The 112,177-nt window shown below is 72.7% G+C and carries 110 protein-coding genes (2 of these 110 cut by a window edge); 51 read left to right on the top strand and 59 right to left on the bottom strand.

What is annotated here, in order from left to right:
• Nucleotides 1-603, top strand: partial view of an exodeoxyribonuclease VII large subunit gene (gene xseA, locus GA0070562_RS05270; RefSeq protein ID WP_217493411.1) — the 3' portion only. The gene continues 564 nt to the left of window position 1, outside the view; the window shows 603 of its 1,167 coding nt (coding positions 565-1,167); its start codon lies beyond the left edge, outside the window; its stop codon occupies nt 601-603.
• Between the two features lie 13 nt (nt 604-616).
• Nucleotides 617-829 carry an exodeoxyribonuclease VII small subunit gene (locus GA0070562_RS05265; protein WP_091415782.1) on the top strand — a complete coding sequence of 71 codons (213 nt, stop codon included), beginning with the start codon at nt 617-619 and terminating at the stop codon, nt 827-829.
• 57 nt (nt 830-886) lie between these two features.
• On the opposite strand, the gene GA0070562_RS05260 is transcribed toward GA0070562_RS05265, so the two are convergent.
• Both GA0070562_RS05260 and GA0070562_RS05255 read right to left on the bottom strand, forming a co-directional pair.
• Entirely contained in the window at nt 887-1,726 is an 840-nt protein-coding gene (locus tag GA0070562_RS05260) for a hypothetical protein (protein ID WP_091415779.1), read from the bottom strand.
• A gap of 92 nt (nt 1,727-1,818) precedes the next feature.
• Nucleotides 1,819-2,508: a DUF4245 domain-containing protein gene (locus GA0070562_RS05255; protein ID WP_175438617.1), complete on the bottom strand. Its 690-nt coding sequence runs from the start codon at nt 2,506-2,508 to the stop codon at nt 1,819-1,821.
• A 147-nt stretch (nt 2,509-2,655) separates the two neighbouring features.
• Here GA0070562_RS05255 and glpX point away from each other — a divergent pair, with 147 nt between their 5' ends.
• Together glpX and GA0070562_RS05245 are read left to right on the top strand one after the other, a co-directional pair.
• Nucleotides 2,656-3,687 (top strand): class II fructose-bisphosphatase, encoded by a 1,032-nt coding sequence (gene glpX / locus GA0070562_RS05250; protein ID WP_091415773.1) that lies wholly within the window; start codon nt 2,656-2,658, stop codon nt 3,685-3,687.
• A gap of 92 nt (nt 3,688-3,779) precedes the next feature.
• Entirely contained in the window at nt 3,780-4,664 is an 885-nt protein-coding gene (locus tag GA0070562_RS05245; protein WP_244254304.1) for a DMT family transporter, read from the top strand.
• Here the strand turns inward: GA0070562_RS05245 and GA0070562_RS05240 are convergent.
• Complete coding sequence (locus GA0070562_RS05240; RefSeq protein WP_091415766.1) at nt 4,661-5,587, bottom strand: NAD-dependent epimerase/dehydratase family protein; 927 nt, start codon at nt 5,585-5,587, stop codon at nt 4,661-4,663. The genes GA0070562_RS05245 and GA0070562_RS05240 overlap by 4 nt on opposite strands.
• Before the next feature lie 140 nt (nt 5,588-5,727).
• Here GA0070562_RS05240 and GA0070562_RS05235 point away from each other — a divergent pair, with 140 nt between their 5' ends.
• Entirely contained in the window at nt 5,728-6,414 is a 687-nt protein-coding gene (locus GA0070562_RS05235) for a TetR/AcrR family transcriptional regulator (protein WP_091415763.1), read from the top strand.
• Between the two features lie 12 nt (nt 6,415-6,426).
• Here GA0070562_RS05235 and GA0070562_RS05230 read toward each other — a convergent pair whose 3' ends face one another.
• The 6 genes from GA0070562_RS05230 to GA0070562_RS05205 form a co-directional block, all read right to left on the bottom strand.
• On the bottom strand, nt 6,427-7,395 hold the full coding sequence (locus GA0070562_RS05230; RefSeq protein ID WP_091415760.1) for an NAD(P)/FAD-dependent oxidoreductase: 969 nt from the start codon (nt 7,393-7,395) through the stop codon (nt 6,427-6,429).
• Between the two features lie 106 nt (nt 7,396-7,501).
• Nucleotides 7,502-8,155, bottom strand: coding sequence for a rhomboid family intramembrane serine protease (locus GA0070562_RS05225; RefSeq protein ID WP_091415756.1), 654 nt, complete (start codon nt 8,153-8,155; stop codon nt 7,502-7,504).
• 102 nt (nt 8,156-8,257) lie between these two features.
• Nucleotides 8,258-8,950 carry an aggregation-promoting factor C-terminal-like domain-containing protein gene (locus tag GA0070562_RS05220; protein WP_175438616.1) on the bottom strand — a complete coding sequence of 231 codons (693 nt, stop codon included), beginning with the start codon at nt 8,948-8,950 and terminating at the stop codon, nt 8,258-8,260.
• A 233-nt stretch (nt 8,951-9,183) separates the two neighbouring features.
• Nucleotides 9,184-10,590 (bottom strand): PhoH family protein, encoded by a 1,407-nt coding sequence (locus tag GA0070562_RS05215; RefSeq protein ID WP_091415751.1) that lies wholly within the window; start codon nt 10,588-10,590, stop codon nt 9,184-9,186.
• Nucleotides 10,591-10,907: 317 nt separating this feature from the next.
• Nucleotides 10,908-11,333, bottom strand: coding sequence for a hypothetical protein (locus tag GA0070562_RS05210; protein WP_091415748.1), 426 nt, complete (start codon nt 11,331-11,333; stop codon nt 10,908-10,910).
• Nucleotides 11,330-11,671 carry a hypothetical protein gene (locus GA0070562_RS05205; protein WP_091415744.1) on the bottom strand — a complete coding sequence of 114 codons (342 nt, stop codon included), beginning with the start codon at nt 11,669-11,671 and terminating at the stop codon, nt 11,330-11,332. The genes GA0070562_RS05210 and GA0070562_RS05205 overlap by 4 nt, the downstream gene beginning before the upstream one ends.
• A gap of 264 nt (nt 11,672-11,935) precedes the next feature.
• Between GA0070562_RS05205 and GA0070562_RS05200 the strand changes: the two genes are divergently transcribed.
• From GA0070562_RS05200 to otsB, 3 genes are all read left to right on the top strand, one after another.
• A complete protein-coding gene (locus tag GA0070562_RS05200) occupies nt 11,936-12,376 on the top strand; it encodes a helix-turn-helix domain-containing protein (RefSeq protein WP_091415740.1) in 441 nt (146 codons plus the stop codon).
• 163 nt (nt 12,377-12,539) lie between these two features.
• Nucleotides 12,540-12,893, top strand: coding sequence for a hypothetical protein (locus GA0070562_RS05195; RefSeq protein ID WP_013284062.1), 354 nt, complete (start codon nt 12,540-12,542; stop codon nt 12,891-12,893).
• A gap of 69 nt (nt 12,894-12,962) precedes the next feature.
• Entirely contained in the window at nt 12,963-13,787 is an 825-nt protein-coding gene (otsB, locus tag GA0070562_RS05190; RefSeq protein WP_091415736.1) for a trehalose-phosphatase, read from the top strand.
• A gap of 160 nt (nt 13,788-13,947) precedes the next feature.
• On the opposite strand, the gene GA0070562_RS05185 is transcribed toward otsB, so the two are convergent.
• The 4 genes from GA0070562_RS05185 to GA0070562_RS05170 form a co-directional block, all read right to left on the bottom strand.
• Complete coding sequence (locus GA0070562_RS05185) at nt 13,948-14,718, bottom strand: isoprenyl transferase (protein WP_091415733.1); 771 nt, start codon at nt 14,716-14,718, stop codon at nt 13,948-13,950.
• Nucleotides 14,719-14,749: 31 nt separating this feature from the next.
• Complete coding sequence (locus tag GA0070562_RS05180) at nt 14,750-15,910, bottom strand: geranylgeranyl reductase family protein (RefSeq protein WP_091415729.1); 1,161 nt, start codon at nt 15,908-15,910, stop codon at nt 14,750-14,752.
• 91 nt (nt 15,911-16,001) lie between these two features.
• Nucleotides 16,002-16,859: a hypothetical protein gene (locus tag GA0070562_RS05175; RefSeq protein ID WP_091415725.1), complete on the bottom strand. Its 858-nt coding sequence runs from the start codon at nt 16,857-16,859 to the stop codon at nt 16,002-16,004.
• A 40-nt stretch (nt 16,860-16,899) separates the two neighbouring features.
• The gene (locus GA0070562_RS05170) at nt 16,900-18,741 is read right to left on the bottom strand and encodes a phosphoenolpyruvate carboxykinase (GTP) (RefSeq protein ID WP_091415722.1); all 1,842 of its coding nucleotides are present in this window, start codon (nt 18,739-18,741) and stop codon (nt 16,900-16,902) included.
• A gap of 490 nt (nt 18,742-19,231) precedes the next feature.
• On the opposite strand from GA0070562_RS05170, the gene GA0070562_RS05165 reads away from it, so the two are divergent.
• Entirely contained in the window at nt 19,232-19,768 is a 537-nt protein-coding gene (locus GA0070562_RS05165; protein ID WP_091416244.1) for a GtrA family protein, read from the top strand.
• A 62-nt stretch (nt 19,769-19,830) separates the two neighbouring features.
• The gene (locus GA0070562_RS05160; protein ID WP_091416239.1) at nt 19,831-20,526 is read left to right on the top strand and encodes a GtrA family protein; all 696 of its coding nucleotides are present in this window, start codon (nt 19,831-19,833) and stop codon (nt 20,524-20,526) included.
• Between the two features lie 54 nt (nt 20,527-20,580).
• Here the strand turns inward: GA0070562_RS05160 and GA0070562_RS05155 are convergent, their stop codons facing one another.
• Together GA0070562_RS05155 and GA0070562_RS05150 are read right to left on the bottom strand one after the other, a co-directional pair.
• A complete protein-coding gene (locus GA0070562_RS05155; RefSeq protein WP_091415718.1) occupies nt 20,581-21,150 on the bottom strand; it encodes a PH domain-containing protein in 570 nt (189 codons plus the stop codon).
• A 113-nt stretch (nt 21,151-21,263) separates the two neighbouring features.
• Nucleotides 21,264-22,136 carry a biotin--[acetyl-CoA-carboxylase] ligase gene (locus tag GA0070562_RS05150; protein ID WP_091415715.1) on the bottom strand — a complete coding sequence of 291 codons (873 nt, stop codon included), beginning with the start codon at nt 22,134-22,136 and terminating at the stop codon, nt 21,264-21,266.
• 96 nt (nt 22,137-22,232) lie between these two features.
• Here GA0070562_RS05150 and GA0070562_RS05145 point away from each other — a divergent pair, with 96 nt between their 5' ends.
• Nucleotides 22,233-23,816, top strand: a complete 1,584-nt coding sequence (locus tag GA0070562_RS05145; protein ID WP_091415679.1) for an acyl-CoA carboxylase subunit beta — start codon at nt 22,233-22,235, stop codon at nt 23,814-23,816.
• 43 nt (nt 23,817-23,859) lie between these two features.
• Here the strand turns inward: GA0070562_RS05145 and GA0070562_RS05140 are convergent, their stop codons facing one another.
• Genes GA0070562_RS05140 through GA0070562_RS05110 form a run of 7 tightly spaced genes read right to left on the bottom strand, consistent with a single transcriptional unit; the run spans nt 23,860 to nt 29,926 of the window.
• Complete coding sequence (locus tag GA0070562_RS05140) at nt 23,860-24,729, bottom strand: hypothetical protein (protein ID WP_091415609.1); 870 nt, start codon at nt 24,727-24,729, stop codon at nt 23,860-23,862.
• Complete coding sequence (locus GA0070562_RS05135; protein ID WP_091415597.1) at nt 24,722-25,225, bottom strand: SigE family RNA polymerase sigma factor; 504 nt, start codon at nt 25,223-25,225, stop codon at nt 24,722-24,724. Before GA0070562_RS05135 ends, GA0070562_RS05140 begins: the two co-directional genes overlap by 8 nt.
• A 59-nt stretch (nt 25,226-25,284) precedes the next feature.
• Nucleotides 25,285-26,268 (bottom strand): ketopantoate reductase family protein, encoded by a 984-nt coding sequence (locus GA0070562_RS05130; protein ID WP_091415594.1) that lies wholly within the window; start codon nt 26,266-26,268, stop codon nt 25,285-25,287.
• 58 nt (nt 26,269-26,326) lie between these two features.
• Nucleotides 26,327-27,520, bottom strand: a complete 1,194-nt coding sequence (locus tag GA0070562_RS05125; RefSeq protein ID WP_217493405.1) for an ABC transporter permease — start codon at nt 27,518-27,520, stop codon at nt 26,327-26,329.
• A complete protein-coding gene (locus tag GA0070562_RS05120) occupies nt 27,517-28,194 on the bottom strand; it encodes an ABC transporter ATP-binding protein (protein WP_091416229.1) in 678 nt (225 codons plus the stop codon). The genes GA0070562_RS05125 and GA0070562_RS05120 overlap by 4 nt, the downstream gene beginning before the upstream one ends.
• Before the next feature lie 5 nt (nt 28,195-28,199).
• Complete coding sequence (locus GA0070562_RS05115) at nt 28,200-29,321, bottom strand: peptidoglycan-binding protein (protein WP_254663724.1); 1,122 nt, start codon at nt 29,319-29,321, stop codon at nt 28,200-28,202.
• 38 nt (nt 29,322-29,359) lie between these two features.
• Nucleotides 29,360-29,926, bottom strand: coding sequence for a hypothetical protein (locus GA0070562_RS05110; RefSeq protein WP_217493404.1), 567 nt, complete (start codon nt 29,924-29,926; stop codon nt 29,360-29,362).
• A gap of 172 nt (nt 29,927-30,098) precedes the next feature.
• On the opposite strand from GA0070562_RS05110, the gene GA0070562_RS05105 reads away from it, so the two are divergent.
• Both GA0070562_RS05105 and GA0070562_RS05100 read left to right on the top strand, forming a co-directional pair.
• On the top strand, nt 30,099-30,788 hold the full coding sequence (locus GA0070562_RS05105; protein ID WP_091415591.1) for a response regulator transcription factor: 690 nt from the start codon (nt 30,099-30,101) through the stop codon (nt 30,786-30,788).
• Nucleotides 30,785-32,425, top strand: a complete 1,641-nt coding sequence (locus GA0070562_RS05100) for a sensor histidine kinase (RefSeq protein ID WP_091415587.1) — start codon at nt 30,785-30,787, stop codon at nt 32,423-32,425. The genes GA0070562_RS05105 and GA0070562_RS05100 overlap by 4 nt, the downstream gene beginning before the upstream one ends.
• A gap of 230 nt (nt 32,426-32,655) precedes the next feature.
• Here the strand turns inward: GA0070562_RS05100 and GA0070562_RS05095 are convergent, their stop codons facing one another.
• Nucleotides 32,656-33,018, bottom strand: coding sequence for a hypothetical protein (locus GA0070562_RS05095; RefSeq protein ID WP_217493403.1), 363 nt, complete (start codon nt 33,016-33,018; stop codon nt 32,656-32,658).
• Nucleotides 33,019-33,238: 220 nt separating this feature from the next.
• Nucleotides 33,239-33,982 carry a M50 family metallopeptidase gene (locus GA0070562_RS05090; protein WP_091415580.1) on the bottom strand — a complete coding sequence of 248 codons (744 nt, stop codon included), beginning with the start codon at nt 33,980-33,982 and terminating at the stop codon, nt 33,239-33,241.
• 99 nt (nt 33,983-34,081) lie between these two features.
• Between GA0070562_RS05090 and GA0070562_RS05085 the strand changes: the two genes are divergently transcribed.
• Both GA0070562_RS05085 and GA0070562_RS05080 read left to right on the top strand, forming a co-directional pair.
• A complete protein-coding gene (locus tag GA0070562_RS05085) occupies nt 34,082-34,642 on the top strand; it encodes a Uma2 family endonuclease (RefSeq protein WP_091415576.1) in 561 nt (186 codons plus the stop codon).
• A gap of 128 nt (nt 34,643-34,770) precedes the next feature.
• Entirely contained in the window at nt 34,771-35,523 is a 753-nt protein-coding gene (locus tag GA0070562_RS05080; protein WP_091415573.1) for a GH25 family lysozyme, read from the top strand.
• 63 nt (nt 35,524-35,586) lie between these two features.
• Here the strand turns inward: GA0070562_RS05080 and GA0070562_RS05075 are convergent, their stop codons facing one another.
• Together GA0070562_RS05075 and GA0070562_RS05070 are read right to left on the bottom strand one after the other, a co-directional pair.
• Nucleotides 35,587-35,799 (bottom strand): hypothetical protein, encoded by a 213-nt coding sequence (locus GA0070562_RS05075; RefSeq protein WP_091415570.1) that lies wholly within the window; start codon nt 35,797-35,799, stop codon nt 35,587-35,589.
• A gap of 88 nt (nt 35,800-35,887) precedes the next feature.
• Nucleotides 35,888-37,867, bottom strand: coding sequence for a serine/threonine-protein kinase (locus tag GA0070562_RS05070; RefSeq protein WP_091415566.1), 1,980 nt, complete (start codon nt 37,865-37,867; stop codon nt 35,888-35,890).
• 92 nt (nt 37,868-37,959) lie between these two features.
• Here GA0070562_RS05070 and GA0070562_RS05065 point away from each other — a divergent pair, with 92 nt between their 5' ends.
• The 6 genes from GA0070562_RS05065 (at nt 37,960) to GA0070562_RS05040 (ending at nt 42,521) form a co-directional block, all read left to right on the top strand.
• Entirely contained in the window at nt 37,960-38,172 is a 213-nt protein-coding gene (locus GA0070562_RS05065) for an acyl-CoA carboxylase subunit epsilon (RefSeq protein WP_091415563.1), read from the top strand.
• A 100-nt stretch (nt 38,173-38,272) separates the two neighbouring features.
• On the top strand, nt 38,273-38,725 hold the full coding sequence (locus GA0070562_RS05060; protein WP_091415559.1) for a hypothetical protein: 453 nt from the start codon (nt 38,273-38,275) through the stop codon (nt 38,723-38,725).
• On the top strand, nt 38,722-40,062 hold the full coding sequence (locus GA0070562_RS30195; RefSeq protein ID WP_175438615.1) for a hypothetical protein: 1,341 nt from the start codon (nt 38,722-38,724) through the stop codon (nt 40,060-40,062). Before GA0070562_RS05060 ends, GA0070562_RS30195 begins: the two co-directional genes overlap by 4 nt.
• A 10-nt stretch (nt 40,063-40,072) precedes the next feature.
• Nucleotides 40,073-41,191 carry a S8 family serine peptidase gene (locus tag GA0070562_RS05050; RefSeq protein ID WP_091415551.1) on the top strand — a complete coding sequence of 373 codons (1,119 nt, stop codon included), beginning with the start codon at nt 40,073-40,075 and terminating at the stop codon, nt 41,189-41,191.
• A gap of 10 nt (nt 41,192-41,201) precedes the next feature.
• Nucleotides 41,202-41,858: a Maf family protein gene (locus GA0070562_RS05045; RefSeq protein ID WP_091415547.1), complete on the top strand. Its 657-nt coding sequence runs from the start codon at nt 41,202-41,204 to the stop codon at nt 41,856-41,858.
• Between the two features lie 9 nt (nt 41,859-41,867).
• The gene (locus tag GA0070562_RS05040; protein WP_091415544.1) at nt 41,868-42,521 is read left to right on the top strand and encodes an O-methyltransferase; all 654 of its coding nucleotides are present in this window, start codon (nt 41,868-41,870) and stop codon (nt 42,519-42,521) included.
• A 45-nt stretch (nt 42,522-42,566) separates the two neighbouring features.
• Here the strand turns inward: GA0070562_RS05040 and GA0070562_RS05035 are convergent, their stop codons facing one another.
• The 4 genes from GA0070562_RS05035 to GA0070562_RS05020 all read right to left on the bottom strand — a co-directional run bounded on the left by GA0070562_RS05035 (nt 42,567) and on the right by GA0070562_RS05020 (nt 46,423).
• On the bottom strand, nt 42,567-43,910 hold the full coding sequence (locus tag GA0070562_RS05035) for an MFS transporter (protein WP_091415541.1): 1,344 nt from the start codon (nt 43,908-43,910) through the stop codon (nt 42,567-42,569).
• A 62-nt stretch (nt 43,911-43,972) separates the two neighbouring features.
• Nucleotides 43,973-44,728: an ABC transporter permease gene (locus tag GA0070562_RS05030; RefSeq protein WP_091415538.1), complete on the bottom strand. Its 756-nt coding sequence runs from the start codon at nt 44,726-44,728 to the stop codon at nt 43,973-43,975.
• A gap of 17 nt (nt 44,729-44,745) precedes the next feature.
• The gene (locus GA0070562_RS05025) at nt 44,746-45,705 is read right to left on the bottom strand and encodes an ATP-binding cassette domain-containing protein (protein ID WP_091415535.1); all 960 of its coding nucleotides are present in this window, start codon (nt 45,703-45,705) and stop codon (nt 44,746-44,748) included.
• A 127-nt stretch (nt 45,706-45,832) separates the two neighbouring features.
• Nucleotides 45,833-46,423, bottom strand: coding sequence for a PadR family transcriptional regulator (locus tag GA0070562_RS05020; RefSeq protein WP_091415533.1), 591 nt, complete (start codon nt 46,421-46,423; stop codon nt 45,833-45,835).
• Between the two features lie 132 nt (nt 46,424-46,555).
• Here GA0070562_RS05020 and GA0070562_RS05015 point away from each other — a divergent pair, with 132 nt between their 5' ends.
• Both GA0070562_RS05015 and GA0070562_RS05010 read left to right on the top strand, forming a co-directional pair.
• A complete protein-coding gene (locus GA0070562_RS05015) occupies nt 46,556-48,307 on the top strand; it encodes an acetyl/propionyl/methylcrotonyl-CoA carboxylase subunit alpha (RefSeq protein ID WP_091415530.1) in 1,752 nt (583 codons plus the stop codon).
• A 70-nt stretch (nt 48,308-48,377) separates the two neighbouring features.
• The gene (locus GA0070562_RS05010) at nt 48,378-49,817 is read left to right on the top strand and encodes a GuaB1 family IMP dehydrogenase-related protein (protein WP_091415526.1); all 1,440 of its coding nucleotides are present in this window, start codon (nt 48,378-48,380) and stop codon (nt 49,815-49,817) included.
• A 13-nt stretch (nt 49,818-49,830) separates the two neighbouring features.
• Here GA0070562_RS05010 and GA0070562_RS05005 read toward each other — a convergent pair whose 3' ends face one another.
• The gene (locus tag GA0070562_RS05005) at nt 49,831-50,370 is read right to left on the bottom strand and encodes a TetR/AcrR family transcriptional regulator (protein WP_091415522.1); all 540 of its coding nucleotides are present in this window, start codon (nt 50,368-50,370) and stop codon (nt 49,831-49,833) included.
• Nucleotides 50,371-50,454: 84 nt separating this feature from the next.
• Here GA0070562_RS05005 and GA0070562_RS05000 point away from each other — a divergent pair, with 84 nt between their 5' ends.
• A complete protein-coding gene (locus tag GA0070562_RS05000) occupies nt 50,455-50,898 on the top strand; it encodes a DoxX family protein (RefSeq protein WP_091415519.1) in 444 nt (147 codons plus the stop codon).
• A 48-nt stretch (nt 50,899-50,946) separates the two neighbouring features.
• On the opposite strand, the gene GA0070562_RS04995 is transcribed toward GA0070562_RS05000, so the two are convergent.
• Entirely contained in the window at nt 50,947-52,569 is a 1,623-nt protein-coding gene (locus tag GA0070562_RS04995) for a DHA2 family efflux MFS transporter permease subunit (protein ID WP_091415516.1), read from the bottom strand.
• A 55-nt stretch (nt 52,570-52,624) separates the two neighbouring features.
• On the opposite strand from GA0070562_RS04995, the gene GA0070562_RS04990 reads away from it, so the two are divergent.
• The 4 genes from GA0070562_RS04990 to GA0070562_RS04975 all read left to right on the top strand — a co-directional run bounded on the left by GA0070562_RS04990 (nt 52,625) and on the right by GA0070562_RS04975 (nt 57,516).
• A complete protein-coding gene (locus tag GA0070562_RS04990) occupies nt 52,625-53,140 on the top strand; it encodes a MarR family winged helix-turn-helix transcriptional regulator (RefSeq protein ID WP_091415512.1) in 516 nt (171 codons plus the stop codon).
• Between the two features lie 61 nt (nt 53,141-53,201).
• Entirely contained in the window at nt 53,202-53,723 is a 522-nt protein-coding gene (locus GA0070562_RS04985; protein ID WP_091415508.1) for a MarR family winged helix-turn-helix transcriptional regulator, read from the top strand.
• Nucleotides 53,717-55,450 (top strand): ABC transporter ATP-binding protein, encoded by a 1,734-nt coding sequence (locus GA0070562_RS04980; RefSeq protein ID WP_091415505.1) that lies wholly within the window; start codon nt 53,717-53,719, stop codon nt 55,448-55,450. Before GA0070562_RS04985 ends, GA0070562_RS04980 begins: the two co-directional genes overlap by 7 nt.
• Before the next feature lie 110 nt (nt 55,451-55,560).
• On the top strand, nt 55,561-57,516 hold the full coding sequence (locus tag GA0070562_RS04975; protein WP_419779833.1) for an ABC transporter ATP-binding protein: 1,956 nt from the start codon (nt 55,561-55,563) through the stop codon (nt 57,514-57,516).
• A 70-nt stretch (nt 57,517-57,586) separates the two neighbouring features.
• On the opposite strand, the gene thrS is transcribed toward GA0070562_RS04975, so the two are convergent.
• Entirely contained in the window at nt 57,587-58,804 is a 1,218-nt protein-coding gene (thrS, locus tag GA0070562_RS04970) for a threonine--tRNA ligase (RefSeq protein ID WP_091415499.1), read from the bottom strand.
• Between the two features lie 496 nt (nt 58,805-59,300).
• Between thrS and GA0070562_RS04965 the strand changes: the two genes are divergently transcribed.
• The 3 genes from GA0070562_RS04965 (at nt 59,301) to GA0070562_RS04960 (ending at nt 60,895) form a co-directional block, all read left to right on the top strand.
• On the top strand, nt 59,301-59,924 hold the full coding sequence (locus GA0070562_RS04965) for a DedA family protein (RefSeq protein WP_091416222.1): 624 nt from the start codon (nt 59,301-59,303) through the stop codon (nt 59,922-59,924).
• A 38-nt stretch (nt 59,925-59,962) separates the two neighbouring features.
• Nucleotides 59,963-60,145, top strand: a complete 183-nt coding sequence (locus GA0070562_RS29905) for a hypothetical protein (RefSeq protein WP_139135429.1) — start codon at nt 59,963-59,965, stop codon at nt 60,143-60,145.
• A gap of 96 nt (nt 60,146-60,241) precedes the next feature.
• Nucleotides 60,242-60,895 (top strand): DUF998 domain-containing protein, encoded by a 654-nt coding sequence (locus tag GA0070562_RS04960; RefSeq protein WP_091415496.1) that lies wholly within the window; start codon nt 60,242-60,244, stop codon nt 60,893-60,895.
• A gap of 38 nt (nt 60,896-60,933) precedes the next feature.
• Here GA0070562_RS04960 and GA0070562_RS04955 read toward each other — a convergent pair whose 3' ends face one another.
• Nucleotides 60,934-62,337 (bottom strand): NAD(P)H-quinone dehydrogenase, encoded by a 1,404-nt coding sequence (locus GA0070562_RS04955; protein WP_091415492.1) that lies wholly within the window; start codon nt 62,335-62,337, stop codon nt 60,934-60,936.
• A gap of 115 nt (nt 62,338-62,452) precedes the next feature.
• Here GA0070562_RS04955 and GA0070562_RS04950 point away from each other — a divergent pair, with 115 nt between their 5' ends.
• Nucleotides 62,453-62,908 (top strand): gamma-glutamylcyclotransferase, encoded by a 456-nt coding sequence (locus tag GA0070562_RS04950; RefSeq protein WP_013284020.1) that lies wholly within the window; start codon nt 62,453-62,455, stop codon nt 62,906-62,908.
• A 74-nt stretch (nt 62,909-62,982) separates the two neighbouring features.
• Here GA0070562_RS04950 and GA0070562_RS04945 read toward each other — a convergent pair whose 3' ends face one another.
• From GA0070562_RS04945 to GA0070562_RS04930, 4 genes are read right to left on the bottom strand one after another with little or no spacing between them, the layout of a single operon-like run.
• On the bottom strand, nt 62,983-63,945 hold the full coding sequence (locus GA0070562_RS04945) for a GNAT family N-acetyltransferase (RefSeq protein WP_091415489.1): 963 nt from the start codon (nt 63,943-63,945) through the stop codon (nt 62,983-62,985).
• Between the two features lie 42 nt (nt 63,946-63,987).
• Nucleotides 63,988-64,728, bottom strand: coding sequence for an SCO6745 family protein (locus GA0070562_RS04940; protein WP_091415485.1), 741 nt, complete (start codon nt 64,726-64,728; stop codon nt 63,988-63,990).
• A 43-nt stretch (nt 64,729-64,771) separates the two neighbouring features.
• Nucleotides 64,772-65,698, bottom strand: a complete 927-nt coding sequence (locus GA0070562_RS04935; protein WP_091415481.1) for a hypothetical protein — start codon at nt 65,696-65,698, stop codon at nt 64,772-64,774.
• A gap of 2 nt (nt 65,699-65,700) precedes the next feature.
• Nucleotides 65,701-66,330, bottom strand: coding sequence for an MBL fold metallo-hydrolase (locus GA0070562_RS04930; RefSeq protein WP_091415478.1), 630 nt, complete (start codon nt 66,328-66,330; stop codon nt 65,701-65,703).
• A 124-nt stretch (nt 66,331-66,454) separates the two neighbouring features.
• Between GA0070562_RS04930 and GA0070562_RS04925 the strand changes: the two genes are divergently transcribed.
• Nucleotides 66,455-67,444, top strand: a complete 990-nt coding sequence (locus GA0070562_RS04925) for a DUF4349 domain-containing protein (protein ID WP_091415474.1) — start codon at nt 66,455-66,457, stop codon at nt 67,442-67,444.
• Here GA0070562_RS04925 and GA0070562_RS04920 read toward each other — a convergent pair.
• Both GA0070562_RS04920 and GA0070562_RS04915 read right to left on the bottom strand, forming a co-directional pair.
• The gene (locus GA0070562_RS04920) at nt 67,401-68,660 is read right to left on the bottom strand and encodes an amidohydrolase (protein ID WP_091415471.1); all 1,260 of its coding nucleotides are present in this window, start codon (nt 68,658-68,660) and stop codon (nt 67,401-67,403) included. The two genes, GA0070562_RS04925 and GA0070562_RS04920, sit on opposite strands and share 44 nt — an antisense overlap.
• Before the next feature lie 471 nt (nt 68,661-69,131).
• Entirely contained in the window at nt 69,132-70,715 is a 1,584-nt protein-coding gene (locus tag GA0070562_RS04915; RefSeq protein WP_091415467.1) for an acyl-CoA mutase large subunit family protein, read from the bottom strand.
• 203 nt (nt 70,716-70,918) lie between these two features.
• On the opposite strand from GA0070562_RS04915, the gene GA0070562_RS04910 reads away from it, so the two are divergent.
• Both GA0070562_RS04910 and GA0070562_RS04905 read left to right on the top strand, forming a co-directional pair.
• Nucleotides 70,919-72,946, top strand: a complete 2,028-nt coding sequence (locus tag GA0070562_RS04910; protein ID WP_091415464.1) for a serine/threonine-protein kinase — start codon at nt 70,919-70,921, stop codon at nt 72,944-72,946.
• Nucleotides 72,947-72,995: 49 nt separating this feature from the next.
• Nucleotides 72,996-74,660: a phospho-sugar mutase gene (locus GA0070562_RS04905; RefSeq protein ID WP_091415461.1), complete on the top strand. Its 1,665-nt coding sequence runs from the start codon at nt 72,996-72,998 to the stop codon at nt 74,658-74,660.
• A 55-nt stretch (nt 74,661-74,715) separates the two neighbouring features.
• Here GA0070562_RS04905 and GA0070562_RS04900 read toward each other — a convergent pair whose 3' ends face one another.
• Both GA0070562_RS04900 and upp read right to left on the bottom strand, forming a co-directional pair.
• On the bottom strand, nt 74,716-75,402 hold the full coding sequence (locus tag GA0070562_RS04900) for a GOLPH3/VPS74 family protein (RefSeq protein ID WP_091415458.1): 687 nt from the start codon (nt 75,400-75,402) through the stop codon (nt 74,716-74,718).
• Between the two features lie 159 nt (nt 75,403-75,561).
• Entirely contained in the window at nt 75,562-76,194 is a 633-nt protein-coding gene (gene upp, locus GA0070562_RS04895; RefSeq protein ID WP_091415454.1) for a uracil phosphoribosyltransferase, read from the bottom strand.
• A 136-nt stretch (nt 76,195-76,330) separates the two neighbouring features.
• On the opposite strand from upp, the gene deoC reads away from it, so the two are divergent.
• The 10 genes from deoC to GA0070562_RS04845 all read left to right on the top strand — a co-directional run bounded on the left by deoC (nt 76,331) and on the right by GA0070562_RS04845 (nt 87,643).
• Nucleotides 76,331-77,290: a deoxyribose-phosphate aldolase gene (gene deoC, locus GA0070562_RS04890; RefSeq protein WP_091415451.1), complete on the top strand. Its 960-nt coding sequence runs from the start codon at nt 76,331-76,333 to the stop codon at nt 77,288-77,290.
• 5 nt (nt 77,291-77,295) lie between these two features.
• Entirely contained in the window at nt 77,296-78,726 is a 1,431-nt protein-coding gene (locus tag GA0070562_RS04885; RefSeq protein WP_091415447.1) for an aldehyde dehydrogenase family protein, read from the top strand.
• Complete coding sequence (locus GA0070562_RS04880) at nt 78,719-79,543, top strand: aldehyde dehydrogenase family protein (RefSeq protein ID WP_091415442.1); 825 nt, start codon at nt 78,719-78,721, stop codon at nt 79,541-79,543. The genes GA0070562_RS04885 and GA0070562_RS04880 overlap by 8 nt, the downstream gene beginning before the upstream one ends.
• Before the next feature lie 55 nt (nt 79,544-79,598).
• Nucleotides 79,599-80,045: a BlaI/MecI/CopY family transcriptional regulator gene (locus GA0070562_RS04875; protein ID WP_026268060.1), complete on the top strand. Its 447-nt coding sequence runs from the start codon at nt 79,599-79,601 to the stop codon at nt 80,043-80,045.
• A 10-nt stretch (nt 80,046-80,055) separates the two neighbouring features.
• On the top strand, nt 80,056-80,961 hold the full coding sequence (locus tag GA0070562_RS04870) for a M56 family metallopeptidase (RefSeq protein WP_091415439.1): 906 nt from the start codon (nt 80,056-80,058) through the stop codon (nt 80,959-80,961).
• A 102-nt stretch (nt 80,962-81,063) separates the two neighbouring features.
• The gene (locus tag GA0070562_RS04865; RefSeq protein ID WP_091415436.1) at nt 81,064-82,311 is read left to right on the top strand and encodes a cytochrome ubiquinol oxidase subunit I; all 1,248 of its coding nucleotides are present in this window, start codon (nt 81,064-81,066) and stop codon (nt 82,309-82,311) included.
• An 11-nt stretch (nt 82,312-82,322) separates the two neighbouring features.
• A complete protein-coding gene (locus GA0070562_RS04860) occupies nt 82,323-83,330 on the top strand; it encodes a cytochrome d ubiquinol oxidase subunit II (protein WP_091415432.1) in 1,008 nt (335 codons plus the stop codon).
• Nucleotides 83,327-85,024, top strand: coding sequence for a thiol reductant ABC exporter subunit CydD (gene cydD, locus GA0070562_RS04855; RefSeq protein WP_091415430.1), 1,698 nt, complete (start codon nt 83,327-83,329; stop codon nt 85,022-85,024). The genes GA0070562_RS04860 and cydD overlap by 4 nt, the downstream gene beginning before the upstream one ends.
• A gap of 97 nt (nt 85,025-85,121) precedes the next feature.
• Entirely contained in the window at nt 85,122-86,897 is a 1,776-nt protein-coding gene (gene cydC / locus GA0070562_RS04850) for a thiol reductant ABC exporter subunit CydC (RefSeq protein ID WP_254663737.1), read from the top strand.
• Nucleotides 86,898-86,959: 62 nt separating this feature from the next.
• Nucleotides 86,960-87,643, top strand: coding sequence for a permease prefix domain 1-containing protein (locus tag GA0070562_RS04845; protein WP_091415424.1), 684 nt, complete (start codon nt 86,960-86,962; stop codon nt 87,641-87,643).
• Nucleotides 87,644-87,657: 14 nt separating this feature from the next.
• On the opposite strand, the gene GA0070562_RS04840 is transcribed toward GA0070562_RS04845, so the two are convergent.
• Nucleotides 87,658-87,999 (bottom strand): PadR family transcriptional regulator, encoded by a 342-nt coding sequence (locus tag GA0070562_RS04840; protein ID WP_091415420.1) that lies wholly within the window; start codon nt 87,997-87,999, stop codon nt 87,658-87,660.
• A gap of 145 nt (nt 88,000-88,144) precedes the next feature.
• Between GA0070562_RS04840 and GA0070562_RS04835 the strand changes: the two genes are divergently transcribed.
• The 3 genes from GA0070562_RS04835 (at nt 88,145) to GA0070562_RS04825 (ending at nt 92,881) form a co-directional block, all read left to right on the top strand.
• Nucleotides 88,145-89,092 carry a DNA primase gene (locus tag GA0070562_RS04835; protein WP_091415417.1) on the top strand — a complete coding sequence of 316 codons (948 nt, stop codon included), beginning with the start codon at nt 88,145-88,147 and terminating at the stop codon, nt 89,090-89,092.
• 40 nt (nt 89,093-89,132) lie between these two features.
• Complete coding sequence (locus tag GA0070562_RS04830; protein WP_091415414.1) at nt 89,133-91,538, top strand: transposase; 2,406 nt, start codon at nt 89,133-89,135, stop codon at nt 91,536-91,538.
• A 122-nt stretch (nt 91,539-91,660) separates the two neighbouring features.
• Nucleotides 91,661-92,881, top strand: coding sequence for an ABC transporter substrate-binding protein (locus GA0070562_RS04825; RefSeq protein WP_091415412.1), 1,221 nt, complete (start codon nt 91,661-91,663; stop codon nt 92,879-92,881).
• Nucleotides 92,882-93,005: 124 nt separating this feature from the next.
• On the opposite strand, the gene GA0070562_RS04820 is transcribed toward GA0070562_RS04825, so the two are convergent.
• The 4 genes from GA0070562_RS04820 to GA0070562_RS04805 all read right to left on the bottom strand — a co-directional run bounded on the left by GA0070562_RS04820 (nt 93,006) and on the right by GA0070562_RS04805 (nt 98,133).
• Complete coding sequence (locus GA0070562_RS04820) at nt 93,006-93,599, bottom strand: GTP-binding protein (RefSeq protein WP_091415409.1); 594 nt, start codon at nt 93,597-93,599, stop codon at nt 93,006-93,008.
• 1 nt (nt 93,600) lies between these two features.
• Nucleotides 93,601-93,978, bottom strand: a complete 378-nt coding sequence (locus GA0070562_RS04815; protein ID WP_091416218.1) for a DUF742 domain-containing protein — start codon at nt 93,976-93,978, stop codon at nt 93,601-93,603.
• A 100-nt stretch (nt 93,979-94,078) separates the two neighbouring features.
• Entirely contained in the window at nt 94,079-94,483 is a 405-nt protein-coding gene (locus GA0070562_RS04810) for a roadblock/LC7 domain-containing protein (RefSeq protein ID WP_013283992.1), read from the bottom strand.
• Nucleotides 94,480-98,133, bottom strand: coding sequence for a sensor histidine kinase (locus GA0070562_RS04805; RefSeq protein WP_091415406.1), 3,654 nt, complete (start codon nt 98,131-98,133; stop codon nt 94,480-94,482). Before GA0070562_RS04805 ends, GA0070562_RS04810 begins: the two co-directional genes overlap by 4 nt.
• Before the next feature lie 379 nt (nt 98,134-98,512).
• Between GA0070562_RS04805 and GA0070562_RS04800 the strand changes: the two genes are divergently transcribed.
• On the top strand, nt 98,513-98,932 hold the full coding sequence (locus tag GA0070562_RS04800; RefSeq protein ID WP_225853378.1) for a hypothetical protein: 420 nt from the start codon (nt 98,513-98,515) through the stop codon (nt 98,930-98,932).
• On the opposite strand, the gene GA0070562_RS04795 is transcribed toward GA0070562_RS04800, so the two are convergent.
• From GA0070562_RS04795 to yczE, 4 genes are read right to left on the bottom strand one after another with little or no spacing between them, the layout of a single operon-like run.
• Nucleotides 98,933-100,009 (bottom strand): adenosine deaminase, encoded by a 1,077-nt coding sequence (locus tag GA0070562_RS04795; protein WP_091415399.1) that lies wholly within the window; start codon nt 100,007-100,009, stop codon nt 98,933-98,935.
• Between the two features lie 50 nt (nt 100,010-100,059).
• Nucleotides 100,060-100,473, bottom strand: coding sequence for a PPOX class F420-dependent oxidoreductase (locus tag GA0070562_RS04790; RefSeq protein ID WP_091415396.1), 414 nt, complete (start codon nt 100,471-100,473; stop codon nt 100,060-100,062).
• A 55-nt stretch (nt 100,474-100,528) separates the two neighbouring features.
• Nucleotides 100,529-101,098 (bottom strand): NADPH-dependent FMN reductase, encoded by a 570-nt coding sequence (locus GA0070562_RS04785; RefSeq protein ID WP_091415392.1) that lies wholly within the window; start codon nt 101,096-101,098, stop codon nt 100,529-100,531.
• On the bottom strand, nt 101,086-101,712 hold the full coding sequence (gene yczE, locus GA0070562_RS04780; protein WP_091415389.1) for a membrane protein YczE: 627 nt from the start codon (nt 101,710-101,712) through the stop codon (nt 101,086-101,088). Before yczE ends, GA0070562_RS04785 begins: the two co-directional genes overlap by 13 nt.
• A gap of 57 nt (nt 101,713-101,769) precedes the next feature.
• Here yczE and GA0070562_RS04775 point away from each other — a divergent pair, with 57 nt between their 5' ends.
• Both GA0070562_RS04775 and GA0070562_RS04770 read left to right on the top strand, forming a co-directional pair.
• Nucleotides 101,770-102,255, top strand: a complete 486-nt coding sequence (locus GA0070562_RS04775; RefSeq protein ID WP_091415385.1) for a MarR family winged helix-turn-helix transcriptional regulator — start codon at nt 101,770-101,772, stop codon at nt 102,253-102,255.
• 3 nt (nt 102,256-102,258) lie between these two features.
• Nucleotides 102,259-103,110 carry a putative RNA methyltransferase gene (locus tag GA0070562_RS04770; protein WP_091415381.1) on the top strand — a complete coding sequence of 284 codons (852 nt, stop codon included), beginning with the start codon at nt 102,259-102,261 and terminating at the stop codon, nt 103,108-103,110.
• Nucleotides 103,111-103,116: 6 nt separating this feature from the next.
• Here GA0070562_RS04770 and GA0070562_RS04765 read toward each other — a convergent pair whose 3' ends face one another.
• The 8 genes from GA0070562_RS04765 to GA0070562_RS04730 form a co-directional block, all read right to left on the bottom strand.
• A complete protein-coding gene (locus GA0070562_RS04765; protein ID WP_091416214.1) occupies nt 103,117-103,797 on the bottom strand; it encodes a DUF4272 domain-containing protein in 681 nt (226 codons plus the stop codon).
• A 102-nt stretch (nt 103,798-103,899) separates the two neighbouring features.
• Entirely contained in the window at nt 103,900-105,180 is a 1,281-nt protein-coding gene (locus tag GA0070562_RS04760; protein WP_091415378.1) for a thymidine phosphorylase, read from the bottom strand.
• Between the two features lie 168 nt (nt 105,181-105,348).
• Nucleotides 105,349-106,050, bottom strand: a complete 702-nt coding sequence (locus GA0070562_RS04755) for a cytidine deaminase (protein WP_091415374.1) — start codon at nt 106,048-106,050, stop codon at nt 105,349-105,351.
• 105 nt (nt 106,051-106,155) lie between these two features.
• On the bottom strand, nt 106,156-107,436 hold the full coding sequence (locus GA0070562_RS04750; protein WP_091415370.1) for an ABC transporter permease: 1,281 nt from the start codon (nt 107,434-107,436) through the stop codon (nt 106,156-106,158).
• A gap of 2 nt (nt 107,437-107,438) precedes the next feature.
• The gene (locus GA0070562_RS04745) at nt 107,439-108,626 is read right to left on the bottom strand and encodes an ABC transporter permease (RefSeq protein ID WP_372443340.1); all 1,188 of its coding nucleotides are present in this window, start codon (nt 108,624-108,626) and stop codon (nt 107,439-107,441) included.
• 170 nt (nt 108,627-108,796) lie between these two features.
• Nucleotides 108,797-110,452, bottom strand: a complete 1,656-nt coding sequence (locus GA0070562_RS04740; RefSeq protein ID WP_091415361.1) for an ABC transporter ATP-binding protein — start codon at nt 110,450-110,452, stop codon at nt 108,797-108,799.
• A 122-nt stretch (nt 110,453-110,574) separates the two neighbouring features.
• A complete protein-coding gene (locus GA0070562_RS04735; protein ID WP_175438644.1) occupies nt 110,575-111,645 on the bottom strand; it encodes a BMP family lipoprotein in 1,071 nt (356 codons plus the stop codon).
• Nucleotides 111,646-111,922: 277 nt separating this feature from the next.
• A protein-coding gene (locus GA0070562_RS04730; protein ID WP_091415352.1) for a hypothetical protein crosses the window boundary here: on the bottom strand, nt 111,923-112,177 show its 3' portion. Its footprint extends 87 nt past the window's final position; 255 of the gene's 342 nt are visible here — the last part of the coding sequence; its start codon lies beyond the right edge, outside the window; the stop codon is at nt 111,923-111,925.

Here is a 112,177-nt window from a genome sequence, read left to right as displayed (position 1 = left end):
GTGATCGTCATCGCCCGGGGCGGCGGCGGCATCGAGGATCTGCTGCCCTTCTCCGACGAGGCGCTGTGCCGGGCCGTCTTCGCCTGCCGCACGCCCGTGGTCAGCGCGATCGGCCACGAGACGGACGCGCCGCTGCTCGACTACGTGGCCGACGTGCGCGCCTCCACCCCCACCGACGCGGCGAAGCGCATCGTGCCGGACCTGACCGAGGAGGTCCGGCTGATCGGCCAGGCCCGGTCCCGGCTCGAACGGGCCGTCCGTCACCTGGTCGACCGGGAGCAGCACCGGATCGACCTGCTGCGGTCCCGTCCGGTGCTGGCCCGGCCGCAGGTGATGGTCGAGCAGCGGGCGGTGGACGTGTCCGCGCTGCGCGACCGCGCCGGCCGGTCCCTGGAGCACCGGCTGCGGGGCGCCACCGACGACCTGCGGCACACGCTGGCCCGGCTGCGCGCGCTGTCCCCGGCGGCCACGCTGGAGCGCGGCTACGCGATCGTGCAACGCGCCGACGGCCACGTCGTCCGCGCGGCCTCCGAGGTGGCCAAGGGCGATCCACTGCGGGTACGCCTCGCCGAGGGCGAGCTGACCGCCACCGTCGACGGCTGAGGGAAGAGAGACGATGACCGGGACGAAACAGGACGAACAGCTCAGCTACGAGCAGGCCCGCGCCGAGCTGGCCTCGGTGGTGGAGCGGCTGGAGGCGGGCGGCACCTCGCTGGAGGAGTCGCTGGCCCTCTGGGAGCGCGGCGAGCACCTCGCCGGGGTGTGCCAGCGCTGGCTGGACGGCGCTCGCGCCCGCATCGACGCCACCCGCCAGCGCGCCGAGGACTGACCCGGCCAGGGAGCCTGCGGTGGGGTTCCACGCGAGCGCAGAACCCCACCGAGGGCGTCAGTTGAACAGGTTGTACAGCTCGGCGGGGGCCTCGACGACCTGGTCGGCCGAGGGCTTCTGGGCCGGCGCCGCGTTGCCGTAGTCGGTGTAGGTGATCTTCAGGTCCTGCGCGGCGCTCTGGCCGGCGGCCGGGATCTTGAGCACCATCTCGCTGAGCCGGCCCTGCGTGTCGACCTTGGCGGTGAACGGTACCGACTGGGCCTGCGCCCCGAGCGCGGTGATCACGGCCGGGTCGAGTGAGCCCGCCTCGGCGGCCTTCGACACGTCGACGGTGCCCTCGTATGCGCCCTCGCCGGTCTGCCGCACCTCGGTGATGCCCTGGGTCAGCACGGCGCTGCCGGCCGGGTCGAGCTTCTCGAAGTCGAAGCCCAGCGCCCGGTTGCCCTTGATCCGGTTCTGGTCGAGGTGGTGGAACTTGCCGGTGTTGAGGTTCTTCACGCCGGGGATCTGCGCGGCCGCCGTGCCGCCGAGTTCCAGCTTCACCCAGCTGTCCGGCTTCGCGTGGATCAGGTCCAGCTTCATCATCAGGTCCGACGACGGGTCGCCGATGGTCATCCGCATGTCGGCGCTCTGGCTCGGCTCGTGCACCTGCCCTTCGGCGGTGGAGCCCGCGCCGGTCATGGAGAACTTGAAGTTCCCCTCGCGGATCGCGTTAGTGGAGTCGAGCAGAGCCTGCTTGGCCGCGCTGCTGGACGCCGTGGCGCTCGGTGCGACGCTGCCGGAGGCGCTCGGGGTCGCGGAGGCGTCGGACGTCGTCCCGTTGCCGTTGCAGGCCGCCAGGCCGGGAATGAGCAGCGCCGCGGCGAACGCGGTGGCGCTGAAGCGTCGTATCTTCACGTCAACCTCTCCAGGTGGGTCGTCCGGGCTCGATGTCCCTTCTGTTCCCGCAAGCGGGGTTCCGCAATCCCGCGTCACCCGGAGGGTGGACGTCAGCGCAGCGAGGTGGCGAGCTTGCGCAGCTCCGTCTCGCCCGCGTCACCCACCACGATCACCGTGCGGTTCGGCTCCAGCAGGACGAGCGCGTGCTCGTTGCCGCGTGCGGTGTAGCGCTGCCAGCTCAGCCCGCCGGGCAGGTCGGCCGCTCCCTGCGGCTGCCCCTCGGTCAGCTCGGCCGGCAGCAGCTTCTCCGCCGGGACGTTGCTCTCCACGAGCTGCGCGCCCCGGCCCTCCGGCGTCACGTACCCGATCCGCAGCGTCGAGCCGTCCGCCTCGGTCCGGAAGCGGGCGTTGACCGTACGCCAGTCGTCGCCCAGCCCGGTCGGCTCGGCGACCGGGAAGGCGTTCGCCGAGCGGGCCTGCTCCAGCGCGGGCGCCGGGTCGACGGTGACCGGTGAGTCGCCGCCGAGGAAGCCCCGGTAGAAGGCGAGCAGCAGCGCGATCGGGACCAGCAGGATCAGCAGGGACAGCGCCATGTCCTTCGGCGACCGCTCGGACCGGCCTTTCGCCTTGCCGGCGGGCGGCGCGGGGGTGTCCGCCACGGCGGCCGGCTCACCCTGGTCCGCGACGAGCGCGGGCTGACCCTCGGACGGGGCCGGGCCGCCGTCCGGTCGGACGGGCGGCTGTCCCTGCGGCGGGGTGGCGTCGGTCGGTGTGCGGTCGGCAGGCTGTGCGGCTTCCACCCGGTCATTGTCGCAGCCCACCGGGTGACGTGATCCTGGCCTCCTCCGCCCCGCCGGGACGGCGAACCTGAGATCGTGTGAGGATCAGCGACAAAACCGGCGGCGGTGGCCGCCGGTCCCACCCCGCAACGTCGCGAGGAGGCCGCCATGACAACCACCAGGACGCGGACGCCCCAGGATCTCGACCGCAACCTCGCCCTCGATCTGGTCCGGGTCACCGAGGCCGCGGCGATGGCCGCGGGCCGCTGGGTCGGCCGGGGCGACAAGGAAGGCGGCGACGGCGCAGCAGTCGACGCCATGCGAAAGCTGATCAACTCGATTCCGATGCGCGGCGTCGTGGTGATCGGCGAGGGCGAGAAGGACAACGCCCCGATGCTGTTCAACGGCGAGGAGGTCGGCGACGGGACCGGCCCCGAGGTGGACGTGGCGGTCGACCCGATCGACGGCACCACGCTGATGAGCAAGGGCATGCCGAACGCGCTGGCAGTGCTCGCGGTGGCCGAGCGCGGGGCGATGTTCGACCCGAGCGCGGTCTTCTACATGGAGAAGCTGGCGGTCGGCCCGATGTACGCCGACGTGGTGGACATCAACGCCGGGGTGGCCGAGAACATCAACCGGATCGCCAAGGTCAAGGGCACCGACGCCGCCGAGGTGACGGTGTGCGTGCTGGACCGGTCGCGCCACGACGACCTGGTCAAGCAGATCCGGCGTACCGGCGCCGGGATCCGGTTCATCTCCGACGGGGACATCGCGGGCGCCATCGCGGCGGCCCGCGGCGAGTCGGACGTGGACGTGCTGATGGGCATCGGCGGCACCCCGGAGGGCATCACGGCAGCCTGCGCGCTCAAGTGCATGGGCGGCATGATGCAGGCCAAGCTCTGGCCGAAGGACTCCGACGAGCGCCGCAAGGCGCTGGACGCCGGGCACGACCTGGACCGGGTGCTGTTCACCGACGACCTGGTCACCGGCGACAACTGCTTCTTCGTGGCCACCGGTGTCACCTCCGGCGACCTGCTGCGCGGCGTGCGCTACCGCTCCGGCGGGGCGTACACCCAGTCGATCGTGATGCGTTCCAAGAGCGGCACGATCCGGGTGATCGACTCGTATCACCGCCTGGAGAAGCTCGCCCTCTACTCGGCTGTCGACTTCGACGGACGCCCGCTGGCCGAGCAGGAGTGAGCAGCGCCGGGACGGCGGCACCACCGGCACCGCCGACGCTGTCGACCGGGCGACGTGTCGCCGGTGTCGGGTTGGCCACCGCCTCGGGCGTGATGGTCGCCGTCCAGTCCCGGATCAACGGCGAGCTGGGCGTACGCCTGGCCGACGGGATCGCCGCGGCGGTGGTCTCGTTCGGCGTCGGCCTGCTGATCCTGCTGGTGCTGGTCCCCGCCACCCCCGGTGGCCGGCGGGGACTGGCCGCCCTGCGCGGCGCGCTGCGGGCCGGCACGCTGCGACCGTGGCAGTGCCTGGGCGGGGTGTGCGGCGCGTTCCTGGTGGCGACGCAGGGGCTGACCATCGGCGCGCTCGGCGTGGCGGTCTTCACCGTCGCGGTGGTGGCCGGGCAGTCCGGCAGCAGCCTGCTCGTCGACCGGGCCGGCATCGGCCCGGCCGGTCGGCAGCCGGTCACCCCGAACCGGCTGATCGGCGCGGTGCTCACCGTGCTCGCCGTCCTGCTGGCGGTGGGCGACCGGCTCGGTGACCCGGAGGCGCTGGCGCTGGCCCTGCTGCCGCTGGCGGCGGGGGTGGGCATCGCCTGGCAGCAGGCGGTCAACGGGCGGGTCCGGGCGGCCTCGGGCAGCGCCATGACCGCCACGCTCGTGAACTTCACAGTCGGCACGGCGGCGCTGCTCGTGACCTTCGCGGTGGACCTGGCGGTACGCGGCCGGCCGGGCGGCGCGTTCCCGGACGAGCCGTGGCTCTATCTCGGCGGCCCGCTCGGCATCGTGTTCATCGCGCTGGCCGCCGCCCTCGTCCGGTTCACCGGGGTGCTGCTGCTCGGCCTGGCCACGATCGCCGGGCAGATCGTCGGCGCGGTGCTGCTTGACCTGCTGCTGCCGACCGCCGCATCGCACCCCGGGCTGGACACGCTGCTCGGCGCGGCGCTGACCATGGTCGCCGTGCTCGTCGCCGCCTTCGGCCCGACCCGCCGCCCCTAACGGGCGGCGGCGCGCAGGCCGGTGACCATCTCGTCGACGACGCGGTCCAGCGGCGTCCCGTCGATCCCGAACGTCTCGCTCGCGGCGGTGGAGTCCATCACGAACGGCCCGGCGAACTGGTGCGCGGTCTCCCGCATCTCCCGGGCGAACGGGTCGGCCAGGCCACCGAGCCAGAGCACCGGGTAGGGCATCCGGGTCAGCCGGGGCGCCGGCGCGCCCGCCCGCTTCGCCGCCCGGTCGGCGAGCGCCCGCATGGACATCGGGGGCGCGCTCGGCACGTGCCAGGCCCGTCCCCAGGCCCGCGCGTCGGTGGCCGCGGCCACGAGGGTACGGGCGACGTCTCCCACGTACGTCCAGGTGTGCGGCGCGTCCCAGGCGACCGGCAGGAGCACCCGCTGCCCGGCGAGCACCTTGGGCAGCACCATCATGGGCAGCGACTTGCCGCCGAGGCCGATGTAGTCGGAGCCGCGTACCTCGGTGATCCGGGCTCGGCCGGCGCGGTGGGCGGCCAGGGCGTCGGCCCACATCCGGTTGCGGACGCGGCCCTTGACGCCGGTGGCGGCGAGCGGGGTCGCCTCGGTCATCGGCGCGGCGACCGGGCCGTACCCGTAGAGGTTGCCGACTGTGGCGAGCACGGCGCCGCTGCGCTCGGCGGCGGTGAGCAGGGCGGCTGCGAGCGGCGGCCAGTCCGTCGGCCACGTGTGGTACTCCGGGTTGGCGCAGTTGTAGAGCGCGTCCGCGCCCGCGGTGAGCGCGGCGAGCCGGTCCGCGTCGGCGGCGTCGGCGGCCACCCGCTCGATCGCCGGGTGCTCGGGGCCGGTGCCGCGCCGGGTGACCACACGGACCCGCTCGCCGCGTTCGGCGAGGAGGCGGGCGGTGGCGGTGCCGACGGGGCCGGCGCCGACGATCACGTGCAGTGCCATGACAGGTCCACCTTCACTGAAGCAGTCGTCCAAATCGAGAGCACCGCTCTCGAAACAGAGCATGACTCATGCGGGCGAGCCAAGTCAAGAGCAGTGCTCTCTCTTTTGATTGCTGCTCTCATCCGTGGCACAGTGAGGGCATGGTCGCTCCCTCGCTCCGCGCCCGCGTCCGCGCCGGGATGATCGAAGAGATCAAGACGGTCGCCCGGCGCCACCTGGACACCGACGGCGCGAACCTCTCGCTGCGCGCGGTCGCCCGCGACCTCGGCATGGTCTCCTCGGCGATCTACCGCTACTTCCCCAGCCGCGACGACCTGCTCACCGCCCTGATCCTGGAGGCGTACGACGCGCTCGGCGACGCGGTGGAGGCGGCCGACGCCGCCGCCGACCGGGCCGACCTGCGCGGACGCTGGCTCGCCGCCTGCCGGGCCGCCCGCGCGTGGGCACTGGCCCACCCCGCCGAGTACGCGCTGCTCTACGGCAGCCCGGTGCCCGGGTACGCGGCCCCGGACGACACGGTCGCGCCGGCCCAGCGCCCCCCGGTGACCCTGGTCGGCATCCTGCGCGACGGAGTGGCCACCGGCCGGCTCGCCCCGCCCGACGAGGAGCTGCCCGAGCCGCTGCGCGGCGACGTGGCCGAACTGGTCGAGCTGCTCGGCATGGACGTGCCGCCCGCGCTGCTGGCCCGCGGCATGGCCGGCTGGACCCAGCTGTTCGGGCTGATCAGCTTCGAGCTGTTCGGCCGGATCAACCGGGCGCTGCCGCACCGCGACGAGTACTTCGACCACCAGATCGGCCTGATGGCGGACCTGGCCGGCCTGCCCTGACGCCGATCGGCGTCAGGTGCCGTCGGAGGAGTGACCGGGGAACAGGTGCGCGGTCGGGTCGATGACGACAGCCGCGTTGTTCACGGCGGTGGCGGCCTCGCCGAAACCGGTGGCGATCAGGCGGACCTTGCCCGGATATTCGGTGATGTCCCCGGCCGCGAACACCCGGGGCAGGTTGGTGGCCATCGCGCTGTCCACCACGATGTGCCGCCGGTCGAGGTTCAGCCCCCACTCGGCGAGCGGGCCGAGGTCGGCGGTGAAGCCCAGCGCGGCCACCACCGTGTCCACCGGCAGTGTCTCCACCTCGCCGCCGCGTACGGTCAGCTCGGCACCGGTCACCGTCTCCTCGCCGTACAGCCGGCTCACCTCGGCGTTGACCACGATCCGCACCGGCAGCGCGCGCACGCGCTCGATGGTGCCCGCGTGCGCCCGGAAGCGGTCCCGCCGGTGCACCAGCGTCACCGACCGGGCCAGCGGGGCGAGCGTGGCCGCCCAGTCGAACGCCGAGTCGCCGCCGCCGACGATGAGCACGTGCCGGTCCGTCAGCTCGGTCGGCTGCGGCACGAAGTAGACGATCCCGCCGCCGGTGAAGCTCTCCGCGACCGGCAGCGGCCGTGGCGTGAAGCTGCCCAGCCCTCCGGTGATCAGCACCGCGCCGCAGCTGAGCTGCTCACCGCCGGCGAGGCCGAGCACCGGCCGGCCGTCGAGGTAGGACAGCTTCTCCGCGCGTACGCCGAGCCGGTAGTCGGGGTGGAACGGCGCGGCCTGGGCGACCAGGTTCGTGACCAGCTCGCGGCCCTTGATCGCCGGGAAGCCGGCGACGTCGAGGATCAGCTTCTCCGGGTACATGGCGGTGACCTGACCGCCCGGTTCGGGCAGCGCGTCGATCACCGACACGGAGAGTCCACGGAAACCGGCGTAGTAGGCGGCGAAGAGCCCGGCGGGACCGGCCCCGATCACGGCGACATCGACCTCGCGCATGGCGTACCGTCACTTTCCGCTTCGGGATCAACCCGTGCTGATGCGGAAACGGTAGGCGGGCGGGTGGCCGTGGGCAAGCACGTCCCGCGGTTCGATCAACGCGCCGTCAGGGCAGCGTCATCCTCGGTGAGCCGAGGCGATCCGACTCGCCGGTGTCGTTGCGGCGGCGGAACAGGATCGCCGCGACCACGCCGCCGAGCAGCCCGAACAGGTGACCCTGCCAGGAGATGCGCTCGTCGGTCGGCAGGATGCCGAGCAGTTGCCAGCCGTAGAGCAACCCGACCAGCAGGCCGACGGCGAAGTTCCACCAGCTCCGCTCCACCACGCCCCGGGTGAGCAGGATGCCGAGGTAGCCGAAGATCACGCCGCTGGCGCCGACCACCACCGAGTTGGGCGAGCCGGTGAACCAGACGCCCAGGCCGCTGACCAGGATGATGACTCCGGTGGACCAGAGGAACCGGCGGGTGCCCGCGGCCAGCACGAACGTGCCGAGCAGGATCAGCGGGATGCTGTTGCTGTAGAGGTGGTTCCAGCCGGCGTGCAGGAACGGCGAGAAGAAGACGCCGTCCAGGCCCTGGAGCCGCTGCGGGATGATGCCGGCGGTGTAGTCCAGGCCGAGTCGCAGGCCGACGTCGAGCGCCTCGATGAGGAACAGCACCGGCACGACCGCGCACATGGCGACGAAGGCCCGGCCGAGCGCCGCGTAGAACGCGTCGGTCCCGAACCGGTGGGGGTCGCCACTAGGGCCGTACCAGGTCACCTACCAAGAGCTATCAGCAAATGCGGCGGGCCGCCAGTCGGGCGGCGGTACGACGACGGCGGAACACCGGGTCTGCCCGCGTGTCCCGCCGTCGTGGTGATGTCAGTACCAGCCTGAACTCTGCGACTTCTGCCAGGCGCCGCAGGGGGTGTCGTACCGGCCCTTGATGTAGCCGAGCCCCCAGGTGATCTGGGTCGCCGGGTTGGTCTTCCAGTCGTCGGCGACCGAGGCCATCTTGCTGCCCGGCACCGCCTGCGGGATCCCGTACGCCCCGGACGAGCTGTTGGCGGCCTTCGGGTTCCAGCCGCTCTCCTTGGTCCAGAGCTTGTCCAGGCACGGGAACTGGTCGATGCCGAAGCCCTTGTCGAGCATGATGGCGCAACCGATCTTGCGGTTGCCGCTGTATTCCGCGCAGGAGGACGGGATCGGGCCGTCGTACGGCTTGACCTTCGCCTCCTTCTCCGCCTCCTCCGCCGCGGCCCGCTCCTTCTTGCGGGTGGCGGCGGCCGCCTCGGCCTTCCTGGCCCGCTCGGCGGCCTCCTTCGCCGCCGCTGCGGCGCGCAGCTTCGCCTGGTACTCGGCGGCACGCTGCCGGGACGAGTCCACGCGGTGGTCGGACAGCCGTTCGCGCTGGTACGCGTACTCCGCCTGTTCGACCTCCAGGCCGACCTGCGCGGTCCGGCCCTGCTGCTGGTTCTGTCGATCCTCACCCAGATAGAAGCCGCCGGCGACGCCCACGGAGAGCAGCGCGACAGCGGCCGTACGGGCGCCGAACCGGCTCCACAGCCGACTCACGAAGTTTCCCTTCGTCGGGGGCAGGGACACAGCACACGCATGGCCGGGTCGGGTCACGCCGGGTGCCGTGAGCGCACCGGTACCGGTGTGACCCCGGGCCGTGTCCGGCTCCCGAGTGGTAGGTGACGCTCGATGGACACCATTGCGCACAGTGAGGCCGGTGGGAAATGGCCGGGCCTAAAAGTGATCTGCGTCACCCTAAAAATCCGGACAAAGTAGTACGAAAGGCGCGGTCAGCCGGGGATGTCCTCCAGCAGATCGGTGACCATGGCGGCGATCGGAGAACGCTCCGATCGGCTGAGCGTGACGTGCGCGAAGAGGGGATGCCCCTTCAGCGCCTCGATCACCGCTGTCACCCCGTCGTGCCGGCCGACCCGCAGATTGTCCCGCTGGGCCACGTCGTGGGTGAGCACCACCCGCGACCCCTGGCCGATGCGCGACAGCACGGTGAGCAGTACGCCCCGCTCCAGCGACTGCGCCTCGTCCACGATGACGAACGCGTCGTGCAGGCTCCGGCCGCGGATGTGGGTCAGCGGCAGCACCTCCAGCAGCCCGCGCGAGGTGACCTCCTCCAGCACGTTCTCGTGCACCACCGAGCCGAGCGTGTCGAAGACGGCCTGCGCCCAGGGCGACATCTTCTCCGACTCCGACCCGGGCAGGTAGCCGAGCTCCTGGCCGCCGACCGCGTACAGGGGACGGAACACGATCACCTTCTTGTGCCGGCGCCGTTCCATCACCGCCTCCAAGCCGGCGCAGAGCGCCAGCGCGGACTTGCCGGTGCCGGCCCGCCCGCCCAGCGACACGATGCCGATGGACTCGTCCAGCAGCAGGTCGAGCGCGACCCGCTGCTCCGCCGAGCGCCCGTGCACGCCGAACGCCTCCCGGTCTCCCCGGACCAGCCGGATCGTCTTGTCCGGCAGCACCCGGCCCAGCGCCGAGCCCCGCGCCGAGTGCAGCACCAGGCCGGTGTGACAGGGCAGTCCCGCCGCGGCGTCGACGTCGAGCGTCTCGCCCGCGTACAGCCGGCCGATCTCCTCCTCGGCCAGGTCCAGCTCGGCCATCCCGGTCCACGTCGGGTCGCTGGCCTGGCCGTGCCGGTACTCGTCGGCGCGCAGCCCCACCGAGGCCGCCTTCACCCGCAGCGGCATGTCCTTGCTGACGAGCGTGACCTCACGCCCCTCGGCGGCCAGGTTGAGCGCCACCGACAGGATGCGCGCGTCGTTGGACTCGTTGCGGAACCCGGGCGGCAGCACCCCGTCGTCGGTGTGGTTCAGCTCCACCCGCAGCGTGCCGCCCTGGTCGTTGGCGGGCACCGGGCGATCCAGCCGGCCGTGGCGCACGCGCAGCTCGTCCAGCATGCGCAGCGACTGACGGGCGAACCAGCCCAGCTCGGGATGGTGCCGCTTGCCCTCCAGCTCGGAGATGACCACCAGCGGCAACACCACCTCGTGCTCGGCGAAGCGGTGGAACGCCGCCGGGTCGGACAGCAGAACCGAGGTGTCCAGGACGAAGGCCGGTCCGGCTGGTCGGGGCTCCTCGGCCTCCGCGGCTGCGGCGCGGCGGCTGCGGGTGGTCCGGCGGGTCGGGGCGGTCGAGGCCGGGGGCTGCTCGGCTCCGGCGGGGGTACGGCGAGTGGTCACAGGCCTGCTCCGCGGATGGGCACCCGGCCACCCGAGTTCCGCCTCTTCCGGTGCCCGGAGGACACGGGGTCGGATGCGGGCCCCGTGCGCGAGGACGCAGGTCCGGGCTGTCCGGCTGGCCCGGGAAAACCCCGCGCCATGCCTAGACGCTAATCGCCGCGGGGCCGCTGGGCTAGAGGTGCGCGTGGATCATCGCGTGGTCTTCGCGGGGCGTACACCCGTTCGGGTGACCGGCGCACCGGAACCGGCCGGGATGCATGCCCCCTGCGCGCATCCCGGCCGGTCGTCCACTGCGGCGCCGCGTCGCGGCGCGGGCCTCAGCCCTGGCGGCGCACCAGCGTGCCGGCCCGCGGTCCGCCGCCGGCCGCGCCGAACGACGATCCGGTGTACGTGGTGCCCACCCGGCCGACGGCACCGAGCTGGGCGGTGGCGGTGACGCGCACGGCCGGGGCCGAGCCCGGCCGGGTGGCGACCGCCGCGGGCACGGAGGTGCCGGCGAACGGCACCGCCGAGCGCCCGGCCGACGTCACCACGGTCGGGCCGGGGCCCGACAGCGCCGAGGCGATCGCCGCCTGGGCATCGCGCCGCCGGCGGTTCCAGGCACCCCGGTCGCCGTCGAAGTAGCCCTGGCGGTAGCCGAACCGGTAACCGATGCGGTAGCTGAGCTGGCCGTGCAGGCGGCCGGCCGCGTAGCAGGTGGAACCGAGCACGAGGACGAGCACCACGGCGAGAAAAGGGGTCATCGCTCGTCCGTCCCGGGCAGCGGGTCGACCACCAGCAGCCGCTCCAGGTCGTCGGTGCTGACCTCCTCGACCAGCTCGACACTGATCCGGCATCCGTCGAGGATCACCTCGGCCACCGACGCCCGGCGGATCTCCCCGCCGGAGTCGTAGACCCGCACGCTCAGCTCGGGGCAGCCGAGGTGGGTCCGCCAGGCGTCCCACTCCCCCCGGTCGCCGACGCTGAGTGAGAGGTACCGGCACCCGCGGGCGAGATAGACACGCCAGGGGGCGCTCAGCCCGGCCGACACTCCGTTCGCGATCAGCCCGAAGGCCTGGGCACGGGTCGCGAGCTCGGTCACGAGACCCCCTCGGCACCCGCGGAGTGACGCATGTGAGCACTCGTCGTCTCAAGCACGTGACACACCGTAAGTTGTCTCATGAGCGTGACAGTATCAGCTTTTCAGGCCTTTGCCGCCGTACTCGTGTCCATCTATTCTGCCCGGGTGACACCCCTCAGGAGCAGCACTGAATCGTTTACCGGAAATCCCCGATCAGCGTCACGTCGGCGTGACAGCAGCGCGCCGAGCCACCCCCTCGGGACCGACTGGCCGTACCGTCACGGGGTGACCGAGACGACCAACGCACGGAAGATCGCGTTCGCCACCTTCGTCCGGCGCGCGCTCGACGACGCCCGCGCGCTACGGGCCTGGAGCGGCACCGAGGTCTCCCGGCGCACCGGCGTCTCCCGCCAGACCATCAACCGCTGGGTACGCGGCGACTGGGCCAGCGACCCCGAGGCGGAGCGGGTGGTCGCCTTCTGCGAAGGGCTGGGGCTCGATCCGGCCGCCGCGTTCACCGCGCTCGGCTGGGACCGGACCGCCGGGCCGCGTACCGCGCCGCCCCCGCCCCCGATGGACCCGGACGTGGAGGCGCTGCTGCGCCGGCTGGTCGACCCGAACGTGTCCGACGCGGAGAAGTTCCACATTCGCGAAACCATTCGTTACCTCGCATACCGCCCGACTCTGCCGGGCGGTGTCCGAAATAGGGGTAAACAGGCGGGGTAGTTCCTCAGATGGCGAAAGAACGGAAGGTCGAACCCAATCGTTTCGCCGCGGGGACGGATCGGACCCGCTAGCGTCCACGTTTGTACTGCTAAGGGCTCGTCATCGGCGGGGGGACGGGACACAGCCGAACCCAGCCCTGCGGGACAGAAGGAGGGGTCTGTCCATGACCCTGAAATGGTTGGCAGTCGTGGTCGCGGTGGTGTCGCTGACATCGTGCGTGACCGGCAACGTGGTGGTCGGCGTACTGGACGGCGGGCAGCTTCCCCTGGTCGTCAACCTCTTCGCGCTCACCACAGCCGGCACCGCGGTGATCCTCGCCGTCGTCGCCGAGCTGCACGATCGGCTCAACGACCGGGTCAGCGCGCTCACCGAGTTCCTGGTGGCGCGGCTCAACGAGATCGAGGCGCACACCGGCGACCGCAACACCGGCTTCGTGGAGGGCTACCTGCTCAGCCACGGGCAGGAGGCGGCCGTGGTGCCGTTCGGTCGCCGGGGACGAGGAGCCGCCGAACGCTGATCCTCACGTCGTTCCGACGTCACATCTCGGCCACGAATACGCCGCCCGGCGCGGGGTACGCTGACGCGCGTGCCGCCGTTGAATCTGGGCAACCAGCAGCCGAAGACCCCGTTGAACGCGGAGCACGCCTGGCGTGCGACCGCCGCCCGCGCGGGTGACGTCGTCCTCTTCTTCGACTTCGACGGCACCCTGGCGCCCGTCGACGACGACCCCACGGCCGTACGGCCAGCGCCCAACGTGCTCAGCGCGTTGGAGGCGCTCGCCCCGCACGTCCGCCGGATCGCCATCGTCTCCGCCCGCCCGGTGGACTTCCTCCGCGACCACCTCGGTGGCCTCGTCGGCATCGACCTGTACGGGCTCTACGGCCTGGAGCACAGCCACTCCGGCGGCGAGACGGTCACCGAGCCGGCCGCCCTGCCGTGGGTGCCGACCATGTCCGACCTGGCCGAGCAGGCCCGCGCCGAACTGCCGCCCGGCGCGCTCGTCGAGTTCAAGCGACTCTCCGTCGCGCTGCACTGGCGTACCGCCCCGCAGCTCGGCGACCTGGTGCAGGAGTGGGGCCGGGCCCAGGCCGAGCGGCTGGGCCTGCGCGCCCAGCCGGGCCGGATGGTGCTGGAACTGAAGCCCCCGGTCGACCGGGACAAGGGCATGGTGATCGGCGAGACGGTCCGGGACGCCGGCGGCGCCTGGTACTTCGGCGACGACGTCTCCGACATCAAGGCGTTCGCCGCGCTGCGCGCCCGCGCCGCCGGCGATCCCGACTTCCTCGGTGTCTGCGTCGCGGTCGCCAACCCGGAGACCGGTCACGAGGTGGCCGACGCCGCCGACCTGACCCTGGACTCCCCGGCCGCCCTGGCCGACTTCCTCACCGCCGCGCTGCCCCACCTCCGCTGAGACCCCCACCACCGCAGGGCGCCGCCGCCCTTACTCGCCGATCTTGCACTTGCTGCCCGGACAAGAGGCGCAAAAGCCGCCTCGGCGGGGCCCAAACTGCAAGATCGCCGGGCGAGGGGCGAGGGGCGAGGGCGCGGCGAGGGGCGGGGGCAGTGCTGGGTCAGGTGCCGAAGCGGCGCTGGCGGGTGGCGTAGGAGCGCAGGGCGCGCAGGAAGTCGACCTTGCGGAAGTCGGGCCAGTTCAGCTCGCAGAAGTAGAACTCCGAGTGCGCGCTCTGCCAGAGCATGAAGCCGGAGAGCCGCTGCTCGCCACTGGTCCGGATGATCAGATCCGGATCCGGCAGCCCCTTCGTGTAGAGGTGCTCGGAGATGTGGTCGACGTCGAGCGAGGTGGCCAGCTCCTCGATCGTGCCGCCGTTCGCCGCGTGCTCCACCAGCAGCGAGCGGACCGCGTCGGCGATCTCGCGCCGCCCGCCGTACCCGACCGCGATGTTGACCTGAGCCCCGCCGTCGCGGTCGCGGGTGCGTTCCTCGGCGGCCTTGAGCGCGGCGGCGTGTTGCGCCGGCAGCACGTCGAGCGCACCGACCATCCGCAGCCGCCAGGGATTGCCCTCCTCGGCCAGCTCGGTGGTGAGATCCTCGATGATCTGGAGCAGCGGGTCCAGCTCGGCGGCCGGGCGGGAGAGGTTGTCGGTGGAGAGCAGCCAGAGTGTGACGTGCCCGACGCCGGCCGCGTCGCACCAGCGGAGCAGCTCCTTGATCCGCTCGGCGCCCATCCGGTGACCGTCGTTCGGGTCGACGAAGCCCATCTCCCGGGCCCATCTGCGGTTGCCGTCGCACATCACGCCGACGTGTGCGGGTACGGGCTTGCCCGCGAGCTTCGCCGTCAGCCGGCGCTCGTACACGGAGTAGAGGAGTTTCCGCAGAGTCATCACCTTGCAGGGTAGCGACCCGCGGGAGAGATCAGTGTCTCGGTGGCATATCACCTGACGCTGAGATGGCCCGGCGCGGTCGCGGCAGGTCCGCCCCGATCGCCATCAGGGTGCGCGCGTCCAGCCGGCCGTCGCCGAGACCCAGCTCCACCACCGTGCGGTAGACCCGCTCGTCCCGCCCGGCCGCGCCGACCGCCGCGTCGACCACCCGGCGCCGCCGGGCCAGCCACGCCGCCACCGAGCTGTGCCGCAGGTGGGTGCCGAGCCGGGCGCGCAGCGCGGCGGCGTACGCCCGGGCGGCCTCGGCGGGAGAGCCGGCCGCCGCCGCGCCGGCCAGCGCCCCGGAGCGCAGCGCGTAGAAGATGCCCTCGCCGGTGAACGGGTTGATCAGCGACAGCGCGTCCCCGGCCAGCAGCACCCTCCCCCGGCCGGGCGCCGGCCGGTGGGTGGACAGCGGCAGGTGGTGCGCCCGCAGCTCGGTCACCGTGGCCGGGTCGACGCCCGGGAGCAGCGCGGCCATCCGGTCCAGCAGGTGCGCGCGGGTCAGCGGTTCGCCGCGCAGCACCTCCCCGTACCCGACGTTCGCGCGCCCGTCGCCGATCGGAAAGGCCCAGGCGTACGCGGGCCAGCGCGCCGCGGAGGTGACGATGAGTTGTTCGGGCGGCCCGGCCGGCGCGGGCGCATAGCCCCGGATGGCGAGGGCCAGGTGCCGGTCCGGGTTGACCGGGTGGCCGAGCGCACGCCGCACCACCGATCCGGCGCCGTCCGCGCCGACCACCGCCCGCGCGGACAGCTCGCCGTCGAGCAGCACCCGGTCGGCGGCGATCTCCACCCGGCGTACGGTGTGCCGCCGCAACTCCGCACCTGCGGCCACCGCCGCCGCGACCAGGCGTGCGTCGAACACCTGGCGGGGCACCGTGTACGCGGGCCGGGGCAGCGTCCGGGCGACTGTGCCGCCGCCGGGGCCGACCAGGCGCAGCGCGGGCAGCGGCGCGTAGCCGTCGACCGCCCCGGTCACGCCCAGCTCGGCGAGGACGTCCAGCGCGTGCGCGGCGATGCCGTCCCCGCACGCCTTGTCGCGGGGGAAGTCGGACCGGTCGAGCAGCAGCACCCGCGCCGCGCCGGCACGCCGCGCACCGAGCGCCGCGGCCGCTCCGGCCGGCCCCGCTCCCACCACCACGACGTCCCACATGTCCTCATCCTGCCCCGCCGCACCCCGCCCCGGGCGACGATCATGAGGTTGACGGCATCAACGGAGATCGAAATCGCCGCCAACTTCATGATCAACCGAGTGGAGGTGGGGTGCGGGTGGCTCGGTTCAGGGACCAGAGGGTGAGGGTCGCGGCGGTCACCAGGGGGGCGCAGTCTCGGATCAGGCCGTCGACGCCGAGCAGCCACCAGCACAGCGGCAGGTCGATCGCGAGGACGCCGAGGGTGACGGCCACCAGAGCCTTCCGCGCCCACGCCTTGTCGCGCAGCAGGAACGCGGTGCAGAACAGCACGGCGTAGCTGACCGCGATGCCCGCGCCGAACCAGAGGATCAGGGCCGGTACGGCAGAGAGCCGCCCGTCCAGCACGGCACCGGTCGCCACCAGCGCCGGCAGCAGCATCAGCGGGCTGTAGGTGAACGCCGCGACCCGGGCGGTGAGCAGCCACCCGTTCGCCTGCGGGCGCTTCGGCGCCACCTCCCGCCAGGCGATCGTCCCGCCCTCGACGACCAGGCCCTTGCGGTGCCGGACCAGGTGCGCGCGGATCGCGTCCGAGCGGTAGAGCAGCACCACCACGGCGACGCAGAGCGCGGTGAGCACGGCGAACCCGACCAGGCCGGGCAGCGCGGGCACCCCTTGCCGGGGCACGATCAGCCGCCCGACGGCGAAGATCGTGGTCACCGCCAGGATCAGCCCGAACGGCCGGGCGCCCACCCGGCCCTTGTTCACATGGCCGATCAGCAGCAGGAAGCCGAGCGACCGGAGCATCGCCCAGCCGGTGCGTACGGCGAGACCGAACTCCTGCTCCGGGGCGTACCAGTAGTTGAGCAGCTCGACCACGACGGTGGCCGCCGCGGTCACGGCGAGCAGCGTGGTCAGCGCCCGGACGGCGGACGGCCGCCGGACCTCGACAGGTTCAGCGGCCGTCCTCATGGCATCCGATGTTGCCCGGCAGGGGCAACAGGCACACCTGTTACTTCTGCGGCTCCGCGTCCAGCCGGGCGCGCAGCGCGTCCAGCTCGGCCCAGAGCACGCCGGGAAGCTTGTCCCCGAACTTCTCGAACCACTCGGTGACCAGCGGCAGCTCGTTGCGCCACTCGTCCGCGTCGACCTTCAGCGCGATCCGGACGTCCTCCGGGGTCATGTCCAGACCCTCGACGTCGAGCGCGTCCTGTGCCGGGACCATGCCGATCGGCGTCTCCACGGCCTCGGCCCGGCCCTCCAGCCGCTCGATGACCCACTTGAGCACGCGGGAGTTCTCGCCGAAGCCCGGCCAGAGGAAGTTGCCCTCGGCGTCCTTCCGGAACCAGTTCACGTAGTAGATCTTGGGCAGCTTGGCCTCGTCGCCGTCCGCGCCCTTGCCCATCTCGATCCAGTGCCGGAAGTAGTCGCCGGCGTTGTAGCCGATGAACGGCAGCATGGCCATCGGATCGCGGCGGACCACGCCGACCGCGCCGGAGGCGGCGGCGGTCGTCTCCGAGGAGAGCGTGGCGCCCATGTAGACGCCGTGCACCCAGTCGCGGGCCTCGGTGACCAGCGGGATGGTGTCGCGGCGACGACCACCGAACAGGATCGCGTCGATCGGCACGCCGTTCGGGTCGTAGTAGTCGTCGGCCAGGATCGGGCACTGCGTGATCGGGGTGCAGAAGCGGCTGTTCGCGTGCGAGGAGAGGTTCTCGCTCTCCGGCGTCCAGTCGTTGCCCTTCCAGTCGATCAGGTGCGCCGGCGGCTCACCCATGCCCTCCCACCAGATGTCGCCGTCGTCGGTGAGCGCCACGTTGGTGAAGATGGAGTTGCCCCGGTCCAGCGTCCGCATGGCGTTGGCGTTGGTCTTCCAGTCGGTGCCGGGAGCGACGCCGAACAGGCCGTACTCGGGGTTGATCGCGTAGAGGCGGCCGTCCGCGCCGAACCGCATCCAGGCGATGTCGTCGCCGATGGTCTCGACCTTCCAGCCCGGGATGGTCGGCTCCAGCATGGCGAGGTTGGTCTTGCCGCAGGCCGACGGGAAGGCGCCGGCGATGTGGTAGACCTTGCCCTCCGGCGAGGTGATCTTGAGGATCAGCATGTGCTCGGCCAGCCAGCCCTCGTCGCGCCCCATCACGCTGGCGATACGCAGCGAGTAGCACTTCTTGCCGAGCAGCGAGTTGCCGCCGTAGCCGGAGCCGTAGGACCAGATCTCCCGGCTCTCGGGGAAGTGCGAGATGTACTTGGTCTCGTTGCACGGCCACGCCACGTCCTGCTGGCCCGGCGCGAGCGGGGCGCCGATCGAGTGCAGCGCGTGCACGAAGTCGGCGTCGTCGCCCATCGCCTCCAGGATCGCCGACCCCATCCGGGTCATGATCCGCATCGAGGCGACCACGTACGGGCTGTCGGTGATCTCCACGCCGAACATGGGGTTCTCGGCCTCGATGGGGCCCATGCAGAACGGGATGACGTACATGGTGCGCCCGCGCATGCTGCCGCGGTACAGCTCCGTCATCGTCCGCTTCATCTCGGCCGGCGCCATCCAGTTGTTGGTGGGGCCGGCGTCCGCCTCGTCGACGGAGCAGATGAAGGTGCGCTCCTCCACCCGGGCGACGTCCGTGGGGTCGGTACGCGCGTAGAACGAGTTGGGCTTCTTCTCGGGATTAAGGCGGATCAGGGTGCCGTTGGCGACGAGTTCGTCGGTGAGACGGCGCCACTCCTCATCAGACCCGTCCACCCAGACCACGCGGTCCGGGGTGGTCAGTTCCGCGACCTCACGTACCCAGGCCAGCAGCTTGGGGTGGGACGTCGGGGCCTGATCGATACCCCGAACAGCAGCCGGAGCAACCATGTCACTTCTCCTTGTGGTCGACGCTGACCGATCTATGGGGTGCACGAGTTCCGGCGGGCTGGTACGCCGCCTCGTGGAAACCTGGGATTGGGCTCAGCGTAAACCGGACTGCCTCGTCAGTCAGTGGGACTGGTTGTGAAGAACTGCACAAGGTACGGCCACGCTGCGGCATCACGATCTGATACCCGCTTTCGCGCGCAGTTTCACGCAAATCCTGCGGTGAACCTTCGACGGCCGGGTCCGCACCGGAGTGACGGCGACGCCCGATCGCGGGGAAGCGTACGAACATGTCGCGAAAGACGATTCCGTGATGCGCTCCACAGATTCGCACAGCGCGTTACGCTCTGCTCACGGACATCGAGAACGGGCGACGCCTCTCCGACCCGGGCGGCCCGAGCGCGACGGCCGCGGCGAAGCCGTCGTGGCTGACTCGCCGTTGCAGTCCGCCCGGTTACCGCACAACCGGTACTCTCGGCGGGTGGCCGCGACGATGACCGGAGACCAACCGGGGGCTCCGCAGACCCGCCGGGGTCCGATCGGAGCACTGCTCGACCGTTTCGGTCACCTCATCCACGAACTGAGCAAGTTCGCCACCGTCGGCGGCCTGGCCTTCGTCGTGGACTTCGCCCTCTTCAACTATCTGTCCAGCGGCCGGGACATGCCCCCGCTGGCCGCGAAGACCATCTCCACGGTGATCGCCGCGACCGTCGCCTTCCTCGGCAACCGGTTCTGGACATGGCGGCACCGGCAGCGGTCGAACCCGGCCCGCGAGTACGCGTTGTTCTTCTTCTTCAACGCGGTCGGCCTCGGCATCGCGGTGGCCTGCCTGGCGATCAGCCACTACGGGCTGGGTGCGATCTGGCCCGCGGTGTTCCAGACCCCCCTGGCCGACAACATCGCCAGCTTCGTCGTCGGCACCGGCCTGGGAACACTCTTCCGGTTCTGGTCGTACCGACGGTTCGTCTTCGTCGAGGCGGGAACACCTCCCGTTCCGGCAACGAGCCACGACCGAGAGTCCGGGGCGTGACGAACCGCCCATCCCGACCCGCCGGGCCCAGCCGGCCCAGCCAACTGCCTAAGGTGTTCCGCATGCCTGGAGTCCGTCTGCTGCCCGAGCGCTGGCAGAAGTTCATCCACGAGGCGCTCAAATTCGGCGTCGTCGGCGGCATCAACACCGTCATCAATTACGCGGTGTTCAATGCTCTGGCACTCACGGTTTTCCGCGACGGCCAGCTGAAGGCGACAGTGATCGCGACGATTGTCGCCACGATCACGTCGTATCTGATGAATCGTCACTGGACGTACCGCGATCGACCGAAATCGGCACTCCGGCGCGAATACGTCCTGTTCTTCCTCTTCAACGGCGCGGGTCTGGTCATCGAACTCGGCGTCCTGGCCCTGGCCAAGTACGGCCTCGGCGTACACGGCCTGCTCGCGCTGAACGTCGCCAAGACCATCGGTGTCCTGCTGGCCACGCTGTTCCGCTTCTGGTCCTACCGGACGTTCGTCTTCCAGCCGGTCCCCAAGCACGCCGAGGAGACCTGGCACTCGGTGCCGCGTGACGAGTGGGACAACGTCGCCGAGATGGACCCGGTGGCCGAGCTGGCCGAGTCGGTCAGCGAGCTGGAGGAGGAGGAACCGCCTCCGGGCGCCGGCCGGGCGGCCGACTTCCCGCCACCGCGGGGCCGCCCCGCACCGGCGGACGCCGGACTCGGTGGCGCGCTCGGCGCCGACCTGGACGCCGAACTCGCCGCGGAACTCCAGCCCCGCCGCGCCCGCCGCTGAACGACGAAGGCCGGCACCCCTGACACGGGGCGCCGGCCTTTCCCGTCGGCGGGGTCAGGGCTGGTCACGCAGCGACTTGCCCTCGGTCATGTCGGCCAGGATCTCGCGCATCTCGCCGTCACCAAGGCTGTGCTTGTCGTGGTGCGCCTCGACCAGCTCGTAGAGCTTCGTCTGCACCCTGTCCACACCCGGCACGTCGTGCAGCACCGACTGGCCGCGCTCGCCCGCCGACTCGATGGTCAGCGTGCCGCAGCCGAGCAGCCGCTCCACGAAACGCTGGTGCATCGCGTGGTCGTTAATCCGGGTCAGCGGCAGGTCCCGCCGGTTACGCGACAGCACCCCCTGCTGGAGCAGCACCCGCTCGTTGGTGAACAGATAGTGCGTGGTGCGCCAGACCAGAAACGGCCACAGACCCAGCCACAGCACCAGCACCAGGCCGACCACTGCGATCGCGTAGAGCGCGATCGTGCCGCCGCTGCCGTCGGGCAGCAGGAGCCACCCGGCGACGACCGCCGCGACGGCGAGCACGAGCACCAGGACCGGCCGGATCAGGGCCTTCCAGTGCGGGTGCAGGTGCAACACGACGTGCTCGTCCTCGGTGAGCACGTCTTCGGGGAACGCCACGGCGGAACCTCCTCGCAGAACCGGACGCGCTGACCGTAACCGGTCGGCGCATCCAGCCGGCATCGGCCGCGCGGGCGGTCGGCGACGGTGTTGCGGTGATCTTCCCGGGCGCCTCAGCGCAGGTGCAGCACGTCGCCCGCGGCGAGCCGCAACGTCCCCCCGTCGGCGTCGACCAGGAGCTGCCCGTCGGCGTCCACGCCGGTGGCGGTCCCGTGCGCCTCGCGGCCGTCGGGCAGCAGCACCCGCACCCGGCGGCCGACGGTGGCGCACCCCGCCAGGTACGCCTCGCGCAGCCCACTGGCCTCCGCGTCGCCTCCGGCGTCACGCCAGCGCTCGTACCAGTCGGCGAGCGAGCGCAGCAGCGCCCGCAGCAGCGGATCGCGGTCGGTGGCGGTGGCGCCGGCGAGCTGGAGCGAGGTGGCGGGCAGCCCGGTCGGGTTCTCCGGCAGCTCGTCGGCGCGCAGCGTCACGTTCAGCCCGACACCGACCACGATCGCGGGCGGCCCGTCGATCTCCCCCGGCACCGCCTCGGCCAGCACCCCGGCGCACTTCGCGCCGTCCACCAGCAGGTCGTTGGGCCACTTCAGCCGCGCGTCCAGCTCGGCCAGCAGGCGTACCGCCTCGACCAGCGCGACACCGGCGAGCAGCGGCAGCCAGCCGTACCCGGTGGCGGGCACGGGCGACCAGCCGCGCTCCGCGACCGCCTCGCCGGGCCGCAGCAGCACGCTCGTCGCGAGACCCGCGCGCGGCGGCGACTGCCAGACGCGGCCCCGGCGGCCGCGGCCGGCGGTCTGCCGCTCGGCGACCACCACCAGGCCCTCCGGCTCGCCGGCCCGCGCCGCGGCCACCGCGTCCGCGTTCGTCGAGCCGGTCTCGGCCAGCAGCTCCAGCCGGCGCCAGGGCCCGTTCGGCGCGAGGAGCGCGCGCCGCAGCCGGGCCGCCGACAGCGGCGGTCGGTCCAGATCGGTGTACGGCGAGCCGGGCATCCCGCCAGCCTACGGCCACCCGGCCCGCCGGTCGCCGCGAAGCGGTGAGGCGCACTGCACAGCCTCAGACACCTGAACCATCGTTATATTCCACGGGTGACTACCGAGACCGGGTTCAACATCCACACGACCGCCGGCAAGCTGGCGGACCTGGAGCGACGGCTCGACGAGGCGGTGCACGCCGGGTCGGCACGCGCGGTCGAGAAGCAGCACGCGCGGGGCAAGAAGACCGCCCGCGAGCGGATCGAGATGCTCCTCGACGAGGGCTCGTTCGTCGAGCTGGACGAGTTCGCCCGGCACCGCTCGACCAACTTCGGGCTGGAGAAGACCCGCCCGTACGGCGACGGCGTGGTGACCGGCTACGGCACCGTGGACGGCCGGCAGGTCTGCGTCTTCTCGCAGGACTTCACCGTCTTCGGCGGCTCCCTCGGCGAGGTCTTCGGCGAGAAGATCGTCAAGCTGATGGACCTCGCCATGAAGATCGGCTGCCCGGTCGTCGGCATCAACGACTCCGGCGGCGCGCGGATCCAGGAGGGCGTCACGTCCCTCGGTCTCTACGGCGAGATCTTCTTCCGCAACGTCCGGGCCAGCGGCGTCATCCCGCAGATCTCGCTCATCATGGGCCCGTGCGCGGGCGGCGCGGTCTACTCCCCTGCGGTCACCGACTTCACCGTCATGGTCGACCAGACCTCGCACATGTTCATCACCGGCCCCGACGTGATCAAGACGGTGACCGGCGAGGACGTCGGCATGGAGGAGCTGGGCGGCGCCCGCACCCACAACACCCGCAGCGGCAACGCGCACTACCTCGGCACCGACGAGGAGGACGCGATCGAGTACGTCAAGGCGCTGCTGTCGTACCTGCCGTCGAACAACCTGGACGAGCCGCCGGTCTTCGACGCGCCCGCGATCCTCGACGTCACGGATTCCGATCGTGAGCTGGACACGCTGATCCCGGACTCGGCGAACCAGCCGTACGACATGCACCGGGTCATCGAGCACGTGCTCGACGACGGCGAGTTCCTCGAGGTGCAGCCGCTGTACGCACAGAACATGGTGGTCGGTTTCGGCCGCGTCGAGGGACGCCCGGTGGGCGTGGTGGCGAACCAGCCGATGCAGTTCGCCGGCACGCTCGACATCGCCGCGTCGGAGAAGGCAGCCCGGTTCGTGCGCACCTGCGACGCGTTCAACGTCCCGGTGCTCACCTTCGTGGACGTGCCCGGCTTCCTGCCCGGCACCGGCCAGGAGTGGGACGGCATCATCCGCCGCGGCGCGAAGCTCATCTACGCGTACGCCGAGGCCACCGTCCCGAAGGTCACCGTCATCACCCGCAAGGCGTACGGCGGCGCGTACGACGTGATGGGCTCCAAGCACCTCGGCGCGGACCTGAACTTCGCCTGGCCGACCGCGCAGATCGCGGTGATGGGCGCGCAGGGCGCGGTGAACATCCTCTACCGCTCGGATCTGGCGAACGCCGATGACCCGGCAGCCGTCCGCGCCGAGAAGATCGCCGAGTACGAGGACACGCTCGCCAACCCGTACATCGCGGCCGAGCGCGGCTACGTCGACGGGGTGATCCCGCCGCACGAGACGCGTACCCAGATCGTGCGGGCGCTGCGGGTGCTGCGCACGAAGCGCGAGACGCTGCCGCCGAAGAAGCACGGCAACATCCCGCTGTAGTGCGCCGGGTGCCCCCGCCGGTCCAGCGGCGGGGGCACCGGCGTCAGCAGCCCGGGTTCGAGGCCACGCACATCCGCTCGGCCGCGACCCGGGCCATCTGCCTCACCTGCTCCTCCGTCACCCGCGGCTCCGGCACATCGGTGCGCAGCCCGCCGGACGGGATCAGCACCGTCACCAGGTCACCCACCCGTACCACCAGGCGGTCCCCGAACAACGGCGCATAGCCGGGCGGCCGGCCGGTCGCCTCGTCCGGCGCCACGCTCGCCTCGTGCCGCAGCAGCAGTGCCTGATCTCCGGCGAAGCCGCTCGCCGCGACGTACCAGCGGTGCACGACCTCGGCGCCGGCCATCCCCCGCTCGGTGTAGACCTGGCTCGTCGTCCGCCACGCGCCGCAGGCCGCGACAGTGCCCTCCAGGTCCGTGACGAACCGGCCCGCCGCCCCGGGTTCCATCCGGTAGACGTCCTGGGTGAGAACCGATCCGATGGTGGTCGCGGGCTCGGTCGGCGGTTCCATCAGGGTCTGCGACCGCGAGTAGCGCGAGCGCGGTTCCTCGGCCGGCCGTCCCTGCTTCCCGGCGCAGATCTGGAGGAGGTCGTCGACCCGGACCGGCTCGTCGAGGCCGGTCTCGCCGAGCCGCTCACCGATCGGTACGGGGATGTCGGCCGGTTCCAGCATCGCCTCGGCCACGATCTCCCCCGGCCCGCCGACGGCACCGGCGGGCGGTGGCGGCGCACCGGTCCGGTCCACCAGGGTCGCGGTGAGCGCCGCCACGACCACCACCGAGACCGCGGCGAGCGCCGCGGAGCGCCGGCTGCGCCGCCGGGCCGTGGCCCGGATCGTCTCCGGCTCCGGCCAGGTGACGTTGCGCAGATCCCGGTGCAGCAATTCCACGAGCGCGACGTCGTCAGGCATCTGCCGCCTCCTCTTCCAGGTCCACGACGGCGAGCAGCTCGGCGAGCGCGGTCCGCCCCCGGGACAGCCGGGCCTTCACGGTGCCGATCGGCGCCTCGGTCTCCCGCGCCACCTCGGCGACCGGCATGCCGAGCAGGTAGTGCATGGCGATCGCGGTGCGCTGGGCCTCGGGCAGCCGGCGCAGCGCGGCGACCACCTCCAGCGTCTCGGTGCTCGGCGCCGGCACGTCCGCCACCGCGCCGTGCCGCAGGTAGGCGCGCGCCCGGCTGCGCAGGCTGCGCCAGCGGCTCACCGCGATCCGGCTCGCCACCACCCGTACCCATGCCTCCGGGTCGTCGTACCCGCGCACCGTGGACCACCGCTGCCAGGCCCGGATGTACGCCTCCTGCACGGCGTCCTGCGCCTCGGCGAGGTCGCCGGTGAGCACGTAGACGAAGCCGAGCAGCCGCTGTCGGCTGCCCCGGTAGAACTCGTCGAAGCCGTCGCTGTCGGGCACCTGCCACCTCCCCGTGTTCGTCAGGGGACACGCCTGGCGGCGCGGCGCGGGTTGCCTGCTCAGCCGACCAATTTCTCCAGTTCGCCGAGCGGGAGGCCGCCGGCCGGGATCCGGTCGCGGACCGCCCGGCGTACCGCGACCTGCACCGCCGCGTTTGCCGGGGTGGGTACACCGTGCAGGCGCCCGAGCAGCACGATCTCGCCGTTGAGGTGGTCGGTCTCGACCGAGCCCGCACCACGGGCCAGGCTCTGCCAGGTGGAGCCGCCGGAGCGTGCCTCGCCGCCCACCGGCCGGTGCGACACCAGGTCACCCCGTTCGGCGGCCTCCTCCTCGACCGTGGTGTGGGCGATGCCCGCTGCGGCGAGCGCCGCCTCTCCCTCGGCGCGTACCCGCTGCGACAGCGACTCGGGCACGTCCCGGCCGAGCAGCGCCTGGAGGCCGTTGCCGAGGTTGGCGAGCAGCTTGCCGTACTTCCAGCGCATCACGTCGTCGCGGACCGGCGCGACGAACCCGGCGGCGGTCAGGTCCGCGGCGACCGCCCGGCTGGTGTCGTCGGCGCCGCTCGGGTAGCGGCCGACGTGCAGCATGCCCGGATGCGGATGGCCGTTGGCGACCACCACGCCCGGCTCCAGGTGGGTGGCGGGCAGCCACACGCAGACCGGGTGCACCCGCGCGAAGCGCCGCAGCGCGGCCGGCTCGTTCGCCACGCCGTTCTGGGCCAGCACGACCGGCAGTCGTTCGCCGGCCGTCCCGCCGCCCTCGACCGGGGCGTCCGCCCAGGCGGTCAGCGCCGCCACGGTGTCCTGCGACTTCACGGTGAGGACCAGCACGGTGTCGGCCGGCAGCGGCGGCCCGTCCGGCCCGGCCACCGCCGGCAGCCGGCCGGTGACGGCACGGTCCGGCGTGCGCAGCGTCAGACCCCGCTCCCGCAGCGCGTCCAGATGCGCGCCGCGTGCCACGAGCGTCACGTCGTGGCCGGCGTCGGCCAGGAGTACGCCGATGGTGCCGCCGACCGCGCCCGCTCCGATGATCACGTATCGCACGGATCCGATTCTGCCCCGCCGTGGCGGGCGCCGCCCGGGCACGGCGTGCCGTGGCGGGTCAGGAACCGGCCAACGCGTGCGCCGGAGCCATCCGGCTCGCCCGAAGCGCCGGGTAGAGCCCGGCGAGCGCACCGATCAGCACTGTCGCGCCGAGACCGCCTGCGGTCGCCCAGGCGGGCACGACGGTGGGCCAGCCCTGGGTGAGCGCGTACCCGCCGGTGGCGAGCACGCCGAGCACGATGCCCCCGCCGCCTCCGATCCCGGCGAGGATCAGCGACTCGGTCAGGAACTGGACCCGGATGTGTCCCCGGGTCGCGCCGAGGGAGCGGCGCAACCCGATCTCGGTCCGCCGCTCCAGCACCGAGATCACCATGGTGTTCGCCACGCCGACGCCGCCCACGAGCAGGGCGACCGCGCCCAGCCCGAGCAGCAGCGCAGTCAACGCGTCGTCGGTGGCCTGCTTCGCGGCGAGCGCGTCGGAGGGCCGGGAGACGGCCACCTCGTTGGGCGCCCGTGGGTTCGCGGTCGCACCGAGCACCGCCCGTACGGCGGCGACCTGGCTCTCCGTGGCCCGCGCGTAGACCGTGGTGGGATGCCCGTCGAAGCCGGCGTACGTCTGAGCGGACTCCCACCCGATCAGCGCCGCGCTGTCCAGTTCCGGCGCGAGCGGCACCGGGTCGAGCACACCCACGACGGAGAACCACCGCCCGGCGAGCCAGACCCGGACGCCAGGCGTGACGATGTCCAGCCGGGTCGCGGCCCGGGAGCCCAGCACCACCGCCGGGTAGGCGCGGGTGGCCGGTGTCAGCCACGAGCCGGTGTACATGGTGGCGCCGACGGTCTCCGGCAGGTCCTGGTGGGCGGCGAGGACGGAGATGCTGCCGGTCTGCCCGATCGGGACGTGGTCGTTGCGGTAGACGTACCCCTTGACCTGGCCCGTGGCGGCGACGGACTCGACCGGGCCGATCCGGCCGACCATCGCGGTGGCCTCCGCCGGCAGCTTGGCGTCCTCGCCGGAGACGGTACGACCGGGCATGACGGTCAGCAGGTTGGTGCCGAGCCGGTCCAGCGTCCGGTCGAGTTCGGCCCGGCTGGAGGTGGAGATGCCGACCACGGCGACCATCGCGCCGATCCCGATGGCGATGCCGAGCGCGGAGAGGAACACCCGCAGCGGGCGGGACCGCAGGCCGACCGCGCCGAGCCGGGCGATGTCGCCGAGCGCCAGCCGTCCCGGCCGGGGCGCGCGGCTCACCGCTGCACCACCGGCACGTCGTCGCGCACGACCCGGCCGTCGAGGAGTTCCACCCGACGGGGCAGCCGGCCGGCGACGGCCTGGTCGTGGGTGATCACCACGACCGTGGTGCCGGCCTCGTGCAGCTCGGTGAGCAGTTTCAGCACGCTGCCGCCGGAGACCGAGTCGAGGTTGCCGGTGGGCTCGTCGGCGAGCAGCAGCGCGGGTTCCCCGACGACCGCCCGGGCGATCGCCACCCGCTGGCGTTCCCCGCCGGACAGTTCGTGCGGCAGGTGGTCCAGGCGGTGCGACAGGCCCACCCGCGCCAGCGCCTCCCCCGCCCGGCGCCGGCGCTGCCGGATCGGCACCCCGGCGTAGAGCAGGCCGTCGGCGACGTTGTCCAGCACCGGGGTGCCGGGCGCGAGGTGGAACTGCTGAAAGACGAAGCCGATGGTGGTGGCCCGCAGCGCGGACAGCGCCCGGTCGGAGAGCCGCGCGACGTCGTGCCCGTCGATCCGGATCACCCCGGTGGACGGGCGATCGAGCGTGCCCAGCAGGTGCAGCATGGTCGACTTGCCGGACCCGGACGGGCCGACGACGCCGACCAGTTCCCCGGCGTCGATCCGCAGGTCCACCCCGGCGAGCGCGGTCACCCCGCCCGGATACGTGCGGGACACCCCGTGCAACTCCACCAGCGCGCTCACTGCGGGATCCGCACGTTCATGCCGGCGTCCAGGCCGGCGCCGGTCACCTCGACCCGGCCGTCGGCGAACATGCCGGCCTCGACGGCCACCACCCGGCTGGACGTCCCGTCGATGACCTCCAGCCCGTACCCGCCCTCGGCGAGGGCGAGCAACGCGCTGACCGGCACGGTGAGCACCCCCCGCCGTTGCTTGGCGACGCGACGCACCTCGACCGCGCCCGGGTCGCCGTCCTGCAACGCCTTCTGGTCGGTGACCTCGACCGTCACCGGCACCCGTGCACCGGTCTCACCGTCCCCGGCAGCGGGCGCGGGCTGTTCCGCCGCGGGTGCCGCCGGTGCGGCGTCGTCCCCCACCGTGTGCACCACGCCGGGCACCGACCGCCCGTCCGGCAACGTGACGCTCACCTTCGCCCCGGGGACGGCCCAGGCGGCGTCGGCCTGCGCCACGGCCGCGGTGACCAACCGGTTCGTGCCGGTCCAGGTGAACACCTCGGCGGGTACGGTGGCGCCGACGCGCACCGAGTGCCGCGCGATGCGCACCGCGCCCGGCGCGTAGAGAAGCTGTCCCGGCTCGACCCGTCCGGTCTCCTCCCGGCCCAGGTCCCGCTGCCAGCGTTTCACCGCGTTCGTGGTCGCCGACGAGAAGGTCTCGTCCACGGTGAAGCCGGAGTAGCCGAGCGCACGCAGGTTGCGCTCGAACTGCTCGACGTCACGGCCCTCCAGCGGGGCCGCGAGCGTCCGGTACATCGGCAGCGGACCGTACATCAGCACGACCGGTTTCTCGTCGACCCGCAGCAGGCTCCGACCGCGCTTGACCACCGTCCCTCCCGCCGCCAGCCAGGTGACCGTGCCGGTGGCCTCGGACCGCACCGGGGTGGCCGCGCCGTAGCCGACCGTGCCGTCGAGAACCGTGTATTCCACCAGGTCGCCCCGGGTCACCGGCACGGTCCGGCCGGCCCGGGGGTCCGGCGGGGGCGGGTCGTCCCCTCGGGTGCCCAGTCCGAGGGTGGCGGCGGCGGCCACGGCGAGGACCGCCGTGCCGGCCCCCGCCACCAGCCAGCTACGCATCCGTCGACGTCGCCGCCGGCCGCCGACGGTCACCTCGTCCACCCCGCTCACCGTGCCCCCTCCGTCCACACCCGCCGGACCGCGCCCGCTCAGCCCACGCCCGAACCGGGGGTGGCGGGCACCCCGACGATCGATCCGCAGGCCGCCGCGGCCCGCTTGGCGCCGGCGCTGCCGGAGTTCCAGAGCGGCTTGCCGTCCTCGGACTCGGGCTGGTAGCCGTCGGGTCCCGGGTCGGGGAAGTCGGGCGCGCCCTTGGTCTGCATGCACCGCGCGTACTCGCGGGCCTTCTCGACCTCCTCGGGCGTGAGCGCCGGCTTGTCCTCCAGCCCCTGCGGGACCGGCGGGTTGAGGTCGTTGCACTTCACCTGCGCGGCACGGAACTTCGGGTCGGCCTTGACCGCCCGGGCGTCACCGCTGAACTCGATCCGGCCCTTGGCGTCCGGGTCGGAGACCTTGACGCCCTCCTTCCGCAGGCAGGCCACGTATCCGCGGACTCCCTCGACGTAGGCGGTGACGGCGTCTCCGCTGGCCACGGCCGACGGGGTGCCTCCCGCGGTGGCGACGGACGGCTCCTTCGCGTCGCCGCCGCACCCCGCGGTGACGAGCACCAGCGCCGCCGCGCCGAGCGCCGCACCTATTGCTGTGGGAACCCGCACGGTGCCATCTCCTTCTGGTCGGTCGGGTGAGCTGTCGACAGGCTAGGACGGGGCCTGTGAAGAACTCGTCAAGAAGCTGTGGGATCACCGTGCGGGTCGGTCCGGCGGGCTTCCCGGCGGCCACGCGGACGGGTGATGATGGCGGAGTTCTGCTGCCGGACGGGGGGAACCGTTGGTCGCGCGGATACTGGTCGCCGAGGACGACCGGAAACAGTCGGAGCTGCTCCGGGTCTATCTGGAGCACGAGGGCCACCATGTGCACGTGGTGGCCGACGGCAAGGCCGCCCTCGACCGGTGCCGGGGCAACCCGCCCGACCTGGTCATCCTGGACGTGATGATGCCGGTGGTCGACGGTTTGGACGTCTGCCGGATCCTGCGCGCGGAGTCCGACGTCCTGATCATGCTGCTCACCGCGCGCAGCACCGAGGACGACATGCTGCTCGGCCTGGACCTGGGCGCCGACGACTACGTCACCAAGCCCTACAGTCCCCGCGAGCTGGCCGCCCGGGTCCGGGTGCTGCTGCGCCGCGCGGGCCGGGGCGGCAGCGAGGCGGAGGTGCTCCGGGTCGGTGACCTGGTCGTCGACGTGGACCGGTTCGAGGTGCGGGTCGGCGGTCGGGTCGTGCCGCTCACCGCCAAGGAGTTCGGCATCCTGCGGACGCTGGCCGCCGAGCCGGGCCGCGTGTTCACCCGGGCGCAGATCCTCGACAGGGCCTTCGGCTTCGACAGCTACGTCGTGGAGCGGACGGTGGACGCGCACGTGATGAACCTGCGCCGCAAGATCGAGCGCGACCCGGCGGAGCCGGCCTACGTGCAGACCGTCTACGGGCGGGGTTACCGCATTCCGGAGCAACCGCGATGAGCTTCCGGCTCCGGGTGCTGCTGATGACCATGCTCATCGCGGTCACCGCCACGTCCGCCACCGCGTGGCTCACGCTGCGGCAGGCGTCGCGCGAGTTCCGCGCCTCGGTCACCGCCGGTCAGGACGACATCGCCCTGATCACCTCCACGCTGGCCGGGCACGGCGGGCTCGGCACCTGGGACGGCGTGGAGGATCGGGTACGCGATCTCGCCGGCCGCACCGGCGAGCGGATCCGGGTGGTCACCGAGACCGGCGCGGTGCTGGCCGACTCGGACCTGCTGGCCGGCCGGGCCGCCCGGGACACCGCGGGCCCGCCGACGCTGGTGGACCCGCGGCCCGTGGTCCGGTTGCCGGAGGGTGACTCCGTGCCGCGCCTGGCCGAGGACATGATGACCGCGATCGTGCAGTACCAGCGCGCGCTGCGCGACGCGTCGTGCCTGGCCGCCGCTGGCGGGCAGATCCGGGCGGAACGCCCGCTGTTCGGCGTGCCCGTGCTCGTCGCTGCCGACCCGGAGCAGCCCGCGTCGGTGTCCTGCCGCAAGCAGGCCACCAAGCTCCGCCCCGCCATGACGAGCGGACAGATGGAGGGCCTGCTGCGGCCGTGCGTCAGCGGCGCCGCGCGCTCGGCCGAGTGCCTTCAGCGGGTCTTCATCGCGCAGACCACGGCCTTCGCCCCGCAGCCGGTGCAGGTCTACATCGGCGCGCGGGACGAGGAGCCACCGAAGCTGGCCGGGGACTCGATCACGCTGACCGCGGTGGTGGTCGCGGCCGCAGCGGTGGTGGTCGCGTTGCTGCTCAGTCGCCGGGTGCTGCGTCCCATCGCGGCGTTGACCCGGGCCTCCCGCCGGCTGGCCGCGGGCGAACTCGGCGAGCGGGTCCGGGTACGCGGCAGCGACGAACTCGCCGAGCTGGGCCGCACCTTCAACCAGATGGCCGACTCACTGCAGCAGAGCGAGGAGCGCCAGCGGCGGATGGTCGCCGACGTGGCCCACGAGCTGCGTACTCCGCTGGCCAACCTGCGCGGTTACCTGGAGGCGCTGAAGGACGGTGTGCTGCCGGCCACTCCGGAGGTGCTCGCCTCGTTGCACGAGGAGGCGCTGCTCCAGCAACGGATCGTCGACGACCTCCAGGACCTGGCCATGGCGGAGGCCGGGGCGATGACGCTGCACGTGGTCCGGCTCGACCTCGCGGAACTGGCGGAGACCTGCCGGGTCAGTCACGCCGCCCTCACCGAGGGGGCCGGTGTCACGCTGCGGGTGGACGCCCCGCGCCCGGCGTACGTGCGGGGCGATCCCGACCGGCTGCGCCAGGTGCTCGGCAACCTCATTCGCAACGCGACGGCGGCGAGCCGACCGGGCGGGACGATCACCCTGGCCGTCCGCTCCACCGAAGACGCCGCCTCGATCAGCGTCGCCGACACTGGCACCGGCATCCGCCCGGAGGACCTGTCGCACCTCTTCGACCGCTTCTGGCGGGCGGACCACGCCCGAGGGCGGGAGTCCGGAGGCAGTGGTCTCGGGCTCGCCATCGCCCGGCAGATCGTCACCAACCACTCTGGCACCATCACGGCCGCGAGCCGGCCCGAAGTCGGCACCACCATGACGATCACGCTCCCGGCCGACCGGCGGAACGGGTAGTGAGGCCGCCCGACGACAGGACGGCCCGCCGGCGAACCGGCGGGCCGTCTTCACGCTGTCAGATCACCGTGATGAGCACCACGCTCCTGCGGGTCGGCCATGGCCATTGACGAACGAGCCGATCCCTGTGCGGCATCGGTGCGGGTGCGCACCGTCCGTCGAGCCCGTCGCGCCGCGGACGTCAGCCGGGCTCAGCGGTCCGGATCAGGATCCTTCCGCCGTCGACGGCGTCAGAAGCCGCAGTAGACGTAGCTCCCGCCGTCGCTCAGCAGGTCGTCACGGACCCAGCCCTGCACGCCCGTGGAGTTGTTCCGCAGGTAGGTCCAGGTGTAGCCGTCGTTGCCCACGGTGTAGCAGTGGTAGTCCAGTTGCTGCGTGTTGTAGGCGACGCCGTTGATGCCACACCCCGTGCTGGAACCGCTCCGCTCATTGGCCCCGTTCGCCGACTTCGGCCAGTTGCTGCTGTCCTTGTCGCCGACCGTCTTGCCGCAGGCGGCGTGCGCCGAGGCCGAGGTCGCCGTGACGATCGGCGCGACCAGCACGGTCGCTGTCAGCGCGACCGCCCCGAGCGCCCCCCGTGTCGATGCTCGCATAGCCATCCTCCTTCAGGATGTTGGTTACGGAGCGAAATGGTTCGCTCCCCTGAAGCGAACCTATCGACGCATTCCTTCATTCAGCAACGTCAGGTAGTTGACAAATCACGCTGAGTCACCACTCAGGAGGCGGCAAATCGCCAGGTGAAACTGCCGGTACGGATCGCTTGGCCGGACCGGAATTCGTCCTCACCCCAGCTAAACAGGGCTGCGCGTCGGATCAGAAAGTGATACCGGCGTCGGCCAGGGCCGGGCCGGCGAGCAACAACCCGCCGGTCGCCAGCGCGCCGAGGGCGACCACGAGGAACAGGCCCACCCAGAACAGCGCCGGGAACGGCGTGATCCGGGCGAGCTGGTCGGCGTCGGACTGCGGCATCCGGCCCCGGGCACGCTGGCGGTGCAGCTCGAACACCGGCCGTACGCCGCCGAGCAGCAGGAACCACACCGACGTCCAGGCGAACGCGGCCTGCACCTCGGGTGAGGTGTACCAGGAGACGGCGAGCACCACCCCGCCGGTGACCAGCAGCGACAGCACGCCGAACAGGTTGCGGATCATCACCAGCATGGCCAGCAGCAGCGCCACCGCGAGCCACAGCAGCAGCGTGATCCGGTTCCCGGCCAGCAGCCACGCGCCGCCGAGGCCGAGCAGCGACGGCGCGACGTACCCGGCGAGCAGCGTGAGGATCATGCCCGGCCCGGTAGGGCGGCCGGCGGAGAGCGTCAGCCCGGAGGTGTCCGAGTGCAGCCGGATGCCGTGCAGCCGCCGGCCGGTGAGCAACGCGACGAGCGCATGGCCGCCCTCGTGCGCGATGGTCACCGCGTTACGGGCGATCCGCCAGGGCAGCCGGGCCACGACCACCGCGAGCGCGACCACGGCGGTGACCACCACGAGCAGCGGCGGCGGGTCCGGCTGGGCGCTGGTCAGCGTGTCCCAGAGCGTGGTGAGACCGTCGATCAGGGGCATGGGCGGGGAGCCTACCGCCCCGAGCCGTGTCGTTCGACCGGCCGAGTCTCATAGAGTGTGAGACTGATCGGACGAGGCGCCGGAGCGGAGGTGAGGTCGGTGAGCGCAGCTCCCTGGGAGCCGCCGAGGTCGCAGGTCGAGCCGTGGACCGAGGCCGACTACCTCGCGTTGGGCGACAGCCACGACCGCATCGAACTGCTCGACGGGAGCCTGATCGTGAGCCCTGCCCCGAGCAAGAGGCACCAACTGGTGTCCTGGAACCTCGTGGACAGCCTGCGTCGGGCCGCCCGACCGCTCGGGCTGCTGGTGTTCGAGGCGGTGAACGTCCGGCTCGGCATCGACCGCATGGTCATCTCCGACGTCGTCGTCGCGGACACAGACGACGAGGGCATCGTGATCGAAGCGGGCGAGGTGCGACTGATCTGCGAGATCGTCGCACCCGGCAATGCCGCCGCCGACGGGGTGTTGAAGATGCAGCTCTACGCGATCGCCCGAATCCCGTGGTACCTGCTCGTCGAGCAGGACGGCGACAGCCACTCGCTGCGGCTGCACCGGCTCGACGGCGCGCACTACGTCGAGGACGCGGTGGCCAAGGCGGGCGAGACGCTCAGTGTCACCGAGCCGTTCCGCTGGGCGATGGACCCGAGCGCCCTGCGCTGATCAGCAACTGTCGCGCCACCTGGGCGAACGACGACCGTCGATGAAAATTTCCTTTCGTCCTATTGCGATCTAGGGCACTAACCTCCAAAGATGGGCATCAATCAACGGACGTCCCTCTGGAGGCAACCATGGCCCGTACCAGACTCTCCGTACGCCGGCTTCTCGCCGCCGGCCTGGCCGCCGCCGCCACCGCGGCCGTGGCCCTCGTGGCGACCGCCGGACCGGCTGCCGCCGCGACCACCCCCGGGATCGACGTCTCCCGCTACCAGGGCAGCATCAACTGGACCAGCGTGCGCAACGCGGGCATCCAGTTCGCCTTCATCAAGGCCACCGAGGGTACGAGCTACAAGGACCCGAACTTCAACGCGAACTACGTCAACGCGTACAACGCCGGGGTGATCCGCGGGGCGTACCACTTCGCCCGGCCGAACATCTCCGCCGGTTCCACCCAGGCCAACTACCTGGCCAGCAACGGCGGCGCCTGGTCGGCCGACAGCCGGACCCTGCCCGCCGCGCTGGACCTGGAGGGCAACCCGTACAGCGGCGGCTACTGCTACGGCCTGAGCACCACCGGCATGCGCAACTGGGTCCAGGACTTCCTCAACACCTACCGCTCCCGCACCGGCCGGTACGCGGTCATCTACACCACGACCAGCTGGTGGAACCAGTGCACCGGCAGCTGGAGCGGCCCGTGGGCCAACCACCCGCTGTGGATCGCCCGCTGGGCCAGCTCGCCCGGCACCCTGCCGGCCGGCGCTCCGTTCTATAGCTTCTGGCAGTACACCAGCACCGGTGCCGTCTCCGGGATCAGCGGCAACGTCGACCGCAACTACTGGAACGGTGACCGCAGCCGGCTCATCGCCCTGGCCAACAACACCTGACGTACGTGCGACACAGGTGGGACCGCCTCCTCACGAGGCGGTCCCGCTGTCGTCGTACTCGGGTCAGGCTCTGCGGCGCGCGGTGGCCGGGACGGGCACCGACGTGCGGCGCGTCAGGCGCCATGCCGTGACGCCCACGACCGTGAGCGTCAGCACGCCGAGGACCGCGACCGGCGCGGACAGGCCGGCGCTGATCAGGAGCAGTACGACGTCGCCGAGCGCAACGAGCATCCACAGTGCCAGCCGCGGGCCGGTGTACCTCCGTCGGTAACCCATGTCGCGCCTCCTTCCGTCGTCGGAGGGATTCATACCCCCGACAACGGAAAGCCATGCGAGCGAGTTTCGTGACCGGCGGGATTCCCGGTCAGTTCTTGCGGTCCGGCACGAAGCCCTTGGTGATGATCTCCCAGTTGGCCAGGTTGGCGTCCCAGTCCTTCGCGGGCACCTCCCAGCGCAGCGCGAAGCCCCGGTTGCTGGCCGTCGCCACACCACGGTTACGGACGTGGAAGCGGGTGCCGTCGTTGCGCGTCTCCAGCCAGTCCCAGTCGGCGCAGGTGCGGTAGTAGCCGTCGCACTTGGTGATGCCGACCAGCTTGTAGCCCCGCACACGCGATGCGCGGTACGGCTCCTGGCCCTTCCAGTCGGTGTACGCGTCGTCCTTCGGGTTCGGCGTCCACTGGATGAACAGCACCCGCCGCGCGCCGCCGACCTCGTAGAGCACGACGTTGTCCCCGCCGACCCGCGCCTGGAAGTTCTCCGGGATCGGCACCTTGAAGCCGTTCGGGCCGGTGTAGAGGCGCCAGCCGGCCGGCAACGCGGCCCCGGACGCCGACGGGCTGGCCGACGGCGTGGGGCTGGCCGACGCACTGGTCGCCGGGGCGCTCGGCGACGCGCTCTCGCTCGGCGCGGGCGGCGCCGCCGCCGACGCGGAGGTGCCGGCCGTCGGTTCACCGCCTTCGCCGTCGTCACCGTTGTTCAGCAGCGGCACGGCCACCACCAGGCCGACGAGCAGCAGCAGGACCAGCGCGCCGATCAGCAGGTTGCGCCGGTTGGGCGCGGACTTCTCGACCGGCAGCACGGTGGCCCGGCCGGTCGACGGCGCCTCCTGCACCGGAGCCGGGCTGACCGGCGCGGAGCCGGTCACGGCCGGACTGACCGGCGCCGGGGCGTCGGTGACCGGCTCGCCGTCGAGCCGCGTCTCGTCCAGCGCCGGGTCGGCGCCGTCCACCCGGGCCTCGTCGTCCACAAGCGTCTCGTCGGCCGAGGGCGCCGGGTCGAGCTTCGCCGTCGGGTCGGCGACCGGCGGGGTCACCTTGGCGGTGGGACCGGCGTCCGCGGTGGGCGCCGGCACCATCGCCGTCGGGTCGGCGGCTGCCGCCGTACCCCCGGTCGCGGCGACCCCGGAAGCGGCGCGTTCGGCCTGGTCGGCCGGGCGCGGCGCGGGCACCAGCGGCGGGCGCGGCACGCGCGGACCGTTCGGCCCCGGCCGGCGTACGCCGTCCAGCAGCGAGATGCTCTTGGCGCGACGGCCGGCGGCCTTGCGCAGCATGCGCTCCGCCACCTCGGCGGTGATCCGCTCCTCCGGGTCCTTGCGCAGCAGGCCCTGGAGAACCGGCTTGAGCGGCCCGGCGTTGCGCGGCGGCGGCATCGGCTCGGTGGCGAGCGCGGCCAGCGTGGCGATCGCCGACGGGCGCGCGTACGGCGACTTGCCCTCGACCGCCGCGTAGAGCGTGGCGCCGAGCGACCAGAGGTCCGCCTCCGGGCCCGCAGTGCCGTCGCGGGCGCGCTCCGGCGAGATGTACGCGGGCGAGCCCAGCACCATGCCGGTGCGCGTCACGTTGGGGTCGCCGGGGATGGTGGCCAGGCCGAAGTCGGTGAGCACCACGCGGCCGTCCTCGCCGAGCAGCACGTTGCCGGGCTTGACGTCGCGGTGCATGATGCCGGCCTTGTGCGCGGCCTTCAGCGCGTTGAGCACGCCGAGGCCGACCTCGACCGCCTTCGCCGCCGACACCGGGCCGTCCTCGGCGATGGTGTCCTGCAACGACTTCGACGCCACGTACTCCATGACGATCCACGGATCGCCGTCGGTGCGCAGCACGTCGAAGATGCGGACCACGTTGACGTTGTTGAGGCGGGCGATCGCCCGCGCCTCACGCAGCGAACGCTCGCGCATCTCGCGGCGCTCCTCCGGAGTGAGGCCGGGGGGCGGGACCAGTTCCTTGATGGCCACGTCCCGGTGCAGCACCTCGTCCCGCGCCTTCCAGACGCGGCCCATGCCGCCTTGACCGAGCGGCGTGAGAAGCCGGTACCGGTCGGCGACGAGTTGGGGGAGCGCGTTCGACATCGCAGAGAACCGTACCCGGCCGCTCGGACGCTCACACCGTCGGCACGCCACTGTACGGCGAAGGTCGAATTCGCGACGCGTACCCTGGGGTCATGTCTGCCGAGGAGCCGCTGTTCCGGATCGTCCGCGGCGTGCCCACCGCCGAGGAGCTGGCCGCTCTGGTCGGCGCGATCGTGGTGCGCACCCGCCCGGCCCCGGCCGCCGCGCCGGCCCCCGTGTCGCAGTGGGCACGCAGCGCGCGGCCCGCGCCGGCCCGGCCGATCGCCGGCCCCGGCGCCTGGCGGGCCTCCGGCCTGCCCCGCTGACATCTTCCCCCGCTCGCGGCGCCGGGTGGGGCTGCCGGGATCCACGTCGAGCCATTAACCTCACTCAGGGAAACCGTGTGGTGACGGGCAGGAGGCTCCGATGATCCCGGAGGACAACCAGCCAGCCGGCTGGCTGCGCGGCTACGGCGGCATCGAGGCCGACATCCGGCAGATGCGGGAGTTCGCCGACCGCCTCCAGGACGAGGTGACACGCAACTACGCGCCGCACCTGTCCTACATCGCCGACGACATGAAGGCCCCGGTGCCCAACCCGGCCGACGCCTTCATCGAGCTGGTCCAGTTCCTCCAGGCCCACCACGACACGCAGACCGCGGCGGTGAGCGCCGTGTGGGACCTCGTACCGGCGACCGGCCACCTCGCCGACGCCGCCGGACGGATCGCCGCCCGCTACGGCGACGCCGACGCGTTCTCCTCCGCCCGAGTGGCCGACGTGGAACGAGCGCTCGCCGGCCCCTCCGCCACCGTCGCCCGCCCGATGCCACCGCTGGCCGACCCCACCGCCCCCGAACAGAGCCGGGTGATCCTGCCGTGATCGAACGGGGCAGCGGACGCACCTCCGGGCTGACCGACTGGCGGCTGATGGACGTCCTCAGCATGTGGGCGTGCGTGCAGGACCAGGACACCGCCGGCCAGTGGAAGCAGGTCGCCGGCTGGCGCAAGGTGTGCGACCTCGCCCTGGCCCACCTGAGCCGCCTGCGCGAATACCGGCGCGGCCTCGCCGAGGCATGGCCCCCGGAGACCAACACCGCCGCGCGGGCCTACATCGGCGAACTCGACCAGCTCATCGACCGCGTGCAGCGCACCCACGACGCCGCCGCCGCGAACTACGACGCGCTGGCAGCCGCCGCCCGCGCCATCGGCAGCGCGCGGGCCGAGCTGCAACCGCTGCACGAGGAGTACGCGAAGAAGCTGCGGCAGAAGCAGGCGTACGAGGCGACGATCGCCGACCCGAAGGCGGTGGCCGGTAGCCGGTTGCCCGAGCGGCCCCCGGTGACGGACGACGACCTGGAGCAGTTGAACGTACGGGCGCGCGGGTTGATGACGGGACTGAGCGGCGAACTCCAGCACGCCCAGGTCATGCTCCAGCGCCCGCCGGCTGTTCCTCGACCTGGCATCGAGACGAATAACCCAGATGTCTACGGGGCCAGCGGGGCAGCACCTGTTATTCCACCAATCGTTCCGGTTGCTGCCACAAGTCCACGTCCAAGGTCAAAGCCATTGCCGCTCAGCGGCGTTTCCAGCCAAAGGCCGCCAACTCCCCCCACCGTAGGTGTCGGACCTATCCTTGGCAGCGCCGGTTCCACCCTCACCCCTTCTCCAAGTACCGCCACACCGAACGTTCCATCGACTCCCCCATCGTTGCCAAGTTCGGTTCCCCTTCCACCAGCCGCTCCTGGCGCTAACCCGTCTTTGCGAGATGCTCGGCCCCACCCCTTCACGGGCAGAGCGGTTTCAGGCGAGGTGCCGAAGAATGCACTCCCCCGCACGCAGCCGAACGGATTAATCGGTCAACCATTCGGCCCGGGTCTCGTCCAGCCATCCTCTCCGAATGCCACGCCCCGCAGGGTGAATCCCGTGGGTGGCGTCATCGGAGGCGGCGGCGCGGGTACCGCACCCGCTGGCAACGCTGGATCGCGCCCCGGCGGAATTGGTAGAAGTTCAGTGATGGGCCCAATGGGCGGATCGCCTCTCGGCGGCTACCCCACTTCGAGTGGCCGATCCGGTCGCCAGGACGAAACGAGTCGAGTATCTCGACCATGGGATCCAGACCACCCATGGGAGACCGATAAAGGGGTTAACCCGGTCGTGCTACCTCCGACCGACGACGGTCCGATCGATCCAGGACCAGCTATCGGTCGAGATCGTTGACTGATTAAGCATGCGTGCAGCCCTCTCGGTCTTGGCCATAATTAGCTTCATTTCAACCCACGCGGTGCAGCCAGCCGCCGCAGAGGATGCTTCGCGAGTCCGAAAAGATCAGTGGCACCTGACCTTCCTCAAAGCAAACGAAGCTCATAAGATCTCTCGCGGAGCCGGGGTCCTAGTGGCTGTCCCTGATACTGGCGTTGACCCTCATCCGGACCTGTCTCGAAACCTGCTTCAGGGTAGGAATATTCTGACGGGCACCGACGACGGCTTGCACGATACAAACAGCCACGGAACTGCCATGGCAGGGCTCATCGCGGCCCATGGCTCTGGCCGGGACATCGGCGCACTCGGCATAGCACCGGAAGCCAAGATTCTCCCGATAATATCGTCCACGTCAGACAACTACGGCGAGGCCGACAACCTCGCTGAGGCGATAGATTACGCAGTCACGCAACATGCGGGAGTTATAAGCATCTCGAGTGCAGGCGTCACGAGTGAGAAATTGATTCGCTCAGTAAAGAATGCACTCGCTGCCGACATCGTCGTTATTGCAGGCGTCGGCAACCTCCCCGAAGCCGCCTCGATCGGCTATCCAGCCGCAGAAGAAGGTGTCATCGCCGTAGGCGGGACAGATCAAGCCGGGAACCATACTCCAATCTCGGTCACGGGATCCAAGATTGATGTCGCTGCCCCTGCCGTTGATATCTACAGCACCAGCTACAACGGCAAGTACTCGAAGGGCACGGGGACATCAAGCGCGACTGCGATCGTTGCCGGGGCTGCTGCTCTCATTCGCTCCAAGTACCCGAACCTTCCCGCCCAGGAAGTCGCCCACCGGCTGACCGCCACCGCCGTCGACAAGGGACCACCCGGCCGGGACGACCAGTACGGCTACGGCGTCATCGACCTGGTCTCCGCGCTCACCGCCGACGTCCCCCCGCTCGGCTTCGAGTCCTCGAACGTCACGCCACCGGCATCTGCCGAGGCAGCCCCGGACAAGGGCGACGACAGCAGCGCGACCGTACGCGGGCTCGCCACCCTGGGTGTGCTGGTGGCGGCGGGCGGCGGGTACCTGTTCTGGCGGCGCCGACGACGCGCCGCCGACCCGCCGCCGAGGGTCAGCCGGTAGCGTCGGCGGGGTGTCGACCTCCGTACCGGTGCGCCTCGTGCTCGCCTCGCAGTCCCCCGCCCGCCGCAAGCTGCTCCAGGCCGCCGGGATCGAGCCTGACGTGCTGGTCAGCGGCGTGGACGAGTCGCAGGTGGTGAGCGAGCGGGCCGAGGATCTGTGCCTCGAACTGGCCCGGCTGAAGACGCAGGCCGTACGCGATCGGCTGCGGCCCTCGCCGGACGAGCGCACGCTGGTGCTCGGTTGCGACTCGGTGCTCGCCTTCGACGGCGAAATCCTCGGCAAGCCTGATGACGCGGCCGACGCCACCCGGCGGTGGCACCGGATGCGCGGGCGAAGCGGCGTCCTGCACACCGGGCACTGCCTGATCGATGTGACCCACGAGTCCCGGGCCGAGGCGGTCGCCTCGACGACCGTGCACTTCGCAGACGTCAGCGACGAGGAGATCGCCGCGTACGTGGCGACAGGTGAGCCGCTGGCGGTGGCCGGCGCGTTCACGATCGACGGGCTGGGCGGGGCGTTCCTGACCGGGATCGAGGGCGACCCGGGCACGGTGGTGGGGTTGTCCCTGCCGCTGCTGCGCCGGCTGCTCGCCGAGGTGGACCTGAGCATCGTCGACCTGTGGACGAAGATCGCGCCCGGGGGCCAGGAGATCGAACATCTCGGCTAACGTCCGGACATGACCACGAAGCCTCTGCCGCTCACCCCGGAACTGCACGCCTACCTGGTGGCCCACGGCTCAGCGCCGGACGAGATCGTCCGGGAGCTGGCCGAGGAGACCCGGGCGGCCCTGCCCGCCGAGGCGGTCATGCAGGTCGCGCCGGAACAGGCGGCGTTCCTGACCTTCCTGACCCGGCTGCTCGGCGTACGGCAGGCGGTCGAGGTGGGCACGTTCACCGGCCTCTCCTCGCTGGCGATCGCCCGCGGGCTTGCCGAAGGCGGGCGGTTGACCTGCTTCGACATCTCCGAGGAGTACACGGGCGTGGCCCGGCGCTACTGGGAGCGCGCCGGTGTGCAGGACCGGATCGAGCTGCGCATCGGCCCGGCCGCCCAGACGCTGCGCGAGCTGCCCCGCGAGCGTTACCTGGACTTCGCGTTCATCGACGCCGACAAGGTCGGCTATCCGATCTACTGGGACGAGCTGGTGCCCCGCATGCGTCCCGGCGCGGTGATCGCCGTCGACAACACGCTGCGCGACGGCCGGGTGCTCGCCCCGCGCAACGCCGACGACCGGGCGATCGCCGCCTTCAACGACGCGGTGATCGCGGACGTCCGCGTCGAGGCGGTCATGCTGCCGATCGCCGACGGCGTCACGCTCGCCCGAGTGCTCTGAAACCGATCCCCGAGGCCGGGACGCCACGCCGCCGAGGGGACACGGTCAGGCCGGAAGGGCCGCCGGGCGCAGGGCACGCCCCAGCCGCACCGTCAGCAGCACCGCGACCGCGATGAACGCGGGCAGCAGCAGGAACGCCGGGTGCGGGCCGAACCCGTCGGCCACCCACCCGAGCGCCACCGGCGCGATCCCGAAACCCACACCCATCGAGTACGCCGACCAGCCCGCCGCCTTGTCGGCGGCCGGACCGGCCACGGCCAGCGCGATCGAGATCGCCAACGGGTAGTGCAGCGCGTTGCCGAGCCCGAGCACGACCAGCCCGGTGACCGCGAGCCAACCGACAGTGCTGACCCAGAACAGCGCGAACCCGGCCAGCGAGACGGTGAGCGCGCCGAGCAGCAGCGGCACCGGCGGCCAGCGCAACGCGGCCCGGCCACCGGCGATCCGGCCGGCGAACATGCCGCAGACGATCGCGGCTACCGCTGCCGATGCCCCGCCCGCGCTCAGCCCGGCGTGGGTCCGGAGCACGTCGGCGGTCCACAACGACAGGCAGACCTCGATCGACCCGGTGACGGACATCAGGGCCCAGGCGATCCAGTACGCACGCGGCAGCCGCCCCGCCGAACCGGCGGCGGTGACGCCCGAAGCAGGAACGCCCGAAGCAGGAACGGCCGAAGCAGGAACGGCCGAAGCAGGAACGGCCGAAGCGGAGACGGAGGGAGCGGACACAGCGGCCTCGGAGACCCCTGATGCGGGGACGGCGGGCACCCGGGTGGAGGCGGCGACGGGGACCGGCGTGCCGGCAGCCGCGACAGCGGGGGCGCGTTGCGGCACGCGTACCCGGAAAGTCAGGGCGGCGAGCGCTACCAGCGTGATCAGCCCGACCTCGACGGCCATCAGCGGTCGCCAGCCGAGACCGGCGTCGACGGTGAGGCCGATGGTCAGCGGCGCCAGGATGCCCATGCCGGCGCAGGCCGCGTTGGCCTCGGTGAGCGCGGCGGGGGCGGCGGTTCCGTGCCGGGCGGTGAGCACCACGCTCACACCGCTGACGACCATCATGCCGAAGGTGGCGATGACCGCGACGGCGGCGAGCGTGGCCGGTAGCGGGCGGAGCAAGCCGAGCGCGGTGACGCCGGCGGCGACGCCGGCGAGGCCGAGCCAGATGGCCGGGCCGCGGCCGAGGCGGCGGGCGACCGGGGCGAACAGCGCGCCGCCGGCGAGCGCGCCCACAGCGATGCCGGTGCTGTGCAGGCCGGCGACGGCGGCGCTGGTGCCCTGTTCGTCGCGGAGCAGGGGTACGACCGGGCCGAACCCGTAGAGGAAGAAGCCCCAGAGACCGAGCTGGGCGTAGGTCAGCCAGGTGAACCGGTCACGGATGAGGCGGGGCACCGGCCCACGCTACGCGCGTGACACCGGTGCCCCGTGCCTGCTGAGAGGTACGTCTCCCCTGCTCAGCGGACGCTGCGGGCGAACTGGCGGGCGGCCCAGAACACACCCGCGGCGGCGAGCACCGCGATGATGCCGAGGCCCTGCCAGACGCGGTCGTTGCCGAGGTCGCCGTTGAACAGCGCGCGGGTGCCCTCGACCGCCCAGGAGAACGGGTTCCACTTGGCGACGCCCTGGAGCCAGCCGGGGGCGAAGGTGAGCGGCAGCAGGATGCCGGAGAGCAGCAGCACCGGCTGCGCGACCGTGTTCATCAGTGGGGCGAGCGCGTCCTCGCTCTTGACCTTGAGCGCGATGCCGTAGGAGACGGCCGACGTCATCAGGGCGATGAGGGCGAGCATCAGGTACGCCAGGAGCAGGTAGCCGATGAACACGCGCAGGTCGAACGCGAGCGCCAGCAGCGTGATGATGATCGCCTGCGCGATCAGCGAGACCACGTCGCGCAGCGAGCGGCCGAGCAGCAGGGCGAGCCGGCTGACCGGGGTGACCCGGGAGCGTTCGATCACGCCGGCGCGCAGCTCGGCGATCAGGCCGAAGCCCTGGAACAGGCCGCCGAAGATGGCCAGCAACACGAGCAGGCCGGGCACGAAGATCTTGTACGCGGCGGCCTGGGTGGGCGCGTTCAGCGCGGGCTTGAGCAGCGGGGCGAACAGGAGCAGGTACATCACCGGCTGGAAGACGCCGACGAAGATCCACACCGGGTTGCGCAGCAGCAGTTGCGTCTGGCGCTGGAAGATCAGCCAGGTGTCGCGGGCGAGTTTCATGACAGCTTCTCCGGGGGTCAGGACTCGCGCAGCGAGCGGCCGGTCTTGGTGAGGAAGACGTCGTCGAGGCTGGGGCGGTGCAGCTCGATCGAGCGCAGGTCGAGCCCGGCGTGGTCGAGGCGGCGCAGCACCTGCGGGATGGCGGTGGCGCCCTCGTCGACGTAGAGGCGCAGACCCCCCTCGTCGACGGTTTCCAGCTTGCTCACGTACGCCTCGGTGTCGAGCAGCTCGGCGGCGCGCGGGGTGCTCGGGGCGTCCAGGCCGACGATCACCACCTCGCCGGAGATCTCCCGCTTCAGCTCGGCCGGTGTCCCCTCGGCGACCACCTCGCCGTGATCCATGATCGCGATGCGGTCGCAGAGCGCGTCCGCCTCGTCCAGGTAGTGCGTGGTGATGAAGACGGTCATCCCCTCGGTACGCAGCCGGCGGATCTCGTCCCACATGTGCGCGCGGCTCTGCGGGTCGAGGCCGGTGGTCGGCTCGTCCAGGAAGACGATCTTCGGCTCGTGGATGATGCCGAGCGCGATCTCGACGCGCCGGCGCTGGCCGCCGGAGTAGGTCTTGCACTTGCGGTCGGCGTACTCGACGAGCTGGAACGCTTCGAGTGCGCGCTCGGCACGGCGGTGCGCGTCGGCCTTGCCGATGCCGTAGAGGCGGGCCTGGAGCACCAGCTCCTCACGGGCGCTCGACTCGTCCCAGGTGCTGCCGCCCTGGGCCACGTAACCGATCCGGCGGCGCACCTCGGCCGGGTCCTTGCGCAGGTCGGCGCCGGCCACCGCGGCCTCGCCGCCGTCCGGCTCGATGAGCGTGGCGAGCATCCGCAGCGTGGTGGTCTTGCCGGCGCCGTTGGGCCCGAGGAAGCCGAAGATCTCCCCCGCTGCGACGTCGAGGTCGACGCCGCGGACCGCGTCCACTGTCTTCGTCTCGCGACCCGCGCGGGAGCGGTACGACTTCCGCAACCCCCTGGTCTCGATCATTTCTGCTCCTGGTCGTCCGGGCGGACCTGAACGGCCGCCGATCGTCCGCGAGGACGCACGAATCCCCCGCGATTCCCGCTGAGGCTAACGCGATATAGCTCTTATGGTCAACGTTGATTATGTCGTGTCACCGAGATCCGTCGGACCAGCCCGACCAGCCCTCGGCTCGCTCCATCCCATCGGGCAGGTACGACACCCCCGACTCGATCCGCTCCGCGATCCGCTCGCACCAGGCCGCCTCCGCCTCGGCGCGGGCCAGCCACAGCTCGAACATCCACCCGACGTGCACCGGCTTGCGGGTGCGCACCCAGTCCGAGTCGAGCGAGGCGCGCGTCGACTCGACCCCGGCCCGGAGCAGATTCGCCCGGTTGCGCAGCGCCGCCGCCGCCTCCTCGCGCGGCATCGCCGGCAGGAACGAGAACGCCGCCACAAAGGGGTCCGGCGGCTCGTGGAGCTGCCACCACTGCGCCCGCAGCAACGTCTCGAACTCGTCCTCCCCCTTCGCTGTCACCTCGTACGTGGTGCGCGCCGGACGGGCGCCCACCTGCTCGACCGAGACGGTCCGGAGCAGGCCCTCGTCGGCGAGCTTGCGCAGCGCGTGGTAGATCGAACCGGGCTGCACGTTGGCCCACTTGTCCGCACTCCAGCTCAGCAGCTCACGGCGCACGTCGTAGCCGTGCACCGGCTGCATCCACCTGACCAGGCCGAGAATCATCATCCGCGTTGCCGACACGGGACAAGCGTAATAACCAAGTTTGACTACAGTGCGGCATCCCACACTGAGCGATCGTTAGGCCCCGCAGCTCGGCCGCTAAACTCCCGGCATCGACCTCCCGGGAGGAGCCACAAGGTGCGCAAGGTTCTCATCGCCAACCGCGGCGAGATCGCCGTCCGCGTCATCCGCGCCTGCCGCGACGCCGGGCTGGCCAGCGTCGCCGTCTACGCGGACTCCGACCGGGACGCCCTGCACGCCACGCTCGCCGACGAGGCGTACGCCCTCGGCGGCGACACCGCCGCCGACAGCTACCTGCGCATCGACAAGCTGATCGACGTGGCGGCCCGCTCCGGCGCGGACGCGGTGCACCCCGGCTACGGCTTCCTCTCCGAGAACGCCGACTTCGCCCAGGCCGTCATCGACGCCGGGCTGACCTGGGTCGGCCCCACCCCGCAGGCGATCCGCGACCTGGGCGACAAGGTGACCGCCCGGCACATCGCGCAGCGGGCCGGCGCGCCGCTGGTGCCCGGCACCCCGGACCCGGTGGGCAACGCGGACGAGGTGATGGCGTTCGCCGTCGACCACGGCCTGCCGGTCGCCATCAAGGCCGCCTTCGGCGGTGGCGGGCGTGGCCTGAAGGTCGCCCGCACCATGGAGGAGATCCCGCACCTGTTCGAGTCGGCCACCCGCGAGGCGGTCGCCGCGTTCGGCCGGGGCGAGTGCTTCGTCGAGCGCTACCTGGACAAGCCGCGCCACGTCGAGGCGCAGGTGCTGGCCGACCAGCACGGCAACGTGATCGTGGTGGGCACCCGGGACTGCTCGTTGCAGCGCCGCCACCAGAAGCTGGTCGAGGAGGCGCCCGCGCCGTTCCTCACCGACGCCCAGCGCGCCCAGATCCACGACAGCGCCAAGGCCATCTGCCGGGAGGCCGGCTACCACGGCGCCGGCACCGTGGAATACCTGGTCGGCGTGGACGGCACGATCTCGTTCCTGGAGGTGAACACGCGGCTCCAGGTCGAGCACCCGGTCACCGAGGAGACCGCCGGCATCGACCTGGTGCGCGAGCAGTTCCGCATCGCCGACGGGGAGAAGCTGCGCTTCACCGAGGACCCGACGCCGCGCGGGCACGCCATCGAGTTCCGGATCAACGGTGAGGACCCGGGCCGCAACTTCCTGCCGGCACCGGGCACCGTCACGGCCCTGCGCCTGCCCTCCGGGCCGGGCGTGCGGGTGGACACCGGCATCTCGGCCGGCGACGTGATCGGCGGCAACTTCGACTCGCTGCTGGCCAAGGTGATCATCGTCGGCGAGACGCGTACCGAGGCGCTGGAGCGTGCCCGCCGCGCGCTCGACGAGATGGTGGTCGACGGCATGGCGACCGCGCTGCCCTTCCACCGCCTGGTGATCCGCGACGAGGCGTTCACCGCCGAGCCGTTCACCGTGCACACCCGGTGGATCGAGACCGAGTGGGACAACACCGTCCCGGCCTTCACGGCCATTGCGGGCGCCGCCGACGAGCCGGCCGAGCGCGAGACCGTCGTGGTCGAGGTGGGCGGCAAGCGGCTGGAGGTCGTCCTTCCCGCCGGGCTCGGCGGGGGTACGGCGGCAGCCGCGCCCGCCGCGAAGAAGCCGGCCCGCCGGGGCGGCGGGGGCAAGGCGGGCGCCGCGGTCAGCGGTGACACGCTCACCTCCCCCATGCAGGGCACGATCGTGAAGATCGCCGTCGCGGACGGCGACGAGGTGGCCGAGGGCGACCTGGTCGTGGTGCTGGAGGCGATGAAGATGGAGCAGCCGCTGCACGCGCACAAGGCCGGCACGGTGAGCGGGCTCGCGGCCGAGGTCGGCGCGGTGATCACGTCCGGCGCGGCGATCTGCACCATCGCCTGACGACGCCAGCCGGGGGTGGTGTGAGCCACCACCGGCGGCGGGACCGCGCCCGGGCGGGAATGATGGCCGGGTGCGGTTCCTTCACGGCGCGGTCCCCGCGCACGACCTGACCTACAACGACGTCTTCATGGCGCCCAACCGTTCCGAGGTGGGCTCCCGGCTCGACGTCGACCTGGCCACCACCGACGGGACCGGCACCACGATCCCGCTCGTGGTGGCGAACATGACAGCCGTCGCGGGCCGGCGGATGGCCGAGACAGTGGCGCGGCGCGGTGCGGTGGCGGTGATCCCCCAGGACATCCCGATCGAGGTCGTCGCCGACGTGGTCGGCTGGGTCAAGCAGCGGCACCTGGTGCACGACACGGCGATCACGCTCGGCCCGACCGACACGGTCGGCGACGCCATCCACCTGCTGCCCAAGCGCTCGCACGGCGCGGTGGTCGTGGTCGACGCGGACGGCCGGCCGATGGGCGTGGTGACCGAGGCGGACACCGTCGGGGTGGACCGCTTCGCCCAGCTCCGGCACGTGATGTCGACCGAGCTGCACACCGTTCCGGCGGACGCGGACCCGCGTACCGGGTTCGACCGGCTGTCGGCGGGCCGGCGGCGGCTCGCGCCGGTGGTGGACGGCGACGGCCGCCTGGTCGGGGTGCTGACCCGGCAGGGCGCGCTGCGCGCCACGCTCTACAAGCCCGCGACGGACGACCGGGGCCGGCTGCGGATCGCCGCCGCCGTGGGCATCAACGGCGACGTCACCGGCAAGGCCGCCGCGCTGCTGGAGGCGGGGGTGGACACGCTCGTCGTGGACACCGCGCACGGGCACCAGGAGCGGATGCTCCAGGCGCTGCGGGCGGTCCGCCGCCTCGACCCGCCGGTGCCGGTGGCGGCCGGGAACGTGGTGACCGCCGACGGCGTACGGGACCTGGTGGACGCGGGCGCGGACATCGTGAAGGTGGGCGTCGGGCCGGGCGCGATGTGCACCACCCGGATGATGACCGGCGTGGGCCGCCCGCAGTTCTCCGCCGTGCTCGACTGCGCCGCGGCGGCCCGCTCGCTGGGGCGGCACGTCTGGGCCGACGGCGGCGTACGGCACCCGCGGGACGTGGCGCTGGCGCTCGCCGCGGGCGCCTCGAACGTGATGATCGGCTCCTGGTTCGCCGGCACCTACGAGTCCCCCGGCGACCTCTACACCGACGCCGACGGGCGGCGCTACAAGGAGAGCTTCGGCATGGCGTCGTCGCGCGCGGTGAGCGCCCGGACGGCCGAGGACAGCGCGTTCGACAGGGCCCGGAAGGCGATCTTCGAGGAGGGCATCTCCTCGGCCCGGATGTATCTGGACCCGAACCGGCCCGGCGTCGAGGACCTGATCGACGAGATCATCTCGGGCGTGCGCAGCGCGTTCACGTACGCGGGGGCGCGCAGCCTGGAGGAGTTCCACGAGCGGGCGCTCGTCGGCGTGCAGAGCGCCGCCGGGTACACCGAGGGGATGCCGCTGCCGACGAGCTGGTGACGCCCCGCCGGGCTCAGCTGAACAACCGCCCGATCACGGTACGGGCGGCGGCCTCCGGGTCGTCGCCCACCCGGGGCGGCAGCGCGCCGGAGAGCCAGAGCGTGGCGAAGCCGTGCACGATCGACCAGGCGGCCAGCGCGTCCGCGTCCGGCTCCCGCCCGGTGCGCCGGGCCACCCCGCCGCGCAGCAGTTCCCCCGACCGCGCGCGGGCGGCGACCAGCTCCGGGTCGTCGGCCCGGTACAGCTCGGGCCGGAACATGACGTCGAAGTGCGCCCGGTGCCGCACCGCGAACCCGACGTAGGCCACACCGGTGTCGAGCAGGTCGTCCCCGGCCTGCCGCAAGGCGTCGGCGAGCAGGTCGAAGCCCTGGGTGGCGAGCGCGGTGAGCAGCCCGGCCTTGTCGCCGAAGTGGTGCGCGGGCGCGGCGTGTGAGACCCCGGCGCGCCGGGCCAGCTCACGCAGGCTCAGCGCGGCCGGCCCGGACTCGGCGATCGCCTCGGCCGCGGTGCTCAGCAGGACGCGACGGAGGTCGCCGTGGTGATACGAGGCCATGCCGTCACCCTAACTTGTCATTGACAAGATGGCACCCGTCGCGCAATCTTGTCATCGACAAGATGCTCGTCGGAGGGATTGACAATGGCACCCCTGATCGCGCTCCTCGCCGGCACCGCGCTGGCCCGCATCGCCGGCCTGCTCGGCGTGGACGCCCTGGACGGGTGGCACCCCGCGCTGCGGGTCGGGCTGGCGCTGATGTTGGTGCTGACCGGCGTGGCCCACTTCGCGTCCCGCCGGGCCGACCTGATCGCGATGGTCCCGCCGTCGCTGCCCCGGCCCGGCCTGCTGGTCACCGTGACCGGCGTGCTGGAACTCGCCGGCGCGCTCGCGCTGCTGTTCCCGGCCACCGCGCGCTGGGCGGCGGCCGGGCTGGCGCTGCTGATGCTCGCCATGTTCCCGGCGAACGTGTCCGCCGCGCGGCGTCGCCTCACGCTCGCCGGCCGTCCGGTGACCCCGCTCGGCGTGCGTACGGTGCTCCAGGTCGTCTTCGTGGCCGCCGCGCTGGCGGTGGCCCTCGGCGGATGAGCCCGGCGGGCCGGCGTGCCGCAGCCGGGCGGGGCCGCCCGGCGCGGCTCAGGCCCGGGACGGCTCCGCTTCGGTGGACTGGGATTCCCCGGTCTCCCCGTGGCGAACGGTCGGCAGGCGCAGGCAGGCGACCAGGCCGATCAGCAGGAACCCGGCGCCCGCGAAGGCCGCGTAGCGGGTGGCCTCGGAGAACGCCGCCTTCGCCTCCGCGGCGATCGGGGCGGTACGCGGGTCCGCCTCCAGCCCGCCGATCGCCGCACCCGCGCTCTCCTTGACCGCGCTCACCACCTGGTCCCGCTGTGCCGGGGTGAGTCCCGGCTGGTCGGCCAGGCGGTCGCCGAGCAGCCCGCCGAGGCCGGCGAAGAGCACGGTGCCGAGCACCGCGATGCCGAGCGCGGAACCGACCTGCCGGGCGGTGCTCTGCAGGCCCGAACCCTGGCCGCTGCGGCGCACCGGCACCTGCGACAGCGAGACGCCGGTGAGCTGGGCGGTGGCCAGGCCGACGCCGACGCCGTACACGAACAGGAAGCCCAGCGGCGCCCACCAGCTGGTGTCCGGCGCGACCACGAACCCGAGCCCGGCGACGCCGACCAGCTCGGCGGCGACGCCGAGCTGGACCACCCGGGCCGCGCCCCAGCGCTGGGTCAGCGGCGCGCCGATGCCGCTGGCCAGGAAGCTGCCGACGGCGAGCGGCAGCAGCGCCAGGCCGGTCCGGAAGGCGCTGTAGCCGAGGACGTTCTGGAACCACAGCGGCAGCGCGAACAGCAGGCCGAACTCGCCCAGGCTGACGATCGCGGCGGCCAGGATGCCGTTGCGGAACGAGCCGATGCCGAACAGCGACAGGTCGAGCAGCGCCGGGCGGCCGGCCCGGTTGCGACGTACCTGCTGGGCCAGGAAGATCCCGAGCGCGACGAGGCCGACCAGCGCGGCCACCGGCACCGGCGAGATCGACGCGGTCCAGTCCAGCCCGAACAGGCTGAACGCCCGTTCCCGCTCCCACCAGCCGTAGGTGCGGCCCTCGATCAGCGCGAAGACCACGCCGGTCATGCCGATCACCGAGAGCAGCGCGCCGAGCAGGTCCAGCCCGCGCTCGGCGTGCTCGTCGCGGGACTCGGCCACGAGCACGAGCGTCGCCACGATCACGGCCAGGCTGACCGGGACGTTGATGCCGAAGGCCCACCGCCAGGAGTACGTGGTGGTGAGCCAGCCGCCGAGCAGCGGCCCGAGCGCCGCCGCGCCACCGATCGTGGAGCCCCAGACGGCGAACGCGATGCCCTTCTCCCGGCCGGTGAAGTTGGCGTTGAGCAGGGACAGCGAGGTGGGCAGCATCATCGCGCCGCCGACGCCCTGGAGCACCCGGGAGGCGATGAGCGTCTCGCCGGAGCCGGCGAGCGCCGCGAGCACGCTCGCGACCACGAACACGGTGACGCCGACGAGGAACATCCGCCGCCGCCCGGACCGGTCGGCGAAGCGGCCGGCGACCAGCAGCAACGCGGCGAAGACCAGGGTGTACGCCTCCTGCACCCACTGCGCGTCGGTGGAGGTGATGTCGAGGTCCCGGATGATCTGCGGCACCGCGACGTTCACGATCGTGGCGTCCACGATGATCATCGCTACGCCGAGGCTGATGGCCAGCAGCCCGAACCAGCGTCCGCGCCCGTCGCCGCGCATTGCGCCCTCCCCTTTAGCTAGATTCTCTAGCTACCCGAGATGCTAGCTTTATCCCGTGGAAGGGGTGCCGTCAACCGGAGAGCGAGCGCCGGCCGCGCCGCCGAGCAGCGAGGCCGCCCGCGCGCTGCGCGACGTGCTGCGGATCGCCGGTGACACCCGGGCCGCGCTGGCCCGCCGCCTGGGCCTCAACGCGACCGACGCCGCGGCCATCGACCACCTGGTCTCCAGCCCGGAGCCGCTGGGCCCGGTCGAGCTGGGCAACCGGCTCGGCATCCGGTCCGCCTCGGCGACCACGCTCGTCGACCGGCTCGTGCAGGCAGGTCACGTCGCCCGGACCCCGCACCCGCACGACAGGAGGCGGCTCAGCCTCCAGGTGACCGAGAGCGCTGTGAGTGAGGTACTGGAGGCGCTGCGCCCGATGCTCGTCGGCGTCGACCGGGCGGTCGCCCGGCTCACCCCGGAGCAGGCCGAGGCCACCACGGCGTTCCTGCGCGAGGTCACCGAGGTGATGCGGGAGTACGTCGCCACCGCGCCGGACGAGCCGTCCCAGGCTCGCGCCGACCGCGGCTGAGGAGACTCTCAGAAATAGTTTGGGCCCTGATGGTTCGGGAGCTAATCTGACGCTCGTGAACATGGGCCCGCTCGTCCGCTTCCCCGACGCGTTGCACCACGCGCCACTCGGCCGGCTGGTCTCGATCGCCGGCCACGTCGTCGAACAGCACTGGGGGCGTTACCTCGCCGAACACCACGGGCTCACGTCCGCCGGCATGCGGGTCCTGATGATCCTCCTCCGCTCCGGCGACGTGAGTCACCGGGACATGGCCGAGGTGTGCTTCGTCCGGCCGGCGACGCTCACCGGCATCGTCGACACACTGGAACGCGACGGTTTCGTCAGCCGGCGTCGCGCTCCCGAGGACCGCCGCACGGTCCGCCTCACCCTGACCGACAAGGGTGCGGCGCACGCCCGCGCCATCATCGACCGGATCGACAGCGACCGGCCGTTGACGTCGGTCGACGCCGACCCGGCCAAACGGGCGGTGATCCGCGAGTTCCTGATCGAAATCATCACCGGCATGTCCGACGGTGACCTCCGTCGGTTGAACCGGGACAGCGAGTCCGACACCGAGCCGCCAACGGGGAGCCATCCGTGTTGATCCGCCTGCTCCGCACACATCTGCACCCGTACCGACGATGGCTGGCCGCCGTGGTGGCGTTCCAGTTCGTCGGCACCATCGCCTCGCTCTACCTGCCCAGCCTGAACGCCGACATCATCGACCGGGGCGTCGCCGTCGGCGACACCGACCAGATCCTGCGTACGGGCGGGTGGATGCTGGTGGTCAGCCTGCTCCAGATCGCCTGCTCGATCGCCGCCGTCTACTTCGGCGCGAAGACCGCGATGGCGTTCGGCCGCGACGTACGTGGCTCGATCTTCCGGCGCGTCAACAGCTTCTCAGCCCGCGAGGTCGCCCGGTTCGGGGCGCCGTCCCTGATCACCCGCAACACCAACGACGTCCAGCAGGTGCAGATGCTGGTGCTGCTGAGCTGCACCATGCTGGTGGCCGCGCCGATCATGAGCGTCGGCGGCGTGGTGATGGCGCTGCGCGAGGACGTCGGGCTCTCCTGGCTGATGCTGGTCTGCGTACCGGTGCTCGCAGTCGCGCTGGGTCTCATCATCCGCCGGATGGTGCCGGGCTTCCGGCTCATGCAGACGCGGATCGACACCGTCAACCGGGTGCTGCGCGAGCAGATCACCGGCATCCGGGTGGTCCGGGCGTTCGTCCGCGAGCCGTACGAGACCGACCGGTTCCGGGCCGCGAACACCGACCTGACCGCCACCGCGCTGCGGATCGGGCGACTCCAGGCGCTGATCTTCCCGATCGTGATGCTGGTGCTGAACGTCTCCAGCGTCGCGGTGCTCTGGTTCGGCGCGGCGCGGGTCGACAGCGGTCAGATCCAGATCGGCGCGCTCACCGCGTTCCTGCAGTACCTGATGCAGATCCTGATGGCGGTCATGATGGCCACCTTCATGCTGATGATGGTGCCCCGGGCGGCGGTCTGCGCCGAGCGCATCGAGGAGGTGCTGGACACCGACTCGTCGGTCGTGCCGTCGACCGACCCGGTCACCGAGGTCAGCGGCCAGGGCGAGCTGGAGTTGCGCGGCGCCGGATTCCAGTACCCGGGTGCCAGTGCCCCGGTGCTGCACGACATCTCGTTCCGGGCCGAGCCGGGCCGGACCACGGCGATCATCGGTTCCACCGGCGCCGGCAAGACCACGCTGCTGACGCTCATCCCCCGGCTGGTCGACCCGACCGCCGGCGCGGTCCTGGTCGACGGCGTGGACGTACGGGACCTGGCCCCGGACGAGCTGTGGCGGCGGATCGGGCTGGTGCCCCAGCGGCCGTACCTGTTCACCGGCACGGTCGCCAGCAACCTGCGCTACGGCAACCCGGACGCCACCGACGCCGACCTGTGGGCCGCCCTGGAGATCGCCCAGGCGCGCGACTTCGTCGCCGACATGCCGGGCGGGCTGGAGGCGCCGATCGCGCAGGGCGGCACGAACGTCTCCGGTGGCCAGCGGCAACGACTGGCGATCGCCCGCGCGCTCGTCCGCAAACCGGAGATCTATCTCTTCGACGACTCCTTCTCCGCGCTCGACCTCGGCACGGACGCCCGGCTGCGGGCCGCCCTCAAGCCGGTCACCGCGGACGCGGCGGTGGTGATCGTGGCCCAGCGGGTCTCCACGATCATCGACGCCGACCAGATCATCGTGCTCGAGGACGGGGGTGTCGTCGGGATGGGACGGCATGAGGAACTGCTGGAGAGCTGCCCCACGTACGCCGAGATCGTCGCGTCGCAGCAGACGGCGGAGGTGGCCGCGTGAGTGGGGGGAACGGCGGCACGCCGTCGGTACCGCAGCAGAAGAACGAACCGTCGCGACTACCTCCGGCCGGGCGGCGGCCCGGCGGCGGCCCGCCGCACATGAGCATGGGCATGCCGGCCGAGAAGGCGATGAACTTCGGGCCGTCGGCACGCCGTCTGCTGGGGCGGCTACGGCCGTACCGGCTCCAGCTCACCGGCGTGCTCGCGCTGGCCCTGGCCAGCGTCGGGCTCAGCGTCATCGGGCCGAAGGTGCTCGGCCACGCCACCGATCTGATCTTCAGCGGGGTGATCGGGCGGCAGTTGCCACCCGGCACCACCACCGAGGCGGCGGCGGAGGCGGCCCGCGCCGAGGGCAACGGCAACTTCGCCGACATGCTGGCCCGGATGGACGTGATCCCCGGCACCGGCATCGACTTCGACGCGCTGGGCCGGGTGCTGGCGTTCGCTGTCGTGCTCTACATCGGCGCGAGCATGCTCCAGTGGGCGCAGGGCTGGGTGCTCAACGGCGTGGTGCAGCGCACCGTGCTGACGCTGCGCGCCGACGTGGAGGACAAGCTCAACCGGCTGCCGCTGCCCTACTTCGACAAGCAGCCCCGCGGTGAGCTGCTCAGCCGGGTCACCAACGACATCGACAACGTGTCGCAGACACTCCAGCAGACGCTGAGCCAGTTGCTCACCTCGCTGCTCACAGTGGTCGGCGTACTCGGGATGATGTTCTGGATCTCGCCGTTGCTGGCTGTCGTCGCGCTCGTCGCGGTGCCGCTGTCGGTGGTGGTCACCAGCCAGATCGCCAAGCGGTCGCAGGGCAAGTTCATCGCCCAGTGGAAGCACACCGGCGAGCTGAACGGCCAGATCGAGGAGGCGTACACCGGGCACGAGCTGGTGAAGGTCTTCGGTCGGCAGAAGGAGGTCGAGGCCGCCTTCCACGCCAAGAACGAGGAACTGTTCCGGGCCGGCTTCGGCGCGCAGTTCGTCTCCGGGCTGATCATGCCGGCGATGTTCTTCATCGGGAACCTCAGCTACGTCGCGATCGCCGTGGTCGGCGGCCTGCGGGTGGCGTCGGGCTCGATGAGCCTCGGTGACGTGCAGGCGTTCATCCAGTACTCGCGGCAGTTCACCCAGCCGCTCACCCAGGTCGCGTCGATGGCCAACCTGCTGCAGTCCGGGGTGGCCTCGGCCGAGCGCGTCTTCGCCGTGCTCGACGCCGGCGAGCAGAGCCCTGACCCGGCCGAGCCGGCCCGGGTCGCCGACCCGCACGGGCGGGTCGAGTTCGAACACGTCTCCTTCCGGTACGACCCGGAGAAGCCGCTCATCGACGACCTGTCGCTGGTCGCCGAGCCGGGTCACACGGTGGCCATCGTCGGTCCCACCGGCGCCGGCAAGACCACGCTGGTCAACCTGGTCATGCGGTTCTACGAGCTGGACGCCGGGCGGATCACGCTGGACGGGGTGGACATCTCCACGATGCGCCGCGACGACCTGCGCGGCCGGATCGGCATGGTGCTCCAGGACACCTGGCTGTTCGGCGGGACCATCCGGGACAACATCGCCTACGGCCGGCCGGACGCCACCGAGGAGGAGATCCTCGCCGCCGCCCGGGCGACGTTCGTGGACCGGTTCGTCCGCAGCCTGCCGGACGGCTACGACACCGTGATCGACGAGGAGGGCAGCAACGTCAGCGCCGGGGAGAAGCAGCTCATCACCATCGCCCGGGCGTTCCTGGCCGAGCCGTCGCTGCTGATCCTGGACGAGGCGACCAGCTCGGTGGACACCCGGACGGAGGTGCTGCTCCAGCGCGCCATGGCGGCGCTGCGCTCGGACCGGACGAGCTTCGTCATCGCGCACCGGCTGTCCACCATCCGCGACGCCGACCTGATCCTGATGATGGAGCAGGGCCGGATCGTCGAGCAGGGCACCCACGAACAGCTCGTCGCCGCCGGTGGCGCGTACGCCCGGCTCTACCGGGCGCAGTTCAGCGGCGCGGTCATCGAAGACGAGGTGCCGGCGCCCGCCCCCGCCGGTCCGCCGGGAATGCGTGCCGGAGCCGGCACGCCGGTCGGGAACTGACATGGACCCGGCCACAGGTCCGGCGCCGGTCCCCGTCCGGGTGCCCTCCCGGCACCCGGACGGGCCGGAGTCAGGCCGGCGGGAGCAGCCCCGCCGACCGGCTCGCGACCACCGCGCCGACCAGGTCCAGCGCCTGCGCGGCGGGCATCGGGTCGAGCACCCGGCCGTCGCGCAGGCGCAGCGAGACCGAGCCGTCGGCCGCCTCCCGGGGGCCGACCACGCCGGTGTACGGGACGCGGCGGCGGGACGCGTCCCGGATCCGGGCACCGAGCGAACCGGCGTGGTCGATCTCGGCCCGCAGCCCGGCCGCCTCGGCCCGGCGGGCCAGCCCGACGGCCGCGTCGGCCTGCGCCGCGTCCACCGGGAGCAGCAGCACCTGCACCGGGGCGTACCAGGCGGGGAAGGCGCCCTCGTGCACCTCGATCAGGTACGCGAACAGCCGCTCCATGCTGCCGACCAGGCTGCGGTGCACCATCACCGGCCGTTTCCGGCGGCCGTCCGAGTCGGTGTACGACAGGTCGAACCGCTCCGGCTTGTCGAAGTCGAGCTGGACGGTGGAGATGGTCGACTCCCGGCCGGCCGCGTCCACGATCTGAACGTCGATCTTCGGGCCGTAGAACGCGGCCTCGCCCGGCGCCTCGACGACGTCCACCCCGTCGAGCGCGGCGCGGAGCAGTTCCTCGGCCCGCGCCCAGCCAGCGTCGTCGCCCACGTACCGATGGCCCGGCCCGCGCAGCGACAACCGGAACCCGGCGGGACGGACACCGAGCGCGGCGTGCGCCTCGCCGATCAGCCGCAGGATCTCGCGGACCTCGTCGCCGACCTGCTCCAGCGCGCAGAAGTTGTGCGCGTCGTTGAGCGAGATGGCCCGCACCCGGGACAGCCCGCCGAGCACCCCGGAACGCTCCGCCCGGTACATCCCGCCCAGCTCGGCGATCCGCAGCGGCAGCTCCCGGTAGGAGCGGCCGCGGGCGCGGAACACGAGCGCGTGGTGCGGGCAGAGCGCCGGGCGCAGCACGAACTCGTCGTCGGCGCTCAGCCGCATCGGCGGGAACATGTCGTCGGCGAAGTAGCCCAGGTGCCCGGACAGCTCGAACAGCTCCCGTTTGCCCAGCGGCGGCGAGTAGACGTGCCGGTAGCCGGCCCGGCGCTCCAGCTCCCGGACGTACTCCTCGACGGCGTGCCGGGCGGCGGCGCCGGCCGGCAGCCAGATCGGCAGCCCGGCGCCCGCGAGCGGGTCGGAGACGAACAGCTCCAGCTCCCGGCCGAGCCTGCGGTGGTCGATCATGTCGCTCTCCTTGATCGGGTACGACCCGGAGGCGAGCAGGCCCGGTACGCCGCGAGGCCCCGGAGCGGATCGCCCCGGGGCCTCGTCGACGGAAACGTCAGTGCGGCGCGCCGGGAACACCCGGCGTCGTGGTCACTACCGCTCTGCGCATGCCCCGACGGTAGGCGCGCGGGTATCGACGGCGCATCTGAGTTTCGGAGAGAGGGTGCGGGTCGCCGACACGGGACCTGTCGGCGACCCGCCGCGGCCAGGGCATCGGGAACGGGGGACCCGACGGCTCCGGTGCCGCGTCCCGTCAACGGTACGCCGCGATCCGTCGATCCGCCGCCCCGCCCCGGGGCCCCGCCCACCCGTCACCTCCGGCCGGGTCGGCTCGTTTTCCACCTACGGCCCGTCGGTGTCGCCTGTCACCGCCAGGCGGGGCCGGTGGTGGTGACGCCGGACACGGCGTCAGGCTCGATCCGGTCGAACGGAGAACTCCGGCGAGGTGGCGGTCGTGGCCGAACTCATCTCTGACGTCGCGTCGCCCATGTGGGCGTACGCGCTGCTGCTGATCCTGCTGATCGCCGACGCCTTCATCCCGGTGGTGCCGACCCAGCTCGTCATGATCACCAGCGGGGCGCTGACCGTGTACGGCGGGCTCAGCCTGCCGCTGACCATCGCGGTCGGCGCGGCCGGCGTGTTCATCGGGGATCTGGCCTGCTATCTGATCGGCCGCACCACGCCGACTCGCCGCCCGGCCCGCGCGACGACGCCCGGACGGGCACGTCGGGCCGTCACCCGGGTCACTCGCGGGCTGCGCGAGCCGGGACCGCTGGTGATCCTGCTCTGCCGTTTCGTGCCCGGCGGCCGGATGGCGGCCTGCTTCTCGGCCGGGCGCAGCCGCTACCCGTACCGCCTGTTCCTGCCCTACGAGGCGGCGGCGGCCCTCGCCTGGTCCAGCTACGGGGCGCTCGTCGGTCATCTGGGCGGTACGGCGCTGACCCACTCGGCGTGGCGGCTGCTGGTGATCGGCGGCGTGGCCGCGGCCGGATTCGCGCTGGCCGGGTGGGCGATGACCTGGATCAGCAGCACCCGCCAGACCCGCACCAAGGCCACCGCCGACTCAGCAGGCAGCTGACCCCCGAGCACCTGTTCGACGCGAAGGAAGCACAGACCATGAGCGACGCGGCGGGCTGGCAAGACGTCAAGGCCAGAGCCCGGCGGATCGATCCCTCGTGTGACGACGTTGAGCGCGCGGCTCAGCGCAGACATCTCAGGGAGCAGATGCTGGAATGGGTCGCCGCCGCGCAGCCGGCGGGAGACCGGCCGGACGATCCACCTCGACCCGGCCTGACCTGACGCGGTTCTCCGGGGCCCGGTAGGGGACGACCCGGGGACCGAAGTGGGTGGTGGTCCCGGATCCGTCTGGGGCGGTTCCGGCGACAGGCTGGCCGTATGCCTGGAACGCGGAGAAGCGGCCTGCTGGCCATCGGCGGGATCGTCCTGGCGGCGGTGCTCGCGGTGATCGGTCATCTCGAGGTGAGCGACGACCTGGATCCCTGGTCGCTGACCGTCAGCGACTTCGCCGTCTCCGATCGGGGCGGCGTCATCGACACCGCGATGGCGGTGCTCGCGGCGGCCAGTCTGGTCCTGCTGCCGGCGCTGCGCCGGTCCGGTGCGGGCCGGGTGCCGCTCGCGTTGTTGACCGCCTGGTCGGCCGGGTTGCTGGCCGCCGCCCTGGTGCCCACGAACGAGCCGGGTACGCCGATGGACACCGCCGCGTACGTGCACCGGTACGCCTCGGTGCTGTCGTTCCTGGCCCTGCCCGTGGCCGGCTGGCTGCTCGCCCGCCACCCGGTCACCGGAGCGGCCGCCTGGCTGCGCGGGCTGACCGTGGCCAGCCTGGTGCTCGCAGGCGCGATGATCTGGTCCGCCTACCTCGGCGACCGCGCTTTGCTGGGCCTGATCGAGCGCCTCCTGATCCTCACCGAGACAGCCCTGCTGGCAACCCTGGCCCTGCACCTGACCCTGACCAGAGTCGCCGATCATGGAGTTGTGGCCCCGCACAGACCGGGCATACCAGTCGGATCGGGGGCCGCAACTCCATGATCGACGAGCAAGGAACGGGCGGAGGGCGAGAGGCCGGGCTACTCCAGCTCGTGGAGCATGAGCTGGCGGGCGGCCTCCGTGATGGAGCCGGACAGGCTCGGGTAGATGGTGATGGTGTGGGCCAGCTCGTTGACGGTGAGGTTGTTCTCCACCGCCATCGTGATCGGCAGGATCAGCTCGCTGGCCTTCGGCGCGACCACCACGCCGCCGATCACCTGACCGCTCGCCGGCCGGCAGAACAGCTTGACGAAGCCGTCGGCCAGGTCGTCCATCTTCGCCCGGGCGTTGCCGGACAGCGGCAGCATCACCTGGCGGGCCGGGGTCTTGCCGGCGTCCACCTCGTCCTGGGAGACGCCGACTGTGGCCAGCTCCGGGTCGGTGAAGACGTTCGCGGCGACGGTACGCAGCCGCAGCGGCCGGACCGCCTCGCCCAGCGCGTGCCACATGGCGATGCGGCCCTGCATGGCCGCGACGCTCGCGAGCGGCAGCACGCCGGTGCAGTCGCCCGCCGCGTAGATGCCCGGCACGTTGGTACGGGAGACCCGGTCCACCGTCACGAAGCCGCCCCGGGCCAGCTCGACGCCGTACTCGGCCAGGCCCAGATCGGCGGTGTTCGGGATCGAGCCGACCGCGATCAGCGCGTGCGAGCCGGTGACCTGCCGGCCGTCGGAGAGCACCACCTCCACCCCGTCGCCGACGCGGCGGACCGCCTCGGCGCGGGAGTTGTTCAGGATGCTCATGCCCCGGTTGCGGAACACCCGCTCGATCGCCATCGCGGCGTCGGCGTCCTCGTGCGGCATGACCCGGTCCCGGCTGGAGACCAGCGTGACCTTGACGCCCATGGCCAGGTACGCGCTGGCGAACTCGGCGCCGGTCACGCCGGACCCGACCACGATCAGGTGCTCGGGCAGCTCGGGCAGGTCGTACACCTGGCGCCAGGTCAGGATGCGTTCGCCGTCCGGTACGGCGGTGGGGAGCTGGCGGGGGGTCGCGCCGGTCGCGACGAGCACCGTCGACGCGGCGATCGAGTACTCCACGCCGTCGCCGGCCGGGGTGACGATGACCCGGTGGGTGTGGCCGAGCGTGTCCTCGCCGAGGCGGGCGTGGCCGGCCACGAACTCGACCCCGGCCTTGACCAGCTTGGTGTGGATGTCGGCGGACTGCGCCAGGGCGAGCCGCTTGACCCGCTCGTGCACAGTCCGGGCGTCGACGGTGACCGCCTCCAGGCCGTCGGAGTGCACCCCGAACTCCTCGGTGTCCCGGTAGCCGGTGACCACCTCCGAGCTGGCGATGAACGTCTTGGAGGGCACGCAGTCGGAGAGCACGCAGGCGCCGCCGGCGCCCTCCGCCTCGACCACTGTGACATCGGCGTCCAACTGCGCGGCGACCAGAGCCGCCTCGTACCCGGCCGGCCCGCCGCCGATGATCACGATCTGGCTCACCGAGCCATCCCTTCGTCGAAGCTCACAATGCTCACAGTGACTTTCTTCTCCCCGTCGGGTTCGACACGCACTGTCGTATTCTCCCCCACCCGTCAGCCGGGCTATCGTCGTCGCCGTGCGTCTCTACGCTGCTTACGGCTCGAACCTTGACCCCGCCCGCATGCGCGCCTACTGCCCGCATTCGCCGATGGTGGGCACCGGCTGGCTTGAGGGGTGGCGGCTCACCTTCGCCGGCGAGGACGTCATCGGGTGGGAGGGCTCGGTCAGCACCGTGGTCGAGTCCCCCGGTGACCGGGTGTTCGTGGCGCTCTACGACATCCACCCGTACGACGCCGCGCAGCTCGACGAGATCGAGGGCGTGACCGCCGAGACGTACCGCCGGCTGACGGTGCGCGTCTCGACGCTCGACGGCGACGTGACCGCGTGGGTCTACGTGTTCGACGGGTACGAGGGCGGGCTGCCCACGGCGTGGTACCTGTCGGAGATCGCGAACGCCGCGGAGAAGGCGGGCGCGCCGGACGACTACGTCACCGAGCTGCGGTCCCGCCCCACCGGCACCGCGTCCGCGTAGCGCGTCTCCCACGCTCACAGTGTGCGCCGCGCGGCCTGCCGGTCGCTCGGCGACCCCGGTTCGGGGGTGCCGGGTCACACCCGCGAGGCGGGCACGCTCCGCTCGTACATGTCGACCCAGCGCTCCTCCACCAAACCGACGGAGCGGTAGAGCGTGACCGGCGCGGTCGGGTTGGCCAGGTCTACGCCGAGCCCGGCCCCGGCGCGGCCCTTCGCCGCGTAGACCGCGAAGGCCCGGCGCAGCAGCGCCGCGCCCACCCCCCGACGCCGGTACGCGGGCAGCACCGACAGCGTCCGCACCCACCCCCGGTCCTGGTCGAGCGCCTGGTCGGAGGACTGGAGCGCACCGGCCGGCTCGCCGTCGACCTCAGCCAGGAACCACTCGTCCCAGACCTTGCCGTACGACGGCAGCAGGTCCCGCCACTGCTCGAAGTCGAGCGGGTCGTGGTCGGGGGTGTCCCGGAACGCGGTGTCGTAGATCCGGTGGAACAGCCGCATGTCGCTCTCGTCGTCGGCCCGCAGTGGCCGGACGGTCACCCCCGGCGGGGGCGCCGGCTCGGCGGGCAGGCCGGCGAGCGAACGGCTCATCCGGATGTAGCGCTTGATCCGGGTGAACCCGGCCTCGGTCAGCTCACCGGCCCAGCGGGTCTCCGGCGCGTACACGCCGGCGCGGGCGGTCAGCGCGGACAGGCCGCGCTCGGCGGCCCGCTCGGCGACCCGCTCCAGCAGCCGCGCCAGCAGCGGCGCGCGCAGGTCGGCGCCGCGGTCGGGGTCGACGAGGACATCCACCCACTCCCGGCCCACGCCGCTCGGGTTGGCCAGGATCGACCAGGCCACCGCCGTACCGTCCGGGTCGGTGACCAGCCATGAGTCCCGGGCCGGGTCGACGAACGGCGCGGTCAGCGCGGACCGCACGTCCTCTTCGTCGAAGTCCGGGTAGCCCACGGCGAACGTGTCGGCGGCGTGCACCACCGCCAGGATCGCGGGCACGTCGTCGAGGGTCGGGCGGCGGGCCGACCAGCCGGCGGGGAGCGTCACGGGCCAGATCCTGGCAGCCGGACCGGCCGCGTCGCCTCCCATTTATCCGCCGCGGGCGCGCTGCCGCGCGGCGCCGAGCAGACTCAGCAGCTCAGCGCCCTCGGCGGCGCTCAACGAGCGGAACGCCGCCGACGCCAGCCGGTCGGTCACCGCCTCGGCCCACAACCGGCGCCGCACCAGCGGCCCGACCGGCGGGTACGGGGGCACCCAGCCGCACGCCGCCGCGCCCGTCTCGCCCTCCGGCCCGGCCAGCACCGCCTCCAGCGGCGTCAGCCCGGCCGCGCGCACCGCCAGCAGGTACGCCCCGGCGAAGTGCTCACGCAGCAGCAGCATGCCGACAGCCGCCCGCGCACCGGGTGACGGATCGGGCACCGGCATGGCCCGCCAGGCGGCGAACAGTGGCATGCCGCTGCCGTCCGCCGCGTCGACCGCCCGTCCCAGCAGCGCGGCGAGCCGCGACGACCCGGCGCCGTCGCCCAGCCGGGCGGTGCCCCACCGGCAGCACTCGGCCAGGTTGGCGGCGGCCACCTCCAGCGGCGGGACGGTCCGCGCGGCGGCGTCCCAGCCGTCCGTGACCGCCTCCGGTGCGATGAAGCCGAGCGCCGCGGCGACCGTCTCGGCGCGGACGTCACCGAGCGCCCCGGCCCGCCCGGTGATGTAGAAGGCCCACCCGGAGATGCCGAGCAGCCGTGCCCGGCGCAGCGTCGACGGGCAGCGGGCGAACGCCTCCCCGAGTTCGAGCACCAGCGGTTTGCAGGCGGCGGCGAGCTGCTCCGGGGTCATCGGCGGCCCGTCACCGTCACTCCACCGTAGCCATTCATCACGCTCAGTCTGCCCGGTCGTCACCGGAGTCGGAATCCCCCTCTTCGGCGTCGAGCGCCTCCAACACGGCCTCCACCTCACCGGCCCGGCGCCGGGCCGCGGTGACCGCCCGTTCCGCGCCCCGGCGGGCCAGCCGCGCCCGGCTCAGCTCCTGCTCGGCCACGGCCCGGCGACGTTCCAACTCGGCCAGTTCGGTCTCGATCCGGTCCAGCGTCGCGGCGCCGTCCCGCTCGGCCGCGTCGGCCGTGGCCAGTTCCTTCTCGGCCCGGTCCAGGTCCGCGCGGGCCCGGGTCAGCTCCCGGGTCGCGGTCCGCCGCCGTCCGGCCCGTTCGGCCCGCGCCGCCCGCTCGTCGCGGGCCCGGCGCGCGTCGGCCCGCTCGGCCGCCCGATCCGGTACGACCGGCGCCTCCTCGCCCCCTGTCACGAGCCGGAGCTGGGGGCGGGGCACCTCGCCGAACCCGGCGTAGTGGCTGGCCCGCAGCAGGCGTCCGGCGCGTACCTGCTCGGCCACCTGGGTGTCCGACAGCGCGGCGTTGAGTGTCGCCTCCACCTCGCCCAACGGCAGCTTCCCGGCCGGGGGCGCGGCGGGTTCGGCGGCGGCGAGCCGACGTACCTCCGCCACCAGCGCCCCCACGACGGCGCGCCGCTGCGCGGACAGTTCCCGGAGCTTGCCGCCGCGCAAGTCGCGCTGTGCGGCGCGCAGCGACTCGGCCAGCTGGGTGAGGTCGGCGACCAGCTCGGGCCGGCGGATCGCCAGCAGGTTGACCAGCCACGCCGCCACGGTGGGCCGGCGCAGCTTGCCGATCTCCCGGGCGGTACGCGGGTCACCGGACTGCCGCGCCCGCGCGACGGCGGCGTCCCGGGCCGCGACGAACCGGTCCGGCGGCGTGGCGTAGAGCTGCCGGATCACCTCCGCGGGCACCTCGGCCATGTTCAGGCGTCGATCCGGGTGCCCGGCTCCAGTCGGCGGTAGTCGGTGTTGGACATCGCCGTGTACTGCCGGTCCAGCACGCCGAAGCCGTTGTCGTTGAGCAGCCCGTCGTGCAGCGCGTACGCCCGGCGCGGCGCGACCGCGCGGATGAAGTCGACCACCTCGGAGAACTTCGACCAGGGCGCGTGTATCGGGGCGAACAGCGTGTCCACCTGCACGTCGTCGGGCACGAACAGCGCGTCTCCCGGGTGGTAGACCACGTCGGCGAAGAGGTAGCCGATGTTCTGGATCACCGGGATGTCCGGGTGGATGACCGCGTGCTGCCCGCCGTACGCCCGCACCGGCACCCCGGCGACGGTGAACGACTGTCCGGGCTCGACCGTCACCAGCGCCTCGGCGGCGTCGCCGAGCACGCCGGCCAGAGACGCGGGACCGTGCACGGGCACCGGCCGCCGTTCCAGCGCCCGGGTCAGCGTGGCGACGTCCACATGGTCCGGATGTTCGTGGGTGATCAGCACCGCGTCCGCCCCGTCCAGCGCCGCCGGATCGCTGAAGACACCGGGGTCGACGACGAGCACCGCACCGTCGTGCTCCAGCCGGAGGCAGGAGTGCGCGTACTTGGTCACCTGCATCGTGACTCCTCGAATACCGAATCGTGATGTCCTGAGCGCAGTCTGCCGGAACCGGCGCGACCACGCGTCACGTCCGAGGTATCGGTCCCGGTTGGCGGGGCCGCCGACGATCGGAGTACGGGGTATGGGCGGACGACGACTCCGGGGCGTGGCCCTGGTGGCTGTGGGTCTGATAGCGGCGCTGAGTGTGGGCGCGTGCGGCGCGGGCGGTGACAGTGGCAGCGACTCGGCCGCGCCGGCGGCCGACTCAGGCGCGGGACGCGAGCAGGCCGCCGAGGGCGGCGCGGACGGCGGTGGCGCGGACCGCGACCAGGCCGCTCCCGGCGGCACCGGCGGCGCGGACCTGCGGGTCGACCAGCGATCCATCATCTACACCGGGACCATGCAGGTCCGGGTGGACGATGTGGAGGCCGCGGCGCGGGAGGCGGTCACCGCCGTCACCGCGGCCGGCGGGTTCGTCGGCGCCGACCGGCGGTCGAGCCGGGACGCCGAGGCGCGGGCCGCACTGACACTGCGCGTGCCGGCGGACCGGTTCAGCGCGGTGATCGACCAGCTCGCCGGCTTCGGCCGGCAGGAGCGCCGGGAGATCCGCACCGAGGACGTCACCGAGCAGGTGGTCGACCTGGACGCCCGGATCGCCACCCAGCGGGCGCGGGTGGAGAGCGCCCGCAAGCTGCTCGCCCGGGCCACCTCGGTGGACGAGTTGGTGCGGCTGGAGAACGAGGTGGGCAGCCGGCAGGCGGACCTGGCCTCGCTGGAGGCCCGCAAGCGCCGGCTGGCGGACCTGACCTCGCTCTCCACCATCACCGTGACGTTCCTCGGTCAGGACGCCAGCACCGCCGAGGAGGAGGCCGACCTGGGCTTCCTGGCCGGGCTGGGCGGCGGCTGGACGGCGTTCCTGGCCTCGGCCCGGGTCCTGCTCACAGTGCTCGGCGCGGTGCTGCCCTTCGCGGTCGTGATCGGCGTACCGCTGTGGTTGCTGCTTCTGTGGCGGCGCCGGGTGCGGGCCCGGCGGACGCCGCCGGGCCCCGAACCGGTGCCGATGCCGGCGGGGCTGGCCGGCGGTCCGGTCAGCGCGCCGCCGCCAGTGCCCGCAGCGCGGTCTGGACCATGAGGCGTACGCCCGCCTCGATGGCGCGCTCGTCCACGTCGAACGAGGCCCGGTGCAGGTCCACGTTGGGCCCGCTCCGGCCGACGCCGAGGCGGGCGAGCGCACCGGGCACGTGCTCCAGGTACCAGGAGAAGTCCTCGCCGCCCATGCTCTGCGGCGTCTCGGCGATGCCGTCGGGGCCGAGCGCCGCGGCGGTGGCGGCGGTGAGCACGCCGATCGCGCGGGCGTCGTTCGTCACCGGGGGCCGGCCACGCAGGTATTCCAGGTCGACCGTGGCGCCGGTGGGGGCGAGCACGTCCCGCACCACCTGAGCCACGATCTCGGGCGCCTGGTCCCAGGTGTCGCGGTCCATCACCCGCAGCGTGCCGGCCGCGCACGCCTCGGACGGGATGACGTTGTAACGGGTGCCGGCCGAGGCGTGGCCGAACACCAGCAGCAGCCCGCTGTTGGCCGGCACCCGGCGGCTGATCAGCGTCGGCACCTCGGTGACCAGGCGGCCGAGCGCGTCCACGAGGTCCACGGTCAGGTGCGGGCGGGCGGTGTGCCCGCCCGGCCCGGTGAGGCGGACGGTGACGTTGTCGGCGGCGGCGGTGATCGGGCCGACCCGCAGGCCGACCTTGCCCACCGGCAGGTTCGGGTCGCAGTGCAGCGCGAAGATCTGCACCACGTCGTCCAGGCCGCCGGCCTCGATGACCTCCAGCGAGCCGCAGGGCAGGATCTCCTCGGCGGGCTGGAAGATCAGCCGGACCCGGCCGTCGAGCCGGCCCGTGTCGGCGAGCTGGGCCAGCAGCATGCCGACGCCGAGCATCACCGACGTGTGCACGTCGTGGCCGCAGGCGTGGCAGACGCCCTCCACGGTCGAGCGGTACGGCACGTCCTTCGGGTCGCTCAGCGGCAGCGCGTCGATGTCGGCGCGGAGCGCGATCACCGGCCCGTCCGGGCGTCCGTCGATGTCGCAGATGACGCCGTTGCCCTTGGGCAGCAGGCGCGGCTTGAGACCGGCGAGGGACAGCTCACGGTGTACCAGGGCGGCCGTCTCGAACTCCTCGCCGGACAACTCCGGGTGGGAGTGGATGTGGCGGCGCGTTTCGATGAGGCCGGGTACGCGCAGCGCGAGCAGATGGTCGAGCTCGAAGGGCAGGGGCTGGTAAGCGGTCGGCGCCTCGGGCCGGGACGACGACAGCAGGCCGCCGGAAGGCAGCGTCAACGCACTCGTCACGTCGAATTCTCGATCACTAGAAGTGGATGGATCTTCGGGTCGGACAGCAGACAGCCTAGACCTCCGGCGGTGACGCTGCGCAACATCTTTCGCGTAGCGGTCGGACCGCGCAGCGTCACGAATCCCCTGGTGAGAGGGCTCGAATATCTGCGGGACAGCAGGTAGATCGCGGTCGAACGCCGTCATCCGCCTCCCACCTCCTACAACGCGTAACCGTTTCAACGGCCACAAATACCGGCCCGTCGTTCCGAATTGTCGCATTAGTCGCGGCAATTAACTGTCGCTCCGACAATTGCACGACAACTGTCGGCTGCCGGAAGACTCCCGACGGTGACACGAGGGTCCGACCGTCGACCGCACAGCCTGTCCGTCCCGTTCACCCGATCCGGTTACCCGAATCGCCGAATCGCACACGCGAAGGCGGCCCGCGCCGCACACCGAGGGTGCACGGCGGGGCCGCCTCCGGACAGTTCAGAACCGGTCGCTGGGCCGGTAGATCCCCCACACCTCGCGCAGCGTTCCGCAGACCTCGCCGACCGTCGCGCGGGCGCGCAGCGCCTCCTTCATCGGGTAGAGCACGTTGGCGTCTCCCTCGGCGGCGGCACGCAGCTCGGCCAGGGCCCGCTCGACCGCGCCCGAGTCCCGCTCGGCGCGCAGCCGGGCCAGCCGCTCCCCCTGCGCCGCCTCGATCGCCGGGTCCACCCGCAGCGGCTCGTACGGCTCCTCCTCGTCGATCTGGAACCGGTTGAGCCCGACCACCACCCGCTCACCCGAGTCGATCTCCTGGGCGATCCGGTACGCGGACTGCTCGATCTCCCGCTTCTGGAAACCGGCCTCGATTGCGTCCACCGCCGAACCGTGGTCGAAGACCCGGTCCATCAGCTCGGTGGCCGCCGCCTCCACCTCGGCGGTCATCGCCTCCACCACGTACGAACCGGCGAACGGGTCGACGGTGGCGGTCAGGTCCGTCTCGTACGCCAGCACCTGCTGGGTCCGCAGCGCCAGCCGGGCCGCCTTCTCGGTGGGCAGCGCGATGGCCTCGTCGAAGCTGTTGGTGTGCAGCGACTGGGTGCCGCCGAGCACCGCGCCGAGGCCCTGCACCGCCACCCGGACCAGGTTCACCTCCGGCTGCTGGGCGGTGAGCTGGACGCCCGCGGTCTGGGTGTGGAACCGCAGCATCATCGACTTCGGGTTCTTCGCGCCGAACTCGTCGCGCATCAGCCGGGCCCAGATCCGCCGGGCGGCGCGGAACTTGGCGATCTCCTCCAGGAGCGTGGTGCGGGCCACGAAGAAGAACGACAGCCGGGGCGCGAAGTCGTCCACGGCCAGCCCGGCGGCGAGCGCCGCGCGGACGTACTCGACGCCGTTGGCGAGCGTGAACGCGACCTCCTGCGCGGGCGACGCGCCGGCCTCGGCCATGTGGTAGCCGGAGATGGAGATGGTGTTCCACTTCGGCACCTCGGCCCGGCAGTAGGCGAAGGTGTCGGCGACCAGCCGCAGCGAGGGCTTCGGCGGGAAGATGTACGTCCCCCGGGCGATGTACTCCTTGAGGATGTCGTTCTGGATGGTGCCGTTGAGCGCCGCACCGGGGACGCCGTTCTCCTCGGCCACGAGCTGGTAGAGCAGCAGCAGCACCGAGCCGGGCGCGTTGATGGTCATCGAGGTGGAGACCTTGTCCAGCGGGATGCCGCCGAACAGCGTGCGCATGTCCTCGATGGAGTCGATGGCAACGCCGACCTTGCCCACCTCGCCGTGCGCGATCGGGTCGTCCGAGTCGTACCCCATCTGGGTGGGCAGGTCGAACGCGACGGACAGGCCCATGGTGCCGGCACGCAGCAGCTGGTGATAGCGCGCGTTGCTCTCGGTCGCGGTGCCGAAGCCGGCGTACTGCCGCATGGTCCAGGGCCGGGAGGTGTACATCGTCGGGTAGACCCCGCGGGTGTACGGGAACTCGCCCGGCTCGCCCAGCCGGGCGTCCAGGTCCTCGGGAAGGTCTGCCGCCGTGTAGACGCCCTGGATCGGGAAACCCGACTCGCTTGACCGCGCATCGCTCATTACCGGATGGTAGGACGCGCAGACCGCCTGGTGGGTGAGGGATACCGCACACCTCACGGCGGCGACCCACCGGAGGTGAGCGGCCGACCACATACCGTCGAGTAGCTAAACGCCCGCCGCGTCGGGTTTCGCATCGGGCGTCGGAACCAGCAAGATAGGGGGGTTGTGTCCCAGCCCCCTCGATATCCCCCGGTGGCTTTTCTGTGACTCAGATTCCGACGTGGAGCGGCGGACCGGCCAGTCCCCCCACTGGACGCGCGGCGCCCGGCACCACCATCGGTGGTCGCTACTCGCTGCGCTCCCCGGTGGGCAACGGAGGCATGGGCACGGTCTGGCGGGCCACAGACACGTTGCTGCGCCGTGATGTGGCGGTCAAGGAGGTCGTCCTCCCGCCGGGGCTCGCCCCGAGCGACCGCGACGCGCTCTACGAACGGACGCTGCGGGAGGCCCGTGCCGCCGCCGCGATCCAGCACCCGGCAGTGGTGCAGGTCTACGACGTGGTCACCGAGGGTGGCCGTCCGTGGATCGTGATGGAGCTGCTGGACGCCCGCAGCCTGGCCGACATGGTGATCGAGGACGGGCCGGTCGCGCCGCGCGCCGTCGCCAAGATCGGGATCGCGCTGCTCGGCGCGCTGGAGGTGGCGCACGCCATCGGCGTGCTGCACCGCGACGTCAAGCCGGCGAACGTGCTGATCTGCACCGACGGCCGCTGTGTGCTCACCGACTTCGGCGTCGCCCGGATGCCCACCGACGTGCAGCTCACCACGCCCGGCATGGTGCTCGGCTCGCCGCACTTCATCTCGCCCGAGCGGGCCATGGGCCAGGAGTTCGGGCCGCCGAGCGACCTGTTCTCGCTCGGCGTGACGCTCTACACGGCGGTCGAGGGCCGGCCCCCGTTCGACAAGGGCGACCCGATCGAGACCATGCACGCCGTGGTCGAGGACCCGCCCGCCACGCCGCAGCGCAGCGGCCCGCTGACCGGCGTGCTGATGGGGCTGCTGGAGAAGGACCCGGCCCGCCGGATGGACGTGCACCGCGCCCGGGCCAACCTGCGCGAGCTGCTCGCCGGGCCGCTGACCAGCACCGCGACCGCTGTCAACTCGGTCACCGACCCGTACGCGGTGGTGCCGGTTCCGCGCCCGACCACGCCGCCGGCGATCGCGGCGGAGCCGAAGCCGAGCGGGCAGATCGGCGGCCGGGCGATGATCAGCCCGGACGAGTCGCTCACCGACCGGCTCGCCGCGCTGCGCCGCGGTGAGCGGCCCCAGGCCGAGAAGGCCGCGGCGGGTGCCGCCGCGCTCGACGAGACCAGCGCCGACGCGCTGGCCGGCCCGCTGCACACCCCGACCGGCGCGATGTCCGGGCCGGGCACGCCGGAGGCCACCCAGCGCATCTCGCCGGACGCCACGGTCCGGCTCGGCCAGGGCGCCGGGGCGGACGCGACCCAGGCGGTGCCCACCGCCACGCCGGCCACCTACGGCCGCACCGTCGACGCCACCCAGCCGGTGTACGGCGGCGGAAACCAGTGGTCGGTGCCCGGCACCGGCCAGGCGTGGACCACCCCGGCCACCGCACCGGCGGCCGGCGGAGGTGCCCTCGGCGCGACCAAGGGGTTGCTCGGCCGGGTGAAGGCGTGGCCGCGCAAGGTCCAGCTCGCCGCCGCCGGTGGCCTCGCCGTGGTGCTGCTGGTGAGCGTGATCGCGCTGACCAGCGGCGGCGACGACGACGGGCCGCCGCCGATCGTGGGCACGCTGCCGTCGAACTCGGCCGCCGCCGCGCCGGAGATGCAGGAGCAGACCGTCAAGGGCATCACCATCCAGGTGCCGAAGGGCTGGCAACGGCAGACCGGCGGCCTCTTCGTCGACTACGTCGACCCGAACGACGAGGGCCGCAAGGTGCGGGTCATCGCCGAGAAGTGGGGCGGCACCTCGATCAGCTGGGCCGAGTTCGCCTCGCGGAACCTGAAGAGCAAGACCGCGAACAGCAAGACCTGCCCGGCCCCCTACACCGAGTTGTCAGTCTCCGAGCAGCCACTCGCCGGCCAGACCGCGGGCCAGCTCGAATACACCTGCGGCGAGGGCGAGGCCATGCGGCACGGCATCTGGCGGGGCCTGGTCAAGGACGGCAAGGTCTACTCGTTCTACCTCTCCACGACCGACGCACGATTCGCCGAGAGCAAGCCGATCTTCGACGCGATGGTCGACTCGTTCCAGCTCACGGCGACGAACTGAGTCGAGGCCGGCGGCCATTGGTGATCCGCCGCCGTGCTTTCATGAGGCAATGGCGGCGGATACCACTGACCTTGACGACCTTCGCGTGCAAGCCGAGCGCTGGCTCGCCGACGACCCGGACCCGGCCGGCCGCGCCGAGCTGCGCGCGGTCCTCGACGGGCTGCCCGGCACGGCGGCCGACCTGGCCGACCGGTTCGCCGGTCCGCTGACCTTCGGCACCGCCGGGCTGCGCGGCCCGTTGCGCGCCGGGCCCAACGGCATGAACCTCGCCGTGGTCACCCAGGCCGCCGCCGGGCTCGTCGGCTGGCTCGCCGCCCAGGGCGGCGAGGGCCCACTGGTGATCGGGTACGACGCCCGGCACGGCTCGCTGGCCTTCGCCGAGCGCACCGCGCAGGTGGCGACCGGTGCGGGCCGGCCGGCACTGCTGCTGCCCCGGCCGCTGCCCACGCCCGTGCTGGCGTTCGCGGTCCGCCAGCTCGGCGCGGTCGCCGGAGTGATGGTCACCGCCAGCCACAACCCGCCGCAGGACAACGGCTACAAGGTCTACCTGGGCGCGCAGCTCGGCGGTGACCTGGGCGCCGGCGCGCAGATCGTGCCGCCCGCCGACGCCGGCATCGAGGCCGCCATCCGGGCGGTCGGCCCGCTCGCGGCGGTGCCGCTCGGCCCGGCCGGGCAGGTGCTCGGCGACGACCTGGTGGCCGCGTACGTCGAGCAGGCCGCCGCCGTGGTGGACCCGGCCGGACCACGGGATCTGAAGGTGGCGTACACGCCGCTGCACGGGGTGGGCGCCGCGGTGCTGACGGCCGCGTTCGCGCGCGCCGGTTTCGGCGTTCCCGGCGTGGTGCCCGAGCAGGCCGAGCCGGACCCGGCGTTCCCGACCGTCAGCTTCCCCAACCCGGAGGAGCCCGGCGCGGTGGACCTGCTGGTCGCGCTCGCCGACCGCACCGGCGCGGACATCGCCGTCGCCAACGACCCTGATGCGGACCGCTGCGCCGTGGCGGTACGCGACGCCGGGTCCTGGCGGATGCTGCGCGGCGACGAGGTGGGCGCGCTGCTCGCCGATCACCTGATGCGGCGCGGCGTGACCGGCCTGTACGCCACCACGATCGTGTCGTCGGCGCTGCTGCGGGCCATGGCGGCGGCCCGGGGTCTGCCCTACGACGAGACGCTCACCGGGTTCAAGTGGATCGTTCGGGCCGGCGGCGGCCGGGAGCCGCTGGTGTACGGCTACGAGGAAGCGCTGGGCTACTGCGTCGCGCCCGGTCACGTACGCGACAAGGACGGCATCACGGCCGCGCTGACGGTCGCCGAGCTGGCCGCCGGTCTCAAGGCCGAGGGCCGTACGCTCCTCGACCGGCTGGACGAGCTCGCCGCCGAGTTCGGCGTGCACCACACCGAGCAGCTCTCGGTCCGGGTGGAGGACCTGCGGGTGATCGCGGACTCGATGGCCCGGATCCGGGCGGCCACGCCGACCGCGCTGCTCGGGCAGCCGGTGACCGAGGCGTCCGACCTGCTTCCGGACGCGGACGTGGTGATCCTGCGCACCGGCGCGGCCCGGGTGGTGATCCGGCCCTCCGGCACCGAGCCGAAGCTCAAGGCGTACCTGGAGGTGGTGGAGCCGGTGAGCGGCGGCGACGTGCCGGCTGCCCGGCAGCGCGCGCGGGCCGCCGTGGCCGAGCTGCGCAACGAGATCGCCGCCGCCCTGGGGCTCTGACGGTCCGGTGCGTCTGCCGTCGCTCCGGCGACGACGGACGCACCCGTCACCGGCCTCAGCCTGCGGCAGGCCGCTTGCCGAGGGCGGCGTCGACGGCCTGGCCCAGCGCGGCGATGACCAGGCTGATCGACGGGCGCACCACGCTGTCGTCCAGGCTCACGGTGCCGGAGAACCCGGCGCCGGCAGCGATCTCCTCCAGTCGCCGGCCGGCGTCCTCAGCTGCCGCGCCGGTCAGCCCGAGCGCGGGTTCCATCCGCAGCACCGCGACGAGCGTGGCCAGCGCGGCGGTCCGCTCGTCCGGGAGCTGCCCGCTGGTCAGCGCGTCGGCCAGCCGCCGCCGGATGTCCGCCTCGACCGAGGCGTCCGCCACCGGGTAGCGGTGCACGTGGATGAAGCCCAGCTCGGTCTCCTCCACGTCCCGCACCACGCCCCGCCCGCAGAGGTCGGAGAGGATGCGGTCGCGCAGCCCGTGCCGCAGCCGCTGTACCCAGGACGACGGCGTGTGCGGGGTCTCCGCGGCGATCTTGGCGAGGACGGCGTCCGCGATCGGCTCGCCGGTCGGGGCCGGGTCGACCACCGCCAGGTTCCCGTCCGCGTACGCGACCCGTCCGGCCAGGGCCAGCTCGACCAGCACCGCGGCGGCCATGCCCAGGTCCAGGCTGATCCGCGGCATGGTGGCCTTGCCGGTTTCGTCGTCATACGCGAGGAGCAGCAGCTCCTCGGCGAGCGCAACACCAGTCATGGCCCGGAACGCTAGCGCCTCCCCGCACCCCCGCGCACCGACTCGCCGGGGCCGCCCGATTCACGCCGAGAGGGCCCCTTCCCAGCGGGAAAGGGCCCTCTCGGCCGAATAGCCGGATCCCGGGGTCGCCGGGTCGAACCGGATCCCCGGACGGCCGGGTCAGAAGCGGGGCATGCCGCCGAACTGGCGGTCGCCGGCGTCGCCCAGGCCGGGGACGATGAACTTCGAGTCGTTCAGTCCCTCGTCGATCGAGGCGGTGACCAGGCGCAGCGGCAGGCCGGAGCGCTCCAGCCGCTCGATGCCGACCGGGGCGGCCAGCACGCACAGCACCGTGATGTCGGTGCAGCCGCGGTCGGCGAGCAGCCGGCAGCAGTGCTCCAGCGAGCCGCCGGTGGCGAGCATCGGGTCGAGCACCAGCACCGGCAGGCCGGCGAGGTCGCGCGGCAGCGACTCCATGTACGCGCGGGGCTCGTACGTCTCCTCGTCGCGGGCCAGGCCGACGAAGCCCATCGACGACTCGGGCAGCAGGCCGAGCGCGGCGTCGGCCATGCCGAGACCGGCCCGCAGCACCGGCACCAGCAGCGGCGGGTTCGCCAGCCGGGTGCCCTCGGTGGCGGTGACCGGGGTCTGGATCGAGTACTTCTCGACCGGGAAGGAGCGCGCGGCCTCGTACACCAGCATGGTGGTGAGTTCGCGCAGCGCGGCCCGGAACGACGACGAGTCGGTCCGGGCGTCCCGCATGGCGGTCAGCCGCGTCTGGGCGAGCGGATGGTCAATGACGGTTACGTCCACGATCGCTCAACCTACCGTTTGGCGGCCGGGCGCAGGGCAGGTGCGGTACGACCAGCGACACCGCTCACGTATGACGCTCACGACCGGTCGATCGTGAGCAAGATCACTCGACTCGCGGGTGCGTACTATTCGGGGCATGACGGCGACAACGACGTCGGCCCGGTCGGACCTCACCGAGCTGGGACGATCCGAGACCGCTCTGCGGACCTTCCTGCACGGCCTGCCCGGCGTGGACCAGGTGGGCGCGGAGCAGCGGGCGGCGCAACTCGGCACCCGCTCCATCAAGACCACGGCGAAGGCCGAGGCGATCGACCTGGCGATCCGGATGGTCGACCTGACCACCCTGGAAGGGGCGGACACCCCGGGCAAGGTGCGGGCGCTGGCGGCGAAGGCGCTGCGCCCCGACCCGGCCGACCCGAGCTGCCCGCACGTCGGCGCGGTCTGCGTCTACCCGTCGATGGTCCCGCACGTGGCCGAGGTGCTGCGCGGCTCCGGCGTGCACCTGGCCAGCGTGGCGACCGCGTTCCCGTCCGGCCAGGCGCCGCTGGAGATCAAGCTCGCCGACGTGCGGGCAGCGGTCGAAGCGGGCGCCGACGAGATCGACATGGTGATCAACCGGGGCGCGTTCCTGGCCGGGCGCTACTCCGAGGTCTACGACGAGATCGTGGCCACCAAGGAGGCATGCGGGAACGCGCACCTCAAGGTCATCCTGGAGACCGGCGAGCTGGCCACGTACGACAACGTGCGGCGCGCCTCCTGGCTCGCCATGCTGGCCGGCGGCGACTTCATCAAGACCTCCACCGGCAAGGTCCCGGTCGCGGCCACCCTGCCGGTGACGCTGGTGATGCTGGAGGCGGTCCGCGACTTCCGCGCCGCCACCGGGCGTCAGGTCGGCGTCAAGCCGGCCGGTGGCATCAAGACCACCAAGGACGCCATCAAGTACCTGGTCATGGTCAACGAGACGGTCGGCGCCGACTGGCTGAGCCCGGACTGGTTCCGGTTCGGCGCGTCGAGCCTGCTCAACGACCTGCTCATGCAGCGCACCAAGCTGACGACCGGCGTCTACGCCGGCCCCGACTACTTCACCCTGGACTGAACGCGATGTTCGAATACGCTCCCGCCCCCGAGTCCCGCTCGGTGGTGGACCTCAAGCCCTCGTACGGGCTCTTCGTCGACGGCGCGTTCGTCGACCCGGCTTCCGGCGGCAGCTTCAAGTCGGTGAACCCGGCCTCCGAGGAGGTGCTGGCCGAGATCGCCGAGGCGGGCGAGGAGGACGTGGACCGCGCGGTCCGCGCCGCCCGGACCGCGTACGAGAAGGTCTGGGGTCCGATGCCGGGCCGGGACCGGGCCAAGTACCTGTTCCGGATCGCCCGGATCATCCAGGAGCGCTCGCGCGAGCTGGCGGTGCTGGAGTCGCTGGACAACGGCAAGCCGATCAAGGAGTCCCGCGACGTCGACCTGCCGCTGGTCGCCGCGCACTTCTTCTACTACGCGGGCTGGGCCGACAAGCTCCCCCACGCGGGCTTCGGCCCCGACCCGAAGCCTCTCGGCGTGGCGGCGCAGGTCATCCCGTGGAACTTCCCGCTGCTCATGCTGGCGTGGAAGATCGCCCCGGCGCTGGCCGCCGGCAACACGGTGGTGCTCAAGCCGGCCGAGACCACCCCGCTCACCGCGCTGCTGTTCGCCGAGATCTGCCAGCAGGCCGACCTGCCCGCCGGTGTGGTGAACATCGTCACCGGCGCCGGCGACACCGGCCGGGCGCTGGTCGAGCACCCGGGCGTGGACAAGGTCGCGTTCACCGGCTCCACCGAGGTCGGCCGCGCCATCGCCCGCTCGGTCGCCGGCACCCGCAAGAAGCTCACGCTGGAGCTGGGCGGCAAGGCCGCGAACATCGTCTTCGACGACGCCCCGATCGACCAGGCCGTCGAGGGCATCGTCAACGGCATCTTCTTCAACCAGGGCCACGTCTGCTGCGCCGGATCCCGGCTGCTGGTCCAGGAGTCGGTGGCCGACCGGGTGCTGGAGTCGCTCAAGCGCCGGATGGCCCAGCTCCGCGTCGGCGACCCGCTGGACAAGAACACCGACGTCGGCGCGATCAACTCGGCCGCTCAGCTCGCCCGGATCCGGGAGCTGTCCGACGCCGGGTCCGCCGAGGGCGCCGAGCGCTGGTCGCCGCCGTGCGAGCTGCCCGAGCGCGGCTTCTGGTTCGCGCCGACCATCTTCACCGGCGTCACCCAGGCGCACCGGATCGCCCGCGAGGAGATCTTCGGCCCGGTGCTGTCCGTGCTGACGTTCCGCACCCCGGCGGAGGCCGTCGAGAAGGCCAACAACACGCCGTACGGGCTGTCGGCCGGGATCTGGACCGACAAGGGCTCCCGGATCCTGTGGCTGGCCGACCGGCTGCGCGCTGGCGTGGTGTGGGCCAACACGTTCAACAAGTTCGACCCGACGTCGCCGTTCGGCGGTTACAAGGAGTCGGGCTACGGTCGCGAGGGCGGCCGGCACGGGCTGGAGGGGTACCTCAATGTCTGAGCGGGTCGCGGTACGCAAGACGTACAAGCTCTTCATCGGCGGGAAGTTCCCGCGCAGCGAGTCGGGACGGTCGTATCTCGTGCAATCGGCGAACGTGTCTCTTGCCTCCCGGAAGGACGCGCGGGACGCGGTCGTGGCCGCCCGTGCCGCGGTGAAGGGCTGGGCCGGGGCGACCGCGTACAACAGGGGTCAGATCCTCTACCGGGTCGCCGAGATGCTGGAGGGCCGGCGCGAGCAGTTCGTGGCCCTGGGCCTCCCGGCCGACGAGGTGGACGCGGCGATCGACCGCTGGGTCTGGTACGCGGGCTGGTCCGACAAGCTGTCCCAGGTGTACGGCGGCGCGAACCCGGTGGCCGGCCCGTACTTCAACCTGTCCGCGCCGGAGCCGACGGGCGTGGTGGCTGCGGTGGCCCCCGAGGAGCCCGCGCTGCTCGGCCTGGTGAGCGTGATCGCCCCGGCGATCGTCAGCGGCAACACTGTGGTGGTGGCCGCCTCCCCGGTGGCGCCGCTGGCGGCGGTGACGCTCGCCGAGGTGCTCGCGACCTCGGACCTGCCCGGCGGGGTGGTCAACATCCTCACCGGCCGGCTGGCCGAGACGGTGCCGACGCTCGCCGCGCACATGGACGTCAACGCGATCGACCTGACCGGCGTCGCCGACGCCGAGCTGGCCGCCGACCTGGAGATCAGGGCCGCGGAGAACCTCAAGCGGGTGCTGCGGCCGGCCCCGGCGGACCACGACTGGCACGCCGACCCCGGCATCACCCGGATGACCACGCTGCTGGAGACCAAGACGGTCTGGCACCCGAAGGGCGTCTGACCCGGGCGGTCCCCGGGGGTCGGAAGGGATCTACTACCGGGGGTAGGATTGCCGGGTGACTCGGCTGGGGGACCTTGAGCGTGCGGTGATGGACGTGCTGTGGGACGCGGCGCCCGCCTCGTCGGGCGGGGTGACGGTACGCGAGGTCGCCGACGCCCTGGACGGCCGCGAACTGGCCTACACCACTGTCATGACAGTGCTCGACCGGCTCGCCGGCAAGGGCATGGTGCAGCGCGAGCGGGAGGGGCGGGCCTGGCGTTACCGCCCGGCCGCCACCCGCGAGGCGCACATCGCCCAGCTCATGCTCGAAGCCCTCGACCTCGGCGGCAGCCGGGACGCCGCACTCGTGCGCTTCGCCCGCTCGGTGACCGGCACGGAGGCGGACGTCCTCCGCGCCGCGCTCGGCGCCGAGGCCGGGGCGACGGTCGAGGACGGACCGGCGGGCCGGGTCGAGAACCCCCGGCCCGGTCGGCCGGCGCTCGACGAGGCGACGGACCGGTAGGGCGGCTGCCGTGGCGTACGCCCTGCACTTCGCCGCGATCATCCTGGCCTGCTGGCTGACCGCGCAGGTCCTCGCCGCCGCGCGCTGGACCTGGCGGGCGCCCCGGGTGGCGATCATCTGCTGGCAGGCGGTCGGGCTGGCGCTCGGACTGTCGGCCATGGGGCTGCCGATGGCGCTGGGGCTCGACGCGTACGACCGGGCGACCGGGTACGCGCTGCTGGCCCTGGCCGACGACCTGGCCCACCGCACGCTGCCCGCCGGGGTGGGCGCGGTGCACCTCAGCCTGGTCGGCGTCGGTCTCGGTATCGGCGCGGTGCTGCTCACCACGACGGTACGTAGCCTGCACGGCGCGGTCCGCGCCCAGCGCCGGCACCGGGAGCTGCTGCACCTGGTGGCCCGGCGCGACCCCACGGTGCCCGGCGCGCTGGTGCTGGACCACCCGAGCGCGGCGGCGTACTGCCTGCCCGGGGTGCGTCCCCGGGTGGTGGTGAGCGCCGGCACGCTCGACCTGCTCGACCCGGCCGAGCTGGCGGCGGTGCTCACCCATGAGCGGGCGCACGCCCAGGAGCGGCACGACCTGGTGCTGCTGCCGTTCACCGCGCTGTGCCGGGCGCTGCCCTGGTTCCGGTGGGTACGGGATGCGCACGCGCGGGTGGCGCTGCTGGTCGAGATGCGCGCCGACGACAAGGCCCGGGAGCTGCACGCGGACGCGCCGCTCGCCGGTGCGCTGCGCCGGTTCGCCGCCGCCGAGCACCGGGTGCAGCCGGCGGGCACGCTCGGACTCGGCGACCGCGACCTCGACGTACGGGTGCAGCGGCTGCTCGTCGCGGACCGCCCGCCGCGGGTGCTCGGCGCGATGGCGCTGGCCGTCGCGGGCACGCTCGTGTCCCTGCCGTTCGCCCTGTTCCTGAGCTGACCTCACCCCTACGGGACTTCTCCGGGTTCGCGCGCTCCTATAGGTAGGGAGGCTACGTGTAGGTTGGCTACGACAAGAGAGCCAACCCATGGGAGGACGACAGTGGACCCGCTGCTCCTCGCCCGCCTCCAGTTCGCCACCACCACCTCGATCCACTTCCTGTTCGTGGCGGTCACGCTCGGCCTGGTCACGCTGCTGGTCGGGTTGCAGACCGCCGGCTACCTGACCGGCAAGCCGGTGTACGAGCGGCTGACCCGGTTCTGGGGCCAGCTCTACGTGATCAACTACGTGCTCGGCATCGCCACCGGGATCGTGATGGAGTTCCAGTTCGGGCTGAACTGGAGCGGGCTGTCGCGCTACGTCGGGAACGTGTTCGGCGCGCCGCTGGCCATCGAGACGCTCGTGGCGTTCTTCCTGGAGTCCACGTTCCTCGGCATGTGGATCTTCGGGTGGCACCGGCTACGGCGCGGCGTGCACCTGGCGCTGCTCTGGGGCGTGGCGATCACCGCGTACGCCTCGGCCTTCTGGATCATGGTGGCGAACGCCTGGCTCCAGAACCCGGTCGGGTACGAGGTCCGCGACGGCGTCGCCCACCTCACCGACTTCGGCGCGCTGCTCACCAATCCCACGTTCGGCATGGCGTTCGGCCACGTCGTCTCGGCCGGCCTGGTCACGGGCGGCCTGCTGATGGCCGCGGTGAGCGCCTGGCACCTGCTCCGGCGTACCCCCGACTACGCGCTCTTCCGCACCTCGCTGCGGCTCGGTCTGGTCACCGCCGCGCTCTCGGTCAGCATGCTCCAGGGCTTCGGCTTCGCCCAGTTCGGCCCGGTCGCGCAGCTCCAGCCGACCAAGTTCGGCGGCGGCCCCGATCGCGACGCGCTCGTGACCGACTGGACAGCGCGGTTCGGCCCCGGCGACTGGGAACCACCGGTGCTCTCCAACGTCGGCCTCGGCTTCATGATCCTGATCGGCTTCACGCTCGGCGCCGTCTGGCTCCTGCTGCCGCTGCTCTGGCGGGACTGGATCATCCGGCTGAAGGTCCCGCTCTGGCTGATCCTGCTCGGTCTGCCGCTGCCCTTCGTGGCGATGCTGCTCGGCTGGATCGCCCGCGAGGTCGGCCGCCAGCCCTGGGCCGCGTACGGGCTGCTGCCCACCGCGCAGGCCGTCTCGCCGGTCTCGCCCGGGCTGATGCTCACCTCGCTGATCGGGTTCAGCCTGCTGCTCGGCGCGCTCGCGGTGACCAACTGGGTGCTGCTGGCCCGGCACGCCGCCCGCGGGGCGCACGACCCGGCGCTCGGCCGCCCGCCCGCGCCCGACAGCGACGCCCACCACCAGCCCGTGTTCGTCTGAGGGAGCCCACCGTGGAACTCGCCTGGTACGCCCTGCTCGGCCTCTTCTTCGCCGCCTACCTCGTGCTCGGCGGCTACGACTACGGCGTCGGCCTGATGCTGGCCCGGCGCGGCCCGGCGCCGGGCAGCCGGGCCACGCTCACCGCGCTCGGGCCGTTCTTCCTCGGCAACGAGGTCTGGCTGGTGGCCGCCGTCGGCATCCTGTTCGGCGCGTTCCCCCGGCTGGAGGGCGAACTGCTCTCCGGCTTCTACCCGGTCGTGCTCGCCGCGCTGACCGGAGTGGTGCTGGTGACCGCCGGGGTGCAGTTGCGCAGCCGCCCGGCCTCCGCCACCGCTCGCGCCCGCTGGGACCGGGTGGTGGTGGCCGGCTGCGTGCTCGCCGCGCTGGGCTGGGGCGCGCTGCTCGCCGGGCTGCTCCAGGGCGTGCCGTTGAGCGGGGACGGCCACGTGGTCGGTGCCGGTCATCTCGCCACACCGTTCGTCGCCGCCGCCGGGCTGGCGCTGCTCGCGCTGGTAGCGGTGCACGGTGCGACGTTCCTCACGCTCCGGCTGCCCGCCGCCGAGGCCCCGGCGCTCGCCCGGCTGGCGAGCGGCCTGGTGCCCGCCGCGCTCGTCGCGGTCGCCGCGGCCACCGTCCTGGGCCTGCTCTCCGATCGGGTACGCGCCGCTGTGGCGCGCCCGGCGGCCGCCGTACTCCTGCCGTTGGTGCTCGTGGCGGCGCTGCTGGCGGCCCGCGCGGCGCTGCGGCGGGGCCGGGCCGGGACGGCCTTCGCGGCGACCGCGACGGCGCTGGCGCTTCCGGCGCCGCTGATCGGAGCCGCGCTCTGGCCCCGGATCCTGGTCTCCACCACCGACCCGGCGGCGTCGCTGACAGTGGCCGAGGCGGCTGCCAGCCGCCCGACGCTGGCCCTGTTGGGATGGCTCGCGTTACCGCTCCTGCCGGCCCTACTAGGCTTTCAGGCGATGTGCTGGTGGGTTTTCCGGGGACGGATCGACGGCAGGGCACCGGTGTACTGGTGAACCGCCGCCCGTTCGACCCGCGTCTGCTGCGTCGGGTCCCCGCGGCCCGGCGCGACCTCGCCGTGCTCGCGGTGCTGGGCGGGCTCACCGCGCTGCTGGTGATCGCCCAGGCCACCGCGCTGGCGACGGTGCTGGCCACGGCGTTCGACGGCCGGCTGCACCGGCCGGCGCTGGCCGGTTTCGTGGCCGCGGTCGCCGGGCGGGCGCTGGTGAGCTGGGCGCAGGGCACCGTGGCGGCGCGGGCCGCCGCGACGGTCAAGGCGGCGCTGCGCGCCGACCTGCTCGGCGCGGTCGGCCGGCACGGGCCCACCTGGGTCGCCGGGCAGCGGGCCGGGCAGCTCGCCACCCTGGCCGGGCGCGGGCTGGACGCGCTCGACCCCTACTTCACCGGCTACCTGCCGCAGCTCGTGCTGAGCGTCACCGTGCCGGTGGCGGTGCTGGCCCGGATCGTGTTCGCCGACTGGAGCTCGGCGCTGATCATCGCGCTCACCATCCCGCTCATCCCGATCTTCGGCGCGCTGCTCGGCTGGCAGGCGCAGGCCGCCACCGAACGGCAGTGGCGCCGGTTGTCGCTGCTCGGCGGGCACTTCCTCGACATGGTGGCCGGGCTGCCCACGCTGCGCGCGTTCGGCCGGTCCAAGGGGCAGGTCGACGTGGTACGCCGGATGGCCGACGGCCACCGCCAGGCCACCATGAAGACGCTGCGCATCGCGTTCCTGTCCGCGCTGGTGCTGGAACTGGTCGCCACGCTCTCCGTCGCGCTGGTCGCGGTGCCGGTCGGCATCCGGCTGCTCGGCGGCGGCCTCACGCTCTCCACGGCGCTGCTGGTGCTCCTGCTCACGCCGGAGGCGTACCTGCCGCTGCGGGCCGCGGGCAGCCGGTTCCACGCCAGCATGGAAGGGCTCACCGCGCTGGACGAGGCGCTCACGCTCTCCGCCACCGACGCACCCGCCACCACCGGGCCCGTCACCGCCGCCGAACCCCGGCGTCCGGCGCCGGCCGGCCGGGGCGAGATCCGCTTCGAGGGCGTGACAGTCGCGTACGACCGGACCACCGCGCTGCGCGACGTCACGCTGACCATCCGGCCCGGCGACCGGGTGGCGATCATCGGACCCAGCGGCGCGGGCAAGAGCACGCTGCTCAACCTGCTGCTCGGGTTCGTCGCACCGACCTCAGGCCGGGTCACCGCCGACGGGGTGGACCTGAGCGGGGTCGACCTCGACGCCTGGCGCCGCGAGCTGGCCTGGGTGCCGCAGCGGGCGCACCTGTTCGCCGGGTCGCTCGCCGACAACATCCGCCTCGGCGCACCGGACACCCCGGATGCCGCACTCGCCGCGGCGGTCACCGGCGCCGCGCTGGACGAGGTGGTCGACGCCCTGCCCGACGGGTTGGACACCCGCCTCGGCGAGCGCGGCCACGGCCTGTCCAGCGGGCAGCGGCAACGCGTCGCGCTCGCTCGCGCGTTCCTCCGGGACGCCCCGGTCGTGCTGCTCGACGAGCCGACCGCACGGCTGGACAGCGCCAGCGAGGCGGTGGTGCTGGACGCGACCCGGCGGCTGGTCGCCGGACGTACCGCGCTGCTCGTCGCGCACCGGCCCGCGCTGCTCGCCGCCGCCGACCGGATCCTGCGCGTCGAGGACGGCCGGGTCACCGAACTGCACGCGACCGCCACCGGCCCGGCGGTGCCCCGATGAGCCTCGTCCGCCCCGCCTGCCCGGTGGTGGCCCGGTGACCGCCGGCGACGGCGTGACGCCGGTGGGCCGCGAGCCCGCCGGGCCGACCGGGGTTCCGGTGGCGCCCTCCGGCTCGCCCGAGCCGCCCGCACCTGCCCGCCCCGGCGCCGAGCGGGCGGTGCTGCGACTGGCCCGGCCGTACCTGAGCCGGCTGCTCGGCGCCGGACTGCTCGCCGCCGCTACCGAGTTCGCCGGCCTGGCGCTCATGGCCACCGCCACCTGGCTGCTGATGAGCGCCGCCGGCCGGCCGCCGCTGGACCGGCTGACAGTGGCCATCGTCGCGGTCCGGGCGCTTGCGGTCAGCCGGGGCGTGTTCCGCTACACCGAACGGCTCGCCGGGCACGACGCCGTCCTGCGCATGATCACCGACGTACGGGCCCGCGTCTTCGCCACGCTCGCCGCCCGCCGCGAGACCGGCCGTCGCACCGGGGACGCGCTGAGCCGCCTGGTCTCCGACGTGGAGGCCGCTCAGGACCTGCTCCTGCGCGTCCTCGTGCCCGGGGCGGCGGCGGCACTGGTCAGCGTGCTCGCGGTCGGCGTCGCCGCGCTGATCTCACCACCGGCCGCCGGAGTGCTCGCGATCGGCCTGCTCGTAGCCGGCGTGGCGCTCCCAGCGCTCGCCACCCGGATCACCCGCCGCGCCGCCGACGAGGTGGCTCCGCTGCGCGGCGCGCTCGCCGTGGACGCGGTCGACCTCACCCACGGCGCCGCCGACCTGGCCGCGTTCGGGGCGACCGGCGCCGCGCTCGCCGCCGCGGACGAACGGGCCGGACGGCTGGCCCGGCTGGAACGCCGGCTCGCCGCGACCGGCTTCGCGGTGGACGCGCTCGGCGTCCTCGTCGGTGGCCTCACCGCCGCCGCCGTGGTGGTCGTGGCGCTACGGGCCGGGGTCGGTGGCGTGCTGGTCGGCGTCCTCGCGGTCGGCTCGCTCGCCGCCGTGGAGGTGGCGCTCGCGCTCGTCGCGGCGGCCCGCCAGCGCACCCAGCTGCGAGCCGGGCTGGCCCGCGTCGCCGACCTGCTCACCGAGCCCCCCACGGCGACACCGCAGACCACGGCGGAGCCCGGGACCGACGGCCACGACGTGCGGTTCTCCGACGTGACGGTCCGCTACCGGGCCGGCGCCGCCCCCGCCCTGGCCGGGTTCGACCTCGACCTGCCGGCCGGCCGCCGGGTGGCGGTGGTCGGGCCGAGCGGCGCCGGCAAGAGCACGCTCGCCGCCGTGCTCACCGGCGCGGTACGCCCCGACACCGGCCGGGTCACAGCCGGCGGCGTGCCGGTGTCCGAGATCCCGGCCGAGCACCTGCCCCGGGTGGTCGGCGGCCTGCTCGCCGAGGCGTACGTCTTCCACGCCACCGTCAAGGAGAACCTGCTCCTCGGCCGTCCGGACGCCACCGAGGCGGACCTGGTCGACGCGACCCGGGCGGCCGGCCTGCTCGACTGGGTACGCGAGCAGCCCGACGGCTGGGACACGGTGGTCGGCGAGCAGGGCGGGCAGCTCTCCGGCGGGCAGCGGCAGCGGCTCGCGCTGGCCCGCGCGTTGCTGGCCGCCCCGCCGGTGCTGGTGCTCGACGAGCCGACCGAAGGGCTCGACCCGGCGGCTGCGGACGCGGTGCTGGACTCCGCGCTCGCCGCCACCCCGGCCGGTCACTCGGTGGTGCTGATCAGCCACCGGCTCAGCGGTCTGGCCGGGCTGGACGAGATCGTGGTGCTCGAAGGCGGCCGGGTCGGGCAGCGCGGCCGGCACGACGAGCTGGTGGCACTCCCCGGCTGGTACCGGGAGCAGTGGCTGCGCCAGGAGGCGGCCGAGCGCGGTTACCTGGCGATCACGCCCTGACGCCCGGCCGATCGGGGTTTTCCCTGACGCGGGTGTCGCCCGTCGGTGGCAGGCTTGGCCGCATGCTGGTGCATGAGGAGGCAGTGGTCGACCGCCGGCTGCACGAGTTGTCCACGCGGTTGCACGGGCCGAACCGGCTCAAGGCCGACCTGCTGACCGAGGCGCGGCACGCGCTGGAGGACGCCGTCGAGGCGTACCGGGACGGGGGCCTGCCGCGGGCGGAGGCGCAGCGGCGGGCGGTCGCCGAGTTCGGCAGCGACGCCCAGCTCGTGCCGGGTTTCCAGGCCGAGCTGGCCGCCGGTGCGCTGCGCGGGCTGGCGCTGCGCACGCTCGTGGTGGCGGTGGTGCTCATCGCCGCCGGTGACCTGACCTGGCAGGGGTCGAGCTGGAGCGGCGGTCCGCCGCCGCCGCAGAGCTACCTGCTGCTCTCCGCGTCGCTGAACGGGATCTGGGGCGTGGTCGCCGCGCTGGCGCTGGTCGCGCTGCTGGTCGGCCCGCTCGCCGCCCGGTGGAGGTCACCGCGGCTCGTCCGCCCGGCGCGGCTGATCGGTTTCGGTCTTACCGGCAGCCTGCTGCTCGGCGCGGTCGCCGGGGGCGCGCTGTTCGGCTGGTCGATCGGGCTGTGGGACGCCGCGCTCACCTGGCCTCCCCTGATCATCGGGATGGTGGTGGTCTCGGCGGCCTGGTTCGCCCTGGCCCGGGCGGCCCGCTGCTGGGTGCTCGCCGACCGCCGGCTGGCCGGCTGAGCGGCCGGGCGCGGTCAGGCCGGTGCGGCGGGTGGCTCGTCCGCGCCGAGGAACCGCCCGACGGTGGCGCTGAAGTCGCGCCAGCCGGCCCGCTCCCCGGCGAGCGCCCGGCCACCGGCATCGGTCAGCTCGTAGGTGCGGCGCTCCCGGCCGTTCACGGTGCTCCAGGTGCTCGCCACCAGCCCGGCCCGCTCCAGCCGGCGCAGCGCCGGATAGATGGTGCCGGTGGGCAGATCCAGCGTGCCGCCGCTGCGGGCACGCAACGCCTCGATGATCGCGTAGCCGTGCAGCGCACCCCGTTCCAGCACGGCGAGCAGCAGCGCGTCCAGGTGTCCGTGCAGCGCCTGCGCCTTCATGCGTAGCAACGCTACTTGTCGTGCCGCCGCGTCGCCAAGGGGTGCGACTCCCGGTCGGAACCGTCGCCCACTAGGGTATGTGCGCAGAGTCACTCGGCGGCGCGACGCCGCCGGGTGGGCAACCCGAACGCACACGGAGGTCAGCGTGGCCCGCCAGTCGCCCCAACGGCCCGACGCCGACGAGCCCGAGCTCGACGACACCGACGCCGCCGCCGCGGCCGACGAGGTCGAGGAGGACCGCCCGCCGGCCGACCGCGCGCTCTGGGACGAGGTGCGGATCGACCCGGTGGAGATCGCCCTGCCCGCCGGCACCGGCTTCACGCTGCGGGCGTACCGGCAGGCGCGCGAGCTGACCCCGACCGACGTCGCCGAGCGCGACCAGGACGACCCGTTCCTGGCCCGCCGCCAGGTCGTCGAGACCGAGGACGACGAGGAGGTGGTGATCCTCGACGAGGAGTTCGCCGCCCTCTCCGCCGAGGAGGACGACGAGGACGAGGAGAAGGACGCCAAGGCCCGCCGCAAGGACAAGGCCGGCGCCTCGGACGACGAGAAGGCCGAAGCCGAGGCCGAGGACGACGCCGAGGACGACGAGGACGAGGCGGGCGACGAGGAGGTGCCGGTCTTCCTCACCCACAAGGGCCGGCTCCTGCTGTTCAAGACCCCGGAGTCATTGGTCACTTTCATCCGTTCCGGTGCGCCCAACGACCTGTCCCAGCTGGACAGTTGGAATGAACTGTCCGAACGGCTGGAGCCGGCCGACATCGCCCCGCTGGACGAGGACACGTACGAGCTCGACCTGGTGGTGGAGAACCTGCGCGGCGGCCACGACGCGTGGGACCACGAGCTGCTCATCGAAGCCGGTGAGATCGCCCGTGACCTGGCGTACGCCCTGCGGCTACCGGCCGTGCTGGACATGCTCTCCGCCGGCTCCAGCCTGGACGACCTGGACGAGGCGCTGCGCGCTTCCGTCAACGGTGGCGTCGGCGGTTTCCTGGGTCGTCGCCGGCTGAAGAAAATCGGGGCACAAACCGCAAGTTTGGGTTGGCGCACCATTGTCGGCAAGATCTCTGCGGTTGTGGACTGGCGCGACTGACCCGGAGCGGGGAGCATCAGTCTCTGGCAGAGCAAGACCTGTGTCCCGGGAGGAGGACGACGCCGTGGCGCTCGTGCGCGTGTACTGCGGTCTGGCCTCGGCAGATCCGGCCGACCGAACGGCTTCGGCCGGAACGACGCTGACGTCCGCTGTGGTCGACGACGCAGGCCGTCTGCTGCACGTCTGCGAGATCGGTGACGATCCCGCCGGTTACGCCCGGCTGGTCGCGCTGCTGGTGGAACGGTCCGGCGGTCCGAGCGGCGCGGCCATCGCCGCGGACAGCGACGACCACATCGTCACCTCGCTGCTGAGCGCCGCAGGCCGGCCGCTGGCGATCGCGGACGACGACTCGGTCGACGACTTCGCCGAGCGCTTCGCCGACGACGACTCCCTGGAGGAGATGAACTCCCCGCCCGCCGAGCGCCGTGCGGTCGGGCTGGCCCGCGCGCTCCAGGCCGGCGCGCTCTCCGCGGTGACCCTCCCGGCGCCGCGTGAACTCGCCGGATACACGCAGGTCCTGGCCGCGCACGCGGCGCTGGCGAGTGGCCGGCACTCCGCCGCGGTGACGCTGCGCGAGGTGCTCCGCGAGCTCTACCCGGCCGCGCTGCGGGCCTACCCGGACCCTGCCGACCGGGTCGCCCTGGCGGTCCTCGACGCGCTGCCCGAGCCGGGGATGCTCACCGGCCCCGCGGGCCGCGGTGGCCGGGACGGCGCGCTGGCCGCCGACGCGGTCGTCGCGCATCTGGCCGGCGAGGGTGTGGCCGACGCCGACGCCGTCTCCGACGCGGTGACCGCGCTGCGTGTCGCCATCTCCGAGACGCCCCGGCGGGCCACCGTCAACCGCACGCTCACCGCGGCCGTCGCCGAGGCCGTACGTCAGGGCGTCGCCTCGGTCCGGACCTGTGACGCCGGCTGCGACGCGCTCGTCGGCGCGCTCGCCGAACGCACCGCTCCCGCCCCCGCGACCGGCCGCCGGGCCGCCGCCCGACGGGGAGAGCAGGTCGACGAGCTGGCCTCGACGTCGGCGGCCGACCTGCGTCCGGTGCGCTCGATCCAGCCGGAGCCGATCGCCGAGCCCCACCGTGGCCGTCCCGAACCGGCCGGCGCTCCCGAGCCGGCCGGCCGCCGCGGCCGTCCCGAGCCGGTTCCCGGTGGGCGGCGCAGCCGTCCGGAGCCGCTGTCCGGTGCTGCCGCCACGACGACGCCCCGGCCGCTCGGCCCGCCACCGGTCGCACCCGCGCCTGTGACGCCGCCGCCGGTCGCCCCGGCCCCCGTCACGCCCGTCGCCCCGGCGGCCGCACTGGGCCGGCCGTCCTCGGCTCCCCCGGCGCGGTCCGAGCCGACCGGCGCGCCGCTGCCGTCGCGGGTGGACGGTCCCACCAACCGGCCGATCTCCGCGCCGCCCCCGCCTCCCCCCGGGATCACGCCGATCGCCCCGTCCCCGCGCGGCGCCGTGCCGCCGGCCGAGGCCGGCGAGCCGTTCCGCCCGACGCTCACCACCGCGGCGATCAACAAGGCGCGGGCCGAGCGGCAGCGCACGGTCATCCCGCCCCGGCCCAAGACGAACCAGAACCCGGAGCCGCCGACCGGTGGGTTCAGCGCCACCGACCTGAGCATTCCGGTGCCGGCCCCGCGTCCGCCCGCGCCGGAGGCGCCGCCGGGCTCCCGGGCGAACTGGCCGCTGGTGAACAACGAGGACGACACCGCGCGGGAGCGGGAGGGCAGCACCTACTCGTACGGGCGGGGCGTGGACGCGCCGAGCGACCCCGGCCGGGTCACGCCGCCGTGGCTCGCCGACGACCTGCCGCAGGAGCCGCCGATGCTGCGGCTGGTGGAGCCGCCGCCGCTGGCCGACCGCGCGCTGCGCGACGAGATGGGCCGGCCGGCCGACCCCGGTCTGGAGACGCCGCCGCTGCGTCTGGTCGACCAGGGCGCCCCGGGCCGCGTCCCGCTTCCCGCCGCGCCCGAGCGGCGGCCCGCCCCGAAGGAGCACCGACCGCCGCCGGTCTCCGACGAGGGTGACGGCGACCTGCTGATCTTCGCGCAGGCCAAGTCCGCCTGGTTCGTCGGGCACGGCGACGAGGCCGACCTGGAGTGGTCGAGCACCGCCGACACCGGCTGGCAGGCGGCCGAGCAGGCGGCCCGCCCGTCCGTCGGCTCGGAGACCAAGGCCGGGCTGCCGAAGCGCGTGCCGCAGGCCAACCTGGTGCCGGGCTCCCCGCTGCGCGAGGAGCGTCCTCTGCGGATCGTCCGGAACGCGGCGAGCCTCGCCGAGAACACCACCGGATACTTCCGGGGGTGGCGGCGCGGCCAGGAGATCGGCGGCTTCGCCGTGGGCGGCCGTCCGGGCCGTGAGGCGGCCGGCGGCTGGGACTTCACCCGCGACACCGGTGACCGCGACGACGACCGGGAGTACGAGTACCGCTCGGCGGGCTACCGCTCCTGACCCGGTCCCGCCGGGGTGTTCCATCCCACACCGGGACGATTTGACGCTGGGCTGGACCGGCCGGGAACATACCCGGCGGACCAGCGGCGGCGCCTGTTCGCCGGGGTGGGAAGGCGATTCCATTGGCGACACCGGCGTTCGACTCCACTGTGCTCACCCGGCGGGGCGTCCTCGCCGCCGCTGCCGGGAGCCTGCTGCTCGCCGGTTGCGCGCCGCAGGGCCAGCGGCCGGACGACAGCCCGTCCAGCAGCGCGCCGAGCGACCAGGATCTGATCGTCGGCGCCAGTCTGGAGCTGACCGGCGCCGGGGCGCTGCTCGGCGTCGCCCAGCGGCAGGCCCTGCAACTCACCGCCGACTCGCTGAACCGCACCGGCCTACCGGTCGGGAACCTGGTCCGGTCGGTCCGGCTTCAGATCCTGGACAACGGCAGCAACCCCGAGGTCGCCGCCCGTCACGCCGCCGACCTCACCCGGGCCGGCGCGCAGGCCCTCATCGGCGGCGTGCTCGGCGAGACCTCGATGGCCCTCGCGGCGGCCGCCCAGCGGGTCAAGACGCCCTTCCTGTCGCTCGGCTACGGTGACCGCATCGTGCTGCCGCTGGACGAGCGCACGTTCACCTACAAGCTCACGCCGGACGCCGTCGACATGGCGCGCCGCCTGGTGGAGCTGTTCGAGTCCAAGCGGATCCGGCGGGTGTCAGTGCTCGCCGCCGGTGGCCTGCACGGCGACTCGGGTGTGCGGGCGATGCGGGAGGCGCTCGCCGACAGCAGCGTCGACCTGGCCCGCACGGTGCGCCTGCCGGCTACCGGCCGGCGCTTCCGTGCCGCCGCCGAGCGCGTCGCCGGCGGCCAACGGGACGGCGTGGTGGTCTGGGGTACCGCGCCCGACTCCGGTGTCGCGGCACGGGAACTGCGCGCCGCCGGTCACCGCGGCCCGATCTTCTTCGACGCCGGCGCGGTCGCCGACGACACCGTCCAGGGGGCGAACGCCGCCGCCGTGGAGGGCTCCTACGCGGTGCACCCGGCCTGCCTGGACGTCTCCGCGGCCACCGCCACCACGACGGCGCAGCTGGCCCGCCGGGACTTCGTCAACCGTTACACGCAGCGGCACGGCGTCAGCCCGGACTTCGCCCCGTACGCCTCGGACGCGCTCCAGCTCCTCGCCACGTCGGCGCGGATGGCGACGAGCCTCGACCGGGGCCGGCTGCGGGCCCTCCTTCAGGCACAGACGGTCGAGGGCATCGCCGGCGGGTACGCGTTCCGCGCCGACCGGCACGGCGGCATGGAACCCGACTCGCTCGCCGTGTACCAGGTGTTCCGGGGCACCTGGACCCGGTACGCCTGACCTCGAGCGCCACCCGGCGACCCTCCTGGATGGAGGGTCACCGGGTGATCGCGTACCGTGTCCGACCCCGGACGGCAGGAAGCGCCCGGTGGCCCTGAGGCCGCCGGGCGCTTCCGCGCGTCGGTCAGGCGGGCGCGACGGCCCGCGAGCGCCGCATGGTGAGCACGTACTCGACCAGCGAGATCAGCACGTGCTTCGTGGACTCCCGGTTCCGGGCGTCGCACGGCACCACCGGCACGTCGCGGGAGATCGCCAGCGCGTCCCGGACGTCCTGCGGATCGTGGTACTGCATGCCGTCGAAGCAGTTGATGGCCACCAGGTACGGCAGCCGCCGGTGCTCGAAGAAGTCGATGGCGGCGAAGCAGTCGGCGAGCCGCCGGGTGTCGACCAGCACCACCGCGCCGATCGCACCCCGGACCAACTCGTCCCACATGAACCAGAACCGCGTCTGACCCGGCGTACCGAACAGGTACAGGATCAGATCCCGGTCGATCGAGATACGACCGAAGTCCATCGCCACCGTGGTCGTCGTCTTGCCCGGCACCTGCCGGGTGTCGTCGACGCCGACACCGGCGGAGGTCATGATCGCCTCGGTGGTCAGCGGCGTGATCTCGGAGACCGAGCCGACCAGCGTCGTCTTGCCGACGCCGAACCCACCGGCGATCACGATCTTCGCCGACGTCACGCGCCCGCTCGGGGCCGGCGTCCGGTGCGACATGTCAGAGCCTGCGAAGTCCACTCAGCACCCTCTCCAGCAGTTCAGTGCCCACCGCGTCGTCGGAGTCGTCCAAAATGGTCGGCTCGTGGACCGCGACCAGGCCGTCCGTCGCCATGTCGGCGATGAGCACCCGGGCCACGCCGAGCGGAAGCTGCATCCGCGCCGCGATCTCGGCGAGCGACTGCACACGTCCGTCACACAACGCGGCGATGTACTGGTGTTCACGACCTTGGCCACCATTGCCAGTGGCAACCGCTCGGCCGCGCACCGTCGTCTCGACGAGTGCCTCCAGGGCGATGTCGAGCCGGGGACGGGTACGACCGCGGGTAACGGCGTACGGCCGGACCAATGCGCCGGTCGGCTCGTCACGATCCGCCATGTCGCCGCTCACCTCCCTCGTACCCGGCACCGGCTCGCCCCGGTGGCATCCGTCGCTGTCGTTGTTGTTCCCGCACCTGACCCACCGGCCAGCGCGTCATTCAGCCCATCATCCCCACAGCCGTGCGCGGCTGCGGCGTCAGGGCATCGCCCACCCGGTCCACGAGCAGGGCCATCTCGTACCCGACCTGACCCACGTCGCAGCTCCGCGCCGCGAGCACCGCGAACGACGAACCGTCGGAGATGGACATCAGGAACAGGAAGCCGTTGTCCATCTCGACGACTGTCTGCAACACCGCCCCGCCCTCGAAGCAGCGGGCCGCGCCCTGGGTGAGGCTGACCAGACCGGACGCGATCGCGGCGAGCTGGTCGGCGCGGTCCCGCGGAAGGTCACGGGACGAGGCGAGAAGCAGGCCGTCGGCCGAGACCGCGACCGCGTGCGCCACACCGGGCACCCGGTCGGCGAAGTTGGCGAGCAGCCATCCGAGATCCTGCGTAGTAGTCATCCTTGTTGCTCCTTCTGCCCGCTCCCGGCCACCGGGCCTGAGCCAGACTGCGAGGACTGCTGCCCGCCCGGAGTGCCCTCCGGGCCGGTCGTGTTGCTGTCGGTGTTACGTCCGCGCTGCACGCCCCGATGGTAGGCCGAGAGCAGGCCCCGGACCCCCTCCGGCGTCCGGCGCTGCACCGAGGCAGAAGGCTTGTCGATGCTGCCCGGCACGAGCTGCGCCATCGGCTTCCGCTTCGGCAGGCCCTTCTGGGTGGTCTCCGCCACCGGCACCTCGGTGGCCGCCGAGGCGGCACGCCAGCCGTCGTCGGCCGCGGTCTGCCAGGGCGAGGAGGACTGCGGCGACGCCGTCGGCTGCCGGGTGGGCAGCCCACCGGTGTACGCGGGACGCGTGTTCCCGTTCGCCGCGCCGTTGTCACGCGGTGCTCCGCCGGCCGTCGGAGTGTGTGCCATCGGCGTGTTACCTGTCGTTGCGGGTGTCGGCTGCGGCACGGGCCGGCCGGCGGTGTCCACCTTGGCGAACTGCTGGGTGGCGTCGCCACCGTTCGTCGCCGGGGCCGGGGCCGGGGCCGGGGCCGCCGCCTCCTCGGGCCCGGGCCGGCGGGTACGGAACCACGCCGACTCCAGCTCGCGGAAGATCGGCAGCTCCATCGTCTCGTCCGCGTACCGCTGGCGGTTGCCCGGCTGCTGCGGCGTGGCCGGCCGCGACACCGGCGTCGCCGGGGTGGCGGGCCGGGCCTCGGACGGCCGGTTCGCGGCCGGAGCGGCGGACGGCTGACCGGCCCTCTGCTGCGGGGCGGCCGGCATCTCCGTGCGCGGCACCCGGGGCAGCTCGGTGGTCATGTCCATGCCGCTCGCGGGTCGTTCCGGCGCCGCCGGAGCACGCGTCGGCGCGACCGGCGGCCAGACCGGCGGTGCGTTGACACCCGGCGCGGACATCGGGCGAGCCTGCGGCTGGTTCGCCGGCGGCGCGGAGGCCGGGTGACCGGCGGCGGGCTGCCCGGAGACCGGCGCGGGGTGCCCGGAGACCGGCGCGGCCGAGACCGGACGGTACGGCAGCGGGTCACCGGAGACCGGCGCCGCGGAGACCGGGCGGCCCGAGAACGGGTCACCGGAGACCGGGGCGGCCGAGACCGGACGGTACGGCAGCGGGTTGCCGGAGACCGGTACGCCGGAGACCGGGGGCAGCGGCGGCGCCGACACCGGCGGGACCGGCGGCGCGGAGACCGGCGGCGGGCTGTAGGGCCGCGCCTCCGGGCTGCTCGGCAGCTGACGCGGGATCGTCGGCTGCTGGCCGCTGGCGCCCGGGTCGCCCTCGCCCGGGTTGCGCCGCTGCGGCAGCGGCTCGAATCCCTGACCGTTCGAGGTCCGGGAGCCGAAACCGCCGTCCCCACCGGACGGGTTGGCACCGGTCAGGTCGGACCAGGCCGGCATGGCGCGGCCGCCACCGGCGTTCGCCGGGGTGCCCGAGCCGTTGCGCGACGCCGGGTCGAAGGCGCGTCCGCCGAGCGTGACCTGGTTGCCCGAGGAGCCCGGATGCGGCGCCGACGGCAGGCTCGGCGGGTTGTTGTTGCCGAAGGCGGCCAGGGCACCGAAGGCGGGCGTCGGTCCGCCCTGCTGCGGGGCAGCGGGCGGCAGGGCCGGCGAGCCCTGGCCACGGCCCGCCAGGGCGCGCGGCACCAGGACCGAGGTGGGCAGCGTCACGTCGGCGACGATGCCCCGGTCGGCACCCGGTCGCAGCTCGACCCGGACACCGTGCCGGGCGGCCAGCCGGGCGACCACGACCAGGCCCATCATCCGGGAGACCGCGACGTCCACCTGCGGCGGCGTGGCCAGCCGCTCGTTGAGGTCACGGATCTGCTCCGGGCTGATGCCGATGCCGCGGTCCTCAACGTAGAGGGAGGAGCGGTCGCCGACCCGCCGGGCCTCCACCATGACCTGGGAGTCCGGCGGGGAGAAGGCGGTGGCGTTGTCGAACAGCTCGGCGACCAGGTGCACCAGGTCGTTCACCGCGTGGGCGGCGACCTCGATGTCCCGGTCGATCACACCGAACTCGATCCGGGTGTAGTGCTCGACCTCGGACTGGGCGGCGCGGAGCACGTCGATCAGGGCGGCGGGCTCGCGCTGCACACGGGTGGAGTCCGCGCCGGCGAGGACCAGCAGGTTCTCGTCGTTGCGGCGCATTCGGGTGGCCAGGTGGTCGAGCTGGAACAGCTCGGCCAGGCGGTCCGGGTCCTCCTCGCCGCGTTCCAGCCGGTCGAGGTGGCCGATCAGCCGGTCGACCAGGATCTGCGAGCGGCGGGCCAGGTTGACGAACATGGTCGCGACCGACGCCCGCAGGGCGGCCTGCTCGGCGGCGGTCCGGACGGCCTCCAGGTGGACGGCGTTGAACGCCTCGGTCACCTGGCCGAACTCGTCCTTGCTGCGCACCGGCAACGGCTCGGCGATCTGGTTCGCCAGTTGCACCGGGGAGAGCTGGCCGGTCACCTGCGGGTCGCGCAGCCGGGCGACCGCCTGTGGCAGCCCGTACTGGGCCACCGCCAGGGCGCCTTGGCGCAGGTCGCGCAGCGAGCGCGCCATCGAGCGGGCCACCAGGTAAGCGAACAGGATGGCCAGCAGCAGCATGGTGAGCAGCAGGCCGGTCTCCAGGAACACCTGACGCTGGGTGTCCGAGCGCAGCGCGTCGGCCTGCCGGACCACGTTGCCGTCGAGCCGGGCCTCCACGGTCCGGATCAGCTTGGCGTTGGCGACCATGGTCTGGTCCCACTGGTCCGACCCGAACGGGGCGTTCTCCATCGAGCCGTTGTTGTTGCCCGAGATGAAACTGGTGAAGCGGTCGGCCTTGCGCAGGTCGGGCCCGGAGACGGTCTGCTCGTAGAACAGCTTGTCGGGCTCGGTGGCGACGGCCTGGAAGGTCGCCAGCGACTGCGACTGGCCGGTGCCGCTGGCGATGAACTGCTCGCGCAGCGCGGCGGTGTACTGGTTCTGGGTGAGCGCCTGGTGGACGACGACCCGGCGCTGGGTCAGGTATTCCTTCTGCCGGGCCACGGCGGCCGCCGCACGCATCCGGTCGCTCAGGTCGTTGTTGCCGGCGAGCTGGGTGGCCGAGTCACGGATCGCCAGCAGATCCTCGATCAGCTGGCGGTAGGCCTGGTCGGCATCATTGATCTTGAGCTTGCCGTTCAGCACCTGGCTGCGGGTCGCCGGAAGGTCCTTGAGCTGGGTGTCGATCGTGTCCAGCAGCCCGACGAAGTTGCGAGGCAGGTCGTCGATCTCGCCACGCTGCCGCAGGTAGGGCGACTTCGCCTGGTCCACCCGCTGGTTGGCGCGGTTGTAACCCTCCTGGTACTGCGCCCGGGTCTGGAACTCCTTCGCGCCGAGGAAGAGCACGGCGCCGACCCGCTCGTCCTGCACGGTGTCGACCAGGTCACCCGAGTAGCCGATCAGATTGGCCAGATCCCCCGCCCGGTTGGCATTGTTGAGCGTCTCCAGGTGGTCGACCAGACCACTGGTGCCCACCACGACCGTGGCGATGGTCGGCACGATCATGATCAGACCGAGCTTGGACCAGATCGGCATGTCGCGCAGCCGACTCATCGGCCGGCGCAGCCGCGACAGGAAGGAGCCCGCCGTCGTTGGCCGTTTGCTCACGTCACCGCCCTCGCATTACTGCGCCCCGCGCCACCCTGAGGGCAACGCCGAGCGACCGACCCGGCGGGTCGGACCTCCGAGATTCCATCACGCCGCTCCGCAAAGAGAAAGACCAGGTTGTCCCTCACCGGAGGTGTGATGAGATGTTGATGCAATTTGATAGCAATCCGTCTGGCCGGAGTCACTGAAGGTAATGGAACACCCGCACCGCGTCGTCCTGCTTGCCGGCCCCTCCGGGTCGGGAAAGTCATACATAGCCCAGCGAACCGGACTTCCGGTGCTCTGCCTGGACGACTTCTACAAGGACGGCGATGACCCTACGTGCCCGCGTCGGAACGGACAGGTGGATTGGGAGTCCCCCCTGTCCTGGGATGCGGACATGGCGGTGCAAACAATCGCCCGACTGGCCCGTGAGGGCAAGGCCGAAGTGCCGGTTTATGCGATCGGCGCAGACCGTCGGGTAGCCACCCGGCCATTCGATGTCGACGGATCGCCAATCTTCGTCGCCGAGGGGATCTTCGCGGCCGAGATCGTGGCCGAGTGCCGGCGACTCGGGCTGCTCGCCGGGGCGTACGCGCTGCGCCGCCCGCGCGGCGCGACGTTCCTGCGCCGCCTCGCCCGGGATCTCGCCGAGCAGCGCAAGGCCCCCCGGGTGCTGCTCAGGCGCGGGGTCGCGCTGCTGCGCGCCGAGCCGGCCGTGCTGCGCCGGCAGACCGGGCTGGGCGCCGAGGCGGCCCGGGCCGGGCAGGTGCTGCGCGGGGTGGCCGCGCTGCGCTCCGGCCACCCCCGCCAGTCGTGATCAGCCGATCAGCTCGGCGTACGCCGGCTTGATCACCTCGTCGATGATCCGCAGCCGCTCGTCGAACGGGATGAACGCGCTCTTCATCGCGTTGATGGTGAACCACTGGAGTTCCTTCCAGCCGTAGCCGAAGGCCTCCACCAGCAGCGCCATCTCCCGCGACATCGAGGTGCCGCTCATCAGCCGGTTGTCGGTGTTCACCGTCACCCGGAACCGCAGGTCGCGCAGCAGCCCGATCGGGTGGTCGGCGATCGAGGCCGCCGCACCGGTCTGCACGTTCGACGACGGGCACAGCTCCAGCGGGATGCGCTTGTCCCGCACGTACGCGGCCAGCCGACCCAGCACCGCCGGGTTGCCCGGGGTGATGTCGTCGACGATGCGTACGCCGTGGCCGAGCCGGTCGGCGCCGCACCACTGGATCGCCTGCCAGATGGACGGCAGGCCGAACGCCTCACCGGCATGGATGGTGAAGTGGAAGTTCTCCCGCTGGAGGTACTCGAACGCGTCCAGGTGCCGGGTGGGCGGGAAGCCCGCCTCGGCGCCGGCGATGTCGAAGCCGACCACCCCGGTGTCGCGGTGCCGTACGGCCAGCTCGGCGATCTCCTGCGAACGGGCCGCGTGCCGCATCGCGGTCAGCAGCGTGCCGATCCGGATCGGGGCGCCCGCCTCGGCGGCCAGCGCGCTGCCCTCCCGGAACCCGGTGACCACCGCGTCGACCACCTCGTCCAGGGTCAGGTTCTGCTCCAGGTGCTGCTCCGGCGCGAACCGCACCTCGGCGTAGACCACACCGTCGGCGGCCAGGTCCAGCGCGCACTCGCGGGCGACCCGCCGCAACGCGGTGGCGGTCTGCATGACCGCCACCGTGTGCGCGAACGTCTCCAGGTAGCGCTCCAGCGAGCCGGAGTTCGCCGCCTCGGTGAACCAGACGCCGAGCGCCGCCGGGTCGGTGGTCGGCAGTTCGTGGCCGACCTCGGCGGCCAGCTCGACGATCGTCGCGGGCCGCAGGCCGCCGTCGAGGTGATCGTGCAGCAGCGCCTTCGGGACCTTGACGATGTCCTCGTACGAGATTGCGACCATGCCCAGACCCTAGTCACCCCCGGTACGGGCCGGGCGGTGGACCGGGCCGGTCAGGGCCGCCAGCCGTACACCCGCTCCACCGCGAGCCGCAGGACCACCCGTCCGTCGGCCACCATGGCGGCCCGGTAGTCGGCCCAGTCCGGATGCTCGCCGCGGATCCGCCGGTAGACCTCGACCAGCTCGTCGACCGTGGCGTCGTCGGTGGCGGCGGCCGGCGGGGTGAGCGTCACGGTGCCCTCGGCGACCGCGTACGCCCCGCCGTCGGCGGTGGTCACGTGGAAGCTGGCCCGGGGGTCGCGGCGCAGGTTGCGCACCTTCGCCCGGTCGCCGGTGGTGGAGCAGCGGATCAGGCCCGGCTCGGCCAGGTAGTCGAGGTTGGACAGCTGGGGACGGCCGTCCCGGCGCAGCGTGGCGAGCACCCCGCGCCCGCGCTCGCCGAACAGCTCCCAGAGCCGGGCGCTCACAGCGCTCCCTTCGTTCGCGACTGCGGGGCTCGCAAACCCGGCTCACTCCTCGCGCTCACGCGGTCACCCGCAGCGGCGCGAGAGCGACGGCCAGCCGGACGAGCTGGTCGAGCATCAGCGCGGCGGCCTCATCCCGGCCGGTCTCGGGCCGCAGCTCGCCCGACTCGTCCAGCGCCTGCCGCAGGAAGACGACCACCTGGTCGTTGACCGGGGTCATGTTCAGCGTGGTCACCACCTGCTTGATCATCTGCACCGCGCGCAGACCCCCGGAGGTCATGCCGTAACTGACGAAGCCGACCGGCTTGTGCTGCCACTCGTGGTAGAGGTAGTCGATCGCGTTCTTCAGCGGCGCGCTGAAGCCGTAGTTGTACTCCGGCATCACCAGGACGAAGGCGTCCGCGGCGTCGATCTCGGCGCTCCAGGCGCGGGTGTGCTCGTGCAGGTAGACCCGCTCGGACGGGTGGTGCGGCTCGTCGTGGAAGGGCAACCCGATCTCGGCCAGATCGAGGAGGCGTACCTCGTCGAAGCCGGCATGGCGGACGGCGGCCGCGGTGAACCAGTCACCGATGCGACGGCCGACCCGGCCGGGACGGGTGCTGGCGACGACGACGTTCAGGCGGGGCATGAGGAGGTCACTCCTGTCGGGGCGGCGGCCGGGGCCGGCGGGGTGAGTCGGGGAACGAGCCAGGCGACGATCGGCCCGATGCCGATCGCGTAGAGCAGGGTGCCGGGGCCGACGGCACCGCCGAGCAGCCAGCCGACCGCCAGCACCGTCACCTCGATCCCGGTGCGGGCCGGGCCGAGCGGCAGACCGCGGGCGGCCAGGCCGGTCATCAGCCCGTCCCGGGGGCCGGGGCCGAGGCGGGCGCCGAGGTAGAGCGCGGTGGCGAGGCCGTTGAGCAGGACGCCCGCGACCAGCAGGCCGATCCGGCCGGCGAGCGGGTCCACCGACGGCAGCACTGCCAGCGTCGCGTCGAGGGCCACGCCGACGAGCACGACGTTCGCGACGGTGCCGATGCCCGGGCGCTGCCGCAGCGGGATCCACAGCAGCAGCACCAGCAGCGCCACGCCGTTGACCAGCAGGCCCATCGGCAGGCCGGTGCGGTCGGCGAGGCCCTGGTGCAGCACGTCCCAGGACGCGAGCCCGAGGTCGGCGCGGACCATCAGCGCGACGCTGACGCCGAACAGGCTCAGGCCGGCGAACAGCCGTGCCAGCCGGGACGGCAGTTTGGTTGACATGTCATCAACGTAGGCGGCAACTTGGTGACATGTCAACAACACCGATAGGATCGGCGCATGGACGAACCGCGCTGGCTGGACGAGCGGGAGGACCGCGCCTGGCGCGGCTACCGCCGCATGCGACGCCTGCTCGACCTGGAACTGGCCCGGGAGCTGATGCAGGACGCCGGTCTCTCCGAGCCGGACTACGACGTCCTCAGCGACCTGTCCGAGACCCCTGAACAACGGCTACGACTCAGCGAACTCGCCGACCGGATGCTCTGGTCCCGCAGTCGCCTGTCCCACCACATCTCCCGGATGCAGCAACGCGGCCTGGTCACCCGGGAGGAGTGCGCCACCGACGGCCGCGGCTCGGTCGTCGCACTCACGCCGGCCGGGCGCCAGGCCGTCGAGGCCGCCGCACCCGGGCACGTCGCGGCCGTCCGCCGGCACCTGATCGACCGGCTCACCCCGGCCGAGATGTCCGCGCTCGGCACGCTCAGCCAGCGGGTGATCGACCACCTCACCGGCCGCGTCACCGGCCACCCGGAAGCGAAGGACTGAGCCGTGGACGATCGCGTCCTCGCCCGGCTGCGCTGCCCGGTCTGCGCCGAACCGCTCACCGACACCACAGCCGGCACCGCCCGCGCCCTGCGCTGCCCACGCGGGCACAGCTTCGACATCGCCCGGCAGGGGTACGTGAATCTGCTCGCCGGCCGCGCCCCGCACACCGGGGACAACGCCGAGATGGTCGCCGCCCGCGCCGGCTTCCTCGCCGCCGGCCACTACGACACCGTCGCCGCCGCGCTCGCCACCACAGCGGTACGCGTCGCGGGCTTCGACCCGTACCCCCTGGTGGTCGATGCCGGCGCCGGGACCGGCCATTACCTCGCGGCGGTGCTGGCGGCGCTGCCGGACGCCGCCGGCCTGGCCCTCGACGTCTCCAAGCCGGCGCTGCGCCGCGCGGCCCGGGCGCACCCACGGGCCGCCGCCGCGCTGGCCGACACCTGGCAGCGGCTGCCGCTGGCCGACCGGTCCACCGCCGTGCTGCTGAACGTGTTCGCGCCGCGCAACGGCCCGGAGTTCCACCGGGTGCTCGACCCCGGCGGCGCGCTGCTGGTGGTCACCCCGGCCGCCGACCACCTGGCCGAACTCGTCGACGCGCTGGACCTGCTGCGGGTGGACCCGGACAAGGCCGACCGGGTCGCCGGCAGCCTCGGCGGCCACTTCGCCGAGGAGTCCGCGACCGGGCACCGGGCCCGGCTCACGCTCACCCGCGCCGAGGTCACCACGCTCGTCGGGATGGGACCGAGCGCCTGGCACGCCCACCCGCAACGGCTCGCCGCGCGCATCGCCGCGCTGCCCGAGCCGGTGCCGGTCACGCTCTCCGTCCGGCTCGGCGTGTACCGCCCGCGCTGACCCGCCTCAGGTGGAGAGGTCGACCTCTTCCCAGCCCGGCGGCTCGTCGTGGTACGGCCCGCGCAGCACCACCGCCCACTCCAGCGCCCACCGGCGCTGCCCGATCGCGTTCGCGTCCACCAGCCCCGGCAGCGCGCCGCCGGCCTTCTCGGTCTCCAGGTACGCCCAGTCCAGGCAGTAGTGCAGGTCGAGCAGCGCCGCGGCGTCACCGGGATGCTGCGGCGCGGCCAGGATCCGGGCCCGCCACTGGCCGAACGTCTCCCCCGCGACCAGGTTCGGCATCCGCTCGACCAGCCGCTCGTCCACCGGCACCGTCGGGTCCAGCTCCTTTGCGAGTCCGAGCACCCAGGCCAGCGAGAACAGTGCGTCGTGGTGCAGCACGAACGACCTGTGGTCGCCCCGGCCGCCCATCACGAACTGCCACTCCGGCGGCGTCACCGAGTCGACCAGGTGCGACTCCAGCAGCCAGCCCGTCGCCGCCTGCGCGGGCATCCCGAAGCAGCGGGCGAGGATCACGTGCAGCACCGCGATCCGCGCCTCGATCTCCGGGGTCGGACGCAGCTCGATCTCGTCGCCCGGCTCCCACACCAGCGGGAACTGCGGCGGCGGCAGCGGAAGACCCAGCCGGGACAACTCGTCCAGGCTCGCCTCCCGGACGGCCCGGGGATCGGGAGCGGGTACGCGCACGGTCAAGCCCCTGTCTGCTCACCTCGGCTCGTCGCCGGCCGATCCCCCCCTGGCCTGGGAGGATAGCGGCTCCGGCCGGGCCGGCACCATGGCCGGTCCCGGTCAGCCGATCCGCTCGACGACCAGCGGCGCCGTGTCCGGCGCGTCCGGCGCGACGCGGACCGCCCGGCGTGCCTCGGCCAGCGCGGCCGGGATCCGCTCGGCGTGCTCGGCGCGCAGCTCGAACAGCGGGTCACCGACGCGTACCCGGTCGCCGGGACGCCGGTGCAGCACCACTCCGGCCGGGATGCTCACCGGGTCCTCCTTGCGGGCCCGGCCCGCGCCGAGCCGCCAGGCGGCGACCCCGATGGCGTACGCGTCGACCTCGGCGACCCACCCGTCCTCGGTCGCGGTGACCACGTCGACCTCGTTCGCGACGGGCATCGGGGCGTCCGGGTCACCGCCCTGCGCCCGGATCATCGTGCGCCAGGAGTCCATCGCCCGGCCGTCCCGCAGCGCGGCGGCCGGGTCGGCGTCCGGCAGGCCGGCCGCGTCGAGCATCTCCCGGGCCAGCGCCAGCGTCAGCTCCACCACGTCGGCCGGGCCGCCACCGGCGAGCACCTCCACCGATTCGGTCACCTCGACCGCGTTGCCCACGGCCAGGCCGAGCGGGGTGGACATGTCGGTGAGCAGGGCGACAGTCCGTACGCCGTGCGCACCGCCCAGCTCGACCATGGTGCGGGCCAGCTCGCGGGCGTCGTCGACGTTCTTCATGAACGCGCCGGAGCCGACCTTCACGTCGAGCACCAGCGCGCCGGTCCCCTCGGCGATCTTCTTGCTCATGATCGAGCTGGCGATCAGCGGGATCGCCTCGACCGTGCCGGTGACGTCGCGCAGCGCGTACAGCTTGCGGTCGGCCGGGGCGAGCCCGTCGCCGGCCGCGCAGATCACCGCGCCCACGTCGCGGAGCTGGGCGATGAACTCGTCGTTGGTGAGCGCCGCCCGCCAGCCCGGGATCGACTCCAGCTTGTCCAGCGTGCCGCCGGTGTGGCCGAGGCCCCGGCCGGACAGCTGCGGGACGGCCGCGCCGCACGCCGCGACCAGCGGGGTCAGCGGCAGGGTGATCTTGTCACCGACGCCGCCGGTGGAGTGCTTGTCCACAGTCGGCCGGGCCACCGGCGACAGGTCGAGCCGCTCGCCGCTGGCGATCATGGCGGCGGTCCACCGGGCGATCTCCGGCGCGGTCATGCCGCGCAGCAGGATCGCCATGGCCAGCGCCGACATCTGCTCGTCGGCGACCAGACCCTTGGTGTACGCGTCGACCACCCAGTCGATCTGCCCGTCGCTCAGCACACCCCCGTCCCGCTTCGCCCGGATGACGTCAACCGCCGTAAAAGCACTCACCTTTGAGTTCCCATCAATAGATCAACAATCGCCGCGGATCGCACTCTTCCGCGGACGGTGACCAGGTCCGGCCTGGGCCGACCGTGCCCGGCGGAGGGATCAAGCCTGACCGCCCGGAGCCGGGCGCGGTCGGCCCAGGCCCTCCACCTCAACCCCACGTCGGCCGGCTCAGCCCCAACGGACCGGAATCTCCGTAGGAGGCTCACCCTCACCAGCCCAGAAGATCGTGCCCGAGGCGTCCACCACGACCACGCGCGGCGTCCGCGCCAAACCCCACTCGATGGCCTCGGCCGGGTCGCCCCAGGTCGAGCCCTCCTCCAGCACGCCGGTCTCGGCGTCCGCGGTGTCACCGGACGAGCGCTCCCAGTACGTCGTCCAGACCTGCTGCCCGGCCGACAGGTCGGGGTGCACGAACACGGTGCCCCGGCCCCGCCAGGCGGCCAGCCGGTCCGGCACCACCGGCACCGGATGCTCGCCGGTCACCGCCTCGATGTCGGCCACGTCGAACGCGTGCGGCAGCAGCTCCGCCATCCGCAGCGGGCCGCCCTTCGCCTCGACCAGGCACTCCGGGCCGCCCTGCTCCCAGAGCAGCTGCCGGCACCGGCCGCACGGCATCAGCGGCTCACCGGTGGCGTCGACGCAGGACAGCGCCACGATCCGGCCCCCGCCGGTCGCGTGCAGCTGCGAGACCACGCCGCACTCGGCGCAGAGCGTGACGCCGTAGCCGGCGTTCTCCACGTTGCAGCCGACCACGACGCGGCCGTCGTCGACGAGCGCGGCGGCACCCACCGGGAACTTCGAGTACGGCACGTAGGCGTGCCGCATGGCCTCGGTGGCGGCGGTACGCAGCCGCTCCCAGTCGATCTCCATCACGACTCCCATTCTGCCCAATTCAACGCCGATCGGTCGCGGACGCGGCCGGAGACGACGATGCCCGGCGGGTCGCCCCGCCGGGCACCGTGTCGCGGCGGTCGGTCAGCCCTTGATGTACGGCTTGCCGTCGGCGGCCGGCGCCCGGACCTTGCCGACCAGCCCGGCCACGGCCAGGATCGTCGCCAGGTACGGCAGCATCGCCAGGAACTGGCTCGGGATGCTGCTGCCGATCGCGCCCAGGTAGGTGGCGAGCTGGTCGGCGAAGCCGAAGAACAGCGCCGCGAGCAGCGCGCCGGTCGGGCTCCACCGGCCGAAGATCAGCGCGGCCAGGGCGATGAAGCCCTTACCGCCGATCATGTTCTTGGTGAACGAGTAGAGCGCCAGCGTGTACGAGGCGCCGCCGACACCGGCCACCAGGCCGGCCAGGATCACGTTGCGGTAGCGCAGCCGCAGCACCTTCACGCCCAGCGTGTCCGCGGCGGTCGGGTGCTCGCCCACCGAGCGGGTCCGCAGGCCCCACCGGGTACGGAACAGCGCCAGGTGGATGACGAGCACCAGCAGCAGGCCGAGGTAGAGGAAGATGTTGCCCCGGAACAGCGCCGGACCGAGCAGCGGGATGTCGGACAGCAGCGGGATCTCCCAGTTGCCGAACCGGGGCGCGCTGTTGTACTTCGCCGCGTCGGTCTGCATCAGCCGCTCGTAGAGGAAGCCGGTGATGCCGACCGCGAGCAGGTTGAGCACGATACCCATGACCACCTGGTCGACCAGGTAGCGGATGGAGAAGACGGCCAGCAGGAACGAGATGAACGCGCCGCCGATGGCGGCGGCCACCAGGCCGACCCAGACGCTGCCGGACATGCTGCCGAACAGGGCGCCGGAGAAGGCGCCCATCAGGAGCTGGCCCTCGATCGCCACGTTCACCACGCCGGAACGCTCGCAGAGCACGCCGGCGAGGGCACCGAAGATCAGCGGCAGGGCCAGGATGAACGTGCCGCGTACGACGTTCACCAGCGGCATGAAGTTGCGGCCCTCGGGCGCGGCCGAGACCTGCCAGCACAGGAAGCTCAGCACGAAGGCGACCAGCCCGGCGCCGAGCAGCAGCGTGAACCAGCGCTTCGGCACACCGGCCAGCAGCGCGCCTCCGGCCGCGGCGGTGATCAGCCCGAACAGGATCGCGCCGACCGTACCGTTGATCTCCAGGGCGGCGCCGCCCTCGGTCTCACTGAGCGTGAACCGCGCGTGCTGGTCGGTCGCGAGCGCGCCGAACAGCACCGCCGCGAGCACGCCGAGCGCCAGCAGGACCGCGCCGATCTTCCGGTTACGGGTCCAGAAGCCCTCGTCGACCGCGGTAACGGCCACCTCGGGGACAGCGGTGGTGGACATGCTCACCAGCCCTTCGCGAGGCTCGTCTGCAACCGGGCGGCGCGGGCCGCCCGGAGCTGGAAGATCGTCTTCACCAGGGCAGGCGCGGCGATGAAGATGACGATGAGCGCCTGGAGCACGGTGACCAGTTCCAGCGAGATGCCGGAGTACGACTGCATCCGGTTGCCACCGGCCTGGAGCGCGCCGAACAGCAGCGCGGCCAGCAGCACACCCCACGGCTTCACGCGGCCGAGCAGCGCGACCAGGATGCCGTCGAAGCCGATCTGCGCGATCACCAGCGGGGTCAGCGCGGTCGCGGTGGTGCCGAGCACCATGGTCGAGCCGCCCAGACCGGCCAGCATGCCCGCGAACACCATCACCAGCACGTACGTCTTGGTCACGCTGATGCCGGCGGTGCGGGCCGCGTCCGGGTTCGCGCCCACGGCCCGCAGCTCGAAGCCGAGCGTGGAGCGGTTGAGCAGCCAGGCGATGAACCAGGTGGCCGCCACCGCGAGCAGGATGCCGGCGTGCACCCGCAGGTCGTCGCCGAGCAGGCGGGGCAACTGCGCGGAGGAGTCGACCGGCTTGCTGATCGCGTCCGACCGGTTCGGGTTCTGCACCCCGTTCTGGACGATGATCCAGGACAGGAAGTAGACCGCCACGTAGTTGAGCATGATCGTGTTGATCACCTCGTGCGCGCCGGCCCGTGCCTTCAGGATGCCGGGGATGAAGCCCCAGAGCGCACCGCCGAGCGCGCCGGCGATCAACGCCACCAGCAGGTGCACGACCGGCGGCAGCGGCAGCGCGAAGCCGGCCACGGCGGCCAGGATGACGGCGATCGTCGCCTGGCCCTGGGCGCCGATGTTGAACAGGCCGCCGCGGAAGGCCAGCGCCACCGACAGGCCGGTGAAGACGAGCGGCGCGGCGTAGGTGAGCGTCTCCGAGATCGGGCTCAGGGCGGCGGTGAAGCCGACCGCGTCCGGGTCGAAGATCGCGCCCTTGAACAGGTTCGCGTACGCCTCGCTGACCACCGTCCAGCTGGCGTTCAGCGCATCGGTGGGACGGGCGGTGATGTAGCTGTAGGTGGCGAGCACCTCGGGGTCGGACACGATGATCAGCACCGCGCCGACCACCATCGCCAGCAGCACCGCGAGCACTGTCACGGTAAGCGTGTTCGCGGCCCAGAGGTTGTCCAGGAACATCCGGCCCATGCTGGGACGGGACTCGCCCGGATCCGGCTCCTTCGCGGTCGCGGTGGCGGGCACCGTCTGCTCGGTGTCACCGGCCGGCTGCGTCGGCGTCGCCTGGGCCTCGCTCAGCGACTCCTGCGCCTCGGTCGCCGGTTCCTTGTCCGGCGAGCCCGAGAAGGGGTTCGGGTCGGTCATGCCTCGTCCTCGTTGCCAGGGCCGTCCTCGGTCGCGGTGGCGGCGTCCGGGGTGGCGGCGTCCGGGGTGATACCGGCCATCAGCAGGCCGATCTCCTCACGCGGGGTGTCCGGGCCGACGATGCCGATGATCCGGCCGCGGTACATGACCGCGATCCGGTCGGCCAGGCCGATCACCTCGTCCAGTTCGCTGGAGACCACCATGACCGCGGTGCCGATGTCCCGCTCGCGGATGACCCGGCTGTGGATGAACTCGATCGAGCCGACGTCCACGCCCCGGGTGGGCTGGGCGGCGATGAAGAGCTTCAGCGGCCGGGACAGCTCCCGGGCCACGATCACCTTCTGCTGGTTGCCGCCGGAGAGCGTGCCGACCGCCGCGTCGGCCGAGGAGGTACGGACGTCGAACTGCTCGATCCGCTCCCGCGCCGACTTCGCGATGGCGTCGGGCTTGAGCGACAGGCCCCTGCCGAACGGCGGCCGGTCGTAGATGTCCAGCACCAGGTTCTCCGCCACGGAGAACTCCTTGACCAGGCCGTCCACGCTGCGGTCCTCCGGCACGTAGCCGACGCCGGCGCGGAGCACCTTCTTGGTCGACCAGCCGTGCGTCGGCTCGCCGTCGAGGCTGATCGTGCCGGCGAGCACCGGGCGCAGGCCCATGATCGCCTCGATCAGCTCGGTCTGGCCGTTGCCCTGCACGCCCGCCACGCCGAGCACCTCACCGGCGTGCACGGTCAGGTCGACGCCGTCGACCGCGCGTACCTGCCGGTCGTCGTCCACGACCAGGCCGGAGAGCTCCAGGACCGGCTTACCAGGGGTGGCCGGCTTCTTGTCCACCGTCAGCCGGACGCTGCGTCCCACCATCAGCGCGGCCAGTTCGTCCCGGCTGGCGCTCGGCTCGGCGGTGCCGACCGTCTTGCCACGCCGGATCACGGTGATCCGGTCGGCGATGGCCTTCACCTCGCCCAGCTTGTGGGTGATGAACACGATCGACTTGCCGGCGGCCTTGAGCGACCGCATGACGGTGAGCAGTTCCTCGGTCTCCTGCGGCGTGAGCACGGCCGTGGGCTCGTCGAGGATCAGCAGGTCGACGTCGCGGGTGAGGGCCTTGACGATCTCCACCCGCTGCTGGATGCCGACCGGCAGGTCCTCGATCACCGCGTCCGGGTCGACCCGCAGGTTGTACCGCTCGGAGACCTCGGCGACCTCGCGCCGGGCCCGCCGCCGGTCGAGGATGCCGGCGAACGGCCCCCTGACCTGCTCGGCGCCGAGCATCACGTTCTCGGCCACGGTGAAGACCGGCACCAGCATGAAGTGCTGGTGCACCATCCCGATTCCGGCGGCGATCGCGTCCGACGGGCCCTTCAGCTTCAGCGGCTTGCCGTCGACCAGGATCTCGCCCTCGTCCGGCTGGTAGAGGCCGTAGAGCACGTTCATCAGGGTCGACTTGCCGGCGCCGTTCTCGCCGAGCAGGGCGTGGATCTCTCCAGGCTCCACCGTCAGGTCGATGTGGTCGTTGGCGACCAGTTCACCGAACCGTTTGGTGATGCCGCGCAGTTCGAGTCTCAGCGCAACCTCCTGGAGTGCGAGCGATGGTGCAGCGTAGCGACCTGCCGCGCCGCCACCACGCCGGGTGGGGATGTTCGGGGGATTCAAGGTGATCGGCCGCCCCGGCGCCGGGGGTACCTTCCCCGTGGCGCCGGGACGGCCGGATCGTCAAACCTGGTGCCCGCCGGCCCCCGCTGCCGATGATGGCACCGCGGCGGCCGGCGGGACTGTCACTTGGTCGGCTGGGCCTTCGAGGTGACGGTGATGGTGCCGGCGGCGATGTCCGCCTTGATCTTGTCGACCTCGGCCTTCAGGTCCGCCGGGACCTTGCTGTCGAAGTCGTGGTACGGGGCGATCGAGACGCCGTCGTTGGCCAGCGTGCCCACGAAGCCCGGGGTGGACTCGAGCTTCTCGCCACCGGCGGCCTTCAGCGCGGCCTCCTTGACGGCGTCCGGGATGTTCTTGACCACCGTGGTCAGGATCGCCGCGCAGTCCGGGGTGCTCTCGCAGCCGTCGATGTCCACCCAGACGACCGAGTACTTGCCGCCCGAGGCCTTGGCCGCGGAGGTGGTGCCGAGACCGGCGCCACCGGCGACCGGCATCACGATGTCGGCGCCCTGCGCGACGAGCGCGTCGGAGACCTTCTTGCCCTCGTCCTGCTTCTCGAACGAGTTGGCGAAGGAGCCCTTCTGGGTGGCCTTGTCCCAGCCCAGCACCTGGACGTTCTTGCTCTTGGCCTTGTTGTAGTACGCCACGCCGTCGGCGTAGCCGTCCATGAAGATGGTGACCGGCGGGATCGGCAGGCCACCGTAGGTGCCGACCTTGCCGGTCTTGCTCATCCCGGCGGCCAGGTAGCCGGCCTGGAACCCCGCCTGCGCGGTGTCGAACTGCATCGGGTAGACGTTCGACACACCCGGGTTGGCGTCGACGATCGCGAACTGCTGGTTCGGGTTCTTCTCAGCCGCCGCCTTGGTGGCGTCCGACATCAGGCCACCGACGGCCAGGATGAAGTCGCACTTCTGGTTGACGAACCCGGTCAGGTTGACCTCGTAGTCCGCCTCAGCCTTCGACTGGACGTACTTGATGTCGATCTTGTCGTTCTCCTTCTTCGCCTCCTGCAGGCCCTTCCAGGCCGAGGCGTTGAAGGACTTGTCGTCGACGCCGCCGACGTCGGTCACCATGCAGGCGCTGAACTTCTTGCCGCCGTCGCCGCCGGCGTTGTTGTCGTCGTCCGGAGCCTCACCACACGCGGCAGCGCCCAGTACGAGTCCACCCGCCGCAATGACGGAGGCAATCCGCATCCCACGCACAGAGCGCAAGACGTCTCCTTCCCCTTGCACACCGCGTCGTGCACGGCGTGCATCCCTTCGCCGGCCTGCGGTGTGCCGCCGGCGTCCCACGTTACGGACGGGAGCGTACGCCCGCGCCCACCCACCGGCCGACAATCGTGCACGACTGTTGAGCGTCCGTTACCCCGGTGTAACCCTTGCGTGGGGCACGTCACTTATCCGGCCGGTAGGCGTGCCCGGTGGTGTCGCGAACGTCCGTTTTCCCGAGCTTCCCCGACTTCCTGGCGAACTAACGCCAGAACACCGCGACAGCCGCGTTGACCAGCGTCAACCCGACGATCGCGAGGAAGTGGCCACGGTTCACGCTCTCCCGCTTACGGGAGAAGAAGACCATGACGAAGATGAGCAGCGCGAGCACCAACTTGGTAACAAGTTTCGCCGGGGCCGGCTCGTCCCCGTCGCGCAGCGGAGCGGACAGCCCGATGCCGGTGAGGATCTGGATGATCGCGCCCCAGAGCATGGCCGCGTTGATCCGCAGCCGGCC

It is taken from the genome of Micromonospora tulbaghiae, assembly GCF_900091605.1.
Taxonomy (GTDB): Bacteria; Actinomycetota; Actinomycetes; order Mycobacteriales; family Micromonosporaceae; genus Micromonospora; species Micromonospora tulbaghiae.
Note: the sequence above shows the minus strand (reverse complement) of the source record. Positions and strands in the feature narration are given on the sequence as shown.

What these genes read in the sequence shown, in the direction of transcription:
- GA0070562_RS05265 (WP_091415782.1), top strand. Translation starts at nt 617, where the DNA reads ATGACCGGGACGAAACAGGACGAACAGCTCAGCTACGAGCAGGCCCGC.
- glpX (WP_091415773.1), top strand. Translation starts at nt 2,656, where the DNA reads ATGACAACCACCAGGACGCGGACGCCCCAGGATCTCGACCGCAACCTC.
- GA0070562_RS05245 (WP_244254304.1), top strand. Translation starts at nt 3,780, where the DNA reads ATGGTCGCCGTCCAGTCCCGGATCAACGGCGAGCTGGGCGTACGCCTG.
- GA0070562_RS05240 (WP_091415766.1), bottom strand. Translation starts at nt 5,587, where the DNA reads ATGGCACTGCACGTGATCGTCGGCGCCGGCCCCGTCGGCACCGCCACC.
- GA0070562_RS05235 (WP_091415763.1), top strand. Translation starts at nt 5,728, where the DNA reads ATGGTCGCTCCCTCGCTCCGCGCCCGCGTCCGCGCCGGGATGATCGAA.
- GA0070562_RS05230 (WP_091415760.1), bottom strand. Translation starts at nt 7,395, where the DNA reads ATGCGCGAGGTCGATGTCGCCGTGATCGGGGCCGGTCCCGCCGGGCTC.
- GA0070562_RS05210 (WP_091415748.1), bottom strand. Translation starts at nt 11,333, where the DNA reads ATGACCCCTTTTCTCGCCGTGGTGCTCGTCCTCGTGCTCGGTTCCACC.
- GA0070562_RS05195 (WP_013284062.1), top strand. Translation starts at nt 12,540, where the DNA reads ATGACCCTGAAATGGTTGGCAGTCGTGGTCGCGGTGGTGTCGCTGACA.
- GA0070562_RS05185 (WP_091415733.1), bottom strand. Translation starts at nt 14,718, where the DNA reads ATGACTCTGCGGAAACTCCTCTACTCCGTGTACGAGCGCCGGCTGACG.
- GA0070562_RS05180 (WP_091415729.1), bottom strand. Translation starts at nt 15,910, where the DNA reads ATGTGGGACGTCGTGGTGGTGGGAGCGGGGCCGGCCGGAGCGGCCGCG.
- GA0070562_RS05175 (WP_091415725.1), bottom strand. Translation starts at nt 16,859, where the DNA reads ATGAGGACGGCCGCTGAACCTGTCGAGGTCCGGCGGCCGTCCGCCGTC.
- GA0070562_RS05170 (WP_091415722.1), bottom strand. Translation starts at nt 18,741, where the DNA reads ATGGTTGCTCCGGCTGCTGTTCGGGGTATCGATCAGGCCCCGACGTCC.
- GA0070562_RS05165 (WP_091416244.1), top strand. Translation starts at nt 19,232, where the DNA reads ATGACCGGAGACCAACCGGGGGCTCCGCAGACCCGCCGGGGTCCGATC.
- GA0070562_RS05160 (WP_091416239.1), top strand. Translation starts at nt 19,831, where the DNA reads ATGCCTGGAGTCCGTCTGCTGCCCGAGCGCTGGCAGAAGTTCATCCAC.
- GA0070562_RS05150 (WP_091415715.1), bottom strand. Translation starts at nt 22,136, where the DNA reads ATGCCCGGCTCGCCGTACACCGATCTGGACCGACCGCCGCTGTCGGCG.
- GA0070562_RS05140 (WP_091415609.1), bottom strand. Translation starts at nt 24,729, where the DNA reads ATGCCTGACGACGTCGCGCTCGTGGAATTGCTGCACCGGGATCTGCGC.
- GA0070562_RS05100 (WP_091415587.1), top strand. Translation starts at nt 30,785, where the DNA reads ATGAGCTTCCGGCTCCGGGTGCTGCTGATGACCATGCTCATCGCGGTC.
- GA0070562_RS05095 (WP_217493403.1), bottom strand. Translation starts at nt 33,018, where the DNA reads ATGCGAGCATCGACACGGGGGGCGCTCGGGGCGGTCGCGCTGACAGCG.
- GA0070562_RS05090 (WP_091415580.1), bottom strand. Translation starts at nt 33,982, where the DNA reads ATGCCCCTGATCGACGGTCTCACCACGCTCTGGGACACGCTGACCAGC.
- GA0070562_RS05080 (WP_091415573.1), top strand. Translation starts at nt 34,771, where the DNA reads ATGGCCCGTACCAGACTCTCCGTACGCCGGCTTCTCGCCGCCGGCCTG.
- GA0070562_RS05075 (WP_091415570.1), bottom strand. Translation starts at nt 35,799, where the DNA reads ATGGGTTACCGACGGAGGTACACCGGCCCGCGGCTGGCACTGTGGATG.
- GA0070562_RS05070 (WP_091415566.1), bottom strand. Translation starts at nt 37,867, where the DNA reads ATGTCGAACGCGCTCCCCCAACTCGTCGCCGACCGGTACCGGCTTCTC.
- GA0070562_RS05065 (WP_091415563.1), top strand. Translation starts at nt 37,960, where the DNA reads ATGTCTGCCGAGGAGCCGCTGTTCCGGATCGTCCGCGGCGTGCCCACC.
- GA0070562_RS05060 (WP_091415559.1), top strand. Translation starts at nt 38,273, where the DNA reads ATGATCCCGGAGGACAACCAGCCAGCCGGCTGGCTGCGCGGCTACGGC.
- GA0070562_RS05050 (WP_091415551.1), top strand. Translation starts at nt 40,073, where the DNA reads ATGCGTGCAGCCCTCTCGGTCTTGGCCATAATTAGCTTCATTTCAACC.
- GA0070562_RS05040 (WP_091415544.1), top strand. Translation starts at nt 41,868, where the DNA reads ATGACCACGAAGCCTCTGCCGCTCACCCCGGAACTGCACGCCTACCTG.
- GA0070562_RS05030 (WP_091415538.1), bottom strand. Translation starts at nt 44,728, where the DNA reads ATGAAACTCGCCCGCGACACCTGGCTGATCTTCCAGCGCCAGACGCAA.
- GA0070562_RS05025 (WP_091415535.1), bottom strand. Translation starts at nt 45,705, where the DNA reads ATGATCGAGACCAGGGGGTTGCGGAAGTCGTACCGCTCCCGCGCGGGT.
- GA0070562_RS05020 (WP_091415533.1), bottom strand. Translation starts at nt 46,423, where the DNA reads ATGATGATTCTCGGCCTGGTCAGGTGGATGCAGCCGGTGCACGGCTAC.
- GA0070562_RS05005 (WP_091415522.1), bottom strand. Translation starts at nt 50,370, where the DNA reads ATGGCCTCGTATCACCACGGCGACCTCCGTCGCGTCCTGCTGAGCACC.
- GA0070562_RS05000 (WP_091415519.1), top strand. Translation starts at nt 50,455, where the DNA reads ATGGCACCCCTGATCGCGCTCCTCGCCGGCACCGCGCTGGCCCGCATC.
- GA0070562_RS04995 (WP_091415516.1), bottom strand. Translation starts at nt 52,569, where the DNA reads ATGCGCGGCGACGGGCGCGGACGCTGGTTCGGGCTGCTGGCCATCAGC.
- GA0070562_RS04985 (WP_091415508.1), top strand. Translation starts at nt 53,202, where the DNA reads ATGGGCCCGCTCGTCCGCTTCCCCGACGCGTTGCACCACGCGCCACTC.
- GA0070562_RS04975 (WP_419779833.1), top strand. Translation starts at nt 55,561, where the DNA reads ATGCCGGCCGAGAAGGCGATGAACTTCGGGCCGTCGGCACGCCGTCTG.
- thrS (WP_091415499.1), bottom strand. Translation starts at nt 58,804, where the DNA reads ATGATCGACCACCGCAGGCTCGGCCGGGAGCTGGAGCTGTTCGTCTCC.
- GA0070562_RS29905 (WP_139135429.1), top strand. Translation starts at nt 59,963, where the DNA reads ATGAGCGACGCGGCGGGCTGGCAAGACGTCAAGGCCAGAGCCCGGCGG.
- GA0070562_RS04960 (WP_091415496.1), top strand. Translation starts at nt 60,242, where the DNA reads ATGCCTGGAACGCGGAGAAGCGGCCTGCTGGCCATCGGCGGGATCGTC.
- GA0070562_RS04940 (WP_091415485.1), bottom strand. Translation starts at nt 64,728, where the DNA reads ATGACCCCGGAGCAGCTCGCCGCCGCCTGCAAACCGCTGGTGCTCGAA.
- GA0070562_RS04935 (WP_091415481.1), bottom strand. Translation starts at nt 65,698, where the DNA reads ATGGCCGAGGTGCCCGCGGAGGTGATCCGGCAGCTCTACGCCACGCCG.
- GA0070562_RS04930 (WP_091415478.1), bottom strand. Translation starts at nt 66,330, where the DNA reads ATGCAGGTGACCAAGTACGCGCACTCCTGCCTCCGGCTGGAGCACGAC.
- GA0070562_RS04925 (WP_091415474.1), top strand. Translation starts at nt 66,455, where the DNA reads ATGGGCGGACGACGACTCCGGGGCGTGGCCCTGGTGGCTGTGGGTCTG.
- GA0070562_RS04915 (WP_091415467.1), bottom strand. Translation starts at nt 70,715, where the DNA reads ATGAGCGATGCGCGGTCAAGCGAGTCGGGTTTCCCGATCCAGGGCGTC.
- GA0070562_RS04905 (WP_091415461.1), top strand. Translation starts at nt 72,996, where the DNA reads ATGGCGGCGGATACCACTGACCTTGACGACCTTCGCGTGCAAGCCGAG.
- GA0070562_RS04900 (WP_091415458.1), bottom strand. Translation starts at nt 75,402, where the DNA reads ATGACTGGTGTTGCGCTCGCCGAGGAGCTGCTGCTCCTCGCGTATGAC.
- deoC (WP_091415451.1), top strand. Translation starts at nt 76,331, where the DNA reads ATGACGGCGACAACGACGTCGGCCCGGTCGGACCTCACCGAGCTGGGA.
- GA0070562_RS04885 (WP_091415447.1), top strand. Translation starts at nt 77,296, where the DNA reads ATGTTCGAATACGCTCCCGCCCCCGAGTCCCGCTCGGTGGTGGACCTC.
- GA0070562_RS04880 (WP_091415442.1), top strand. Translation starts at nt 78,719, where the DNA reads ATGTCTGAGCGGGTCGCGGTACGCAAGACGTACAAGCTCTTCATCGGC.
- GA0070562_RS04845 (WP_091415424.1), top strand. Translation starts at nt 86,960, where the DNA reads ATGCTGGTGCATGAGGAGGCAGTGGTCGACCGCCGGCTGCACGAGTTG.
- GA0070562_RS04840 (WP_091415420.1), bottom strand. Translation starts at nt 87,999, where the DNA reads ATGAAGGCGCAGGCGCTGCACGGACACCTGGACGCGCTGCTGCTCGCC.
- GA0070562_RS04820 (WP_091415409.1), bottom strand. Translation starts at nt 93,599, where the DNA reads ATGTCGCACCGGACGCCGGCCCCGAGCGGGCGCGTGACGTCGGCGAAG.
- GA0070562_RS04815 (WP_091416218.1), bottom strand. Translation starts at nt 93,978, where the DNA reads ATGGCGGATCGTGACGAGCCGACCGGCGCATTGGTCCGGCCGTACGCC.
- GA0070562_RS04810 (WP_013283992.1), bottom strand. Translation starts at nt 94,483, where the DNA reads ATGACTACTACGCAGGATCTCGGATGGCTGCTCGCCAACTTCGCCGAC.
- GA0070562_RS04800 (WP_225853378.1), top strand. Translation starts at nt 98,513, where the DNA reads ATGGCGGTGCAAACAATCGCCCGACTGGCCCGTGAGGGCAAGGCCGAA.
- GA0070562_RS04795 (WP_091415399.1), bottom strand. Translation starts at nt 100,009, where the DNA reads ATGGTCGCAATCTCGTACGAGGACATCGTCAAGGTCCCGAAGGCGCTG.
- GA0070562_RS04785 (WP_091415392.1), bottom strand. Translation starts at nt 101,098, where the DNA reads ATGCCCCGCCTGAACGTCGTCGTCGCCAGCACCCGTCCCGGCCGGGTC.
- yczE (WP_091415389.1), bottom strand. Translation starts at nt 101,712, where the DNA reads ATGTCAACCAAACTGCCGTCCCGGCTGGCACGGCTGTTCGCCGGCCTG.
- GA0070562_RS04775 (WP_091415385.1), top strand. Translation starts at nt 101,770, where the DNA reads ATGGACGAACCGCGCTGGCTGGACGAGCGGGAGGACCGCGCCTGGCGC.
- GA0070562_RS04755 (WP_091415374.1), bottom strand. Translation starts at nt 106,050, where the DNA reads ATGGAGATCGACTGGGAGCGGCTGCGTACCGCCGCCACCGAGGCCATG.
- GA0070562_RS04750 (WP_091415370.1), bottom strand. Translation starts at nt 107,436, where the DNA reads ATGTCCACCACCGCTGTCCCCGAGGTGGCCGTTACCGCGGTCGACGAG.
- GA0070562_RS04745 (WP_372443340.1), bottom strand. Translation starts at nt 108,626, where the DNA reads ATGGGCCGGATGTTCCTGGACAACCTCTGGGCCGCGAACACGCTTACC.
- GA0070562_RS04735 (WP_175438644.1), bottom strand. Translation starts at nt 111,645, where the DNA reads ATGCGGATTGCCTCCGTCATTGCGGCGGGTGGACTCGTACTGGGCGCT.